Raw genomic sequence first — 115,343 nt, 5'->3', positions numbered from 1 at the left:
GCTCGGGGCCTCGCCGCTGCGGGCCTGGCGGGAGGTCGACTTCCCGCTGGTCAGGCGCGCGCTGCTGATCGCGGCGGGCTTCGCCTTCGCGGTGTCGCTCGGCGAGTTCGGCGCGACGGTGTTCATCGCCCGGCCGGACAACCCGACGCTGCCGGTCGCGGTGGCGCGGCTGCTCGGACGCGCCGGGGACCTCAACTACGGGCAGGCGATGGCCCTGTCGACGATTCTGATGCTGGTGTGCGCGGTGTCGCTGCTGCTCCTGGAGCGGTTGCGTACGGAACGTACGACGGGAGAGTTCTGATGACGGCCACGCAGGCGAAGCCCGACGCGACCGGCGCCGCCTCCGACGCGCTGCTGCGCCTTGAGGACGTGACGGTACGGTTCGGGGCCCGCGCCGCCCTGGACGGGGTCGGCCTCGACGTCGCCGAGCACGAGATCGTGTGCGTGCTCGGGCCGAGCGGCAGCGGCAAGTCGACGCTGCTGCGGGTCGTGGCCGGGCTCCAGGGCCCGGACGCCGGACGGGTCGTGCTCGGCGGGCGGGACCAGGGCGGGGTGCCCGCGCACAAGCGGGGCGTCGGCCTGATGTTCCAGGACCACCAGCTCTTCCCGCAGCGGGACGTGGCGGGGAACGTCGCCTTCGGGCTGCGCATGCACGGCGTCCCGCGCGCGGAACAGGCCCTGCGGGTCGCGGAGTTGCTCGACCTGGTGGGGCTGCCGGGCGCGCAGAAGCGGGCCGTGTCCGCGCTGTCGGGCGGCGAGCAGCAGCGCGTGGCGCTCGCCCGCGCGCTCGCGCCGCGCCCCCGCCTGCTCATGCTCGACGAACCCCTCGGTCAGCTCGACCACTCGCTGCGCGAACGCCTCGTCGTCGAACTGCGGGAACTCTTCGGCGAGTTGGGCACCACCGTGCTCGCCGTCACGCACGACCAGGGCGAGGCGTTCGCGCTCGCCGACCGGGTCGTGGTGATGCGGGACGGGCGGATCGCCCAGTCCGGCACGCCCCTGGAGGTGTGGCGGAACCCCGCCGACGAGTTCGTGGCGCGCTTCCTCGGCTTCGACAACGTGGTCGACGCGACCGTCACCGGTGAGGCCGCGGACACGGTGTGGGGGAAGGTTCCGGTGCCCGACGGGACCCGGCAGGGGGAGTGCCGACTGCTCGTACGACCCGCCGGGGTGCGGCTCGTGGGCGCGCGGGACGGGCTCGCGTGCGCGGTCGCGGCGCGTACGTTCCGGGGCACCCATGTCGCCCTCCAGTTGGAGCCCCCGGGTGGGCCGAGGCTCGAAGCGGCGTGCGCGCTGCGGGACGCGCCGGCCGTGGGGGAGACGGTGGGGGTCACGTTCGACTCGGGTGATGTCGTGGTGCTCGGCTGAGGGTCGCCGCCGGGCCGCGGTGGCGGAAACCCGGCTGCCGGGGCGCGGAAGGCCGACCTATGGTTCGGCCATGACGAGACTTGGATACGACCGGTACCGCGAAGAAGTAAGCCGACAGCTCGCGCTGTTCCGGCAGACGCTGGCCGGGGCCGATCTGACGGTCACCGTGCCGACCTGCCCCGAGTGGACCCTCGGGCAGTTGGCCCGGCACACCGGCGGTGCCGTGCGGTGGGTCGAGGCGCATGTGCGGACCCGGGCCGAGAAGCACGTCCCCGAGTCGGACGTCCCGGACTTCGAGGGCCCCGGCGACGACGACCCCGCCGCGCTCGACGCGTGGCTCGCCGAGACCGTGGAGCTGATCGACGCGGCCTTCGCGGGGGCCACGGGGGAGACCGCCGTGTGGACGTGGGCGGGGGAGCACACCGCCGAGTTCTGGGCGCGGCGGATGACGCACGAGGTGGCCGTGCACCGGGCCGACGCGGCGATCGCCGCGGGGGTCGAGTACGTCGTCGCGCCCGAGGTCGCCGCCGACGCGATCGACGAGTGGCTGGAGATCGTGCAGTACGTCCAGCGGACCCAACTGTCGGACAACGCGGTGGAGTTGCGTGGGGGTGGGCGGACCATACATCTCCACGCGGTGGACGCGGACGCCTCGCTCGACGCGGAGTGGGTGGTGGAGCTCACCGAGGAAGGGGTGGTGTGGCGGCGGGCCCACGAGAAGGCCGATGTCGCCGTTCGGGGGCCGTTGACCGAGGTCCTGCTCGCCTTCTACCGGCGGCGGGGGCTGGACTCCGGGCGGGTCGAGGTGCTGGGGGACCGGGAGCTGCTGGAGTTCTGGCTGGAACGGGCCTCGTTCGGATGAGCGTCGCCGTGACGACGCCGTCGGCCTGGGCTGTGCCCACCCGGGCCTAGCCCCCGCCGATGGACGCCAGCGTCGTCGCCGCCTCCCCCACATCCGCCACCAACGCGATCCGGGACTCCATCTCCCGGCCCGCCGCCAGGGACTGGAGGAGGGGCCAGGCCGGGAGGTGGTGGGTCCAGTGGTGGGTGTCGACCAGGACCATCGGGGTCGGGCCGCCGCGGGACTCGTAGTAGTTGGGGGCCGCGTTGTCGAAGATCTCCTGGACGGTGCCCGCGGCACCCGGCAGGAAGACGACGCCCGCGTTGGACCGGGCGAGCAGACCGTCCTCGCGGGTGGCGTTGGCGAAGTACTTGGCCAGGTGCGAGGCGAAGGCGTTCGGCGGCTCGTGGCCGTAGAACCACGTCGGGATGCCGACGGAAGGGCCGCCGGAGGGCCACAGCTCGCGCACCTGGAAAGCGGCCCGCGCCCAGTGCGTGATCGACGGCGTGAACGACGGCTCCTTGGCGAGGATGGCGAGCGCCTCGTCGAGCATCGCGTCGTCGTGCGGCGCCGCGTACGCCCCGAGGTTCGCCGCCTCCATGGCCCCGGGCCCGCCGCCGGTGGCCACCGTGAACCCGTCCCGCGCGAGTTGCCGCCCGAGCCGGGCGGCCCCCGCGTACTCCTCGGTGCCCCGGGCCATCGCGTGGCCGCCCATGACGCCCACCACCCGCTGCCCGTGCAGGAGTTCGTCGAGGGCGTCGGAGATGGAGTCGTCGTGCACGGCGCGCAGCATCGAGGCGAAGACGTTCCCGTCGGCCTTGGACCGCTGGAACCAGGCGTACGCGCGAGAGTCCGGCGTCGCCTCGTACCCCCCGTCGGCGAGCCCCGCGAACAGTTCGTCCGGTGTGTAGAGGAGCCCTCGGTACGGGTCGAACGGCAGCCCCGGGACGGGCGGGAAGACCAGAGCCCCAGAGGCCCGGACGCGCGCGGCGGCGTCCTCCTCCATGGGGCAGCCGAGGAAGACGGCACCCGTGGTGTCCGCGGTGAGCAGCGCGGCCGTACGGCCCGTCAGGTCGACGGCCTGGACGCGGTGTCCGGCGAGCGAACCGCCCGCCGCGACGATCTCGTCGAACTCGGTGAGTGTCTCGATCTCACGGTCGCCGGGGTGCGGGGCGGATGCTTCGGAGGGCGGCATCCGCCCATGCTATGCACCCCTGGGACACAGGCTCGGATCAGCCCTCGACCTGCGTCGGGTCCATCCAGATGACCTCCCAGGTGTGGCCGTCCAGGTCGTCGAACGCCCGGCCGTACATGAAGCCGTGGTCCTGGGTCTTGCCGTCCGTGGCGCCCGCCGCGACCGCCTTGTCGACGAGCGTGTCCACGGCCTCGCGGCTCTCGGCGCTCAGCCCCACCAGGACCTCGCTGGTCTTCGTGGCGTCCGCGATCTCCTTCGTCGTGAACTGCGCGTAGTGCGACTTGCTGAGCATCATCGCGACGATCGTGTCGCTGATCTGCACACAGGCGCTGTCGTCCGTCGAGAACTGGGCGTTGAGCTCGTAGCCGAGGCTGGTGAAGAACTTCTTGGAGGCCTCGACGTCGTTGACGGCCAGGTTCACGAAGATCATCTGCTGGTACATGTGCGTCTCCCGTGGGGTGCGTGCCTTGTGCAAGCGCCTGTGTGCGTCTTACGCAGGATTAGACGGCCCTCCGGCGCGGAACTCATCGCCCTTCGCGAAATTTCTTGTACGAGTTTTCGAGAGCGCCGGAACCCGGGGCACGCCGGGCGGGGGAGCGGCCCCGCTCAGCGCACGAGCGGCATCGCCGACAGCTCCGCCACCAGCCACGTCACCGGCCCGAACACCGCGAGCAGCGCCCCCGCCCGCAGTGCCGCGCACCCCCGCAGGAGCGCGGCGGGCGCCCCGAGCCGCAGCAGCGCCGCCGTGGTGTCGGCGCGGGCGTGCCGCGCCTCGACCGCGGCCGTGGCCAGCGTCAGGACGGCGCAGCCCGCGACGACCACGGCGCCGAGCGTGGTGAGCGGGCCGATGTCCGAGCCGCCGCCCGCCGTGTCGGCGTACAGGGTGCGGGCCGCGTACGCGCCCGACGCCACCGCGCACACCACGCCCAGCGGCCGCCCGATCCGCCGCGCCTCCTGCTGGAGCACGCGCCCCGCGAGCAGCCGCAGCGCCCCGGGCCGCACGGCCTGGAGGATCCGCCCGCACAGATGGGTCAGGGCGGGCCCGGCGAGGGCGAGGCCGAGGGCGGTGAGCCCCCACCCGGCGAGCGCGCCGACGGGGCTGCCGGCGAGCCCGCCGGGCAGGCGCGGGCCCGAGCCGTCGTCGGCGCTGCTCGCGTACGTCTCGGCGGCGAGCCCGGCGGCGAAAAGGGCGACGCCCCAGGGCAGCCCGCCGGGGGCGGCGGTCGGCGGCGCCAGGTCGTAGGGACCGGCGTCGGGCTCGGTGTCGGGCGCCGCGTCGGATCCGGGCCGGGCCCGGCGCGGGCGCAGCACGAGGGCGCTGGCCACGGACGCGGCGAGCGGCACGAGCGCGAGCAGGGTCAGGGCGGCAGCGAGCGGCAACGGCCGGTCGGCGGCGAGGAGTTCGGCCGCGGCGCCGTCGAACGGCAGGCCCGTCAGGTCGCCGCGCAGATGCAGGAAGAACAGCAGCGCGAGCATGGAGCCGAGCGTGCAGGCCACGGCCGTGGTCATGGCGGAGATGACCATGAGTCGGCCGGGCCCGAGCCCGATGGAGGCGAGCCCGGGGCGCGGTCTGGTGCCGGGGTCGGTACGGGCCACGGCGACGGCGAAGTAGACGGTGGCGGCGAGCGGGGCGGCGCACCAGGCGAGCCGGAGCACGGCGCCGGTCGACCCGGCGTGACCCATCGCGTATCCGAGGGCGCACAGGAGCAGGAAGCCGGTTCCGGCCGCCGCGGCGGCGACCAGGAGCCTGCGCAACTGGACCAGGGGGTGGGAGCCGCGGGCTAGGCGGAGAGCGAGCACGCGGCCCGGCCTTCCGTGTCGGAGTCGGTGGGGGTGGCCGCGGCGGCGCGAGCGGCGGCGCGGGAGCTCTTCGCGGCCCCGGCCCGCCCGCCGGGCCCGGCCTCGTCCCCCGGCAGATGCACCGTGTGCACGCGCCGCCCGTCGAGCAGCGTCACCGTGCGGTCGGCGAGGGACGCGACCTCGGCGTCGTGGGTGGCGAGGACGACGGTGATGCCGTGCGAGCGGGCCGCCGTCGTCAGGGTGCGCAGGACGTGCGCGCGGTCGGCGCGGTGCAGCGGCGCGGTGGGCTCGTCGGCGAAGAGCACGGACGGCGCGCAGGCCAGGGCGCGGGCCACACAGACGCGTTGGCGCTCGGCCTGGGTGAGGGCGTACGGGCGTTTGCGGGCGCAGTCGCCGATGTCGAGGCGCTCGAGCCACTCGTGGGCGGCGGTGCGGGCGCCGCGCCGGGCGCCGCCGCGCAGCATCAGGCCGAGGGCGGCGTTCTCCCAGGCGTTGAGTTCGGGGACGAGCCGGGGCTCGGGGTCGATCCAGCCGAACTTGTCGCGGCGCAGCCGTTCGCGGGCGAGCGGGCCCATGGTGTGCACGGGCGCGGAGTTGAACCACACCTCGCCCTGGCGGGCCAGGAGCTGGCCGGACAGACAGCGCAGGAGCGTGGTCTTGCCGCTGCCGCGCGGGCCCCCGACGGCCAGGATCTCGCCCTCGCGGACACCGAGCGAGACGCCGGTGAGCGCGGCGGATCCGTTGAGTGTGACGTGCAGGGCTCGTGCCCACAGCACGTCGTTGTCCGGCGGGGCCACCATGGCGTACACCTCGGTTCAGATCAGATTGCCTCCCCCGTACGGGGGAACGAAGGCTGGGCCGATCGGTCACTGGGCACGCTAAGGATTCGGCGCCGGGGGCCGGACAAGGACGCGGCCCGGGTGCGCCCATCTCACTCGGATGGGTGCACCCGGGCCGGTCGCGGCGCTCGGGGCGGGGCGGCCCCGGAAGGGGCCGCGGTGGCTCAGATCTTGGTCCAGGCCTCCGTCAGGACCTGCCGCACGATGCCCTCGATCTCGTCGAACGTCGACTGGTCGGAGATCAGCGGCGGCGACAGCTGGATGACCGGGTCACCGCGGTCGTCGGCGCGGCAGTACAGGCCGTACTCGAAGAGCTTCTTGGAGACGAAGCCGTAGAGCACGCGCTCCGACTCCTCGTCCGTGAAGGACTCCTTGGTGGCCTTGTCCTTGACCAGCTCGATGCCGTAGAAGAAGCCGTTGCCGCGGACGTCGCCGACGATCGGCAGGTCGTGCAGCTTCTGCAGCGTCGTCAGGAAGTTGGCCTCGTTGTCGAGCACGTGCTGGTTGAGGCCCTCGCGCTCGAACAGGTCGAGGTTGGCGAGGCCGACGGCTGCGGAGACCGGGTGGCCGCCGAAGGTGTAGCCGTGCAGGAAGGTGTTGTCGCCCTTGTAGAACGGCTCGGCGATGCGGTCCGAGACGATCGCGGCGCCGATCGGGGAGTAGCCCGAGGTCATGCCCTTGGCGCAGGTGATGATGTCGGGGACGTAGCCGAACTTGTCGCAGGCGAACATCGTGCCGAGGCGGCCGAAGGCGCAGATGACCTCATCGGAGACGAGCAGCACGTCGTACTGGTCGCAGATCTCGCGTACGCGCTGGAAGTACCCGGGCGGCGGCGGGAAGCAGCCGCCCGCGTTCTGCACCGGCTCCAGGAAGACCGCGGCGACGGTCTCGGGGCCCTCGAAGAGGATCTCCTGCTCGATCTGGTCGGCGGCCCAGCGGCCGAAGGCCTCGGGGTCGTCGCCGTGGATCGGGGCGCGGTAGATGTTGGTGTTCGGGACCTTGTGGGCGCCGGGCACGAGGGGCTCGAAGGGGGCCTTCAGAGCGGGCAGACCGGTGATGGACAGGGCGCCCTGCGGGGTGCCGTGGTAGGCGACCGCGCGCGAGATGACCTTGTACTTCGTGTGGTTGCCGGTGAGCTTGTGGTACTGCTTCGCCAGCTTCCAGGCGGTCTCGACGGCCTCGCCGCCACCGGTGGTGAAGAAGACCTTGTTCAGGTCGCCGGGGGCGTGGTGGGCGAGGCGCTCCGCCAGCTCCACGGCCTTGGGGTGGGCGTACGACCAGATGGGGAAGAAGGCGAGGTCGGCGGCCTGCTTGGCGGCGACCTCGGCCAGCTCGCGGCGGCCGTGGCCCGCCTGGACCACGAACAGGCCCGCGAGGCCGTCGAGGTACTTCTTGCCCTTGTCGTCGTAGATGTAGGTCCCTTCGCCACGCACGATGGTGGGAACGGGCGCGTTCTCGTACGACGACATGCGGGTGAAGTGCATCCACAGGTGGTCGTACGCGGTCCGGCTGAGGTCCTTGGTGCTCACGGCTATCGGGTTCCCCACATGTAGGTCTGCTTCTTGAGCTTGAGGTAGACGAAGCTCTCGGTGGAGCGCACGCCGGGGAGCGCGCGGATCCGCTTGTTGATGACTTCGAGCAGGTGGTCGTCGTCCTCGCAGACGATCTCGACCAGGAGGTCGTGCGAGCCCGCGGTCATCACCACGTACTCCGCCTCCGGCATGGCGGCCAGGGCGTCCGCGACCGGGTCCACGTCACCCTCGACGTCGATCCCGACCATCGCTTGGCGCCGGAAGCCCACGGTGAGCGGGTCCGTCACGGCCACGATCTGCATCACACCCTGGTCGAGCAACTTCTGCACCCGCTGGCGCACGGCCGCCTCGGAGAGGCCGACGGCCTTGCCGATGGCGGCGTACGGACGGCGGCCGTCCTCCTGGAGCTGTTCGATGATCGCCAGGGAGACGGCGTCGATCGACGGGCCGCTGCCACCGCGGGAGCTGCTGGGGTCTGCGCTTCGACTTGCCACGACTTCACTGTGCACGACGTCTCGTCTGTTCCGCAAGCCCGGAGCGATGAAATTCGTTGTTCGGAAACTCCATGGGCACGGATTTCGCAGATATGGGCGGCTGGGTATGTTGAAAGCGTCGGTACACCGACTAGGGTGGGTGTCTCATCCACTGGACAGGAGGGCTTGGCAGTGACCACCGAGCTGCGCCGTCTGCGCAACTACATCAACGGCGAATTCCGGGACGCGGCCGACGGGCGCACCACCGAGGTGATCAACCCGGCGACCGGCGAGGCGTACGCGGTGGCACCGCTGTCGGGTCAGGCCGACGTCGACGCCGCCATGAAGGCCGCCGCCGACGCGTTCCCGGCCTGGCGCGACCTGGTGCCCGCCGAGCGCCAGAAGGCCCTGCTGAAGATCGCCGACGCGTTCGAGGAGCGCGCCGAGGAGCTGATCGCGGCCGAGGTGGAGAACACGGGCAAGCCGATCGGACTCACGCGGTCCGAGGAGATCCCGCCCATGGTCGACCAGATCCGCTTCTTCGCGGGCGCGGCCCGGATGCTCGAAGGGCGCGCCGCCGGCGAGTACATGGAGGGTCTGACCTCCATCATCCGGCGCGAGCCGATCGGCGTCTGCGCGCAGGTCGCGCCGTGGAACTACCCCATGATGATGGGCGTGTGGAAGTTCGCCCCGGCGCTCGCCGCGGGCAACACGGTCGTCCTCAAGCCGTCCGACACGACCCCCGCGTCGACGGTCCTGATGGCCGAGATCATCGGTTCGATCGTGCCGCCCGGCGTCTTCAACGTCATCTGCGGCGACCGCGACACGGGCCGCGCGATGGTCGAGCACCGGACGCCCGCCATGGCCTCCATCACCGGCTCCGTGCGCGCCGGCATGCAGGTCGCCGAGTCCGCGTCCAAGGACCTCAAGCGGGTCCACCTGGAGCTCGGCGGCAAGGCTCCCGTCGTGGTCTTCGAGGACACCGACATCGCCAAGGCCGTCGAGGACATCTCGGTCGCGGGCTTCTTCAACGCGGGCCAGGACTGTACGGCCGCCACCCGTGTGCTCGTCCACGAGTCCATCCACGACGAGTTCGTGACCGCCCTCGCGAAGGCGGCCGCCGACACCAAGACCGGCCAGCCGGACGACGAGGACGTGCTCTACGGCCCCCTCAACAACGCCAACCAGCTGAAGCAGGTCACCGGCTTCATCGACCGGCTGCCCGCGCACGCCAAGGTCGAGGCGGGCGGCCAGCGGGTCGGCGAGAAGGGCTACTTCTTCGCGCCGACCGTCGTCTCCGGCCTCAAGCAGGACGACGAGATCATCCAGAACGAGGTCTTCGGCCCCGTCATCACCGTCCAGTCCTTCACGGACGAGGCCCAGGCCGTCGAGTACGCGAACGGCGTCGACTACGCCCTCGCCTCCTCGGTGTGGACCAAGGACCACGCCCGCGCGATGCGCCTGTCCAAGGCCCTCGACTTCGGCTGCGTGTGGATCAACACCCACATCCCGCTGGTCGCGGAGATGCCGCACGGCGGCTTCAAGAAGTCCGGCTACGGCAAGGACCTGTCGGCGTACGGCTTCGACGACTACACGCGCATCAAGCACGTGATGACGTCGATCGAAGGCTGAGTGTTCCGCGGGGCGCCTGATTCGGGCGCTCCAATTCGGGTGCTCTGATCGCCGCCCCCGCGTACCGTTGCGTACGCGGGGGCGGCTCCCGTTGTGTGCTTCCTTCTCCCTTCTTCTGCAAAAAGATCCGTAGCGCACACACTCTCCGCCCTCGCTTCTTCTTGTACGACGGGGGTGTGACCTGATGACGACGACCGACGATCTCGCCGCGCTGCTGCTGCGCCGACGGCAGAGCGTGTACGTTCCCTCCGGCGCCGGACGGTCCCCGGAGACCGACGCCGCCGTGGTCGTCCTCGAAGCCGAACTCGCCGACCGCGGGCACCTGTTGACCGTCCCGCTGCGGCGCGCGCTCGTGGCTCTGCCCGCCGCCGAACTCGCCGTGACCGGCATGCGGCTGCTCGCGGACGTCGACGCCCTGATGGGCTCCGACCGCCACCACGCCCCGCTGTTCGCGCGGTTCCCCGACGAGATCCCCTACCAGCACGCGTACGACCGCTACACCTCCCTCGTCATCACCTACCTCGCGGCCCAGCCGAACCAGCCCTGCATGAACTGCGCGGGCACGAAGGCGCGGGTCCGCGCGCTCGCGCCCTGCGCGCACCTGGTGTGCGACAACTGCCACGGCGTGGCGTGGGACACGGGCTGCTGCGACGACTGCTGCGTCTGGTACGCCTGCCCGATCTGCGAGCGGCGCTACGAGACGGACGGGCCCACCGACCCCTGGATCGACACCGGGGCCGAGCACAGCGGCGTCGGCGGCGACGTCCTGCGCGCCCTGCGCCTGGGCGCGCCCGACGACGCGGCGGCGGAACTCGCGGCGCTCCTCGCCCGCCGGACCCCGCTGAACCCGCAGGACCACGACGATCTGGTGCTGCTGCTCGCGCGGGCCCACGCCGACGACCGGGCGCATGGCGACTTCGGCTGGCTGCCGGACGAGATACCCCTGCGGGAGAGCAAGGCCCTGGCCCTCGCCCCGCTCCTGGACGACCCGGCCGCGCGGCCGCTCCTCGCCCGGTACGCGAACACGGCCACGGACGTGCTGCGGCTGCTCGTCGTGCGCTCCGGCGGCGACCCCGACCTGCTCGAACTGCCGCGCCTGCGGCGGGTGTCCCGGGCGGTGCGGCGGGAACTGCTCGGCCTGCTCGGCACGTTCGACCTGCGGCACCTCTGTGAGGACTTCGCCCGGCACCCCGGGGCCTGGAAGCGCGTCGGCGAGATCCTGCACCCCTTCGAGCGGGCCGAGCGGCATCCCCGTGCCGCGCTCGCCTTCGCCGTCCTGCGCGGTACCCGGCTCGACGACCCGGCGCTCACCGAGGTGCTGCTCGGCGAGGCCGCCCGGCACGACGACATCCGCCTTGACGGCGACCGGCTGCGCCACACCGGCTGGCAGGGCCGCGTCGAGGCGGCGCTCGCCCGGTGGGACACCACGGCCGCCGCCGCGCTGCTGCGCGCCCGGCCCGGTGAACTGCTGCGCCGTCTCGACGTGTTGCTGGCCCGCTCCGGTGAGACCACGCTGCCCGAGCCGGTGGCCGAGGCGCTGGCCCACGCTCTGCCGCGGGCGGGGGCGGGGCCGCTGCTCGGGGCGTATGGCCGGATGAAGGTGCGCGGGGCGCCCGGGGGGCGGCGCGTCTTCTTTCCGCGCGGGCGTGTGACGAAGGGCTACGCCGTCGACGATCAGCGCCCGCCGCTGCCCTCCCGGGTGGCGTCACGGGCCGCGGAGCTCATCGAGGCGGAGGCTGTGCGGCGGCTTGCGGTGGGGGTGGGCCCTCGCGGGGTGCGCCCCAGTCCCGCCCCTTCCCGCAGCATCGATCAGCGGCTCCGCCGCGGGCAGGGGCTGCCGCACCTGGCCCCCGCTGACCGCCGCTCCGCGGCTCGTCCTCGAACGCAGGACGGGCTGGAAACCGACTGCGTCGGTGCGGGCGTGCCGTACGACGTCGCCGTGCTCGACGCCGGCCTCGACGATCTGCCCGTGCCGTTCGCCGAGCGGGCCTCCGCGGTGTCGCTCGTGTCCGTGCCGCGCGGCAGCTCGCTGCCCATGCCCGCGGACAGCGAGCGGGTGCGGCTCTTCCTGCACTGGCAGCAGCCCAAAGGCGTGCGGGTCGACCTCGACCTGTCCGTCGCGATGTTCGACGACGCGTGGCGGTTCGTCGGGCTGTGCGACTACACCCAGCTGGAGTACGCGGGCGGCGCCGCGGTGCACTCGGGAGACCTGACCTCGGCGCCCGCCCCGCACGGCGCCACCGAGTATCTGGACCTGGACCTGCCGCGGCTCGTCAAGGCGGGAGTGCGGTACGTCGTGCCTGCCGTCCTGTCGTACAACAACGTGCCCTTCGACCAACTCCCGGACGCCTTCGCCGGGTTCATGGCCGTCGACACGGCGCGGCAGGAGCGCGTCCGCTACGATCCGCGCACCGTGCGGCAGCGGTTCGACCTCGCGGGTGACGCGGCGCTGCGGGTCCCGATGGTCGTGGACCTGAGTGCGCGCCGCGCCTGGTGGGCCGACCTCACGCTGGCCACGGGCGACGGCAACCACAGCGTCTGGCGCCACCGCGCCGCCATCGCCCGCGCCGGGCACGACCTGGTCGACACCTTCGCGGCCGGGGGTCGGGCCACGCTGTGGGACCTGGCCTGCTGGACGGCGGCGGCGCGCACCGACGGCGACGTCCTGGTGCGCGGACGCGGCCACGTCCTGTGGGGCTACCGCCGGGAGCCGGACGAGCCGCGCGCCTACTTCGCGGTGCGTGTCCGGGACGCGTGGGAGCCCGATGTGCTGTGCGCGGAGCCGGAGTTGGCGGACCGGCACGCGCTGGTCGCCCTCGTGCACGGTGACCTGGCCGGGGCGGAGCGCGCCGCGTCCGGCACGGCGTACCGGCTCTTCCCCGGGCCGCTCGACGAGGCGCCCCTGACCCGGGTGACGGCGTCGGACCTGGCGGGGTGGCTGGGCCCGGCCGGCTGACGGCTCGCACCGGTCCCGCGCCTCTGCCCTTGTGCCGGGGTCTGGTTCGGGGGCTGTGTCTCTGGCCTTGTGCCGGGGTCTGGTCCGGGGGCTGTGCCTCTGCCCCCGCGCCGGCGTCTGCTCCGGGTCCACGCCCCTGCCCCCGCGCCGGGGCCCCTCCGCCCCCGCCCCCGCCCCGGGGCCCCTCCGACCCCCGCCCCCGCCCCTGCGCGGCCCGACAGCCTGTCGGGCCGCGCCGCCCCCGCCCCGACGCACCGTCCATTGCCGGGCCCCCGCGCGCCCGTGCATGCTGCCGAGGTGCGAGCGATCCCGAAAGACCCCGTGTCCCGCCGGTCCCTGCTGCGTGTTCTGGGCGGCGGTGCGACCGCCGCCGGGGTGGTCGCGCTCGCCACCGGCTGCGGGGTCCCGGCCGCGTACATCGCGCCCGACGAGCGCGGCGCCGCCGACCGCTCGCGCACGGACCGTAAGGTGACCTTCGCCAACTGGCCGCTCTACATCGACACCGACGACAAGGACAAGTCGAAGCGGCCCACGCTGGAGGCCTTCGAGAAGCGCACCGGGATCGACGTGCGCTACACGGAGGAGATCAACGACAACGACGAGTTCTTCGGCAAGATCAGCCCGTCCCTGATGAACCATCAGGAGACCGGCCGCGACCTCATCGTCATCAGCGACTGGATGTGCGCCCGCTTCGTGCGCCTCGGCTGGGTGCAGGAGCTGGACCGGGCCCGGCAGCCCAATGTCACCAAGTACCTCGACCCGCTGCTGCGCTCGCCCAGCTTCGACCGGGGCCGCAAGTTCACGGTGCCGTGGCAGTCGGGGATCACCGGCATCGCGTACAACAAGAAGCGGCTCGGGCGGGAGATCCGGCACGTGTCGGACCTGTGGGCGGGTGATCTGAAGGGGCGGGTCACGCTGCTCTCCGGGCTCGACGAGGCGTTCGCGCTGCTCATGCAGGGGGACGGGGTCGACGTCACGAAGTGGACGGCGGACGACTTCCACCGGATGTGCGACCGGGTCGAGAAGCTCGTGGACAGCCACCACATCCGCCGCTTCACCGGCAACGACTACATCAAGGACCTCTCCAGCGGCGACGTCCTCGCCTGCCAGGCCTACAGCGGCGACGTCATCCAGCTCCGCGCCGACGACCCCGACATCGAGTTCGTCGTCCCCGAAGAGGGCGCGGAGCTGTGGGCCGAGTCCCTGATGGTCCCGAACCTCGCCCGGCACAAGGCCAACGCGGAGCGTCTCATCGACCACTACTACGAGCCCGAGGTCGCCGCCGAACTGGCCGCCTGGGTCAACTACGTCTGCCCCGTGCCCGCGGCCCGCGACGTCCTCGCCTCGTCCAAGGACAAGGAACTGGCGGCGCTCGCCGACGACCCGCTGATCTTCCCGGACGACGACATGCGCAAGCGGCTCGCCATCGCGCGGGACATCACCGCGGGGGAGCGGACGGAGTTCGCGAAGCGCTGGAACGCGCTGGCAGGTCTGTAGCGGGCGCGGCCACCACGTCCCAGGCCGCCATCGCCCGGTCCGCCGTCTTGGCGAGATCGGCGCCGGTGGCCCCGTCGCGGGCCTGGACCGACATGCCCTGGATGACCGTGGTGTAGAAGGCGGCCATGGCCTCGGTGTCCGTGTCGGCGGGGAGTTCGCCCTCCCGTACGCCCTGGTCAAGGCGGCGGGCCAGCATCTCCGCGCCCGCCTTCCGCCAGCTCGACAGGTGTTCCTGCACGGGGGCGTTGGCCGCCGAGCAGTTGGTCGCGGCGAGCACGATCATGCAGCCGCTGGGGCTGCTCTCGTCGGCGTACAGGCGCGCGTTCTCGCGCAGCACGGCCTCCACCGCAGCCCGCGCCGTGGGGAGTTCGGTCATCGCCCGGGCCATGGCCGAGCCCTCCGTGGCGCCGTACAGCGTGACCGCCTCCCGGAACAGCGCCTCCTTGGAGCCGAAGGCGGCGTACAGGCTGGGCGAGGCGATGCCCATCGCGGAGGTGAGGTCCGTCATCGACGTGGCCTCGTACCCCTGCCGCCAGAACACCTCCATGGCCCGGCGCAGGGCCGTCTGCCGGTCGAACGCCCGGGGTCGTCCGCGTCCCGCCACGGCTGTCGCCTCCCTCGTCCCAGTGGCCGTCGAAATTCTGTAGTGACTGACAAATATAGGCCTTGACGTGCTGGTGCGCCCGTGTGAAAGTTTTCTGTGCCGATCGACACAGAAATATGGTCCGGGGTCGGCGCACGGATATGTACAAGATCGAGACTTGGAGTCGGGATGACTGAGCTGCTGGGCAAGGCCGCACTGGTGACGGGTGGCAGCCGGGGGATCGGGGCGGCCATCGTGCGGCGTCTCGCACGGGACGGGGCCGATGTGGCGTTCACCTATGTGAGCGCGGCCGGGAAGGCGAAGGCCGAGGCCGTCGTCGCCGATGTGGAGGCGGCGGGGCGGCGGGCCGTCGCCATCCAGGCCGACGCGGCGGACGCGGACGCCGTGCGGGAGGCCGTGGAGCGGGCGGCGCGGGAGCTGGGCCGCCTTGACATCCTGGTCAACAACGCGGGCGTGTATCCGTACGGGCCGTTCGAGGACGTCAGCCTGGCCGAGCTCGACCGCACCCTCGCGATCCACGCCCGCGCCGCGTTCGTCGCCGGGCAGGCCGCCGTCGCCCATCTCCCGCGGGGCGGGCGCATCGTGAGCATCGGCAGCAACCTCGTGCACCGGGTGCCGTTTGGCGGCATCGTCCTGTACTCCATGAGCAAGTCCGCCCTCAGCGGCTTCACCAAGGCCCTCGCCCGTGAACTCGGCCCCCGCGGCATCACCGTCAACGCCGTGCACCCCGGCTCGACGGACACGGACATGAACCCGGCCGACGGCGACAGCTCCGACTTCCAGCGCGGCATGTCCGCCCTCGGCCACTACTCCGACGCCGATGACATCGCGGCGACGGTCGCCCACCTGGTGGGTCCGGGCGGGCGCACCATCACGGGCGCGGAGCTCACGGTGGACGGCGGGACGAACGCGTAGGTCCGGCCCGCGGGCGGGGGTCAGCCGCGGGCGGGCCTGAGCGCCGCCTCGATGATGCGCTGGGCGACCGGGTTCATGTCCTGGCCCTTGGCGTCGGTGGAGTTGACCGAGTAGACGAGGACGGTGTCCAGGTTCCGGGTGGCGGCGACGATCGAGTTGTAGCCGTGCCGCCCGCCGGTCTTCAGCCAGACGACCCGCCCGTCGGGCGCCTCGTACCGCATCAGGCCCGCGCTCATCGTGGCGCCCGCGATGTCCGACGGCACCGTGAACATCTCCTCCAGCTGCGGCTTCGGCACGATCCTGCCCTTGAACAGCGCGACGGTCAGCCGCTCCAGGTCGGCCGTCGTGGAGATCATGTCGCCGCCCGCCATCCGGTCCCGTTGGTTCCACTCGGTGACGTCGACGAGGCGCGTCCCGCCGTCCGGCGTCTTCACGGCCTGGTAGCCGCGGTTGTGCGGGCCGTGGATGCGCGGGTCGGTGCCGGGGAAGGAGGAGTGCCGCATGCCCGCGCGCTTGAGGACGCGCCGGGTGGCCTCGTGCTCGTACGACCGCCCCGTGACCTTCTCGATGAGAAGCCCGAGCAGCGTGTAGTTGATGCCCAGGTACTCCTGCTTGACCCCCGGGTCGTACGCGGGCCCCTTCGCGATCGACGTGACGGCGACCTCCCGCGGGGTGAGCGTCTCGAAGCGGTGCGCGTACAACTCCTCGAAGGTCTTGCCCAGTGAGCGGCCCGGCTGCAACCCGCTGCTGTGGTTGAGGAGTTGGCGTACAGAGATGGGCTTGCGGAAGGCGTCGGCGTTCGCGGCGAAGAGGTCGGGCAGATAGCGCTGCACGGGCGCGTTCAGGTCGACTCTGCCCTCGGCGGCGAGCTGAAGCACCACGGCCGCCGTCACCACCTTCGTGGTGGACCCGGCCCGGAACCGCCCCTCCGGGAGGGCCTCCCGCCCCGATTTCAGGTCCCGCACCCCCGAACTCCCGTGCCACGACGTCTTCTTCCCCCGCACCCGCACCAGCGCGGCCGTCGCGTCGGCGTCGGGAAGCCCGGCGATGGCCGCGCGCAGCGCCTCGGCGTCGGGCCCCGATCGGGTGTCCGCGGCGACGGCGGCGGGCGTCGGTGCGCTGTTCGCGAGGGCGGGCGCGGCGGCGGCCGTGAGGCCGAGAACGACGGCGGTGGCGATCGTGGCCGAGAGACCGGCACGTACACGCATGAGCTGCTCCAGGTGAGTGGCTGCGGGGTCCCTCTCATCCTGCGCGGCGGGCGGGTGGGGGCGGATCGTCTCTGGGGAGGGCTGGGGACCCTGAGGCGGGTCCGGGGCAACTGGTGGGTTGCTAGGGGGAGTTGTAAGGGAGATCCCCTCAGGGCTCCTCGGCTCTGTCCTGGGCCGCGAGGACCTCGTCGCCGTGTTCGTGGGCCCAGGCGCCGAACGCCTCGATCGGGGGGAGGAGGGTGCGGCCGAGGTCGGTGAGGGCGTACTCGACGCGGGGTGGGGACTCGGCGTAGGCGCGGCGGGTCAGCAGGCCGTTGTGCTCCAGGCGGCGGAGGGTCTCCGTGAGGATCTTGGGGCTGATGCCGCCGATGCGGTCGCGCAGTTCGCGCGGGCGCAGGGGGCCGTGCCGCAGGGCCCAGAGCGTCACCGCGTTCCAGGTGTTGGCGAGCAGGTCGAAGGCGAGGCGGGCGCGGCAGTCGGCGAGAAGGTCGGTGGGTTCGTGGGGCGGGGTGCGGGTCGGATTGTGGGGCGCGGTGCAGGGCGCGTTGGGAGGCATCACCCTTCGCATGGTGCCCGAGGGGGCGGGAGACGGTGAAGGCGGGCCGAGACTTACCGATCGGTGCCCGAGCGGCTTTCTAGTGTCGTCCTCGTGCCGGTCAGCGGGCCGGGGCACGGGATGTGCGAGGGAGAGTCACGCGTATGCGGATCGGGATTCTTGGGACCGGGAACATGGCCGACGCGCTGGGGGCGCAGTGGGCCCGGGCCGGGCACGAGGTGTTCGTGGGCGGGCGCGACGAGGGCCGGGCGGCCGCGCTCGCGGGGCGGATCGGCGCGGTGGGGCACGGCTCGCCGCGGGCCGCCGTCGAGTTCGGGGACGGCGCCGTGCTGCACGCGCTGCCGTACGCGGCCGGGGCCGACGTCGCCGCGGGGCTCGCCGACGCCCTGCGCGGCCGGGTCCTGATCGACTGCGGCAACCCCGTGGGCGAGGGCTTCGCGCTGCTCACGCGGGGCGCCGAGTCCGCCGCCGAACGGCTGGCCGCCGCCGCGCCCGGGGCCCGCGTGGTGAAGGCGTTCAACCTGTGCCACGACAGCGTGTGGCGGCTCGCGCCGCCCGTGTTCGACGGGCGGCGCCTCGCGGTGCCTGTGTGCGGTGACGACGGGGACGCGCTGCGCGTCGTACGCGCACTGGTGCGGGACATCGGCTGCGAGCCCTACGACGCGGGCGGCCTCGACCGCGCCGGGCTCGTCGAGGCGACGGCCGCGCTCCTGATCGGCCTCTGGGTCGGCGAGGGCGTGGACGCGCAGGCCATCGTGCCGCCGGTCGGTCTGGTGGCGGGGGAGCCGGGCTAGGGCCTGTCCGACGGCTCGGCGCTACGGTTTGCGGCCCACCGCGCCGAACTGCGGCACCGGCTCCGCCTCCGGGAACCGCCAGCGCGCGCACGAGTCGACGCCCGGGTCGAGCAGGTCGAGGCCCTCCATGAACGACAGGAACTCCGCGCGGGTGCGGCCCGTGATCGGCGGCGTCGCGTTGGCGTTCCAGAAGTCCATGGCCGGCTGGTTGTCCGCGCCGCCGACGTCGGCGTCCAGCGTGGGACGGGTCATGACCAGGTAACTGCCGGACGGCACCGCGTCCATGAGGGTCCGTACGATCCCGCGTGCCACGTCGGTGTCGGGGATGAAGTTGAGGATGCCGAGCAGCATCACGGCCACCGGCTGCGCGAAGTCGAGGGTGTCGGCGGCGGCCCGCAGGATGCGCTCCGTGTCCCGGGCGTCCGCGTCGATGTACGCGGTCGCGCCCTCGGGGGAACTGGTGAGCAGGGCGTTGGCGTGGGTGAGGACGATCGGGTCGTTGTCCACGTACACGATGCGGGCGTCGGGTGCGAGGCGCTGCGCGACCTCGTGCGTGTTGTCGCCCGTGGGCAGGCCCGTGCCGATGTCCAACAACTGGCGGATGCCCGCGTCGCCCACGAGATGCGCCACCGCGCGGCCGAGGAACGCCCGGTCCGCGCGGGCCACTTCGCCGATGCCGGGGAACATCTCGACGACCTGCTCGCCCACCGCGCGGTCCACCGAGTAGTTGTCCTTGCCGCCCAGCCAGTAGTTCCAGACGCGGGCGTTGTGCGCCATGTCGGTGCGGATCCGGTCGGTGGTGTCTGTGGGCTCCGGGTGCTCCGCGGGCACCGCGGGCTCAGAGTTCTGCGGGCTCTGCGGGCTCTGCGGGTTCTCCGCGTTCGCTAAGTTCGCCGCGCCGTCCGCTGCGTGCTCTGTGCTCACTCGTGAAGTTCCTTCCCCGTCTGCTGGCGATGCCGCCGGGGCCCTCGGGACAGCTCGGCGGCGAGTGCGTCCACGCGGTTGGTGGTGATCGAGTCCACCCCGTGGGAGATGAGCTTACGCATGGAGCGCCGGGTGTCGGGAGTCCACGCGGCGACCAGCAGACCGCTCGCGTGCACACGGTCGACGAGGCCCCGACTCACCAGGCCGAAGCGGTAGTTGAGCCAGCGCGGGGTGACCGCGGCGAGCACGGCGGGCCGGGGCGGGGCGAGCGACTTCCAGGTGAGGGCGATCTCCGCGGCCGGGTCCGCGGCCCGCACCGCGAGCATCGCGTCGGGGCCCGCGCAGTAGTACGCCCGCTCTGCGGCACCGCAGTCGGCGATGACGCCGACGATCGTGCGCACCGCCTCGGGGGTCGCGCCGGGCAGGTCGACGAGGACGCGGTGGCCGTCCGTCTCCTTCAGGGCCTCTTCGAGGGTGGGTACGCCGCCGTCGGTCAGCCCGCGCACCTCGTCGGCGGACAGGGTGGACAGCGGCCGGTCGTGTTCCCAGAGGCGGGCGAGGGTCGCGTCGTGCAGCAGGACGGGGACGCCGTCGCGGGTCAGGCGGACGTCGATCTCCACGGCGTCCGCGCCCCGTTCGAGCGCGGAGCGCAGCGAGGGGAGGGTGTTCTCGCGGACGCGGTAGGGGTCGCCTCGGTGGGCCACGGCAGTCACGGTGCGCATGGCACCCATTGTGACGGGGGACGGGCCCCGGGGCTCGTCGGCCCGGGGCCCGTCCGCGCCGCGCTCACGCGGGCGTCAGGAGGCCGGTCCCAGCGTGCCGTGGGGCCGGTCCCTGTGCGTCAAGCCAGTTCGCCGTGCGTCAGGAGGCCAGCCAGTTCTCCGTGTACGCGTCGATCTCGGCGGCGATCCTGTCCTTGCCCGCCCGGTCGAGGAACGACGCCTCCACGCCGTTCTTCGCGAGGTCGGCGATGCCGCGCTCGTCGAGGCCGAGGAGGCGGGCGGCGACCGCGTACTCGTTGTTGAGGTCGGTGCCGAACATCGGCGGGTCGTCGGAGTTGATGGTGACGATGACGCCCGCGTCCACGAACTGCTTGAGCGGGTGCTCGTCGAGGGTGGCGACGGCGCGCGTGGCGATGTTCGAGGTCGGGCAGACCTCCAGCGGGACGCGGTGCTCGGCGAGGTGCGCGAGGAGCTTCGGGTCCTTGGCGGAGCTGGTGCCGTGGCCGATGCGCTCGGCGCGCAGGTACGTGAGCGCGTCCCAGACGGTGTCCGGGCCCGTGGTCTCGCCCGCGTGCGGCACCGAGTGCAGGCCGGCGGCGATGGCGCGGTCGAAGTACGGCTTGAACTGCGGGCGCGGTACGCCGATCTCGGGGCCGCCGAGGCCGAAGGAGACCAGGCCCTCGGGGCGGACGCCGTCGGTGGTGGCGAGCCGCACGGTCTCCTCTGCCGACTCCAGGCCCGCCTCGCCGGGGATGTCGAAGCACCAGCGCAGGACGACGTTCAGCTCCGCCTCGGCCGTCTTGCGGGCGTCCTCGATGGCGGCCATGAAGGCGCGCTCGTCGATGCCGCGGCGGGTGGAGGAGAAGGGGGTGACGGTCAGCTCGGCGTACCGCACGTTCTGCCGGGACAGCTCGCGGGCCACCTCGAAGGTGAGGAGGTGGACGTCGTCGGGGGTGCGGATCAGGTCCACGACGGACAGGTACACCTGGACGAAGTGGGCGAAGTCCGTGAACGTGAAGTAGTCCGCGAGGGCCTCGATGTCCGTGGGCACCTTCGAGTCGGGGTGCCGGGCGGCGAGGGCGGAGACGATCCGGGGGGAGGCGGAGCCGACGTGGTGGACGTGGAGTTCGGCCTTGGGCAGTCCGGCGATGAAGGCGTGTGTCTGCGCGGTGGGCTGAGTCTGGTGGTCGGACATGGGTTCCTCCCCGGAACACGGTGTGATCGGCTGATCGGTCGACCCGTGGGTCGGGGATCATCGTAGGACGCGGGCCCTGGCCGGAACCGGGCGGCCGCCCAACCCCGCTCCCGGCCACGACGGCGGCCGCTCCCCGGCCGGACCGGGCGGCCACCGCAGGCCGCTACCCGGGCGCGACAGGGCCGCAGCCGCAGCCGCCCCCAGACTCGACAGGACCGCTACCGCAGCCGCTCCCGCGCCTCCATCAGCGCGAACCCCAGCAGATTCAGCCCCAGCCACCCGGCCGGATCCCCGATCCGCGGATCGTCGGCGGCGAGCCCGACGCCCCACACCCGGTCCACCGGGCTCGCCTCGACCAGGACCCGCTCCCCGGTGCCCACGAGATACGCCCGTAGCGCCTCGTCCGAGGAGAACTTCCGCACCGACCCCTCGACGACGATCCCGAAGCGCTCCCGCTCCCAGACCTGGTCGTCGAACCCCCGCACCAGCCGTCCGGCCCGCTTGGCCTCGGCGGGCGTGCGCGCCGTGAGCGCCGCCCGCTCGGCGTCGGCGTCGCCGAAGAGGCGGGCCTTCGCGGCCATCATCCAGTGCTCCGCCGTCGCGTACTCCACGCCGTCGGCCGTGAACGGCGAGGGCCACCACTGGCTGAAACAGCTGTGCCCCAGCGCGCCGTCACGGCGCGGTGCGTGCCCCCAGAAGTACAGGTACTCGGCCCTGTTCCTCTCCATACCTTCCCCCGTGTCCACGCCCGTGTCCTCCCCCGAGAAATGGCTCATGCACGCCACTCTGGCAGGCACCACTGACACTCCGTCCCACAATTTCCAAGCCGACTCGACACCTGGTCGACAGATTCCGTCGCGTAACCAAAAGGCAACAACGGAATCACTTGCTGGACCATCGACCCCCTGTCAGGATCGGCACTCAAATCGATCTGGAACTACGCCGACCCTCTCGGGACGGGGCGGCCGGCGGAGGAGAGCGTCATGCACACATTCCAGGCGCGGGACCGTTTCGCGGACGGCGCCCAGTACATCGCCGGACGCCTCACCCAGGGCACTTCGGGACGCACCCACGCGGTGGTCGATCCGGCCACGGGCGACGAGGTCCTCACGTACGAGCTGGCGGGCCCCAAGGACGTGGACACCGCCGTCGCCGCCGCCGCGGACGCCTACGTCGGCTGGTCGGCCGCGAGCCCCGGCGAGCGCTCCGACGCCATGCACCGCTTCGCCGCGGAGCTGTCCGCGCGCGCCGAGGAGCTGGCGCAGGCCGAGTCCCTGCAGTGCGGCAAGCCGATCAAGCTGAGCCGGGAGTTCGACGTACCGGGGACCATCGACAACACCGCCTTCTTCGCGGGCGCCGCCCGCCACCTCCAGGGCCAGTCGGCGGGGGAGTACGACGGCGGCGACCACACCTCGTACGTCCGCCGCGAACCGATCGGTGTCGTCGGCTCCATCGCGCCCTGGAACTATCCGCTCCAGATGGCCGCCTGGAAGGTCCTCCCGGCGATCGCGGCGGGCAACACCATCGTCCTGAAGCCGTCCGAGCTCACGCCGTTCACCTCGCTGATGTTCGCGCAGGCCGCCACCGCCGCCGGGATCCCCGACGGTGTCGTCAACATCGTCACCGGGGCCGGGCGGGAGGCGGGTGAGCACCTGGTCGGGCACCCCGACGTCGTCATGACGTCCTTCACCGGCTCGACCGGCGTGGGCAAGCGCGTCGCGGAGGTCGCCACCGCCACCGTCAAGCGGCTGCACCTGGAGCTCGGCGGCAAGGCGCCCTTCGTGGTGTTCGACGACGCCGACCTGGAGGCCGCCGTGCACGGGGCCGTCGCGGGCGCCCTCATCAACAGCGGCCAGGACTGCACGGCCGCCACGCGCGCGTACGTACAGCGCCCCCTCTACGACGCGTTCGTGGCGGGCGTCGCCGACCTGATGGCGACCGTGCGGCTCGGCGACCCCTTCGACCCGGCCACCGACCTCGGCCCGCTCATCTCGCACACGCACCGCGACCGCGTCGCCGCCTTCGTCGACCGGGCCCGCTCCTACGCGCGCGTGGTGACCGGGGGCGAGGCCCTCGACCACCCGGGCGCGTACTACAAGCCCACCCTCATCGCCGACGCCGCGCAGGACAGCGAGGCGGTGCAGGCGGAGATCTTCGGACCGGTGCTCGTCGTGCTGCCCTTCGACTCCGACGCCGACGGCATCCGCCTCGCCAACGACACCCCCTACGGCCTCGCCGCCTCCGCCTGGACGCGGGACGTCTTCCGCGCCAACCGCGCGACCCGCGAGATCAAGGCGGGTTGCGTGTGGGTCAACGACCACATCCCGATCCTCAGCGAGATGCCGCACGGCGGCTACAAGGCGTCCGGCTACGGCAAGGACATGTCCGCCTACTCCTTCGAGGAGTACACGCAGATCAAGCACGTCATGTTCGACAACACCGCGGTGGCGAGGAAGGACTGGCACCGCACGATCTTCGGGGACCGATAGCCGGAACGCGAAGGCGGGCGCCGCGCGACCGGCGGCGCCCGCCCGCTCACCTCCCGAAAGGGCGATCAGCACATGGAGCAGTACGAGCCCGACCCGCTCTCCCCGGCCCAGGTGGCCGCCATGCACCGCAGCCTGAGGAACGGCAGGGCCGCGCTCACCCGCCGGTCGCTGCTGCGCGCCTCCGGCGGCGGCCTGCTCGCCGCGGGCGGGCTCGGCGCCCTGAGCGCGTGCGGCATCCCCGCGGCCGGCAAGGGCGAGGGCGGCATCGCCGCGAACGACCGCTCGGACAAGGAGAAGCGCGTCAACTTCTCCAACTGGACCGAGTACATGGACGTCGACAAGGACGAGCGGCGCCCCACCCTCGACGCGTTCACGAAACGCACCGGGATCAAGGTCAAGTACACCGAGGACATCAACGACAACAACGAGTTCTTCGGGAAGATCAAGCCGCAGCTCGCCGCCGGGCAGGACACCGGGCGCGACCTGATCTGCGTCACGGACTGGCTCGCCGCCCGCCTGATCCGCTTCGGCTGGGTACAGAAGCTCGACCCGGCCCAGCTGCCGCACGCCTACGCCAACCTGTCCGCCCAGTTCCGCTCGCCCGACTGGGACCCCGGGCGCGCCTACTCGTACCCTTGGACCGGCATCTCCACGGTCATCGCGTACAACAAGAAGGCCACCGACGGGGAGAAGATCACCTCGGTGTCGCAGCTCCTCGACGAGCCGAAGCTCAAGGGGCGCGTGGGCTTCCTGTCGGAGATGCGCGACTCCATGGGCATGGTGCTGCTCGACCTCGGCAAGGACCCGGCGAAGTTCACCGACGACGACTTCGACGCGGCCGTCGCGCGCCTTCAGAAGGCCGTCGACAAGAAGCAGATCCGCCGCTTCACCGGCAACGACTACACCGCCGACCTCGACAAGGGCGACCTCGCCGCGTGCGTGGCCTGGGCCGGGGACGTCGTCCAGCTCAAACTCTCCAACCCCGACATCGAGTTCGCCATCCCGGACAGCGGCTACCTGACCTCGACGGACAACCTCCTGGTCCCCAACAAGGCGCGCCACAAGCGCAACGCCGAACGGCTCATCGACTACTACTACGAGCCCGGCCCAGCGGCCCGCCTCGCCGCCTACATCAACTACGTGTGCCCGGTCGACGGCGTCCGCGACGCGCTCGCGAAGATCGACCCCAAGGCCGCGGCGAACCCGCTGATCATCCCCGACAAGGCCATGGCCGCGAAGTCGCACGCCTTCCGTTCGCTCACCCCCAAGGAAGAGGCCGCGTACGAGGGGAAGTTCGCGAAGCTCACCGGTTCTTGACGTAATTCTCCTCGCCCTCCTCTGGAACTTCCTCTGGAACCTCCTCGACCTCCTCTGGACGCCAACATGACGAATGCCACAGAACCCAAAGAGCACAGTGGCGACGTACGCCTCAGCGGCATCAGCAAGACCTACGGCTCCTTCACGGCCGTCCACCCGCTCGATCTCACCGTGCCCCAGGGCTCCTTCTTCGCGCTGCTCGGCGCCTCCGGCTGCGGCAAGACCACCACCCTGCGCATGATCGCGGGCCTGGAGGAGCCCAGCAGCGGCACCGTCCGCCTCGGCGAGCAGGACGTCACCGCGCTGCCGCCCTACAAGCGGCCCGTGAACACGGTCTTCCAGTCGTACGCCCTCTTCCCGCACCTCGACATCTTCGAGAACGTCGCCTTCGGCCTGCGCCGACGCGGCATCAAGTCGGTGAAGAAGCAGGTCGGCGAGATGCTCGACCTGGTCCAGCTCGGCGAGCAGGCCCGCAAGAAGCCGCACCAGCTCTCCGGCGGCCAGCAGCAGCGCGTCGCCGTGGCCCGCGCGCTCATCAACCACCCCAAGGTGCTGCTCCTCGACGAGCCCCTCGGCGCCCTCGACCTGAAGCTGCGCCGCCAGATGCAGCTCGAACTCAAGCGCATCCAGACCGAGGTCGGCATCACCTTCGTGCACGTCACGCACGACCAGGAGGAGGCCATGACGATGGCCGACACCGTGGCCGTGATGAACGGCGGCCGCGTCGAGCAGCAGGGCGCCCCCGCCGACCTGTACGAGAACCCGCGCACCACGTTCGTCGCCAACTTCCTCGGCACCTCCAACTTCATCGAGGCCGAGGTGGCCGAGGTCAGCGGCGAGGACGTGTTCCTCAAGGCGGGCGGCGGGAAGCTGACGCTGCCCAAGGCGCGATGTACGGCGGCCGCCACCACCGGCGGCACGGTCCTGGTGGGCGTACGCCCGGAGAAGATCTCGATCGCGCACGCCGACGACGCGGGCGCGATCCCCGACGGCCGCAACCGCATCAGCGGCCGCATCGCCGACTCCAGCTTCATCGGCGTCTCCACGCAGTACGTCGTCGACAGCCCCGTCTGCGACGCCTTCGAGGTGTACGCGCAGAACATCGAGCGCGACACCCGGCTCGTCCCGGGCGCCGAGGTCGTCCTGCACTGGAACCCGGCGCACACCTTCGGGCTCGACGCGGACCAGGACGCCGAGGCGGGCGTGGAGAAGGTCGAGGAGGACGCGTGACGGCCCCCGTCCAGGCGCCCGTCGAGGACGCCGCGCCTCCGGCCGCCAAGCCCCGCAAACGCGGCCGCCTCGTCCCCTACTGGCTGCTGCTCCCCGGCATCCTCTGGCTGCTCGTCTTCTTCGCGCTGCCGCTCGTCTACCAGGCGTCGACGTCCGTGCAGACCGGCTCCCTCGAAGAGGGCTACAAGGTCACCTGGCACTTCGCCACCTACTGGGACGCCCTCGGCGACTACTGGCCGCAGTTCCTGCGCTCGGTGATCTACGCGGGCGCCGCGACGATCCTGTGCCTGCTGCTCGGATACCCGCTGGCGTACCTCATCGCGTTCCGCGCGGGCCGCTGGCGCAATCTGATCCTGGTCCTGGTGATTGCGCCGTTCTTCACCAGCTTCCTCATCCGCACGCTCGCGTGGAAGACGATCCTCGCCGACGGCGGGCCGGTCGTGGGCGCCCTGAACAACCTGCACCTCCTCGACGTCACCAACTGGCTCGGCGCCACCGACGGCGACCGCGTCCTCGCCACCCCGCTCGCGGTGGTCTGCGGACTCACGTACAACTTCCTGCCGTTCATGATCCTGCCGCTCTACACCTCCCTGGAGCGCATCGACGGCAGGCTGCACGAGGCCGCGGGCGACCTCTACGCCCGGCCGTCCACCACCTTCCGCAAGGTGACGTTCCCGCTGTCCATGCCGGGCGTCGTCTCCGGGACCCTGCTCACCTTCATCCCGGCGGCGGGCGACTACGTGAACGCCGACCTCCTCGGGTCCACCGACACCCGCATGGTCGGCAACGTCATCCAGACGCAGTTCCTGCGCATTCTGGATTACCCGACGGCCGCGGCGCTCTCCTTCATCCTGATGGCCGCGATCCTTTTCATGGTGACCTTCTACATCCGCAAGTCGGGGACGGAGGATCTCGTCTGATGTCTTTCTTCTCCGCGCTTTTCCGCTGGCTGCGCCGGAATCTCGTCGTCATCGCCGGACTCGTCACGCTCGGCTATCTGCTGCTGCCCAATGTCGTCGTCACGGTCTTCTCCTTCAACAAACCGAAGGGCCGCTTCAATTACTCCTGGCAGGAATTCTCGACGGACGCCTGGAAGGACCCCTGCGGCGTCGCCGACATGTGCGGCTCGCTGTCGCTGAGCCTGCAGATCGCGTTCTGGGCGACGCTCGGCGCGACGGTGCTCGGCACGATGATCGCCTTCGCGCTGGTGCGCTACCGCTTCCGGGCGCGCGGCGCCGTGAACTCGCTGATCTTCCTGCCGATGGCGATGCCCGAGGTCGTCATGGCCGCCTCGCTGCTCACGCTGTTCCTCAACATGGGCGCTCAGCTGGGCTTCTGGACCGTCCTCATCGCGCACATCATGTTCTGCCTGAGCTTCGTCGTGACGGCAGTGAAGGCGCGCGTGATGTCCATGGACCCGCGTCTGGAACAGGCCGCGCAGGACCTCTACGCCGGGCCCGTGCAGACCTTCCTGCGGGTCACCCTGCCGATCGCCGCCCCCGGCATCGCGGCGGGCGCGCTGCTCGCCTTCGCGCTCTCCTTCGACGACTTCATCATCACGAACTTCAACGCCGGATCGACTGTGACGTTCCCCATGTTCGTCTGGGGATCCGCGCAGCGGGGTACGCCCGTTCAGATCAATGTGATCGGCACGGCCATGTTCCTGATTGCCGTCCTTCTCGTGGTGGCAGGAATGCTCGTCGGAAAGCGCCGCGCCAAGAAATCCCTGTAAGAGCCCTGAAGGAGTTGGAAAACATGGCCCCAAGCGCCATGCTGCCCACTTTTGGGGGCAGCGCCCCCAAACCCCACGGCTGGACCACGTCTCTCGCCGAGGCCAAGCCGGTCTCGTTCTGGCTGGACGACCCCAACAAGCCCGACCCCGAACCGGCCCTGGTCGGCGACGAGCGCTGCGACCTGCTCGTCGTCGGCGGCGGCTACAGCGGCCTGTGGACCGCCCTGATCGCCAAGGAGCGCGACCCCGGTCGTGACGTCGTCCTCGTCGAGGGCCGCGAGATCGGCTGGGCCGCCTCCGGCCGTAACGGCGGCTTCTGCGCCGCGTCCCTCACCCACGGCCTCCCCAACGGCCTGGCCCGCTGGCCGGACGAGATCGCGAAGCTGGAGGAACTCGGCGCCCGCAACCTCGACGAGATCGAGGCCGCCGTCGCCCGCTACGGCATCGACTGCGACTTCGAGCGCACCGGCGAGATCGACGTGGCGACCCAGCCGCACCAACTCGCCGAACTGCACGAGGTGTACGAGGAGATGGCCGGGCTCGGCCTCGCCGGCGGCGCCGAGATGCTCGACGCGGACGCGCTGCGCGCGCAGGTGGACTCGCCCACGTTCCTCGGCGGCCTCTGGGACCGCGACGGTGTCGCCATGCTGCACCCGGCGAAGCTCGCCTGGGGTCTCAAACGCGCCTGCCTCGACCTCGGCGTGCGCGTCCACGAACACACCCCGGCCCTCCAACTCGCCTCGCCCGGCGCGGGCATGGCGATCCGCACGCCCTACGGCCGGGTCTACGCCCGCCAGGTCGCCCTCGGCACGAACGTCTTCCCGTCCCTGGTCAAGCGCGTCCGTTCGTACACCGTCCCGGTGTACGACTACGCCCTGATGACCGAGCCCCTGACCCCCGACCAGCTCGCCGCGATCGGCTGGCGGGGCCGCCAGGGCCTCGGTGACGCCGCCAACCAGTTCCACTACTTCCGGCTCTCCGCCGACAACCGCATCCTGTGGGGCGGGTACGACGCCATCTACCCGTACGGCGGCAAGGTCCGCGCCGAGTACGACCACCGCCCCGAGACGTACGCGAAGCTCGCCGGGCACTTCTTCACCTGCTTCCCGCAGTTGGAGGGGGTGCGCTTCACGCACGCGTGGGGCGGCGCGATCGACACGTGCTCGCGCTTCTCGGCGTTCTTCGGCACGGCGTACGGGGAGCGGGTCGCGTACGCCGCCGGATACACCGGACTCGGGGTGGGGGCCACACGGTTCGGCGCGGAGGTGATGCTCGACCTGCTCGCGGGCGAGCGCACGGAGCGCACGCGCCTGGAGATGGTCCGCTCCAAGCCGCTGCCGTTCCCGCCGGAGCCGTTCGCCTGGACCGGCGTGGCGCTGACCAAGTGGTCCCTGGCGCGGGCCGACGAGAACGCCGGGCGCCGCAATGTATGGCTCCGCGCGATGGACAAGATGGGACTCGGCTTCGACAGCTGACCCGGACCCGCACCGGCGTACGCCGCGCCGCTCCGTGACGCGCTTCACTACCACTCAGTAGCGGAAGCTGCGTAATGGCCGCCCCCAGGGCCGCTCTTCCTCGTGACACGCGTATGCGTGACCGACGAGAGGAAGGTTCGCCATGACGGTTTCCGGGAGCAAGTCGGCGGTCGAGTGGCTGGTGTCGGTGGCACCGGATCCGGACGCCTGCCGCTGGGAGTGGGAACGCAACCCCCTGGGGGTCGTCCTGCTCCCGGCCGGCCGGCTCTGGGACGTGCTCATCCTGCCCGGCGATCTGGGCTACCCCACGCTGGACGTGCTGGCACGGGTCGTGGACCAGCCGGGCCCGGTGCTCGCCGACTTCGGCGACGCCCGGATGGGCTTCTTCGTGCCCGCGGGCACGGTCGCGCGCTGGCTGGGCACGGGGGTGCGGGGCGCGGGGCGCGGCACCTGGATCGTCGTGCCCTACCCAGGCCGGTCCACCGGCGGGGTGCGCTGGCTGATCCCACCGGACGGCTCCGGCACGCTGGTCGATCCGGCGCTGCTGGAACTGGCGATGCACGAGGCGGCGGCGTCGCTGGCGCGGGCGGAGCGGGCCGGGGGCGGCGGGGCCGGGGAGGGTGCTGAGGACGGGGGTGCCTCTGAGGGCGGGGGTGCCCTGGAGGGCGGAGGCACCCCCGAGGGCGGGGAGGGCGGGGAGCGGTGAGCGGCCCGCCACTCCGCCGGTCGTAGCCCGGCCTCAGGACATCCGGACTTCCCCTCAGCACCGCTGGACACCCCCTGCGCACGGCGGGGGCGGTGCTGTACGAAGACGGGACAACAGCCCTGTCGCGCTCCTGACAGCAGTCCTGACGACACTCTTGACAACAGCATTGGTCTGGACCATCTTGAGCGCGTCCTGCTCTCCAATCCCCCCACCTCCGGAGGCAGTTGTGGACCGCTCTCGCTCACCCCTGCGCAGACCTGGACTCCTCACCGCGGCGGCGGCACTCGCGCTCGCGGCGTCCGGCCTGCTCGCCGCGCCGAGCACGGCGGACTCGGCGCCCCCGACGAATTCGGCGCGCGCCGACACCAAGGCCCCGTCCGCCGACACCAAGGCCCCGTCCGCCGACGCCAAGGCCCTCCCCGCCCACGCCCTCGTCGGCTATCTGCACACGAGCTTCGCCAACGGCTCCGGCTACACGCGCCTCGCGGACACCCCGGCGAGCTGGGACATCATCGACCTGGCCTTCGGCGAGCCCACCTCGGCCACGTCCGGCGACATCCGCTTCAGCCTCTGCCCAAAGACGGAGTGCCCGAACGTCGAGACGAAGGACGAGTTCAAGGCGGCCATCAAGGCCAAGCAGGCCCAGGGCAAGAAGGTCCAGATCTCCATCGGCGGCCAGAACGGCCAGGTGCAGCTGACCACCACCCAGGCCAGGGACAAGTTCGTCTCGTCCGTCTCCGCGATCATCGACGAGTACGGCCTCGACGGCCTGGACATCGACTTCGAGGGCCACTCGCTGTCGCTGAACGCCAACGACACGGACTTCAAGAACCCCACGACTCCGGTGATCGTGAACCTGATCTCGGCGGTGAAGACCCTCAAGGCCAAGTACGGCTCCGGCTTCACCCTCACGATGGCCCCGGAGACGTTCTTCGTACAGCTGGGCTACCAGCACTACGGCCCCGGTCAGTGGGGCGCCGACCCGCGCGCGGGCGCCTACCTCCCGGTCATCCACGCCCTGCGCGACGACCTCACCCTGCTGCACGTCCAGGACTACAACTCGGGCCCGATCATGGGCCTCGATAACCAGTACCACCAGATGGGCGGCGCGGACTTCCACATCGCCATGACCGACATGCTCCTCACCGGCTTCCCGGTCAAGGGCAACACCGCCAACGTCTTCCCGCCCCTGCCCCCGGAGAAGATAGCCATAGGCATGCCCGCCTCGGTGAACGCGGGCAACGGCCACGTCTCCACCACCGAGGTCAACAAGTCCCTGGACTGCCTGACCAAGAACACCAACTGCGGCCCCTACAAGCCCCACGGCAAGTGGCCCACCCTGCGCGGCCTGATGACGTGGTCCATCAACTGGGACCGCTTCAACAACTGGGAGTTCTCACGGAACTTCGACAGCTACTTCGGCTGAGGGACGGCCACGTCGGCTCACCGGGCTCACGCGGCACCGCTGGACGTGCGGGGTCAGGCCAGCACCTGACCCCACACCCGCGCCAACGCCCCCGTCCGCCCGGACCCGGCCAACTCCCGCAGCACCCACGGCAGATCCAGCGGCAGCGACCGCACCCGGGCCGCCGTCCCGCCGCCGTCCCCCCGGCGCACGGCGACGCTCTCGCGGGGCGCGGAAGAGCCGCCGGGGTGGACGAGGACGCAGGTCGGCATCCGGCCCTCCGGCTGCCGGGCGAGCGCGTGGGCGTACAGGAACGCCTGGTACAGATCGGCGGTGCTCAGCTTTCCGCCGCGGGCGCCGGCGTCGTACAGCTTGTACTTCACGTCCACCGGCAGGCGCAGGTCCGCGCCGGTGATCACCGCGTCCGGCCGGACCTCGCTGTACGGCCGGTCGAGGCGCTCGTCGTGCAGGACGTCCCGCTGCCGGGACTGGCCCTGGACGGTGTACTCGCCGCCCGCCGCGTCCGTGAGGAGGCGGGTCACGAAGGCCTCGAAGAGAGTGTTCATGTCGACGAGGAACGCGCGTGAGGCCAGCGGTCCGGTGGCGAACAGGTCCGCGATGCCGCCGCCTCCGAGGAGCAGCGCGGACCAGCGGTGCGGGGCGCGGTAGTGCTCGTTGTGCCGGTGGTAGTCGAGCCCGGCGAGCGCCGTCCGCAGGTCCCCGAGCGGCCCCGGCGCCAGCGCGGCGAACCGCGCCGCCGCCCGTCGGGCCCTGGCCCGCACAGCCGGGTCGCGCGTCGTGCGGGCGGCGAGGTCGGTGGCCGCCGCGCACAGGCGGTTGTCGAGGACGTCCGCGTCGTGGTCGTCGAAGCGGCAGGCGAGCCGGTCGAGGCGGCCGTGCAGGCGCAGCACCTGACGGTCCACCAGGAGCCGCCCGCGGACGGCGGGCAGGTCGTCGTCGGACGTCACGTAGTCGTGCCGCACGCCGTGGCCGAGCAGCCGTTCGGCGTGCTCGGTGACGAGCAGCGCCACCAGGTCCCGCAGGTTCGGGGCGCCGTCGGCGGCCGTGCGACGGGCGTCCAGGGGCGGGCAGGTGCCGTCCGCGGCGTACGCGAGCATCCGCAGGACGTCGAGGTCCTCGCCCAGGTACTTGGGCCGGACACGGATCTCGCAGGCGTCGAGGCGCACCACGCCGACGTGCTGGTACGCCGTCACCTCCAGCCGTCCGCGCGCGAGTTCGCGCACCGTGAGGCGGCCCGCGAGGCCCTGCCCGGCGCACAGGCGGCGGTCGGCGGCGCTCAGCGTGACGCCCTCGACGACGGCCGTCCCGTACTCCCGTACCTCCACCACCGGCGTGCGGGCCCCGCTCACGGGTGTCGGCACGCTACTCCGACCCGCCCTTGACCTGGAGCTCCGTGTACAGCGCGGTGACCAGGTCCTCGTCACTGAGGTCCCGCAGGGTGTGCGTGCCGGTGTCGACGAGGTCGTCGCCGAGGAAGGCGGCGAGGAGCGTGTAGTCGTCGTACGCGTACTCCTGAAGGAGCGGCAGGATCTCGCTGCGGACGATCGCGGCGAGTTCGGCGGCGGAGTCCACGGGGGCGCCGCCCGGCAGGAAGAAGGCGTGCCCGATCTGCTTCTCGCGGTCCAGATGGGTGCGGATCCGCTGGTTGAGGGTGTCGAGGAGGTCGGCCAGGTGCAACTGGTCGACGTGGCAGCCCTGGAGCGGCGCGGAGTCAGGGAGGAGTTCGAGGAAGGCGAAGCGGCGGCGGACGGCCGCGTCCAGGGCGCGGATGGAGCGGTCGGCGGTGTTCATGGTGCCGATGACGTACACGTTCGGCGGGATCGTGAACGGGGCCTGGCTGAGCGGCAGCGTGACCGAGCGGCCCCGCTTGTCCTTCTCCAGGAGCGTCACGGCCTCACCGAGGATCTTGGGCAGATGCCCGCGGTTCAGCTCGTCCACGACCACCAGGTAGGGGTGGCCGGGGTCGGCCGCGGCGGCCGCGCACACCCGTTTGAACACGCCGTCGCTGAGGCCGAGGGATATGCCGCCCGCCCCCGCGCCGTCGGCGCCGCCCGCCCGGACCGGCCGGTAGCCCTCGATGAAGTCCTCGTACCCGTAGCTCGGGTGGAACGTCACGGTCGTCAGGCGCCCGGCGGCCGTGAGCGCGTCGAGCGCCGCGCCGAAGGCCGACGTGCCCGGCTCGGCGTACGGATCGACGCCCGGCAGCCCGGACAGCTCGCCGAGGCGGCGCACCGCGAACCGCAGCGCGGTGTACGTCTTGCCGGTGCCGGGCGGGCCGAACAGGACGGCCTGGCCGCGCCGTTCGAGGGCGTCCGCGAGCGTGCGCAGCTCCGCGTCCAGGGGCTGCGCGACCGCCGCCGCGACCTCCGGCAGCGCGTCCGCCGACGCCTCGTCGTCGCGGCCCGTCCGCGCGCCGTCCGACTTGGCGCGGCGGATCTTCGTCCACAGGGCGGCCGGTACGTCCTTGACGGTCACCGTGGCCCAGGACCGCTCGGGCTCCTCGAGGCGCGTGGCGTATCGGTCGTCCCAGTCCACGCCGACCGTGTGCCGGTGGTCGTCACGGTCCGCGCGCCACGCGTAGCCCTCGTCCGTCACCCGGCCCGCGCTCAGGACCTGGCTCGCGCCGGTGTTGGCGACGACGATGTCACCGGGGCGCAGACTCAGGAGTTTCCACAGCTCGTTGGCCTTCGCGGAGATCTTCGGCTGGTGGCCGTGGTATTCCTCGGAGTACGCGGCCTTGAACGCCGCCGCGTACTCGTCCTTGTCCGCGTACGCCCGCAGGTCGCCGACCTCGTCCCAGCCGACGGCGATGTACCCGCCCGCGCGGCACGCCTCCCACACGCTGCCGTCCCGGCCTGCCGCGATCTTCACGATCTGCTCGGTGCGCTGCGGGTCGGCCCACCAGAACAGGAACGTCACGACCTCGTCGTACGACCAGCCGGCGAAGCGCGCGTCGGCGTCGATGACGTCCTTGAGCCGCGCCTGGAGCGCGAACCGCTCCAGCTTCGGCACGGGCTCACCGGTCAGCCGCTGGACGAAGTGCGCCACCCAGGGGTGCGCATACAGGCTGAGGGCGGAGTCCGGCGCGTACACGCGCAGCGTCTTGGCGACCAGCGCGGGGCCCGAGCGGATCGCGTCGATGGCGTCGATGTCGGCCGTGCGTCCCTCGCGGGCGGCCGTGACGGCCTCGACGAGACCGGCGCGCACCTGCTCCCAGGCCTCCTCGGCGCTCGCGTAGCGCGAGTCGTGCCACCAACTGCCGTCCTGGGCGCGGAAGTAGATCAGGTGCTTGCGCGCGGAGCCGCCCGCGATGGACCCGAGCGCGCTGCTGGCGAACTCCAGGAGATAGCAGTACGGCCTGGTCTGCGCGCTGTCGCCGAGACCGAGCGCGAATCGGTCGAGCGGCAGCGTCGGCCAGTCCTCCCACGGGAAGGCCCGCCGGATCTCCTCGGCCCGCGCGGCCATCTCGGCCAGCGGGGCCGCGCTCCGCTTCCGGTCGAACGCGGCGAGCGCCTCGGCCAGCGGCCAGGGCGGCAGCGTCTCGGCCACGGCGGCGGACACGGGCGCGAGCACACAGCCGCACACCCCCGTGATGGGCTGCCCCTTGCCGCCGGTGAGGCCGATGGACTTGGTGAACTCGGCGCGACCAGCGGTGTCCTGGGACGGCGCGGAGTCGATGAGACGGCGCCACAGCAGGCCGTCGGGGTCGGGAAAGCGGGGCAGCGTGCCGGAGTCGGTGAGGTGCGGGCAGGCCGGGTTGTGGTGGATCAACCGGCCGTGCAGCGGCAGGAGCACATGGCCGGGGGAGCGCGTGAGCGCGTAGTCCCCGCGTTCGTACGTGACGGCGACCGGCTCCGGCCGTCCTGTCCGATCCGGCTCGTCGGCCATGTGCTCCCTCTCGGCGTCCGCGGTGGGCCGCGGAGAGCGCTAGCCCGCGGTCGACCCCCGACCGTACCGTCCCGTGCTCGTCGCCATGACGAGCAGCAGGATTCCGCTCAGGCACCAGCTCGCGAGGACGTCGAGGGGCCAGTGGTAGCCCCTGTGGACCAGGCCGTAGCCGACGGCGAGGTTCAGGAGGGCGCAGGTGAGGGTCAGGGTGCGGCGGGTGGTGGGGTGGCGGAGGTGGGGGAGCAGGAGGAGGGTGGCGGCGCCGTAGGCGACGGTGGCTGTGGCGGTGTGGCCCGAGGGGTAGTAGCCGCTGCCGTCCATGCCGGGCGGGCCGGTGCGGCTGACGGCCAGTTTCAGGGGGATCACGAGGAGGGGGACCGCCATCATCGTGAGGACGGCGGTGAGGGGTGGTGGCCACCAGGGGGTGGTGGCGGTCCTGTGGGTCCGCCAGGCGGTGTACGCGGCGACCAGGGCGAGGACCGGCACGGCGACCGTCATGTTGCCCAGGTCCGCGAGGAGTTCGGCGAAGCTCTGGGGCAGCGGACCGTCAGCGAGGGCGCGGCCCGCGCGTTCGTCGAGGCGGCGCAGCGGTCCTTCGGCTGCCACCTGCCAGGTGAACAGGGCGAAGAGGAGGCCGAGGGCGAGGCCCAGGAGGAGGCAAGTGGTCGGCCGCCCCGGAACAGGGGGGGTAGTTCCGAGGCGGCCGAGCTGACCGGGCTGCCGCACGCCCCGGGGGGTTTGGGGCGGGCGGCCATCCGATCGGTGAGGAGTTCCGGAGCCGTAGGCTCCAGGTGTGCGCGCGAAGGCACGCCCAGGGCGGGGCTGGGGAGGCTCCGACCTGGTCTCGCCCGCGGTTTCCCGTGGGCGGGGTGTTTCTCTCATCTGCAGAAACCGTACGTCAGGAGGAAGGGGGCCAACAGGCGGAACGGTATCCCGACATGGGGCTCCCACACGTTCTTCACAGGCCCTGACCGTCACCCCTGGTCACAGCTTCCACACGGCGTGAGGTCGGCACATGTCAGGGGTGCTCCTGCGCCAGCCGGGGCGGCTCCCGAGACGGTCTCCGAGGCGGCTTCCGATGCCGTGTTCGGCCGGGTACGTCGGTTGCGTACCCGGCCGAAGCCGATCAGATCTCGGCGAACGCGGCCTCGATGATGTCCATGCCCTCGTTCAGGAGCTCCTCGCCGATCACCAGCGGCGGCAGGAAGCGCAGCACGTTGCCGTAGGTGCCGCAGGTCAGGACCAGCAGGCCCTGGGCGTGGCAGGCCTTGGCGAGCGCGCCGGCCGCCTCGGGGTTCGGCTCCTTGGTCGCGCGGTCCTTGACCAGCTCGATCGCGATCATGGCGCCGCGGCCGCGGATGTCGCCGACGACGTCGTACTTCTCCGCCATCGCGGTCAGGCGGGCCTTCATGGCGGACTCGATCTTCTTCGCCTTGGCGTTGAGGTCGAGCTCCTTCATCGTCTCGATGGCGCCGAGCGCGGCGGCGCAGGCCACCGGGTTGCCGCCGTAGGTGCCGCCGAGGCCGCCCGCGTGCGCGGCGTCCATGATCTCGGCGCGGCCGGTGACGGCGGCGAGCGGCAGGCCGCCCGCGATGCCCTTGGCCGTCGTGATCAGGTCCGGGACGACGCCCTCGTGCTCGCACGCGAACCACTGGCCGGTGCGGCAGAAGCCCGACTGGATCTCGTCCGCGACGAACACGATGCCGTTGTCGGTGGCGAACTTGCTGATCGCGGGCAGGAAGCCGGTCGCGGGCTCGATGAAGCCGCCCTCGCCGAGCACCGGCTCGATGATGATCGCGGCGACGTTCTCCGCGCCGACCTGCTTGGAGATCTGGTCGATGGCCTGGGCGGCGGCCTCGGGGCCCGCGTTCTCGGCGCCGGTCGGCCAGCGGTAGCCGTACGCCACCGGGACGCGGTAGACCTCGGGCGCGAACGGGCCGAAGCCGTTCTTGTACGGCATGTTCTTCGCCGTCAGCGCCATCGTGAGGTTGGTGCGGCCGTGGTAGCCGTGGTCGAAGACGACGACGGCCTGGCGCTTGGTGTACGCGCGGGCGATCTTGACGGCGTTCTCGACGGCCTCGGCGCCCGAGTTGAACAGCGCGGACTTCTTGGCGTGGTCACCCGGCGTCAGCTCGGCCAGGGCCTCGGCCACGGCCACGTAGCTCTCGTACGGCGTGACCATGAAACAGGTGTGGGTGAAGTCCTGCAGCTGGGCGGAGGCGCGGCGTACGACGGCCTCGGCGGAGGCGCCGACGCTCGTCACGGCGATGCCGGAACCGAAGTCGATCAGACGGTTGCCGTCGACGTCCTCGATGATGCCGCCGCCGGCGCGGGCGGCGAAGACGGGCAGCACGGAGCCCACGCCGCCCGCGACCGCGGCGGTACGGCGGGCCTGCAGCTCCTGGGACTTCGGCCCGGGGATGGCGGTGACGACGCGGCGCTCCTGGGGAAGGTCGGTCATGAGGGCTCCTGGGGGTGGGTCGTACGGACGCGTGCGACGCGCGCCTTCTCCGACGCTCGTCTTTCGGACGCTTCTGGCTTTTCTCCGCAGGTTAGGGGCGGGGAAGGGGGGCGGGCATGCTCCACGGGGGAGATGTTGGGCGTGGCGGTTGTCCGTAGTGGACATACCGGTGAACAGGGGCGTGTCGCAGCCGATGGCGCCGATATGTCCCGTGCCTGTCCGCCGCGGACACCCGGACCCGATGGCGTGTTCGGCGCGCACGCCGCCTAACTGCGGGGCGCGGGCACTAGATTGAGCCGCGAACCACCGTGAACCACTGGACAGGGCAGGTCAGGGGGCAAGGGCCATGACTTCCGACGGCACGCACGACGCTCGCGGTACGCACGCCACGCCGGTGCCGCGTCCGGCGCCGCGGCCCGTGTCGCCGCAAGGCGGCGGGAGCGACGTTGAGCGCGCCATGAGCGAGGCCGGGCGGCCCGTGGGTGAGGCCGGGCGCGCCAACGGCGACGCCGGGCGCGCCGGGAACGGCGTGGCACCGCGTGCGGGGAAGGGCGGTGGGCGCGCCGGTGGTGCGCACGCCGGGAGTGGTGGCGGGCACGCCGGGCACAGCGCCGCGCCCTCCGGGAGCGGCGGCGCCGCGCATGTCCTTCCGCCCCGGCCCACCCGCGCCCCGGGCGCGCCCGCGCTCACCGAGGGCGAGGAGTTCCTCGCCTGGCTGCGTACGCCCCGCCCCGCGACGGTCCCCGGAGTCTGGCGCTTCGGGCACCGGCCGCGGCCCGAGCAGGAGCCGGAGGTCGTCCCGACCCGGCAGCTCCTCAGCGGCGCGGTCATCGCCTTCCTGGTGGGCTGGCTCGTCTGGTCGCTGCTGTGGAACGGCTATCTGGGCGGCTGGTGGGTCGTACCGCTGGAGCTGTTCCTGCCCGACGCCTGGATCTACACCGGCGACAAGCTGGGCAACGCCGTCGTATGGAACACGTACTACACCGTCATCGCCCTCGGCATCATGATCGCCGTCGGCCGGGTCGGCCGCTGGGGCGAGGTGTGGCGCCGCTTCGTCGCCCCCCGCCTCAAGCGCCCCGCGCCCGCCGCCCCGCCGCCTCCGCCCGAGGAGGACCCCGCCGAGTGGCCCAAGCTCCGCGCCGGAGGCGCCGGCGCCGCCGCCGACCGGCTCGCCGCCGATGCCCGCGCGGGCCGGATGCGGGACATCGACGTCGCCCGCATCGCCCGCGCCTGGCGCTCCGTGCGCTCCGGCAACAGCCCCCTGGCCACCTTCACCGAAGCCGTCGTCCGCGACGGCGCCGCCGCCTGCCCGCACCCCTCCGGCGACCGCGACCTGCCCGCACGGGCCGCCCGGCACGACCTCGCCACCGCGCAGGTGCGCATCGGCACGACGGTGGACGACCCCCGCAACCCGTACGCCTACCGGGGCACCGGCCTCGCGCTCGGGCCCGACCTGATCGGCACCTCCCTGCTCGCGGTCGGGCCCGCCGGGTCCGGCAAGACCGGCACCGTCGTGTGGCCGCTCGCCGAGGCGCTGTGCCTGCAGGCTCTCGCCGGGCGCGCCGCGGTCGTCGTCGTGGGCGCGGCGGGCGCGGGGCTCGGACCCGGCGACGACTACGACGTGGTGGTCCGGATCGGCCACCCGGACTCCGTGTACGACCTCGACCTGTACGGCGGTACGGCCGACCCCGACGAGGCCGCCGCCGTGCTCGCCGAGGCGCTGGTCGGCGACCTCGTCGACCCGCACCCCGGGGCCGACAGCCGCCGCTCGACCACCGTCCTCGCCCAGCTCCTCGGCCCGTTCCACGCGGTCCACGGCCGGTTCCCCGCCGTACCGGAACTGCGCGCCCTGCTCGACGGCGTGCCCGGCCCCCTCGAAGCACTCCGCAAGGCCCTCCAGAACGCCGGACAGGAGGTCATGCTGCGCGAACTCGACGCCCGCGAGCGGCAGCTGGGGCACCCCGGCGACCCCGGCGCGATCCTCGCCGACCGGATCGCGCTGCTCGACCGGCCCGCGTTCGCCGCGTTCTTCGACACCTCCGGCCAGACCACGCCCTTCTCGCTGCGCGCCCTCGACCATCCGGTGCGGGTCCGCATCGACCTGCCCGAGCGCGGGCACGCGGACGCCTCCCGGATCCTGGCGCGGCTCGTGCTCGCGCAGTTCACCGCGTCCGCGGCGGTACGCGAGGACCGCTCACTGTTCGCCTGCCTGGTCCTCGACGACGCCACCGGCACGGTGACTCCGGAGGCGGTGCGCCGCGTCCAGCGGCTGCGGTCCGCGAACGCGGGGGTCGTGATGACACTGCGCACGTTGGACGACGCCCCGCGGCCGCTGCGTACGCCCCTCCTCGGCGCCGTCGGCTGCCGCATGGCCCTGTCCGGGCTCACGCCCTGGGACGGGCAGGACTTCGCGGAGGTCTGGGGCAAGGAGTGGACAGAGGCGCGGGACGTCACCGACCGCCAGATCATCGCCGAGGAGCCCCTCGGCAAGGTCGTGCACGCCCTGCGCCGGGTGATCACCGGCCGGGCACCCACCGCCCGCGCGGTCACCGTCCGCCAGGTCGAGAGGGAGCGCTGGTCTGCCTCCGAACTGGCGCACGCGGTGCCGCCGGGGCACGCGGTGCTGTCGCTGACGGATGTGCGGGGGGAGCACGCGCCGCCGTTGCTGGTGGATCTGCGGGGGTGACCCTCGTGCGTCCGCGGGGGGCCTGATTCCCGTGGGTCTGTACGGCGTATGGGTGGGCCTGGGGGGTTGAGTTCGGGGGGCGTGCGCCGCTGTTTCCGGTTGGTCGATCGAACCGCCCACCCCGGCGCGGCCCCGGCGTGAGGCGGGGGCGCGCAGAGGTGCGGGCGCGCCCCCGGCGTGCGCAGAAGGGCGCTTCCTATACCCCGCAAGCCGCCCGGGGCGACCATACGGTGAGGCAGAATCGACAGCAGCCGTCATACGCGACGGCCAAAAGATCAACTGGTGAGCCCTCGGCGGCCCGGCCCGGCGTACGGCTCACCGGCACCCGCCCGCACCACACCCGCACCACACCCGCACCCGCCCGCAGGACCCGCCTCCGCATCCGCCCGCAGCACCCGCCGCCCCCGCACCGCACCCGCCCGCGGTCCCGCCGACCGGACTCCGCCGCCGTACGACCTGAAGGTCCCATGCCGCCCACGCTCGCCTCGCTCGTCCACCACTCCGCGCTCAAGCTCACCGTGCGCGCGGGCGAGGACCGCCTGGACACCCCCGTGCGCTGGGCCCACGTCAGCGAGCTCGCCGACCCCGTGCCGTACATGGAGGGCGGCGAGCTGCTCCTGATCACCGCGCTCCAACTGGACGCGGAGGACCCGGAGACGATGCGGCGCTATGTGAAGCGGCTCGTCGGCGCGGGTGTCGTCGGGCTCGGCTTCGCGGTGGGCGTGAACTACCCCGACATCCCCGAGGCACTCGTCGAGGCCGCACGGGCGGAGGAGCTGCCGCTCATCGAGGTGCCGCGCCGCACCCCCTTCCTCGCCATCAGCAAGGCCGTCTCCGCCGCCATCGCCGCCGACCAGTACCGCGCCGTCACCGCGGGCTTCGCCGCCCAGCGCGAGCTGACCAAGATGGCCCTCGGCGACGGCGCGCAGGGGCTGCTCGGCGCGCTCGCCGGACAGGTCGACGGCTGGGCCGCGCTGTACGACGCCTCGGGCGCCGTCGTCGCCACCGCGCCCGAGTGGGCCGCCCGGCGCGCCGCCCGGCTCACCTCCGACGTCGAGCGGCTGCGGGAGCGGCCCGCGCCCGCCAGCCTCGTCGTGGCCGGGGCCGACGACCGGGTCGAGCTGCACACCCTCGGCACCGGGCGGCGGCCGCGGGCCGCGCTGGCCGTCGGCACGGCCTCCACCCTCGGGACCGCCGAACGGTACGCCGTGCACTCCGCCATCGCCCTCCTCACCCTCACCACCGAGCGGTCCCGCTCCCTCCAGGCCGCGGAGGCCAGGATCGGCTCCGCCGTGCTGCGGATGCTGCTCGCCGGGGAGCCGGATCACGCCCGCGCGGTCGCCGGTGATCTGTACGGCGGGCTGCTCGACGCGCCGTTCCGGCTGGTCGTCGCCGAGGCGGCCGGGCCCGCGGAGGCGGCGGGCGAGGGGGCCGGGGCGGCCGAGGGGGCCTGGTCGACGGAGCTGGTCGACGCCGTCGAGTCGGCTGCGGCGCGGTTCGGCGAGGCGCTGCTCGTCGTGCCCTACGGCGAGCGGCTCGTGCTCCTCGTCGCCGACGGCGGGGCGGCGCAGCTCGCCACCGTCGAGTACGCGGGGCTCGTTGACGCCGGCCGGGCCGAGGGGAGGGATCCCGCCGAGGAGCCCGGGCCGCTCATGGGGCTCTCGGCGCCCGCCGGGCCCATTGCCGCCGCGCCCGCCTACAAGCAGGCCGAGCAGGCGCTGTCCGTCGCCCGGCGGCGCGGGCGGTGTCTCGTGGAACACGAGGAGCTGGCCGCGGGGTCGGTGCTGCCGTTGCTCGCGGATGACGCGGTGCGGGCGTTCGCGGACGGGTTGCTGCGGGCGCTGCGCGAGCATGACGCCACCGGGCGGGGGGATCTGGTCGCCTCGCTGCGGGCGTGGTTGTCGCGGCACGGGCAGTGGGATGCCGCTGCCGCTGACCTCGGGGTGCATCGGCATACGCTGCGGTACCGCATGCGGCGGGTGGAGGAGATCCTCGGGCGCTCCCTGGACGACCCGGACGTCCGGATGGAGCTGTGGCTGTCCCTGAAGGCGACGTCGACGTCGGGCGAATGAGGCCCGGGCGCGGGGCGGTGCCCTCGCGGGGGCGCCCAGTCCCACCCCTTCTCCGAAACCGGGGGCTGCGCCCCCGGACCCCCGCTTGTCGCCGCGGAGCGGCGATCGGCGGGAAGGCGGGCGTGCCCGAACCTTCCGTCCGGCCCGGGCCCCGCCGAGCCGGCTCTGCCAGAACGGTGCGCCGAGGAACCCCACTACGCCGACTCGGACAACCCCCCGCAGAAACCTCCACCCCTACGGTGGACCCCGTACCCCCGAAGACGAACGAACCTCCGCGGAAGGGCCGGGATTCTCATGACTTCCATCCACGCCTTCTGGCTCGCCGGTCGCCAGACCACCGGTGAGACCACGCTCGACGTCACCTCGCCCTGGGACGGGCGCCTCGTCGGCAAGGCGGCCGTGCCCACCGACGCGCAGGTGGAGGAGGCCGTCGCGGCCGCCTACGCCGTGCGCGACGAGTTCGCCGCGACCCCGGCGCACGTCCGCGCCGCCGCCCTCGACCACGTGAGCCGCCGCCTCGTCGAGCGCACCGAGGAGATCGCGCAGCTGATCTCCGCCGAGAACGGCAAGCCGATCAAGTGGGCGCGCGGCGAGGTCGGCCGCGCCGTCTCCGTGTTCCGCTTCGCCGCCGAGGAGGCCCGCCGCTTCAACGGCGGCGAGGCCCAGCGTCTGGACACGGACGCCGGCGGCCAGGGCCGCCTCGCCTTCACCCGCCGCTTCTCCAAGGGCGTCGTCCTCGGTATCGCGCCGTTCAACTTCCCGCTGAACCTGTGCGCCCACAAGGTCGCCCCGGCCATCGCCGTCGGCACGCCGATCATCCTGAAGCCCGCCCCCGCGACCCCGCTGTCGGGCCTGCTGATCGGCGAGCTGCTCGCCGAGACCGAGCTGCCCGCGGGCTCGTGGTCGGTGCTTCCGGTCGCGAACGACAAGATGCCCGCGCTCGTGCAGGACGAGCGGCTTCCGGTCGTCTCCTTCACCGGCTCCGAGAAGGTCGGCTACGCGATCATGGACTCGGTGCCGCGCAAGCACTGCACCCTGGAGCTCGGCGGCAACGGCGCCGCGGTCGTCCTCGGCGACTTCTCCTCCGAGGCCGACCTGGACTGGGTCGCCGCGCGCGTCGCGACCTTCTCCAACTACCAGGGCGGCCAGTCCTGCATCTCCGTGCAGCGGGTGATCGCGGACGCATCGGTGTACGACCGGCTGCTCCCGAAGATCGTGAAGGCGGTCGAGGGCCAGGTCACCGGCGACCCGTCCGACCCGAAGACCGACGTCGGCCCGCTGGTCAACGAGGACGCGGCCAAGCGCGTGGAGTCCTGGGTCGACGAGGCCGTGCGGGCCGGCGCCCAGCTCCTGACCGGCGGCAAGCGCGACGGCGCCACGTACGCGCCGACCGTCCTCGTCGACGTACCGGCCGATGTCACGATCGCCTGCGAGGAGGTCTTCGGCCCCGTCATGACGGTGACGAAGGTCGACGGCGAGCAGGCCGCGTACGACGCCGTCAACGACTCCAAGTACGGCCTCCAGGCGGGCGTGTTCACCCACGACCTGCAGGCCGCCTTCCGCGCCCACCGCGCCCTGGAGGTCGGCGGCGTCGTCATCGGCGACGCGCCCTCCTACCGCGCGGACCAGATGCCCTACGGCGGTGTGAAGCAGTCCGGCGTCGGCCGCGAGGGCGTCCGCTTCGCCATGGACGACTACACGTACGAGCGCGTGATGGTCCTGACGGGCATCGAGCTGTAGGCACCCCTCCCGCCCGGAGAACGGCCGGAGCCCGCTGTGCGGGGGCTCCGGCCGTTCTGGCGCGTTCGCTGCGCGAGGGCTGGTGGGAATGCCGGGAATCGGGTACGAACGATCGAGTAGCACCGGTGAGTAACCATGATCCGGTTCTGTCCGGTCCAAGATCGGTCCCGACCCCGACTCGCGGCGAGGTGAGCCTCTTGTCCGCACCACACTCCACAGAGCCCAAGGTTTCCGAACGTGAGGCCAGGCAGGTCGCCGAGGCCGCCCGCGAGCAGGACTGGCGCAAGCCCAGCTTCGCCAAGGAACTGTTCCTGGGCCGTTTCCGGCTCGACCTGGTCCACCCGCACCCGCTGCCCACCGACGAGGCGGCCCAGCGCGGCGAGGAGTTCCTGGCCAAGCTGCGCGACTTCTGCGAGACGAAGATCGACTCGGCCCGCATCGAGCGCGAGGCGCTGATCCCGGACGAGGTGGTCAACGGCCTCAAGGAGCTCGGCGCGCTCGGCATGAAGATCGACACCAAGTACGGCGGGCTCGGCCTCACGCAGGTGTACTACAACAAGGCGCTCGCGCTCGTCGGTTCCGCCAACCCCGCGATCGGCGCGCTGCTCTCCGCCCATCAGTCGATCGGCGTACCGCAGCCCCTGAAGCTGTTCGGCACCCAGGAGCAGCGGGACGCGTTCCTGCCGCGCTGCGCCCGCACGGACATCTCCGCGTTCCTGCTCACCGAGCCGGACGTGGGCTCCGACCCGGCCCGTCTCGCCACCTCCGCCGTCCCCGACGGCGACGACTACGTCCTGGACGGCGTGAAGCTCTGGACCACCAACGGCGTGGTCGCCGACCTGCTCGTCGTGATGGCGCGGGTGCCCGAGTCCGAGGGCCACAAGGGCGGGATCACGGCCTTCGTCGTCGAGGCCGCGTCCGAAGGCGTCACCGTCGAGAACCGCAACGCGTTCATGGGCCTGCGCGGCCTGGAGAACGGCGTCACCCGCTTCCACCGGGTGCGCGTCCCCGCCGCCAACCGCATCGGCCCCGAGGGCGCGGGCCTGAAGATCGCCCTCACCACCCTCAACACCGGCCGCCTCTCGCTGCCCGCGATGTGCGTCGGCGCGGGCAAGTGGTGCCTGAAGATCGCCCGCGAGTGGTCGGCCGCGCGCGAACAGTGGGGCAAGCCCGTCGCGTACCACGAGGCCGTCGGCTCGAAGATCTCCTTCATCGCCGCGACCACCTTCGCCCTGGAGGCCGTCCTCGACCTGTCCTCGCAGATGGCCGACGAGGACCGCAACGACATCCGCATCGAGGCCGCCCTCGCCAAGCTGTACGGCTCCGAGATGGCCTGTCTGATGGCCGACGAGCTGGTGCAGATCCGCGGCGGCCGAGGCTTCGAGACCGCCGCGTCCCTCGCCGCGCGCGGCGAGCGGGCCGTGCCCGCCGAGCAGATCCTGCGCGACCTGCGCATCAACCGCATCTTCGAGGGCTCCACGGAGATCATGCACCTGCTGATCGCCCGCGAGGCCGTCGACGCCCATCTGAAGGTCGCGGGGGATCTGATCGACCCCGAGAAGACCCTCTCCGACAAGGCCCGCGCCGGGGCCGCGGCCGGCGTCTTCTACGCCCGCTGGCTGCCCAAGCTCGTCGCCGGGCCCGGTCAACTCCCGCGTACGTACGCCGACTTCCACCCGGCCGGGCACGCGGACCTCGCGGCCCATCTGCGGTACGTCGAGCGCTCGGCCCGCAAGCTGGCCCGCTCCACGTTCTACGCCATGTCCCGCTGGCAGGGCCGGATGGAGACCAAGCAGGGCTTCCTCGGCCGGATCGTCGACATCGGCGCGGAGCTGTTCGCGATGAGCGCGGCCTGCGTGCGCGCCGAACTCCTGCGCACCACCGAGGCCCACGGCCGTGAGGCCTACCAGCTCGCCGATGCCTTCTGCCGCCAGTCCCGCATCCGCGTCGACGAACTCTTCGGCCGTCTGTGGACCAACACCGACGACCTGGACCGCCGGGTGGTCAAGGGCGTCCTCTCGGGTACGTACACCTGGCTGGAGCAGGGCGTCATCGACCCCAGCGGGGACGGCCCGTGGATCGCGGACGCGACGCCGGGCGCGAGCACACGGGAGAACGTCCACCGCCCCATCCGCTGAGACGCCCCAGGCCCAAACGCCGGAGGGGCTGGAAGATGTGCCGGTGAGTTTCAGCCCGTCCGGCGTTTGAGGACGAGGCGCGGAGCGCCGATAGCTGGGGTCCAGGGGGCGGCAGCCCCCGGTTTCGGAGAAGGGGCGGGACCGGGGCGCCCCCGCGAGGGCGCGGCGCGAGCCGAGAGGCGCTGTCGGATCCCGGCCCCGCTACGGCCACAATGGGGGCATGAGCGAAAGCCCTGCCCCCCTCGCCGACCCGCACCTCGTCTTCGACCCCGTCGGGACCGAAGAACCGCGGGACATCGTCATCCTCGGCTCCACGGGTTCGATCGGCACCCAGGCCATCGACCTGGTGCTGCGCAACCCCGGCCGCTTCCGCGTCACGGCCCTGTCCGCCGCGGGCGGCCGCGTCGCGCTCCTCGCCGAGCAGGCCAGGAAGCTGCGCGTGCGGACCGTCGCGGTCGCCCGCGAGGACGTCGTACCGGCACTGCGCGAGGCACTGCGCGAGGAGTACGGCGCCGGAGAGCCGCTGCCCGAGATCGTCGCGGGCCCGGACGCGGCCACGCAGCTCGCCGCGACCGACTCGGCCCACTGCCACACGGTCCTCAACGGCATCACCGGCTCCATCGGCCTCGCCCCCACCCTCGCCGCCCTGGAGGCGGGCCACACGCTCGCGCTGGCCAACAAGGAGTCGCTGATCGTCGGCGGCCCCCTGGTCAAGGCGCTCGCCAAGCCCGGCCAGATCATCCCGGTCGACTCCGAGCACGCCGCGCTGTTCCAGGGGCTCGCCGCGGGCACCCGCGCCGACGTCCGCAAGCTCGTCGTGACCGCGTCCGGCGGGCCCTTCCGGGGCCGGAGCAAGGCCGATCTGGCGCACGTCACCCCCGAGGAGGCGCTCGCGCACCCCACGTGGGCCATGGGCCCGGTCATCACCGTGAACTCCGCGACGCTGGTCAACAAGGGCCTTGAGGTCATCGAGGCGCACCTCCTGTACGACATCCCCTTCGACCGCATCGAGGTCGTCGTGCACCCCCAGTCGTACGTGCACTCCATGGTCGAGTACGTCGACGGCTCGACGATCGTGCAGGCGACGCCGCCCGACATGGGCGGCCCCATCGCGATCGGGCTCGGCTGGCCCGAGCGGGTCCCGGACGCGGCCCCCGCCTTCGACTGGTCCAAGGCCTCGACCTGGGAGTTCTTCCCGCTCGACACCGAGGCGTTCCCGTCGGTCGGGCTCGCCCGGCACGTCGGGGAGCTCGCGGGCACGGCCCCGGCGGTGTTCAATGCCGCCAACGAGGAGTGCGTGGACGCCTTCCTGGCGGGCGCGCTGCCCTTCAACGGCATCATGGAGACCGTGACCCAGGTCGTCGCCGAACACGGCACACCGCGCGCGGGAACCTCGCTTACCGTGGCGGACGTCCTCGAAGCGGAGACCTGGGCGCGCGCCCGGGCCCGTGAACTGACGGCCACGACCACCTCGTCGACGACGGGGAACCAGACGACCGCGGAGGCTCGTGCATGACGACCTTGATGATGATCCTCGGCATAGTCGTCTTCGTGATCGGGCTGCTGTTCTCGATCGCCTGGCACGAGCTGGGCCACCTGTCGACCGCGAAGATGTTCGGCATCCGGGTGCCCCAGTACATGGTCGGCTTCGGCCCGACGCTGTTCTCGCGCAAGAAGGGCGACACCGAGTACGGCATCAAGGCCATCCCGCTCGGCGGCTACATCCGCATGATCGGCATGTTCCCGCCGGGACCGGACGGGAAGATAGAGGCACGCTCCACCTCGCCCTGGCGCGGCATGATCGAGGACGCCCGCTCCGCGGCCTTCGAGGAGCTCAAGCCGGGCGACGAGAGCCGCCTGTTCTACACGCGCAAGCCCTGGAAGCGCGTGATCGTGATGTTCGCCGGGCCTTTCATGAACCTCATCCTGGCCGTCGTGATCTTCCTCGGCGTGATGATGACCTTCGGCATCAGTACGCAGACGACGTCGGTCGGCAAGGTCTCCGACTGCGTCATCGAGGCCAGCCAGAACCGCAACACCTGCGCGAAGGGCGACAAGCCCGCCCCCGCCAAGGCCGCGGGCCTCAAGGCCGGTGACAAGATCGTCGCCTTCCAGGGCAAGGACGTGGGCGACTGGTCCGCGCTCCAGTCGAAGATCCGCGAGACCGTCGGCCCCGCGACGCTCACCGTCGAGCGCGACGGCAAGCGCCTCGACCTGCACGCCAACCTGATCAAGAACCAGGTCAGCAAGACCGACGGCGACGGCGGCTACGTCGAGGGCAAGTACGTCTACGCCGGGTTCCTCGGCTTCACGCCCGCCTCCGGCATCGTCCAGCAGTCCTTCGGCCAGTCCGTGGACCGCATGGGCAACATGATGGAGAACGGCGTCGAGTCCATCGTGGCGCTGCCCTCGAAGATCCCCGACCTGTGGGACGCGGCCTTCGGCGACGGCGACCGCAAGCAGGACTCGCCCATGGGCGTCGTCGGCGCGGCCCGCGTCGGCGGTGAGGTGTTCACCCTGGACATCCCGCCGGAGAACCAGATCGCGATGATGCTGTTCCTGCTCGCCGGGTTCAACCTGTCGCTGTTCCTGTTCAACATGCTGCCGCTGCTGCCGCTGGACGGCGGGCACATCGCGGGTGCACTGTGGGAGTCGCTGCGCCGCAACGTGGCGAAGGTGTTCCGGCGGCCGGACCCCGGCCCCTTCGACGTGGCGAAGCTGATGCCCGTCGCCTACGTCGTCGCAGGGATCTTCATCTGCTTCACCATTCTGGTGCTCATCGCGGATGTGGTTAACCCGGTGAGAATTTCCTAGACACGTGATGTTTGCGGCGGTCGGGCACCATGTGTGGCCGGCCGCCGCTGTGTGTGCGAGGCCGCCCGCCAATGGGTGGACATCGGGGCGGGATGTGCTCGAGCCCTGCGGGGTGCCGTAACCTCGAACCCGCGAATGAGCGATGTAGCAGCGAAGCCGCGATCGGGTGGCGACGCCGCGAAGACCGGTGCCCGCCGAACTCGGGACCTTGATCCACACCTTGGGGATGCACGCCAGATGACTGCCGTTTCTCTCGGAATCCCGTCCGTACCGACCAAGCTCGCCGACCGCCGGGTCAGCCGCAAGATCCAGGTCGGTTCGGTGGCTGTCGGCGGGGACGCGCCGGTGTCGGTGCAGTCGATGACGACGACGCGTACGTCGGACATCGGGGCGACGTTGCAGCAGATCGCCGAGCTGACGGCGTCCGGGTGCCAGATCGTACGGGTGGCGTGCCCCACGCAGGACGACGCCGACGCGCTCGCGACGATCGCTCGCAAGTCGCAGATCCCCGTGATCGCCGACATCCACTTCCAGCCGAAGTACGTGTTCGCGGCGATCGACGCCGGGTGTGCGGCGGTGCGCGTGAACCCCGGCAACATCAAGCAGTTCGACGACAAGGTCAAGGAGATCGCGCGGGCCGCGGGCGACGCGGGCACCCCGATCCGCATCGGCGTCAACGCGGGATCCCTGGACGCCCGCCTCCTGAAGAAGTACGGCAAGGCGACGCCCGAGGCGCTGGTCGAGTCGGCGCTGTGGGAGGCGTCCCTCTTCGAGGAGCACGGCTTCCGGGACATCAAGATCTCGGTCAAGCACAACGACCCCGTCGTCATGGTCAACGCCTACCGTCAGCTCGCCGCCGCCTGCGACTACCCCCTGCACCTCGGTGTGACCGAGGCCGGGCCCGCCTTCCAGGGCACGATCAAGTCGGCCGTCGCCTTCGGCGCGCTGCTCTCCGAGGGCATCGGCGACACGATCCGCGTCTCCCTCTCCGCGCCCCCCGCGGAGGAGGTCAAGGTCGGCATGCAGATCCTGGAGTCCCTGAACCTCAAGCAGCGCCGCCTGGAGATCGTGTCCTGCCCGTCCTGCGGGCGCGCCCAGGTCGACGTCTACAAGCTCGCCGAAGAGGTCACCGCGGGCTTGGACGGCATGGAGGTCCCGCTCCGCGTCGCCGTCATGGGCTGCGTCGTGAACGGCCCCGGCGAGGCCCGCGAGGCCGACCTCGGTGTCGCCTCCGGCAACGGCAAGGGCCAGATCTTCGTCAAGGGCGAGGTCATCAAGACCGTCCCCGAGTCCAAGATCGTCGAGACCCTCATCGAAGAGGCCCTCAAGATCGCCGAACAGATGGAGAAGGACGGCGTGATGTCGGGCGAGCCCGAGGTCTCGGTCAGCTAGTTCTGGCCCCTGGGCCTTGTGCGGGGTGCCCTGCCGGGCGGGTGGCCCGGGCACGTCGGCGGCTGACCCGCCGTGGGGGTGCCCGCCGCTGGCGCGGCGGGATTTCGCCCGCCCACCCGTGGCTGTGGGACGTGCGGCCGGGGGCGAGTGTGGTGCCCCGGGGCCGGTGGCTCGGGTGGGTTGTGTGGCCCGGGGCCTGCGGGTGATTTGGCGGCTGTCCGGCTGTGGTGGTGATGCCGATGGCACGCCGGTTTTCCCGCTCGCCCGTGACGTCTCCACCGGGTCTGACGGCTCCTGGGCGGGGCTGCATCGGCTTTTCCTGAGGTTCCCCGGACCCCACGGCCCCTGGCCGCCGGCCCCCACAGCTCCCTGGCCGGGAGCCGCCGCGGGTTTCCAGGGGTTCCCCCGGGTCCAACCTTCACGGGTGGGCGGGTGGGAGGAAGTCGCCGCGCAGCGGCGGCACAGTTGCCGCACGGTGCCCGGCCAAGCGCGCGGACGCGGGCAGGACTCCCCGGGCCGGGGGAGCGCGGGACCTGGACCCGGCCGCCGAGGTCGAGGGCGGGTCCGACGCCCTCCCTGTTGAACTGCACGTTCGCGGTTCCACCAGTGCACCGTCTTGACAGCTCCGATGTATGGCAGGACCTTGTTCGGGCACCTGGATCGAGGAAGCGCTACCTCGCGGCGGCCTCGTCCCTGCCGATGTCCGAGGGAGCCCCCGTGTTCCGTAAGACTCGCAAGGTTGGGCCACCTCAGAGCCATGGCCTGCGGCCTGCCTTCACCGTCAAGGCGTCCGGCTCCGCCGTCTTCGACTGCCGCGTCCCTGACGGTGATTCATCCGATGACCAGAGCGTCAAGGAGATCGAAGGCGCCCCCCAGCTCACGCTCCGCAAGGTCTTCGTCAACGGAACCGAGGTCCACCACCCATGACACCCGCCACGAAGCGCCGCACCCGCACCAGATCCCTGCCCCTGTGGGCCGCCGTCCTCGCCCTCCTCGGCGGACTGCTCCTCGCCGGCACCGGCACCTCCACGGCGCAGCCCCACAAGCCCGCCCCCGACCCGCCCCGCCAGTCCACGCTCAGAAACGCCACCGCCGGGCTGTTCCTGCACTGGGGCATGTTCACCAGCCCCAAGCACTACGACTGCCGGGCCTGGGAGAAGGCCGTCACCGACGGCGGCTGGACGCCCGACTACTGGGTCGACGAGGCCAAGAAGCTCGACGCGAGCTACATCGTCCTCGCCACCTTCCACTCCCGCCTCGGCTACGCCCGCCCCTGGCCCTCGGACATCCCCGGCACCTGCTCCACCGAGCGCGACTTCCTCGGCGAACTGATCGAGGCGGGCGAGGCCAAGGGCGTCAAGACGATCCTCTACATGACCGACGACCCCAAGTGGCACGACGAGCAGGGCGTCGAGACCCTCGACTCGGCCGCCTACTCCGCCCACAAGGGCCGCGACATCGACCTCACCCAGCGCCCTGGCTTCGGCGAGTTCAGCTACGACAACTTCTTCGAAGTCATGGACAACTACCCCGAGCTGTCCGGCTTCTGGATCGACAACGACAACGAGTACTGGGAGCAGCACAAGCTCTACGAGCGGATCCGCGAGCAGCGCCCCGACATGACGCTGAGCAACAACAACGAGGACACCGCGGCCATGGACATGGTGTCCCACGAGCAGAAGACCGGCATGACCCCGGCCTACGACCAGCCCTCGGCGATCTGGACGCCCATGCCGCGCCTGACCGAGTCCTGCTACAAGGTGCCGAGCACCGGCGCCTGGTGGTACGACGGCCAGGACCGCCCGGTCGACACCGGCCTCAACGTCGGCCGCTACGTGGCCAATTCGGGCACGTCCATCAAGTCCCTCATGGACCTCCAGGCCATGGTCGACGGGAGATTCCCGCCCCAGCAGCAGAAGTTCACCGACTTCATGAAGGACTACCTGCCGCCCGTCCGGGAGTCCCTGCACGGCGTCGACGGCGGCGGCTACCTGCACGGCGGCATGCAGCCGGGCACGTGGAACGACGGCGCGTACGGCTACGTCACCCTCAGCCGCGCCAGGCCCACCACGCAGTACGTCCACGTCACCACCCGCCCCACCACCGGCGACCGGATCCGCCTGCGCGACAACGGCCACCGCGTCAAACGCGTCACCGACCTGCGCACCGGCGAGACGCTGCCGTTCGCCCAGAGCGACGGCCGCCTCACCATCCGGTCGATCGAGGACTGGGACGCGTACGACACCGTCTTCAAGGTCGAGACCGAACGCGGCCGCGAGGGCTACTACCCCACCGGCTCCGTCAAGGCCGACGACCCCGCCCTGACCGACGGCGACTTCACCACGTACTCGGACAACAAGGGCACCCTCCCCGTCTCCGTCACGCTCGACCTCGGCCAGCGGAAGAAGGCCGCGTTCCTCGGCATCAACCAGCGCGAGTGGTCACCCACCCACAACCGCTCGACCTTCGGCAGGCCGGAGGACTCCGCCCGCATCAAGGACTACACCGTGTCCGTCAGCGACGACGGCAGACGGTGGAAGCAGATCAAGACGGGCGTCCTGGAGAGCGCCCGCGGCATCCGCTTCATCGACCTCGGCGACGGCGTCCGGACCCGGCTGCTCAGGCTCGACATCAGCACCACCTGGGCCGCGGCCACCGCCCCCAACTTCCACCGCCAGCTCAAGATCGACGAGATCCAGGTCGGCCACGGCCACGTGCGGCGCCGCTGACCGCGCAGGTCGCCGCCCGGCCGCCGGGCGGCGACCTGCGCGGTAACCGGGCGGCGTCGCGGAACCTCGCCAGGTACAGTGCGGAGATCAGCAGACCGTATGGTGAGGCCCCCGCACGTGTTGACCCAGACCACCACCAGGGTCCTCGATCCGAGTGACCTGGACGCCGCGCTCGCCGTGCTCGACCGCGAGCCGGTCGCGAACGCCTTCGTCACGGCCCGGGTGCGCGTCGCGGGCCTCGACCCGTGGCGCCTCGGCGGCGAGATGTGGGGCTGGTACGAGGACGGCATGCTGGAGTCCCTGTGCTACGCGGGCGCCAACCTCGTCCCGATCTGCGCCACCCCGCGCGCCGTCCGCGGCTTCGCCGACCGCGCCCGCAGGGCCGGACGCCGCTGCTCCTCCATCGTCGGCCCCGCCGAGCCCACCGCCCGCCTGTGGCGCCTGCTCGAACCGTCCTGGGGACCCGCCCGCGAGGTCCGCTCCCAGCAGCCCCTGATGGTCACCGACCGGCTGCCCGACGACATCACGCCCGATCCGTACGTCCGCCGCGTCCGCAAGGACGAGATGGAGACGATCATGCCGGCGTGCGTGGCGATGTTCACCGAGGAGGTCGGCATCTCCCCGCTCGCAGGCGACGGCGGCCTGCTCTACCAGGCCCGGGTCGCCGAACTCGTCGGCTCAGGCCGCTCCTTCGCCCGCATCGACGCCGACGGCCGCGTCGTCTTCAAGGCCGAGATCGGCGCCGCCACGGACCGCGCCTGCCAGGTGCAGGGCGTCTGGGTCGCGCCCGAGTACCGGGGGCAGGGGCTCGCCGCCCCCGGCATGGCGGCCGTCCTGAAGTACGCCCTCGCGGACGTCTCCCCGGTCGTCAGCCTCTACGTCAACGACTTCAACACGGCCGCACGGGCGACCTACCGGCGGGTGGGGTTCAAGGAAGTCGGGGCGTTCATGAGCGTGCTTTTCTGAGCTGTTCCGAGCTGTTCCGAGCTGTTCCGAGCTGTTCCGAGCTGTTCCGAGCTGTTCTGAGCTGTTCTGGGCCCGCGACGCCGCCGATCGCACGGCGGCTCCCGGGAGCCCGACCGCCCTCTCGGCCACCCCCGCGCACGTCTTGATCCAGTCGCTCGCGCCCGGCCGCCGCGCCCGCTCCGTACTGCCACGACGTGCCGCGAAGTAGGGTTCGCGCATGACTGACGACGTCGTGATCGGGCCGGTCGACCTGGCCGCGCGGGTGGACGACGCACTGCGCGTGCAGGCCGTCGCCTTCGGGCTCAGCGACGACGAGATCGCGGTGCGCCGCCAGATCGTCCTGCGGCACCTCACCCACCCCGGCGCCCGGGCGCTCGGCGCGACCACCCGCGACGGACGGCTCGTCGGCTTCGTCTACGGCATGCCCAACGACCGCGCGCACTGGTGGTCCACCGTCGTCGAGCCCTATCTGCGCGGCTGGGGCCTCGAGGGCTGGCTCGACGACTCCTTCGTGATCACCGAGCTGCACGTGCGCCCCGGCTACCAGAACCGCGGCCTCGGCCGCGCCCTCATCACCACCATCACCGACGCCGCCGCCGAACCCCGCTCCATCCTCTCCGCCATCGACACCGAGAGCCCCGCCCGCGCCCTGTACCGCTCCCTCGGCTACACCGACCTGGCCCGCAACGTGCTCTTCCCGAGCGCCCCCAAGCCGTACGCCGTGATGGGCGCGCCACTGCCGCTCCGGCGCCCCGGCGGCTGAATCGATTTCCGCGTGCGCGCGTGCCCCGGCTAACCTGCGGCCATCACCCGCCCCCAAGCTCTCGGCTTCGCTCGAGCAGGGGGACCCCTTTGCAGCAGGAGATCACCATGGCCCAGGTCCAGCGCATGTCCCGTTTGATGGTCAAGACACTGCGCGACGACCCGGCGGACGCGGAGACGCTCAACCACAAGCTGCTCGTGCGCGCCGGATACGTTCGCAGGACCGCCGCGGGCATCTGGACCTGGCTGCCGCTCGGCAAGAAGGTCTACGAGAATGTAGCCCGCGTCGTCCGCGAGGAGATGGACGCCATCGGTGGCCAGGAGGTCCTGCTCCCCGCCCTGCTGCCCAAGGAGCCCTACGAGGCCAGCGGGCGCTACGAGGAGTACGGCGACCTGCTGTTCCGCCTCAAGGACCGCAAGGGCTCCGAGTACCTCCTCGGCCCCACCCACGAGGAGATCTTCACCCAGGTCGTCAAGGACCAGTGCTCGTCCTACAAGGACCTGCCGGTGATCCTCTACCAGATCCAGACCAAGTACCGCGACGAGGCCCGTCCGCGCGCGGGCGTCCTGCGCGGCCGCGAGTTCCAGATGAAGGACTCGTACTCCTTCGACACCTCCGACGAGGGCCTCGCCGAGGCGTACGCGCTGCACCGCGCCGCCTACCAGCGCATCTTCGAGCGCCTCGGCCTGGACTACCGCATCGTGTCCGCTGTGTCCGGCGCCATGGGCGGCTCCGCCTCCGAGGAGTTCCTGGCCCCGGCCCCCGCAGGTGAGGACACCTTCGTCGACTGCCCCGAGTGCGACTACGCGGCCAACACCGAGGCCGTCACCTTCGCCCTCAAGCCGGTGTCCACCGACGGCCACCCCGCCGTCGAGGAACTCGACACCCCCGACACCCCCACCATCGAGACCCTCGCCGAGCACCTGGGCGTCCCGGCCTCCGCCACCCTCAAGAACCTCCTCGTCAAGGTCGACGGCGAGATCGTCGCCGTCGGCGTGCCCGGCGACCGCGAGGTCGACCTCGGCAAGCTCGGCGAGCACCTCGCGCCCGCCGAGGTCGAGCTCGTCACCGCCGAGGACTTCGAGGGCCGCGACGACCTCGTCCGCGGCTACGTCGGCCCCCAGGGCCTGGAGAAGGTCCGCTACATCGCCGACCCCCGCGTCGCGCCCGGCACCTCCTGGATCACCGGCGCCAACAAGGCCGACACGCACGCCCGCAACGTCGTCTGCGGCCGTGACTTCGAGGTCGACGACTACCTGGACGTCGTCGTGGTCGAGGCCGGCGACCCCTGCCCCGCCTGCGGCGCCGGTCTGAAGCTCGACCGCGCGATCGAGATCGGTCACATCTTCCAGCTCGGCCGCAAGTACGCCGACACCTTCCAGCTCGACGTCCTCGGCCAGAACGGCAAGCCCGTCCGCGTCACCATGGGCTCCTACGGCATCGGCGTCTCCCGCGCCGTCGCCGCGCTCGTCGAGCAGACCGCCGACGAGCAGGGCCTGTGCTGGTCCAAGGAGATCGCCCCGGCCGACGTCCACATCGTCGCCGCCGGCAAGGCCGTCCAGACCGAGCTGGCCCTCGACGTCGCCGAGCAGCTGAACGCCGCGGGCGTACGCGTCCTCGTCGACGACCGCGCCGGCGTCTCGCCCGGCGTCAAGTTCACCGACGCCGAGCTCATCGGCGTCCCCACGATCCTGGTCGCCGGCCGCAGGTCCGCCGACGGCGTGGTCGAGCTGAAGGACCGCCGGACGGGGGAGCGGGAGGAACTGTCGGTCGCCGACGCGATCGCTCGCCTCACGGCGTAAGGGGACGGGGGCTCCCGGCACCGGGGCTCGCCACACCCGCCTCTTCCGGTGGGCCGGGCCCCCAGATCTCGGGTGGTCCGGACACCCACGTCCTGGGGTGGCGCGGACACCCAGGCCCTGGGGTAGGGCCGGGCACCTACTTCCTGGGGTGGGCCGGGCATCTATGCCCTCGGGTGGACCGGGCCCGCGCCCTCGGGTGGGCTGGCCCCGCGCCCTCGGGTGGGCTGGCCCCACGTCCGCAGGTGGCCTGGGCCCATGTCCTCGGGCGGGCCGGTGCACCGCCGATCGCGCTCCGCGCTCGTCCTCAAACGCCGGACGGGCTGGTTCTCCCCGCCCACCCGCCCCATCCCGCCCGGAGGGCGCCGGAGCGACGGCTGGGACGGGCCTGCGCCGATCGCGCTCCGCGCTCGTCCTCAAGCGCCGGACGGGCTGGTTCTCCCCGCCCACCCACCCCATCCCGCCCGGAGGGCGCCGGAGCGACGGCTGGGACGGGCCTGCGCCGATCGCGCTCCGCGCTCGTCCTCAAGCGCCGGACGGGCTGGATTGCCAGTCCGCCCGGTCGATCCGATGAGCTGGGATTCCCCGCCCGCCCCACTCCACCGGGGTGGGCTGAGGGGGGGCGGGTTGAAGCTTTGGCGCGCCGGTGAGCACTCAGCCCGTCCGGCGATTGAGGACGAGGCCGGAGGCCGATCGGCGGGAGCGTGGCCGACCTGCCGGTGACGTCTGCCGGTCCTTTGGAGCCCGTCCGGCGTTTGAGGACGAGGCGCGAAGCGTCGATACGGCGGAGGCCTGTCCCGCCCACCCGGGACTCCCCACTCCTCCAGCCCGTCCGGCGCTTGAGGGCGAGGCCGAAGGGTGATTCGGCGAGGTTTGTCCCACGCGCCCGGGACTCCCACTCCTCCACCCCGTCCGGCGTTTGAGGACGAGGCGCGGAGCGCCGATCAGCGGGGGGGCCGGGGGCGCGGCCCCCGGTTTCGGGAAGGGGCGGGGTTGGGGAGAGCCCCCGGCAGGGCTACACCCACCCCGCGAACTCCAGCAGCAACTCCGCGTCCTGCTCCCGCCCCACGCGAAGTGCCCGCACACCGGACTCGACAGCCCGGAACAACGTCCACCCCCGCAACCGCTCGGCATCGACGTCCAACGACTCGGCGAGCCGCTTCACACGCCGCCGCGTAACCGCCGCCCCCGACGGCGAAGCGATCAGATCCTCCACCCGGTCCCGCACAAGCCGAGCCAGGTCGAACGCGGCCTCCCCGACGACCGGATCGGGCCCCACGGCCAGCCACGGCACCCGCTCGGCAGCGAGCACCTTGCTCTGCCGGAAGGTCCCGTGCAGCAGCAGCCCGCCCCCCTCCGAGGGCACGGAGCCGAGCAGTTCGTCGCGCGCGGCGAGAGCGGCGGCGACGAGCGGCCGGGCGTCCGGATCGGGGCAGGCGGCCATCGCCTCGGCCTGCCGTCCCGTCCGCTCGGCGACGGTCTCGAACCGGTGCCCGGCGGGCGGCGCCACCCACAGCCGCCGCAAGGTCCCGGCCGCCTCCAGCATGGACTTGGCCTCGGGCAGGGACCGTACGGACACGTCCCGCTGCAGCCGTTCGACGAGCAGCGCCCCGTCGGCGGCGTCGAGCAGCCGCGCGGCCCCCATCCCGCCCCAGTGGGCGAGCGCAGCCCGCTCGCTGTCGGGCCGCGATCGGGGCGGCACCAGCTTGAGCACGGCGGGCGTACCCTCGCGAGTCTGGACGAGTACGACGAGGCTGCTGCGGCCACCGGGCACCTGCACCCGCTCCACGGTCAGCCCGTGCCGTGCGACGGCCTCCTCGGCGAGTTCGGGCAGGCGGTGCAGCCAGTTGTCGGTGGCGGCGTCGCGCGTCGCCTCACCGAGCGCACGGACGAGGCGCGGCGGCGGTTCGAAAGCCATGCGCGAGGTGTTCCCTTCCCGGTCGCCCGAAGGCGTTCGTGTTCCGACTGCCCGAGGGCGGACGTACGTGGTGGCGCGCTCACGCCGAACGCGAGCTCACACCGACGGCGCACTCACGCCGCCAGCGTGCTCACGCCCGAGACCCGCTCACCCCGACAGCGCCCTCACGCCCCCGGTGACGCGCCCCCAGCGCCGTCCCCCGACGCCCCGGACCGTTCCGCGAGCCCAGGGAAGGCTACGCTCCCGCCGCGCCAGCGTGCCGCCCGCACCGCCGCCTCCCGGAGGGACTCGGCCGCGGTGCCGCGCCGGGCGCTCTCGGCCGCCCGGACCAGGTCGGAGTAGACCGCGGCGACCCGCTCCTCCAACTCGGCCGCGAGGCGTACGGCGGCTGCCGAGTCGGGGACCGGGAACGGCAGGGCGTACGCGGCGGCGGAGGGCTCGGGGTCGGCGCCGAGGCCGCGTACCGTCCGCCGGAGTTCGTCACGGCGTGCGCGATGCGCGTCGTACGCCGTGCGCGCCTCCGCCCGCCGCTCGTCGCCGATGCGACCGCCCACGACGCCGTAGCCGTACACGGCCGCGTGCTCGGCCCGCAGGGCCGCCTGCAGGGCCTTCAGCTCGGGCTCTCTGCCCGCTTTTCTGTCCGCGTCCGCGCGGCTCTCTCGGCTCACTTGTCGTCCTCCGTCAGCAGGTACGCGTGCGCGGCGCCCGCCGCCGCGACCGACGCGAGCAGCCGGGCCAGTTCGGCGGGCGCGTCCAGGAGTTGCTTGCCGCGCCGCCGGGACAGTTCCCGCTCCGCGGAGGCCAGGAACCGCAGGGCGTCCCGCTCGCCGTCGGGGACGGACACCGGGGCGGGGGCGGAAGCCTTGGGGGCCTTGGGGGACTTGGCGGGCGCGGGCTCGGGGTCCGCGTCGAACGCCTTCTCGTGCCGCGCCACCTCCGCCCGCAGCGGCCGCAGCCGCCCCGCCAGGGGAGCGTGCGCCGCGAGCACGGCGTCGTACTGCCGCAGCAGCCCGGCGCTGTCCCGCGCCGCACGCGCGCGCAGCCGGTCGTCGGCGGACGGGCGTCCGTCGCCGGGGGAGTCGCCGGAGCCGGAGCACCCGGCGAGCAGCGTGGTGCCGGCCGCGGCGGCGGCCCCGGTCAGCAGGCTCCTTCGGCGCGGGCCCGGGCGGGTCCACGAAGGGGTGAGATACGACGGCACGGCAGACGTCCTCGGAAAGGTTGGCCGCTAGGGCAGGGAGGGCGGGGGTGAGGGTGGGGCGGGCAGGAGCGCGGGGTGTGTGCGGGGGAGGGCGGTGCCCTCGGGTGACGGCAGGGGCGGGCGCGGGCCCGGTGATCACCGTACCTGCGCCCTGTCCTCGTACGCGCGATCGGCTCGTACCGGGGTGTGCGGAGCCCCGGCGGTGGACGGCAACACCCTCCGCGACCGGATACCCTTTGACCTGACACGCGACGATCCCACAACAGCACACGCGGCCGAGGAGTCACCCGGATGAGCACCACCCAGAGCGAGAGGCTGCGAGAACTGCTGGAACCGCTCGTCAGCTCGAAGGACCTGGATCTCGAAGAGATCGAAGTGGCCTCGGTCGGACGCAAGCGGGTGCTGCGAGTCGTCGTCGACTCCGACGACGGCGTGGATCTGGACCGCATCGCCGAGCTGAGCCGCGAGTTCTCCGCGAAGCTCGACGAGTCGGACGCGATGGGCGACGGCGAGTACACGCTCGAGGTCGGCTCCCCGGGCGCCGAGCGCCCCCTGAAGGAACAGCGCCACTACGTACGCGCCATCGGACGCCTCGCGAAGTTCCAGCTCACCGAGGGTGGCGAGCTGACCGCGCGGATCCTGAAGGTCGACGACGAGGGCGTGGACCTCGAAGTGCCCGGAGTCAAGGGCCGCAAGCCCACCGCCCGCAGGCTCGCCTTCGCGGAGATCGCCAAGGCGCGCGTCGAGGTGGAGTTCAACCGCAAGTCCGCAGACGGCGCAGACGGCGCTGTCGGCGGCAGCGACAACGACGACGAGAAGAACGTGAAGGAAGAGGAGGAGGCGTAGCCGTGGACATCGACATGAGTGCCCTGCGAGGTCTGGTGCGGGAGAAGGAGATCTCCTTCGACCTGCTGGTCGAGGCGATCGAGTCGGCCCTCCTCATCGCCTACCACCGCACCGAGGGAAGCCGCCGCCACGCGCGCGTGAAGCTCGACCGTGACAGCGGTCACGTGACGGTCTGGGCGAAGGAGGACCCCGAAGACCTCGAGGAGGGTCAGGAGCCCCGCGAGTTCGACGACACCCCGTCCGATTTCGGCCGCATCGCCGCCACCACCGCCAAGCAGGTCATCCTGCAGCGGCTGCGCGACGCGGAGGACGACGCGACCCTCGGCGAGTACGCGGGCCGCGAGGGCGACATCGTCACCGGTGTCGTCCAGCAGGGCCGCGACCCGAAGAACGTCCTTGTCGACATCGGCAAGCTGGAGGCCATCCTGCCGGTGCAGGAGCAGGTGCCGGGCGAGGAGTACCGGCACGGCATGCGCCTGCGCAGCTACGTGGTGCGGGTCGCCAAGGGCGTGCGCGGCCCGTCCGTGACGCTGTCGCGCACCCACCCGAACCTGGTCAAGAAGCTGTTCGCGCTCGAGGTCCCGGAGATCGCCGACGGGTCCGTGGAGATCGCCGCCATCGCGCGCGAGGCCGGGCACCGCACCAAGATCGCGGTCCGCTCGACCCGCTCGGGCCTGAACGCCAAGGGCGCCTGCATCGGCCCCATGGGCAGCCGGGTGCGCAATGTCATGGCCGAGCTCAACGGCGAGAAGATCGACATCGTGGACTGGTCGGACGACCCGGGCGACATGGTGGCGCACGCGCTGTCCCCGGCCCGCGTCAGCAAGGTCGAGATCGTCGATCTGGCCGGCCGCTCCGCCCGCGTGACGGTGCCGGACTACCAGCTCTCGCTGGCGATCGGCAAGGAGGGCCAGAACGCCCGCCTCGCCGCCCGCCTCACCGGCTGGCGCATCGACATCCGGCCGGACACCGAGCTGCCCGAGCACGCGGCGCGGGACTCCGAGGGCTGATCACCCCGGGTTCCCGGGTTTGCCGAACTGATCAAGACAACATCCGTTCGATTCTTGCCCCAAAGGGGTGAGGTCGGTGCGGGGAGGTAGACTTAAGCGTGTCTGGCCGGACGCATGCCCGAGCATGCCCTGAGCGCACCTGTGTGGGGTGCCGGGAGCGAGCGGCCAAGAGTGAGCTGCTGCGCATCGTGGCGATCGAGGGCGTTTGCGTCCCCGATCCAAGCGGTACGCTGCCCGGCCGGGGTGCGTATGTACACCCCGCCCTGGTCTGTTTCGAGCTGGCGCTCCGCCGCCGGGCGTTCCCGCGGGCCTTCCGGGCCCAGGGACCGCTCGACACCGCGGAACTGCGCCGGAATGTCGAGACAGCCGAGACCGTTGCCCAGCAGGCAACACCGTAAGAAGCGCCGCGCGGATCCCCGTGCGGCCCTGGTACCTCGCGAGTTGGAAGTAGGTCGAGATTGCGATGAGCACTCGATGAGTACGCGATGAGTACGCCCATGAAGTAGCGACGGTCCGGCGTAACCCGGACCTAAAAGGAGCGAAGTGGCTAAGGTCCGGGTATACGAACTCGCCAAGGAGTTCGGCGTGGAGAGCAAGGTCGTCATGGCCAAGCTCCAAGAACTCGGTGAATTCGTACGTTCGGCGTCCTCGACGATCGAGGCGCCCGTAGTACGCAAACTGACTGACGCATTGCAGCAGGGTGGCGGCAACGGCAAGTCCGCCGCCAAGCCCGGCGCGCCCCGCAAGGCGGCCGCCCCCAAGCCGGCGACCCCGTCGGCACCCTCTCCCGCGCAGGCCGCCAAGCCGGCCGCGCCCAAGCCGCCGGCGCCCAAGCCGGCCGCTGCCGACAAGCCCGCCGCGGCGCCCGCTCCGGGCCCCCGCCCGGGTCCGGTCGCGCCCAAGCCCGTGACGCCGAAGCCCGCTCCGGCGGCTCCGGCTCCGGCCGCGCCCGAGTTCACCGCGCCGCCGGCCGCTCCGGCGGCCCCGGCTCCGGCTGCCTCCTCGGGGTCCTCGGCCCCGGCGGGCCCGCGTCCCGGCGCCCGTCCCGGCGCCCCGAAGCCCGGTGGCCGTCCGGCCCCCGGCCAGGGCCAGGGCCAGGGTCAGGGCCAGCGCGGCGGCGACCGCGGCGACCGTCAGGGTGCCCCGCGCCCCGGCGGCCAGGGTGGCGCCCCGCGTCCGGGCGGCCGTCCGGCCGGTCCGCGCCCGGGCAACAACCCCTTCACCTCTGGCGGCTCCACCGGCATGGCGCGCCCGCAGGCGCCCCGTCCGGGCGGCGCCCCGCGCCCCGGCGGCCAGGGTGCCCCCGGCGGCCCGCGCCCGCAGGGCCAGGGCCAGGGCGGCGGCCAGGGTGGTCCCCGTCCGCAGGGTCAGGGCGGCGCTCGTCCGTCCCCGGCCGGAATGCCGCGCCCGCAGGCGCCGCGTCCGGGCGGAGCCCCCGGCGGAAACCGTCCGAACCCGGGCATGATGCCGCAGCGTCCCGCCGCGGGCCCGCGTCCCGGTGGTGGCCCCGGCGGTGGCCGTGGTCCCGGTGGCGGCGGTCGTCCCGGTGGCGGCGGCGGTGGCCGTCCCGGCTTCGCCGGTCGTCCCGGTGGTCCGGGCGGTGGCGGCGGTGGCTTCGCCGGTCGTCCGGGTGGTCCCGGTGGCGGCGGCGGTGCCGGTCGTCCCGGTGGTGGCGGCGGCTTCGGCGGTCGTCCCGGCTTCGGTGGCCGTCCCGGTGGTCCGGGTGGCCGTGGTGGCACGCAGGGCGCCTTCGGCCGTCCCGGCGGTCCCGCGCGTCGCGGTCGCAAGTCGAAGCGGCAGAGGCGCCAGGAGTACGAGGCCATGCAGGCCCCGTCGGTCGGCGGCGTGATGCTGCCGCGCGGCAACGGCGAGACCGTTCGCCTGTCGCGTGGTGCCTCCCTCACCGACTTCGCCGAGAAGATCAACGCCAACCCGGCGTCGCTCGTCGCGGTGATGATGAACCTCGGCGAGATGGTCACGGCCACGCAGTCCGTCTCCGACGAGACGCTGCAGCTCCTCGGCGACGAGATGAACTACACCGTTCAGATCGTCAGCCCCGAGGAGGAGGACCGCGAGCTGCTCGAGTCGTTCTCCATCGAGTTCGGCGAGGACGAGGGCGGCGAAGAGGCGCTCATGTCCCGCCCGCCGGTCGTGACCGTCATGGGTCACGTCGACCACGGTAAGACCCGACTGCTCGACGCCATCCGCAAGACGAACGTCATCGCGGGCGAGGCCGGCGGCATCACGCAGCACATCGGTGCGTACCAGGTCGCCACCGAGGTCAACGGCGAGGACCGCGCGATCACCTTCATCGACACCCCGGGTCACGAGGCGTTCACCGCCATGCGTGCCCGTGGTGCCAAGTCGACCGACATCGCGATCCTCGTGGTGGCGGCCAACGACGGTGTGATGCCCCAGACGATCGAGGCGCTGAACCACGCCAAGGCGGCCGACGTGCCGATCGTGGTCGCGGTCAACAAGATCGACGTCGAGGGCGCGGACCCGACCAAGGTGCGCGGTCAGCTCACCGAGTTCGGTCTGGTGGCCGAGGAGTACGGCGGCGACACCATGTTCGTCGACATCTCCGCCAAGCAGGGCCTCAACATCGACTCCCTGCTCGAGGCCGTCGTCCTCACCGCCGACGCCTCGCTCGACCTGCGGGCCAACCCGGAGCAGGACGCGCAGGGCATCGCGATCGAGGCGCACCTGGACAAGGGCCGCGGCGCCGTCGCGACCGTCCTGGTCCAGCGCGGCACGCTGCGCGTCGGTGACACGATGGTCGCCGGCGACGCGTACGGCCGAGTCCGCGCGATGCTCGACGACAAGGGCGAGACCGTGGAAGAGGCGGGTCCCTCGACCCCGGTCCTCGTCCTGGGCCTCACCAACGTCCCGGGCGCGGGCGACAACTTCCTGGTCGTCGACGAGGACCGTACGGCCCGTCAGATCGCCGAGAAGCGCGCCGCCCGCGAGCGCAACGCCGCGTTCGCCAAGCGCGTCCGCCGTGTCTCGCTCGAGGACCTGGACAAGGTGCTCAAGGCCGGCGAGATCCAGCAGCTCAACCTCATCATCAAGGGTGACGCTTCTGGTTCCGTCGAGGCCCTGGAGTCCTCCCTGCTCCAGCTGGACGTCGGCGAGGAGGTCGACATCCGCGTGCTGCACCGCGGCGTGGGTGCGGTCACCGAGTCGGACATCGACCTGGCCATGGGCTCCGACGCCATCGTCATCGGCTTCAACGTCCGCGCGGCAGGCCGTGCCGCGCAGATGGCGGAGCGCGAGGGCGTCGACGTCCGCTACTACTCGGTGATCTACCAGGCCATCGAGGAGATCGAGGCGGCCCTCAAGGGCATGCTCAAGCCGGAGTACGAAGAGGTCGAGCTCGGCACGGCGGAGATCCGCGAGGTCTTCCGCTCGTCCAAGCTGGGCAACATCGCGGGTGTTCTCATCCGCTCCGGCGAGGTCAAGCGCAACACCAAGGCCCGACTGCTTCGCGACGGCAAGGTCATCGCGGAGAGCCTCAACATCGAGGGCCTGCGTCGCTTCAAGGACGACGTCACCGAGATCCGCGAAGGGTTCGAGGGCGGTATCAACCTCGGCAACTTCAACGACATCAAGGTCGATGACGTCATCGCGACGTACGAGATGCGCGAGAAGCCGCGGGCTTAGCGGTTGTGGACGGGGGTTGCCCGGGGAGTTTTCCCCGGGCAACCCCCGCCCCTTTTATGGGGGCTGCGCCCCCGTTCCCCCCGCTTTTCGGCGCTTCGCGCCTCGTCCTCAAACGCCGGACGGGCTATGGACAGCCCCTCCGGCGTTTCAGGAGCGGGGTCTGGGGCGAAACTCCGTCGAGCCGGACCCGCCCCGCGTTGTACGGTTCTGGTGACCCTGCCAACCGTGCGCGGGGCGCGATCCCGCACCGGCGGGTTATCCGGGACACATATGTATGTGGGGACTCTGTCCTTCGACCTGCTCCTCGGCGACGTACATTCGTTGAAGGAGAAGCGCTCCCTCGTTCGCCCGATCGTGGCGGAACTCCAGCGGAAGTACGCGGTGAGCGCGGCGGAGGTCGGCCACCAGGACCTGCACCGCAGGAGCGAGATCGGCCTGGCGCTGGTCTCGGGGGACGCGGGGCACATCACGGACGTACTGGACCGGTGCGAACGGCTCGTCGCCGCCCGGCCCGAAGTGGAGCTGTTGTCCGTACGGCGGCGCTTCCACGGTGACGACGACGCTTGAACGATCTGAACGACCAGCGACGAGCACAGCACAGAAGGAGACGGAGCAGTGGCCGACAACGCGCGGGCGAAGAGGCTGGCGGACCTCATCCGAGAGGTGGTGGCCCAGAAGCTGCAGCGCGGGATCAAGGACCCGCGGCTCGGCACGCATGTCACCATCACGGACACCCGGGTCACCGGTGACCTGCGGGAGGCGACCGTCTTCTACACGGTCTACGGGGACGACGAGGAGCGCGCGGCCGCGGCCGCGGGCCTGGAGAGCGCCAAGGGCGTGCTCCGCTCCGAGGTCGGCCGGGCGGCGGGCGTGAAGTTCACGCCGACGCTGACCTTCGTGGCGGACGCCCTCCCGGACAACGCCCGGGCCATCGAGGACCTCCTCGACCGGGCGCGCGCCTCGGACGCGAAGGTCCGTGAGGCCTCCGCGGGAGCCGAGTTCGCGGGCGGCGCCGACCCGTACCGCAAGCCCGAGGACGAAGACGACGTCGACGCCGACGCCGCGGGCGGCACCGCCGACAAGGACGGCGACGCCTCGTAATGACCAAGCGCAGCACCACGCCGGACGGCCTTGTCATCGTCGACAAGCCGTCCGGCTTCACTTCGCACGACGTGGTCGCCAAGATGCGGGGCATCGCGAAGACCCGCCGCGTCGGGCACGCCGGCACCCTCGACCCGATGGCGACGGGTGTCCTGGTGCTCGGCGTCGAGCGGGCCACGAAGCTCCTCGGCCACCTGGCGCTCACCGAGAAGGAGTATCTCGGCACGATCCGCCTCGGCCAGGCCACCGTCACGGACGACGCGGAGGGCGAGATCACCTCGTCCGCGGACGCCTCCGGCGTCAAGCGCGACGCCGTCGACGCGGGCATCGCCAAGCTGTCCGGCGCCATCATGCAGGTCCCGTCGAAGGTCAGCGCCATCAAGATCGACGGCAAGCGGTCGTACGCGCGCGCCCGCCAGGGCGAGGACTTCGAGATCCCGGCCCGGCCGGTCACGGTCTCCTCCTTCCAGGTGTACGACATCCGGGACGCGGTCGCCGAAGACGGCACCCCCGTCCTGGACCTGGTCGTGTCCGTCGTCTGCTCCTCCGGTACGTACATCCGCGCCCTCGCCCGTGACCTCGGCGCCGACCTGGGCGTCGGCGGCCACCTCACGGCGCTGCGCCGCACCCGTGTCGGGCCGTACAAGCTGGACTCGGCCAAGACCCTCGACCAGCTCCAGGAGGAGCTGACGGTGATGCCGGTCGCCGACGCGGCCACCGCGGCGTTCCCCCGCTGGGACGTCGACGAGAAGCGGGCGCGGCTGCTCGCCAACGGCGTGCGGATCGACATGCCGGACGAGTACGCGGGCGCCGGGCCCGTCGCCGTCTTCGGGCCCGAGGGCCGGTTCCTGGTGCTCGCGGAGGAGTCCAAGGGCAAGGCGAAGAGTCTCGCCGTCTTCTCCTGACCCGCACTCAGTTCGCCTGTGCGGTGCGGGAGTTGGCGCTCCCGTGGCGGCCTCTTCGGCGGCCCGCGCGGCGTGGGACTTGTTGTGGAGCGGCGGACGGTGGTCCGCCGCTCCACAGGTCCCCCCTTCAGAAGGTGTATCCACCTCCACCCGCCGATTCACCCCTACGGGCAGGCGCTCGGAGTGAACCGAGGGAGCGGAAGGGGGCGCGTTCGGCTCGCGTTCTGTCCGGCTGATCATCGCCGACCTACGGTCGAAGGTACGGGGTGCGGCTGGGAGGTTCGAGCATGGCGGGACGGGGCCCGCGCGCCCGGGGCGGCGCGGAGCGGGACCGGGGCCGGAGCGCGTGGACGGCGGGCCGCGACGCGTGGCGCGAACCCGAGCGGTCCCTGGTGCGGATCTGCGACCTGGCCGGGCGGCCGCGCGGCCACGGCTTCGCCGCCGACGACCACGGCACCGTCATCACCAGCCACGAGGCGGTCGACGGCCTCGCCCGGATAGTCCTGCACGCGCCCGGCGAGCGCACCTGCGTCGTGACCGCCGACGCCGTCACCGCGCTCCCGGAGGCCGACCTCGCCCTCGTCCGCACCGACGGCCTCGCCCTGCGCCCGCTGCCCGTCGCCGCGCGCGACGGCGTGGACGTCGGCTCGTACGTCCGCATCGCCACGGGTGGCTGGCGCCAGGCCCGGGTTCTCGACTCGGCCGCCGTCACGTACACCGCCACGGACCGCTTCCACCTCCTCGACGCCGCCATGGAGCTGGCCATCGGCACCGACGGGGCGGACGCGCTGCGGCTCGGCGGCGGCGCCGCGGGCGGGCCCGTCGTCGACGCCGCGTCCGGCGCCGTCCTCGCCGTCCTCGCCACCGCGCTGCAGGCACCGCACCGCGCCGCCGGGTTCGCCGTGCCGCTGCGGGCCGCGGCCGCCGCGGACCCCGGCGGGCCGCTCGCCGCCCTGCTCGCGCGCAACGCGGCGACCGTGCCCGGCTTCGGCCGCGACCTGAACCTCGCGGGCGCGCTGCACCTCACGGCCACGTCACTCGGCTCCGACGGGCCGCGCGCGCTCGACCCCGCACCGGTCGAACGCCCCTCCACCTGCCGGGAGTTCACCCACTTCACCGCCGGACCCGCGCGGGTGCTCGGCCTCGTCGGCGACCCCGGCACCGGCCGCACCACGGAACTCGCCGCCCTCGCCCGCCGCCGCGCCCGGGGCGCCGAACCCGCCCCCACCCTGTGGCTGCGCGGCGCCGACCTGAGGGACGCGGACACCTCCGTGGCCGACGCGGTGGGCCGCGCCCTGGAGCGGGCCGGGCGCATCCTCGCCGCGTCCGACGCGGCGGTCGGCGGGGACGAGGGGCTCGGCGACATCTCGGCGGGGCGGGTCGCCCGGCTCGTGCGGGACGCCGGACGGCCGCTGCTGCTCCTGCTCGACGGGCCCGAGGAGATGCCGCCCGTGCTCGCCCACCGTCTCGCCGGGTGGAGCGCGGGGACGGCCGGATGGCTGCGGGACACCGGGGCGCGGCTCGTCGTGGCCTGCCGCGCGGAGTACTGGGAGCAGGCCGGGGCCCACTTCCCGCCGGAGCTGCTGCACGTCCCGGACGGCGACGCGGTGGCGTACCGCTCCCGGGCCGCCCTGCCCGGCTGCGTACGCCTCGGCGAGTTGCCGCAGGTGCAGGCGCGCCGGGCCCGCGAGCGGTACGGCATCGCGGACGGCGCGCTCGCCGAGGCCGACGCCGGACACCCCCTGACGCTGCGGCTCCTGTCCGAGGTCACGGCGGCGCTGCCGGACGCCGCCCCCGCCGGGCGGCCCTGCCGCGAGGAGGTGTTCGCCGCCCACCTCGACCTCCTCTGCCTGCGCGTCGCCGTGCGGCTCGCCGCCGACAGCGGGCTGCGCGGGACGGCCGTACGACGCCTCGCGGCGAAGGTGTCCGGGCAGGTCCACGAGGCCGCCCGGCGCTGCCTCGGCCCCGGCCAGGGACAGCTCGACCGCCCCGCCTTCGAGACGGTCTTTCCCTGGGGAGCCTTGCCTGGCAAGGGCGCCGACAGTTGTACGGGCTGGGCCTCGGCCGTCCTCACCGAAGGCCTCCTCGTCCCCGCAGGAACCGGCTACCGCTTCGCCCACGAGGAGCTGGGCGACTGGCTCCAGGGCCTCCACCTCGACATCGACGCGGCCCTGACCTCCCTGACCCTGCGCTACGCCCGCCCCCACACCCCGCCCTCACCCCGCTCCCTACCGGTGCCACGCCACCGGGCCGGCCCGGTCCTCCAAGCCCTGCTGGGACTCGAGCGCCAGCGGGGCGCCGAGGAACTCGCTGTGAGGTTGGGGGAGTTGGTGGGGGCGCTTGAGGTGTTCGGGGGCACGGAGGACGCGGCGGTCGTGGGGGAGGTGGCGGTCGCGGGGGAGGCGAGCGCCTTGGGGGAGGCTGTGGCTGGCGGGGATGTGACGGTGTGGGGTGAGGGTGTCTGCCTGGGGCGCACTGATGTCCCACAGCCACGGGTGGGCGGGTGGGACGGCCGCCGCGGAGCGGCGGTGGGGGGCGGTGGCCCCGGTGCCGGGGCGGTGGGGGGCGCGCCAGGCACGGTGACGGCACCCGGGGCGGCATCCGGCGGGCCCGGGGCTTCCGGCGTACCGGAGGCTTCCGGCGTGCCGGAGGGGCCTGGCGGGCCCGGGGCTTCCGGCGTGCCGGAGGGGCCCGGCGCCCCCGAGAGCCCCGGTGCCGGGCGTGGGGCGGGGGACGGTCTGGGGGCTCGGGTCGGCGCCGGGGCGGGGGGCGACGTGGAGAGCGCGCGGTGGTGGGCGCGGCATCTCGTGCGGGAGACGCTGCTCCGCGTCGCCGACGCCACCCCGTACACCCCCGTGCTCCAACGCCTCGCCGCCCAGCGCCAGTTCGGCCCTGACTTCTGGCTGGCCCTGCCCCTCTCGGAGGCGGCCAGGTTCGAGCTGCTGCGGGCCGTCGTGGTGCACGACGGCCCGCCGGGCACCGGGCGCCGCTGCCTGGACGCCGTCGCGGAGCGCCTCGCCGCCGACCCCGCCGCCGTACAGCATCATCTGACCCGGTGGTTCGCCGACGAGAGGCCGCTGCGCGCCGCCCCCGAGGCGACCGTCGCCTCCGCCGCCCAGGCCCTCCTCCACACGCACCGCCACCGCGCCGTCGACGACCTCACCGAGGCCCTCGTCGACTGCGCCCACCCGCGCGCCGACGAACTCCTCGGCGCCCTCGCCGAGGACGAGCCGTCCGCGCTCTGCCGCGCCGTCGACCGCTGGGCCCACGACGCCCGCCCCGCCCGCCGCGTCGCCGCCGCCACCCACGCCCCGCGTGCCGCCCGGCACACCACCGGCGAGGCCGACCGCCGCCTGCTGCGGTACGCGGCCCAGACGCTCCTCGACCACCCCGGCGACGAGTCCCTGCACGGCGCGGCCCTCGGCCTCCTCGTCCGCGACCCGCACACCCGCGCCCGCCACCTCCCGTACGCCCTGCGCCGCTTCGCCACCGGCGACCCGGGCCTGCCCGCGAGCGCCCTGGCCACCGCCCTCGGCACCCACCCGGAGCCGGTGCTCGCCGCCTTCCGGGACCGCCTGCGCGCCCGTGACACGGGCACCGCCGAGGTCCTGCGCGGCCTCCCCGACGTGCCCTCACCCGCCCTCGCCCGGCGCGTGGCGGACCTCGTACGCGAGCGGGTGGAGCAGTGCCCGCGCGCCGCGGCCGACGCGGCGGCGTATGTGGACCTGCGCCTCGAGCGGGGACCGGAGGCGCGAGCCGAGCTGTTCCCGCTGGTCGTCGCCCTGCTGAAGGGCCGCGGCGTGGACGTGCGCGTCGCCCTCGCCCCCGTGCTGGCCGCCCCCGGCACCCCCGTCTCGCGGCCCCTGCGCGCCGAACTGCTCGACCTGCTGCTCGCCGCCGAGCGGGAGCACGTCGTCTTCGAGGCCGTGCTGCGCGCCGTCGGCGGCCGGGGCGGCGGCGCCGAGCGCGACCGCGATCTCGTCCGCCGCACCGCCCTCCTCGCCGGCCGCACCCCGGAAGGCGCAACGGCCTTCGACCGCGCCCTGGTCGACGTGGCCCGGCGCGTCCCCGGCTTCGCCACCCGGCTCATGGGCTGGCTCACCGACGCCCCGCAGGACTGGGCCGCGCTGGTCGGGCCGAGCGCCCGGCGCACCATCGAGCACCTGACCGGCGAGGTGCCCGTGTCGGCGTGAGCTCCGCCACCCCGGCCGATGCGGGCGACAAACTGTCGGCATGGCAGTCTTAGACCTGCGCAATCGGCAAGGGAACGTACAGACGTACGGGCGTACGGATACACACACGGGTTCGGCGAGGAGCGAAGACAGTGCAGCGCTGGCGTGGCTTGGAGGACATTCCCCAGGACTGGGGGCGCAGCGTCGTCACCATTGGTTCCTACGACGGCGTGCACCGCGGTCACCAGCTGATCATCGGCCGCGCGGTGGCCCGCGCCCGTGAACTGGGCGTGCCCGCCGTGGTCGTCACCTTCGACCCGCACCCGAGCGAGGTCGTGCGCCCCGGCAGCCACCCGCCGCTGCTCGCCCCGCACCACCGGCGCGCCGAGCTGATGGCCGACCTCGGCGTGGACGCCGTCCTCATCCTCCCCTTCACCACCGAGTTCTCGAAGCTGTCGCCCGCCGAGTTCGTGGCGAAGGTCCTCGTCGACAAGCTGCACGCCAAGGCCGTCGTCGAGGGCCCCAACTTCCGCTTCGGCCACCGTGCCGCGGGCAACGTCGAGGTCCTCGCCGACCTCGGCCGGACCTACGACTACGAGGTCGAGGTCATCGACCTGTACGTGAGCGGCACGGCGGGCGGCGGCCAGCCCTTCTCGTCCACGCTCACCCGCCGCCTCATCGCCGAGGGCGACGTCGCGGGCGCCCATGAGATCCTGGGCCGCCCGCACCGCGTGGAGGGCGTCGTCGTCCGCGGCGCCCAGCGCGGCCGCGAGCTGGGCTTCCCCACGGCCAACGTTGAGACCCTGCCGCACACCGCGATCCCCGCCGACGGCGTCTACGCCGGGTGGCTGCACGCCGACGGCGAGGCGATGCCCGCGGCCATCTCGGTGGGCACCAACCCCACGTTCGACGGCACCGAGCGCACCGTCGAGGCCTACGCCATCGACCGCGTCGGCCTGGACCTGTACGGCCTGCACGTCGCCGTCGACTTCCTCGCCTTCGTGCGCGGCATGGCGAAGTTCGACTCGATCGACGACCTCCTGGTCGCGATGGCGGACGACGTGAAGAAGTCCCGGGACTTGGTCGCGGCAGCCGACCAGTAGGGGGACGGCGCCGGACGAGCAGGTCTCAGCCCGCCCGGCGAGTGAGGGCGAGCCCGAAGGGCGATCGGCGGCAACTCGACCGGACGGTCACCTTCGGGCGTGCGCCCAGTGACAGGCAACCTGCGTCCCCCCGGCACCCGACAACACGGGCAAGTCCTTCGTACGGCAGTCCTGTGCCACCCCGGCCCGCTCCGCCTCACCGCCCGCGAGGATCTGGCACCGCGCGTGGAACCGGCACCCGCCCGGCACCCGGGACGGGTCCGGCGGCTCACCCGTGAGCACCACCGGCTCCCCCTCCGCTTCCGGCAGGACGGACAGCAGGGCCTGGGTGTACGGGTGCTGAGGTGCCGTCAGGACCTGCTCGACCTCGCCGGTCTCCACGATCCGGCCCAGGTACATGACGGCCACCCGGTCGGCGATGTTCCAGGCGAGCCCCAGGTCGTGGGTCACCACGAGCGCGGACAGGCCGAGTTCCTCGCGCAGCCGGAGCAGCAGCGCCAGGATCTCGCCGCGCACGGACGCGTCCAGGGAGGCCACCGGCTCGTCCGCGACGATCAGCTCCGGCTCCAGGACCAGCGCGCCCGCGATGACCACGCGCTGGCGCTGCCCACCGGACAGCTCGTGCGGGTACCGCAGGAAGAACCGCTCCGGCGGCCGCAGCCCCGCCCGGGACAGGGCCGCACCGACGGCGGCCCGCTCGTCGCCCCCGTACCCGTGGATGCGCAGCCCCTCCGCCACGGCCTCGTACACCGTGTGCCGGGGGTTGAGGGAGCCGCTGGGGTCCTGCAGGACGAGCTGGACGCGCTTGCGGTACGCCTTCAGGGCACGGCCGCGGTAGTCCAGCGGCTTCCCGTCGAAGGTGACGCGGCCGGACGTGGGCGGGACGAGCCCCAGCAGGGAGCGGGCGAGCGTCGTCTTGCCGCAGCCCGACTCGCCCACGAGCGCGACGATCTCGCCACGCCGGATGTCGAGGTCCACGCCGTCCACCGCGCGCGCCGGGTCGGCGCCCCGGCGCCCGGGAAAGGAAATGCGCAGGTCGGAGGCGGTGAGAAGCGGTGCGGAACCGGTCGGGGGCTCGGTCGGACCGAGGGTGGCTTCGGTGGTCATGCGCTTCTCCTCGCGGCCGGGCGCCCGGGTGGGCGGTTCATGGCGTACGCCGGGTGGTGCGCGGCGTGGGGCGGTGGCGGGGCGGCGTACGCGGGGCGCGCTTCCCGGCGCCCCCTCCGGCCCGCCCCGGGGGGCGGCGCCGCCCGAGGCCCCGTCACGGCGCCCCCTCCGCCACCGGAGCCGACGGCCGAGCGGCATCCCCGGCCTCCGGGGCGCCCACGTGCACGCACGCCGCCCGCCGCGCCGGTCCCGCCGCGCGCAGCGCCTGGTCGTCCGTCGAGCAGGACTCGATCGCCTCCGGGCAGCGCGGGTGGAACGTGCAGCCGGACGGCAGCGCCGAGGGGTCCGGCGGGTCGCCGGGCAGGCCCCGGGGCGCGAACCGCGACGACAGGTCCCCGATGCGCGGGAACGCCGCCGACAGGGCCTTGCCGTACGGGTGCCGCGCCTGCTCGTACACCTCCCGCGCCGGACCCTCCTCCACCACCCGCCCCGCGTACATCACCGCGAGCCGGTCGCAGGTGTCGGACAGGACCGCCAGGTCATGGCTGATCATGATCAGGCCCAGGTCCTCCTCGGCCACGAGCTGCTCGATGAGGCGCAGGATCTGCGCCTGGATCATCACGTCGAGCGCGGTCGTCGGCTCGTCGGCGATGATCAGGCGCGGGTCGCAGGCGAGGGCCATCGCGATCATCACGCGCTGGCGCTGGCCGCCGGACAGCTCGTGCGGGTAGGCGTCCGCGCGTGCGCCCGGGAGCCCCACGTGTTCCAGGAGCTCGCGGGCCTTCTTCTTCGCGCCGGCCGGGGTCGCCTTCTTGTGCAGCAGGACGGGCTCGGCGATCTGGTCGCCGATGCGGTGCACCGCGTTCAGGGAGTGCATCGCGCCCTGGAAGACGATGGACGCGCCCGCCCAGCGGACCGCGCGCACCCGGCCCCACTTCATGGTGAGCACGTCCTCGCCGTCGAGCAGGATCTCGCCGGTCACCCTCGTGCCCGCGGGCAGCAGCCGCAGCAGCGCCAGCGCCAGCGTGGACTTGCCGCAGCCCGACTCCCCGGCCACGCCCAGCTTCTGCCCGGCGGCCACGGAGAGGTCGACGCCGCGGACGGCGGCGGCCCCGGACGCGTACGTCACCGTGAGGTCCCGTACGTCGAGCAGGGTCCGCCCGGCGCCCGCGTCGCCCGTCGTGGTCTCGGTCGTCTCGGTGGTCAACGGGACACTCCCAGCCTGGGGTTGAGCACGGACTCCACGGCCCGCCCGCACAGCGTGAACGCGAGCGCGACGACGGCGATCGCGATGCCGGGCGGCGCCAGGTACCACCAGTCGCCCGCGCTGACCGCGCCCGCCTCGCGCGCGTCCTGGAGCAGACCGCCCCAGGAGACGACCGTCGGGTCGCCGAGGCCGAGGAACGCGAGCGTCGCCTCGGTGAGGATCGCGCTGGAGATGACGAGGGTGGTCTGCGCGAGGACCAGCGGCATGACGTTGGGCAGCACGTGCCTGGCCATGATGTGGCCGTGGCCGCCGCCGAGCGCCTGGGCCCGCTCGATGTAGGGCCGGGACTCCACGGCGAGGGTCTGGGCGCGCACCAGACGGGCCGTGGTCGGCCACGTCGTCACGCCGATCGCGAGGATGACGGTCCACACGGAGCGGTCCATCACGGACGCGAGCGCGATGGCGAGGACGAGCGTCGGCATCACCAGGAACCAGTCCGTGACCCGCATGATGACGGTCGCGTACCAGCCCCGGAAGTGGCCCGCGGTGATCCCCACGACCGTCCCGATGGCCACCGACAGGAACGCCGCGAGCAGCCCGACCGTCAGCGAGATGCGCGCGCCCCACACGAGCAGCGCGAGCAGATCGCGGCCGAACTGGTCGGTGCCGAGCGGGAACTCACCGCTCGGCGACTGCATGGCCTCGCCCGGCGCCTCCGTCACGCTCTGCGCGTCCGAGCCGACGAGCAGCGGCGCGAACACCGCGGCGAGGGCGATGAGGACCAGCGCGACCAGGCCGAAGACCCCGGCCCGGTGGGTGCGGTACTCCCGCCAGAAGCGGGCCGCGGAGTGCCGCCTGCGCGTCCAGGCGAGGGCGCGCGGGCTCTTCGCCTCCCGCGGGGCGCCCGTCTTCTCGGGCTCCTGCGGCGCGGGGACGGAGGAGGCTGTCTCGGTCGTCATCGGCCCACCCTGGGATCGAGCAGCGGATAGATCACGTCGGCCACCGTGTTCATCAGGATCACCGCCGTCGCGAAGACGAAGAAGAGCCCCTGCACCAGCGGCAGGTCCGGCACGCTGAGCGCCTGGTAGAACAGGCCGCCGAGGCCGGGCCAGGAGAACACCGTCTCGACCAGGATCGCCCCCGCGACCACCGTGCCCAGGTTCACGAACATCAGGGTGACGGTGGGCAGCAGCGCGTTCGGCACGGCGTGCCGCCGCCGCACCAGGTCGTCCCGCAGCCCCTTGGCCCGCGCCGTCGTCAGATAGTCGCTGCCCATCTCGTCGAGCAGCGACGAGCGCATGACGAGCAGCGTCTGCGCGTACCCGACGGCGACCAGTGTGACCACCGGCAGGACCATGTGGTGCGCGACGTCCAGGACGTACCCGAACCCGCTCTCGTCACCGCTCTCCATGCCGCCCGTCGGGAACATCCCGGGCAGCGGCCCGACCCCCACGGAGAACGTGATGATGAGCAGGAGCCCGAGCCAGAACGACGGCACCGAGTACAGCGTCAGCGCGAGCCCGGTGTGGAAGCGGTCGCCGAAGCGGCCGTTGCGCCAGGCCGTGCGCGTCCCCAGCCAGATGCCGATGAGCGTGTAGAGGACGTACGCCGTGCCGGTGAGCCACAGCGTCGGGCCGAGCGCCTCCGTGATCTTGTCCATGACGGGCGTGTGGAACTGGTACGACGTGCCGAAGTCCCCGGTGAGGACATTGCCGCAGTAGTCCGTGAACTGCTTCCACACCGGCTGGTCGAGCCCGAACTCCGTGCGCATGGCGGCCAGTTGCTCACTGGAGACCCGCCGTCCGCCCGTCATCTGCTTCACCGGGTCGCCCGGGATGAGCCGGAACAGGAAGAAGCTGGTGACGAGGACGGCGAACATCGAGACGAGGGCGCCGCCGAGCTTGCCCGCGACGTACTGGAGATAGGCGGCTGTGCTGCCCGCCCGGGGGCCGCGGCCCCGGGGACCGGCCTGCTCGGCCGGTCCGCCGGAAGCCGCGTCCTTGGCTTCGGCCTCGGCGGCGAGGATCGCCGCCGGATTCCGTTCGCTTGCGGTCATACGTCACTCGCGGTGTGGGGGGACGTCCGCTTGGCTGTCATCCGCTGGCGTCTCATGCGTTACTCGCGGTCCTCTGCGGTCGAGCGGCGGCGCAGGGCGATCAGGACTCCGCCGCCCGCGAGCACCACCGCGGCGACGGCGATACCGATGATGACACCGGTCGAGCCGCCACCATCGGAAGAACTCTTCCCACTCGCCGGGACCGCCGACCACCAACTCCAATAGCCGTCCTGGCCGTAGATGTTCCCCGCCGCCGACGGCATGGTGGTGATGGACTTGATCTGGTCCGTGCGGTAGGCCTCCACGGCGTTCGGGTACGCCATGACGTTCATGTAGCCCGAGTCGTACAGCCGCGACTGCATCTGCTTGACGAGATCGACCCGCTTGGCCGGGTCGTACTCGGCGAGCTGCTTGTCGTACAGTTCGTCGAACTTCTTGTCGCAGATGAAGTTGTCCGTCGCCGCGCTCTCCTTGGCCTTCTCCGGCAGCGCGGCGCAGGTGTGGATGCCGAGGACGAAGTCGGGGTCGGGGTTCACCGACCAGCCGTCGAAGGCGAGGTCGTACTCGCCCGCGTACCAGGGCACGGACACGTCGTCGAGGCAGTTCACCTTCAGGCCGATGCCGAGGTCGCCCCACCACTCCTTGAGGTACTTGCCGACCGCCTTGTCGTTCGGGTCGGTGGCGTGGCACAGGATCCGGAAGTCGAGCGGCTTGCCGTCCTTGCCGACGCGCTTGCCGCCCTTCTTCTTGTACCCGGCCTCGTCGAGGAGCGCCGCCGCCCGCTTCGGGTCGTAGCGCAGTTCCTGGTCGGGGGAGGGCTTCCAGGCGTAGTCGGAGAAGCGCGGCGGGATGTACCCGGCGCCCTCGACGGCGTTGCCCTGGAACACCTTGTCGACGATCGTCTTGCGGTCCACGGAGAGGAAGAGCGCCTGCCGGACCCGCTTGTCGAGCAGTGCGGGGTGGCCGTCGCCGAACTTCTTGCCGTCGAGCGTGCGCGCGCCGGGGTTCGTGGCCAGGGCGAAGAAGCGGCGGCCCGGGCCGTTGTTCACCTTGATGTCCGACTCGCCCTTGAGGCCGTTCGCCTGAGCGGGCGTCAGCGCGGGCTGGCCCGCGACGAACGACACCTCGCCCTTCTTCAGCGCCGCCACGGCGGCGTCCTGGTCCTTGTACGTCTTGAAGACCAGCTCGTCGAACTTCGGCGCGCCGCGCCAGAAGTTCTTGTTGGCCTTCAGCTTCACGTACTGGTCGACCTTGAAGTCCGTGAGGATGAAAGGACCGTTCCCGACGACCGGGAAGTCCTTGTCGTTGTTGAACTTGGAGATGTCGTCGACCTTCTCCCAGACGTGCTTGGGAACGATCGGGACGTCGAGCGCCGCCATGGTCGACTGCGGCTTCTTGAGTTCGACGACCAGTTTCGTCGGACTCGGCGCCGTCACCTTCTTGAAATTGGTGACGAAGTTGGAGTTCGCGGTGGCTGTGCCTTCCTTGGACATGATTTTGTTGAACGTCCAGGCGGCGTCCTCCGCCGTCGCCTTCTTCCCGTCCGACCACTTGGAATTCGACCGGATGGTGTACGTCCAGGTGAGCTTGTCCGCCGACGGCTCCCACTTCTCGGCGAAGGCCGGGATCGCGTGGTTGTCCTTGACGTCGTAGTTCGTGAGGTACTCGTACGTCAGCCGGTGGATGCTGGTGCTGAGCAGGCGCTGCGCGAGGAACGGGCTGAGCGAGTCGACGCTCTGCGCCACCGCGATGGTGAGGGTTTTCTTGCCGTCGTCCTTGGCCTCTGCCTGCTGGGGCGCCGGGTTGAGGGGGGTCGCCAGGCCCGCGGTGAGTGTGAAGGCCGCGGCCGCGCCGGCGGCGAGGAGCAGGCGGGGGCGGCGGCGCTTTCGTGCGGTGGCCGCCGTGGGCGTGGTGACCGCTCGGGCCGCTGATGATGACCGTGTTCTGCCGTGCTGATCTTTAGTGTCCATGGATCGGTGACCTCGCGTCATCGCTTGCGCAGAGATGGCTGGTTACGGCTACGTGATCAAGGAACGTCAGGTGGTTGATGTGTGTGTATCAGCGCCGGTCATCGCGCGTCAACGGCCGGTGAACCCCATGTGGCCTGCGGAAATAACGAGTTGACCGGGAATTCATCCGCATTGGTCAAGACCACTGACGCCGTGCTGGCCAGAGGGTGGCACGCAAAAGCGCCCCGCCTTTTCGCTGGCGGGGCGCTTGCGCGGTTCCGGTGTGTTTCCTGGGGTTTCCGGGAGGGGGTGGTTATTGCTGCTGGGGCGGCAGCGGCTGCTGGTGGGGCTGGCCCGGAGCGGACGGCTGCCAGCCCTGCGGGGTGGCCGGGGGCTGCGGCTGCTGCGCGCCCTCCTGCGGGGCGGTCCCGTACGGCTGCTGCGTGCCTTGCTGCGGGGCGGTCCCGTACGGCTGCTGTGCGCCTTGCTGCGGGGCGGTCCCGTACGGCTGCTGTGCGCCTTGCTGCGGGGCGGTCTCGTACGGCTGCTGCCCGCCCCCGGGATACCCCTGCCCCGGCAGCGGCGGGGCGACCCGCGGCGGCGGGTTGCCGTCCGACGTCCAGAGCCCCTGCGCCTGCTGCGCCCGGACGAAGTCCTCGGCCACCATCGCCGAGAGGTTGAAGTACGCCTCCCGCACCTTCGGCCGCATCATGTCCAGATTGACCTCGGCCCCGGCGGCCAGGTGCTCGTCGAAGGGCACGACGACGACGCCCCGGCAGCGCGTCTCGAAGTGGGACACGATGTCCTCCACCTTGATCATCTTCCCGGTCTCGCGGACCCCGGAGATGACGGTGATGGACCGCGAGACGAGGTCGGCGTACCCGTGCGCGGACAGCCAGTCCAGCGTCGTGGACGCGCTGCTCGCCCCGTCCACGGACGGCGTGGAGATGATGATCAGCTGGTCGGCGAGGTCGAGCACCCCGCGCATCGCGCTGTAGAGCAGCCCGGTGCCGGAGTCCGTCAGGATGATCGGGTACTGCTTGCCGAGTACGTCGATCGCCCGCCGGTAGTCCTCGTCGTTGAACGTCGTGGACACGGCCGGGTCGACGTCGTTGGCGATGATCTCCAGGCCGGACGGCGCCTGCGAGGTGAAGCGCCGGATGTCCATGTACGAGTTGAGGTACGGGATCGCCTGGACCAGGTCGCGGATGGTCGCCCCGGTCTCGCGCCGCACGCGCCGCCCGAGCGTACCGGCGTCCGGGTTGGCGTCGATGGCGAGGATCTTGTCCTGCCGCTCACTGGCGAGCGTCGAGCCGAGCGCGGTCGTCGTGGTCGTCTTGCCGACGCCGCCCTTGAGGGAGATGACCGCGATGCGGTAGCACGAGAGGACGGGGGTGCGGATCAGCTCCAGCTTGCGCTGGCGCTCGGCCTCCTCCTTCTTCCCGCCGAACTTGAACCGCGACCCGCCGCCCGCGGGACGGCTGCTCTTGGCCTTCTGCTTCTTGTTGTTGAGCAGCCGGTCGGAGGACAGCTCGACGGCGGCCGTGTACCCGAGGGGCGCGCCGGGGTTGGTCCGCTCCCGCTGATCGTGCTGCACGGGCTGCGGCCAGGCGGCACCGGCGCGGGGGTCGGCGGGGGCCTGGGGCACCTGAGGCGCTTGGGATGCTTGGGGCATCTGGGGTGCTTGGGGCTGCGCCTGCGGTTGTGCCTGTGGTTGGGGCTGGGCCTGCGGCTGCGGCTGGGGTGCTTGGGGTTGCGGGGCCTGGGGCTGCGCGGGCTGCGGCTGCTCCGGTGCGGGAGGAGTGGGCTGCTGGCCGAGCGGGCTCGGGAACTGGCCCTGCTGGAAGGGGGGTTGGGCCTGGGTCTGGGGCTGCGCGGGCTGCTGGTAGGGGCCGCCACCCGGCAGCTGCCCCGGGAAGTGCGGCTGCTGCCCCTGGGCGGCCTGCGTGTCCTGAGGGGGCTGGGCCTGCGGCTGGGCGGCTTGGAACGGTGCCGTCTGCTGCGGGGGTACGGGAGCCGGGGGCGCGGCTTGCGGCTGCGGCTGGGGCGGGGTGGCCGAGGGCAGGGGCTGGGCCGCCTGCGGTGCTTGGGGCTCGGGTGCGTGGGGAGCCTGAGGTGCGGCCGTCTGGGGCGGCTGGGGGAAGCCGTAACTGCCCTGAGGTGCGGGGGAGTTGACTCCGGGCGCGGGGGTCGGGGCCGGCGTCGGGAAGCCGTAGCCGCTCTGTGGGGGCGCGGAGGTCTCGGCGTGCTGCGTGGGGGCCGGGAACCCGTACCCGCTCGGCGGGGGAGTGGGCGTCTCGGGGGCCGGGGCGGGCGCCTGCGCGGTGGGGACGGCCGGGGCCGTGGGCGCGGGCCAGGCCTGCGGGGCCGGCGGCTGGGGCTGCGGCTGGTCGGGCTGCTGGTCCTGGGCGACGGGGGCCGGGGCTTGGGCCGGGGCGGGCGTCGGGGCCTGGGTCGGCGCGGGCCACTGCGGGGCGGAGGTGGGCGCCGCGGGCTGGAACGCGGGCGGCAGCGGCGGAAGTCCGGCCTCGGGGGCGGGCGGCGGGGTCCAGGCGGGCGGAGCGGAGTCCTGTACGCCGTGGAGGTCGGCGGGGGACTTGGGGGCGGGCTCGGTCGTGGGTTGGGGGTGGGGCTCGGCCGTGGGTTCGGCCGCAGGGTCGGGCTTGGGCTCGGCCGTGGGTTCGGCCGCAGGGTCGGGCTTGGGCTCGGCCTCGGGGGTCGGCGTCACGTCGGCCTCGGGGGCGGTGTCGGCGTCGGCTTCGGGGGCGGTGTCGGCGTCGGCTTCGGCCGGGGTGCCGGACTTGGGCTCGGCGCCCTGGTCGTCGCCGCTGCTGGATCGCGGGTCGGCGCCGAAGGAACCGGCGACGAGTGCTGCGGCGAGAGAGTCGAAGTCGGAACCCGGGTCGGCGCTGGCGCCTGTGCCGGAGCTGGTGCTGGAGTCGACGTCGGAGCCAGAGTCGGAGACAGGGCCGGAGCCGATGCCGGAGACAGAGCTGGCGTCGGCGTCGGATTCCGCGTCGGAGACGGCCTCGGCGGACTGCCTCGCGGCCTCACGCCCGTCCTCGTCCCCGGCACTCTCGACCACGGCACCGGAAGCCGACCCACCGACAAGGTCCTCAGCGGAGCCGGCAACCGCAGCGTCGACAACCGCGCCGTCGGCACCCGCACCCGCAGCACCGGAACTCTCGCTGACCGCACCGGAGTCGACCGCACCGGAGTCGACCGCACCGGAGTCGACCGCCCCCGAGTCAGTCAGCCCCGAGTCAGCCGATCCATCCCCCACCTCGACCTTCTCCTCATCACCCGGTGATGAGGAGTGAGCATCGCCCGACGCGCGGGCAGCGTCCCGCTCGGCCATCTCACGCCGCAGGGCGGCAGGGGAGAACCGCATGGTGGCACCGCTCTCCAGGTCGCCACCGCCCAGGTCATCACCCCCGAGGCTCTCGGCGACGGGAGCGGCGGCCTGGTCCTTGTCGGAGGCCCCGGCGCCCGAAGCGTCCCCGCTCCCGGCGCCCACACCACGTACCGGAACGGAGGAGGAGACGCCTGCCACGGCGCCGCCCCAGTCCGCCACGCCCCCGGAGGCCGGAGGCGTCACGGGCGGGGCGGGCGGAACGGCAGGAGCCGTGGGCGGCGCGGGCGGAGCGGGCGGGGTGATCGGCTGTCCCGTGGGCGGCGCGAGCTGGAACCCGCTGCCGACCGGGAGCTTCGGTACGGCGCCGGCGGGAACACTGGAAGGAGTCCCGGGCCCACCGGAACCCGTACCCCAGGATCCAGCCGGGACCTCGGAGGAGCCCCCGGTGGCACCGGACTCGGCAGGAGCGGCCGCATCCGGAACGGAGCCGGCCGAAGGCGAAGAGGAGGCGGACGCGGCGGACGCCTCGCCGGAGCCAGTGGTGGCGGCGGGCGACACGGACGGCGTCTCCCCCGCGCTGCCGGACGCGTTCTGCGTGTACCAGGCGGGCGGCGCATAGTCGATGGTGAACTCGCCCGTTGTCTCGGCAGCGGACTCCGCGTCGGACTGATCGTCGACGGGTGTGTCCCAGCCGCCGCGGATCTTGTCCCGATCGCTGTTCACAATGCCTCCTGGTGTGGTCGAGCACGTTCGTGCCGTGGTGGGAGGCGACCGTTCCTGTCGTCCGATCCGCCTGGCTCTCCCCGTGTGAGGGACGCGCGCACCCCGCGTACGGGTTCTGGCGTCGCCCTTGTCCCAGCCTAATCACCAAAAGCACCAGCACGGCAGGCCAGTCCGCCCCCCCCAGTCGGCGACCGTTACGTCACGCCTCACTCAAGTCCGGTCAACTCCCGCCAAACCACACGGACAAACCACCCAACCACCCCCGAACCCCGCAAACCTCACGACCATCGCCGGACCGCCCGTCACCCTGAAACCCCTCTGCCTCCTCCACGCTCCCCGATCCCTCAATCCATCCGCCGAGCCGCCCCCAGCAGTCCGATCTCCGCGTCGGTGCCCTGAGTCATCACGTACTGCCGGTCCCGCTCGGCGCACCACAGCGTCACGCCGTCGGCGAGCGTCGGCAGCGAGTCCACGTCCCCGCGCGGCAGCCCGAGCGAGCGCCCGATCTGCGTGGCCTCGTCGGGCGAGACCCGCTGCACCCCCACGAGCCGCGCCTGCCGGATCAACCGGGGTGCCACGGGGCTGAGGTAGGGCAGCAGCGTCAGCACGGACTGCCAGGGCCCGGACACCACCCGTCCCCGAGGCGGCCGCATCCCGCAGTCCCGCACCACGAGCACCGGACTCCCGGCCGTCGCCCCCTGCGGCGGCACCCGCCCCACGTCGTGCACGGACATCCCGGCCTGCCCGACCCCCAGGGCCTGCACCAACTGCGCCCAGGCCTGCGCACGCCCGGTCTCGACCGCCACCCGCGCCCCCGTGGCGGCGGCCCGCAGGGCGATCACCTGGGCGGTCCAGAGGCCGCCGATGAGCAGGACGTCGTACGGAGTGGGGCGGTTCACGCCGAGCACGGCCGGCTGCCCGGCGGCGTCCGCGCCTATCACCACGCCGTCGTCCCCGATGGGCAGTGCGAGCAGGTCCACTTCCTCGGCGGAGAGCGCGTGCCGCCGGTGCCGGGGGCCGAGCAGCCCGAACCCTGTCCGCAGGGCCGCGCGGAGACCGTCCGGAGAGGGAGGGGGAGGCGGGGCTGGAGACGGGCCCGGTGCGGGAGTCGGGGTCGGCATCGGTCCCGGCGTCGGACCTAGGGCTGGCGCGGCGGGGCCGTGGGGCGCCGGGGGAGACGACGGAACGCTCATCAGCGCGTACCTCCGAGCGGCAACGTGGCGAGCATGGCGGGCAGTTGCTCCCGGTCGAGACGCAGCAGGCCCGTCCCGGTGTGGCGCGCCGCGTGCTCCAACGCGCGCCGCGCCGCGACCAGTTCGGCGTCACTCCGGCCCGTCACCCGCATGTGGGCGCGCAGCGACACCGCCTGCCGCTCGTCGCGCGCCAGAGTGAGGCTGAACGTCGTGGCCAGCGTGGGTACCGCCGTGAGCAGGGACACCAGCTGCGGCAGCGAGGGACCGCCGCCCGGGCCGCTCAGCCGCGGCCAGCGTCGCACCCAGTACGTCGTGTGCCGCCGGTTGTCGCAGCGCCAGGCGCGTTGGGACTCCTCGGTCCTGCGCGCGGGCGGCGCGTCCCCACCGGCCTGCGCCATCGCCAGCGGGTTGGCGCAGGCGGACGTGGCGACGGCGGCCGTCAGCTCGTCCTCGGTCAGCAGCGTCGCCCGGAATCCCGCCCCCGTCAGACGGCTCGCCAAGTGGTCCGCCGCCCGCACCGCGCACTTCTGCGCCCCGACGAGCCCGCCGTCCCGGGCGGCCACGGCCTCCAAACATCGCTCCGGGTCGAGCTTCAGGGCTATCCAGGTGATGCGCACCGCGGGGGCGCCGGTCTGCGCCTGCAGGGGCGCGTAGTTGCTGACGGCCACCGACTGCTGCGGCAGATGCAGCGCGGGCGCGGGCTGCGTGTGCAGTACGACCTGAGCCGACTCCAGGTGGATCCCGTCGACTTCCAGGGTGTCGCGCACCAGGCCGATGGGCAGCGGCTGCCGCGTCCGCTCCGCCCGCAGGGCCGTCGCGTCCGACTCCACCTGCAGGACGACGGTCAGGAAGCTGCCGTCGCCGATCATGCCGATGGGCCGCCGGTCCTGGTCCTTGCCGCGGCTGTACGCGTACGTCCGCAGCGAGGGGTCGCACTCCACGGCCGGCGCGAGCCCCGGCTCCGTGCCGGGCGGCACCGGGGTGGCGGCCGCGCGGCGTCTGCGGGCACGCAAGGCCCAGGCGGCCGCGAGCAGTTCGGGCAACGAGCGGCCCCGTCGCCGTACCACCGCGAGCAGGAGGAGCAACGCCGCGACCGCTCCCGCCGGAACGAGTGCCATGGGCGACACCACCCAGGCGGCGAGCAGCAGCGCCGCCGATAACTCCACCAGTGCCAGTTGTCGCAGCCGCAATGAACCGGCGTGCCCGGAACGGAACTTCAGGTGGTGCACCACCGTTCCGCCGTCCGGCGCCTGGCCGGAGGTCGTCGGCGGCCTCGCCCGCGTAGCGGAAGCCGTCATTCCAAACCCCCCGAATCTCCCGAAATGCGGTGCACGGCAAGCCTCTTGAGGCTCCAGAACCTTACCCGCCCCACACGTGTGATTACTGCAACAGGCATAGTAGGAGCTCGGTCTGACAACGAGCGAGGGGGAACGCCGACCCCCCGGCGCTGCACAGGGGGGACGCGGACAGCCATGGCATCACGGCGCGACGAACTCAACGCCTACACGTTTGCGAAGCGTCGTACGCTCGCTGCCTTCATCCAGCCGACACCCTCCGGCTCGGAGGAAAGCGCCCCGCGACCGCTGCGCGGCGTGCTTCCCGGGATCGTCGTCGGGGTGATCGTTCTGGCCGTTTTCGGCGCGTGGGGGATGCTCAAGCCCGCGGCCAAGCCCGGCTGGGACACGCCGAAGGAACACGTGATCATCGCGAGCAAGTCCACGACCCGGTACGTGATCCTCAAGACCGACGGCAAGCGGCAATTGCACCCCGTCCTCAACATGGCGTCGGCGAAGCTCCTCCTTGACGCCGACAAGGGCGAGGTCATCAAGGTCTCCGAGTCCGTCCTCGACAAGGGCAGGATCCCGCGGGGCGCGACCATCGGCATCCCGTACGCCCCGGACCGGCTGCCCGACCCCTCCGAGGCCGGATCCGCCAAGCGCTGGGCCGTGTGCGAGCGTCCGGCGGACGGCGAGCGCGCCATCCAGAAGGCCGCGTTCGTCCTGGCGGCGCGCGACCAGGACAGGACCGAGGGCGGCGAACGGCTGCGCGGCGGCGAGCTGTTGTACGTCGTCGGCCCCGACAAGGTGCGCTACGTCGTCGACGCGCGGGGCACCGCGTACCGCGTCCCCTCCAAGAACGAGAAGCTGCTGCGCGCCCTCGTACGCTTCGCCCGGGAACCGCAGCGGGTGTCCCGGCAGTGGCTGGCGACCCTGCACCGCGGCCACCTGATCTACTTCCCGAAGGTGGAGGGCACCCCCGGAGCCGACGCCGGGGTGGCCGACCTCCAGGAGCCGGGGGTCAACAAGGTCGGCATGGTCCTCAGGGCCCCCAACGGGGACAAGAAGCAGTACTACGTGGTGCTGCCCGGACGCGTCGCCCCGGTCTCCGACTTCACGGCGCACCTCCTGCTCGCGAGCCCCGACCTGGTCCGCCTCGGACAGGAGGCCAAGGCCCGGGACGTCAGCCCCGGAGCGATCAGCCCCGTCAAGGAGGAGTTCGGCGCCCACCGCGAATGGCCCCGCTACGCGCCGTCCCCCGCCAACGAGGCCTCCACCGCGCGCGGCAGCCGCAACACCGTCTGCAACGTCCTGCGCCACGTCGACGGCGACAGCGGCAGGACCACGCTGAGCACCTGGGCGGGCACGGACTTCCCGGCCACCCTCCCCGCCGGTTCGTCGAGCGCGTACGTCACGCCCGGCTCGGGCCAGCTCTACCGGCAGTTCCTCGGCCGGGGCACGAAGACGGGCGGCGACTTCCTGGTCACCGACACGGGTCTGCGGTACGCGATGCAGTCCAACAGCGACAGCGCGACCGACGACGCGGGCATCGGCACCAGCGCCAAGGAACGCGAGGAGCGCAAGGAGCGCGAGGAGCAGCAACAGGAGGCGGAACAGGCCCGCACCCGCCTCGGCTACGCCGACGTGGACGTGGCCCCGGTGCCCGTGGCCTGGTCCAGGTTCCTGCCGACGGGTCCGCGCCTGTCCACGGCCGCGGCGCGGCAGCCACAGGGTTCGTAGGGGGAGTCCCGTGATGCCCACAGCGCCCTCGGCACGCCTGTCCTCGCTCTCGTTGCCGCCGCGTGTGCGCAGGGCTGGGGCCGCCGTGGCCGCGGCCCTGGCCGTCGCGGCGACGACGGCCGCCCCCGTGGCGGCGGCACCGCCGACCAAGTCCCCGTCCTCGGACCGGTGCGAGTTCCCCAACAAGCCGTACGCGGGCCGCCCATGGGCGCTCCAGCGGGTCCTCCTCGACGAACTGTGGCGCCAGTCCACGGGCAAGGGGGTGAAGGTCGCGGTGATCGACACCGGCGTCGACGTCAAGAACCGCCAGCTCAAGCCCGCCGTCGACGTGTCCAAGGGCCGCAACTACCTCCCCAGGAATCTCAAGGACGAAGACGGCAACAAGATCAAACGGGGCAAGGAGAACGGCACGTCGGACCTGGTCGGCCACGGCACCCGCGTGGCCGGCATCATCGCGGCCCGCCCGGCGAAGGACACCGGCTTCGTGGGCCTCGCGCCCGACGCGACGATCATCCCGATCCAGCAGAACGACGCGGAGGGCCACGGCGACACCGCATCCCTCGCCCGCGCCATCGACTACGCGGTGGACGCAGGAGCGGAGATCATCAACATCTCCCAGGACACGGCGAACGCGGTGCGCCCCGCGCAGCACCTTGAGGACGCGGTGAAGCGAGCCGTCGCGAAGGGCCACCTGATCGTCGCCTCAGCGGGCAACGACGGCTTGGGCGGCAACGTCAAGAGGACGTACCCGGCGTGGTACGAGGGCGTGCTCGCGGTGGCGTCATCGGACCGCAACAACGAACGCGCCCCCTTCTCCCAGTCGGGCGACTTCGTGGACGTCGCGGCGCCGGGCGTCGACATGATCTCCACGGTCCCGCTGGGCGGCCACTGCTCCGACAACGGCACGAGCTTCTCCGCCCCGTACGTCACCGGCGTGGCAGCCCTCATCAAGTCCAAGCACATGGACTGGACCCCCCGCCAGATCACCGCCCAGATCCAACAAACAGCCGAACGCTCGACGTCCGGCCACGACCGCCTGGTCGGCTGGGGCGTCGTCGACCCGGTCCGCGCCCTCACCGAGGACGACCACCCGATCGAACGCCCGGTCGCCCACGAGGGCGTGAAGCGGGGCAAGGCCCCGAGCGCCGCGAAACTCCACCTCGGCGAAACGGAGGAGGAACGCACGGCCCGCATCGCCACGTACGTGGCCGTGGGGGCGGTCGTGGTGGTGGCGGGGCTTGGTGGGGCGGGGGTGGCTTTGCGGGATGGGAGGCGGAGGCGGAGGAGGGGAACGTGAGGCTGAGGGAGGGGAACCCGGGTGCCCCTTACGGCTTGGAGGACCTGGATGGCCTGGGGTGGCAGGCCTTCGATTTTTCAACCATCTTTGTGTAGGTCTTGATGAGTTTCCCCATGGAGCGGGAGTCTTCGCGGTCGCGAGTAAACGACTGAATTGTGGTGAACAAGCGCTGCTCGGGATGCGCTGGATCAGCACAGTTCTTGGTTTTACCGGTTGCCCCTGCGCCTGCGTACAGGTATTTGTCGTTCTCTGTCACCTGGTCGGGACTCCTCCGGACAGACGATGGGGCTGCGAAACGCAGATTCTCTCTTTCTGGCAGCCACTCCTGGTCGGCGAATAGCGCTACTTTGCTCTTATCTACGATTACGGTGCATCGCTCGGTCCCTCCGTCGGGAAATGTTCGCTGCATGGATACCCGGTCTCCCGGCGGCAAGAACGGTGACAGTAGGTCGGAGTTGACGGCCACGCCGCACAAGGAGTTCGGTGCCGCGTAGTTCCTTTCCTGACGGTCGCCTTCTTTTGAACATCCTGCAAGCGCAGCTCCCAGCAGCATCACGACTCCTCCAATGGTGACTCGCTGGAGTTGGCGTGAAAATGCAACCCGATTGCGATGGAGATCCAAGAGAAGGTTCCTCCTTTTATGTGAATGCCCTAAATGTCCGTCTTGAGGTCTGATGCCATTGCGTTCACGCTCGACTCTGAAAATGTGAATCCACGTCTCGCCGCACCTCGGGCCCATTCCCCTACATCGGGGAGATCGGTCCTCCGATGTTCTTTTGCTGCCCTTTCTGCAGCAGTCTCGGTGTACTGGGTGTTCTCCTGCATACCGGCATCCCAGGTCTCGCCCATGATGAGCCCGGCTTCCCCCTTAGCTTTTCCTTCCGCGTTCTTGAACAGATCCTGTAGAACTGCGCTGGTCACCGTCTCGGCCACTCCTCCGACTACTGCCCCGCCCACCGGGCTGGCGATGTAGGAGGTTCCCACGCCGATGCCAGTCCCGATGCCTCCAGAGATTCCGTCCTTCCATCGGGCAACGGATTCCTCGTAGGCTTGGTCCTTTTCTGCGGCTTCTCCTGCGACCGCCTCCGCCCGCCCTTGGGCCAGGGTTCCCGCCACTTCGCCAGATCCATTGGCCACGTTCTCGACAACAAACTGCGGATCCTTGGCGTAGCGCTGATCCGCAGGAAGGGATGGGTCCAGGTGGTGGGCCATCAGTTGTCCCATGTACGACTTCTGCCCGACTTCCACCGCCGCGTAGCCCTCGGGGTGCTGACCCACGGTGAAGAGGAAGCGAGTCACATCGCGGTGCTGGAACTCCGCCGGCTCGCCGACGATCGGGAAGAGGCGGTTCGTATCCCCGTCCGAATCGTTGGTCATCGCTCGGTTCATGTCGTGCAGGTACTCGGAAGCCATCTGCCCGAAGCTGTCTGCCATGTATGGATGCTCAGTGAGTAGCGTGTTCTCCTTGGAGACCGCGGAGACGACGCTTTCCATGAGCTTGGCTTGTTCCGCAGTGTGGGGTGGAATGTCGGTCGTGGGAAGCTCGCCCGCTGGATGTCCAGTTGTCGCCGCCTCGAGTGCCAGCGCCAGATTGTTCCGCCCGGTGCTGCTGGTCTGCCCGTCGGAGCCTTCCTCAACAGGCCAGTCCCGCTTCTCGAAGAGGTACTGAAAGTTCGAGACCTCTGCGTCCTGCCCGCCTCCCTTCGACATGAAAGTGTCGTTGAGGAATGGGGTTGCCGCACCAGGGCTGTTCGACAAGCCCTTCAGGAACCCCGTCATGGGATCCCAGCCCGTGTCACTTCCGGTGCGGTTGAGGTACGGAGAATTGGGGGTGCGCTGCCACGCGTCTCTCTTGCCGTTGTCGGTCAGCCGCTTCTCGGTCTCCATGAGCGCGGTGCCGTAGCTGTGTAGAAAGCTGTCGTCGTAGTTGCCCCAGCGCATGAGATTGCTCATGACCTGGAAGCCAAGGGGACCACTGTTTGTACGCACGGGCTGGCTGCCCTGGTCCACCACCTGGCGCGTCCAGTCCACCATCCCCGCGGAGTCACTTTGCGTGGCTGACGCGAGGGTGAGGCTCAGATACTTCTGGAATTCTCCGAACTTGCCCTGACGGCTGTCGTTCAGGTCGGGATTGACCCCGGGTTCATTGATCCCGGCCCAGAACTCCAGCGTTCCCTTCGCACCGAGCTTCGTGGCGAAGCGTTCCGAGAAGAGCGGATCGTGTGCGTACTTCTTCAGCCCTGAGTGGAGCGTGTCGAACTCCCTGACCGTGAGGTCCTGAGGATCCTTCTTGGCGAGTTTCGACAGTTCGTCAGCCTTCTCGACCGCGGCGACCGCGCTGTCCCGGTCCTTGTACCTCGCGTCGGTGAAGCCGTGCGTGCTCTGGTCGGCGAGCGCCTTGAGGACCTTGCTCGCCGAGCTGTCGCTCTCGGTGGCGTCATCGAGGATCCGCTGGATCTCGTCGCGCAGCGCGGTGACGTCACCCTCGCTGTGGTCAGGGAGGTCGGTTCCCTTCCCGGCCCGGTCGGGATGGATGTTCATCCGTACGGTGAAACCGCCGTCGCCGGTCGGGGCGACCGTCAGGTTCTTCTTTCCCCCGCGCTCGATGGCGTCGTTGAGCCGACCGTGATGGCGCTTCAGCTCGTCCCGGGTGTCCAGCAGAATCCGGTGGATGGACTTGGCCTGCGTGTGGGCGTCCTGAAACTCCTCGGCGGTCTTGCCGATGAACTCTTTCGAGACGGTGGCGTTGACGCCCGCCCACTGAGCCCTGTTCGCGGCGGATCGAAGGCCTTTGTCTGCGTCACTCTTCAGTCTCTCCAGGGTGCCCACCAGGGTCGACCAGTCGTCGACAGCGTCGTTCAGGGCCGCGAAGTTGGCGAAGCGGAGTGCGTCGAGGTCCATCGGTTGTCCTTCAGTCGTCCTTCTGCTTCTTCGGCGGCAGGTACACCGGGTTCTTGTCGCCGGGCTTGCCGACCCGTTCGTCGAAGCCCGCGTCGAGTACGTCGATGCGGCTCAACTGTCGTCCGATGTGCTGCTCGTCGCCCTGGTGCAACTTCTTCGTCACTCGCATGTGGTTCGAGATGTGGGCGCAGGCGTCACGGAGCGAGTTGAGCTGCTCCTCCCAGCGCTTGGCGACGTGCTGGAGCCCACCTCCGAGTGCGAAGCCCTGCCGCGTCAGGTCTCCCGCGGCCTGCTGACTGCTGGGCACCGCCACCCGCCCCTTGCTGCTGAGCCGATCGAAGAGGTCGAAGGCGTGCTCACCGATCTTCGCCAGATCGGCCTGGTGGACCCTCAAATCTCCGTACGAGCCCGGCGCCACCCCCGGGGAGCCACCCATGCCGGGCTCAACTTGGTTGAGTTGCATCTGCGTTGACTGGCGCTCCGCAGCCTGCGCCTTGAGTTGCTCCCACTCTTCCCACGCCATGGGCGGGTTCCTTCCCCCGGTGCGAACGGTGAGGACTGTACGGACAGTGGCTCACTGTGGACGGCAGCCTTCCGCGTCAACGTACCAACTCGCCGGATCAACCCATGAGTTGTCCGGATTTCGATGCCCGCAAGAGTGAATTTGACCGGTGCGGAGACCGCTTGCAGCGTGCCTTCGGGTGCGGAGCGCATACGGGGATCTTCTGCTGGCTGATTTGCAACTGCTCTGACGCAAAGCCCAGTTGGATGTCACTCACCGTGTGGCTAAAGTGACGATGGTGGGGTGTGCAATCACCGGCCGTCGGCAATCTCATGACCGTCAAGGCCTGCTGCAACCGCACGCTGAGGCCAACGGGGATTCGGGGATGGGGGCATCGTGCTCGAGGACGGGTACAGGGGGGCACCGCCGCCGGGTGGCGCTGACATCAAGCGCGGCCTGGAGGCGTTGAAGAAGTTCCGGCGGCGCATCGACACACTGCTCATGGAGTTCGAGGGGTCGGACGGAGGTTCGTCCAAAGTCGGCCACCAGAAGGTCGCCCGCGCCTCCTTCAGCGGCCAGGCGGCCCCCTTCCCCGAGGCGGACGGCCTCTACGCACAGTACGACCGGGTGCACGAGCGGCTCACCTCGCTCTCGAAGATGCTCGGCCACCAGATCGAGGCCATGGGGATCGCCGTGCACGGCGCGGACGTCGGCTTCGACAACCTTGAGGACGACCTGCGCCAGCGCTTCTGGTCGATCCAGACGTCGGTCCAGCGCGAGCAGGAACCGACCGGGCGCGAGCGAGTCGGCAAGCCCGACGAGCAAGGCGGCTACGGCAGCGACAAGTCCGACTCGGGGTGGAAGCTGTGAGCTTCGAAAGCCACAAACTCAACGACATGATCGACCTCGTCGAGCACGCGAATCCGGCCGACCTGGAGAGCGCGGGCGAAGCCCTCAAGAAGGCACGCGACGCGATCGCCGTGGCTGCCCGGGAACTCGGCGACCACATCGACCGGGTCGACTGGGAGGGCGAGGCGGGCCAGGCCTTCCGCAAGTGGGGCAAGAAGCTCGTCAAGGAGACGCACCAGCTCTCCGACTTCGCCGACACCGCGAGCGTCCAGATCGCCTCGGCGGGGGCGGGGCTGGCATCCGTACGCAGCTCCATGCCGCCGCGGGACACGCGCGCCGACCCGAAGGCCGTGGAGGACATCCCCTCTCCGAAGAGGGTGGACGGCAACGCGGCCTACGAGGCCGCGGTCACGTCGGAGAAGCATCGGCAAGAGGCGATCAACCAGATGAATCGGTTGGCGTCGTTCTATCGGGTGTCCCAGCACGAGATGGCGGGGCAGGAGGCGCCTACGTTTTCGGTTATGCCGGATGTGGGGGTGCCGCGGCCTGGGCCGGATGACAGGGATCCTCGCGAGGCGCCGAGGCCGGTGGTGCCCTCTGGAGTTGCTCCTGGTGATGGAGCCCCGTCGACGCCTCAGCCTGTAGCCGATCCCGTGTCACCGGAGGCTTCGGGTTCGGGTAACACCTTGCCGTCAGGCAACGACGTACGCGGCCCCCTCGTCCTCCCGGACCGGCCTGGTGGTCCGGGGCTCGCGGGCACGGAGACCAACAGCGTCGACACGCTGCCTCCTCAGAAGACCATCAGCCCTCCGCCCGCTTCGCCGCCCCCTGCACCTGGCCCAACCCCAACAGGTATCGACGGCGGACCTCCTCCGCTGCCTGGTGGTGGCCCTGTGAGGCGACCGCAAGACGGCCCCGACACTCGGGCGTCCCGTCGCGGGGGGAGTGGGAAGTCATTGTTGCCTGAGCAGGGGCGAACAGGCGTTGGACGCCCGAAAGAGCCGCTGGGACTTCCTGGGCGCGGCCCTACCGGCCCAGGCCCGACAGGGCGTACCGGGCCGGTGCCTCCGGCCAGGGGTCCCAATGGTCCGACGACGTCTGTGCCTTCGCCAATGGGGCGAGGCATCTCAGGGGGTACACCGCAGCCTCGTGGCATGCCGGGTCCGCGTCCCGCAATTCCGGGCATCACCGGCACACCACGGTCCGACGGCGTCGTGGGCGGTCGGCCTGCTGCACCTGTGGCAGGAGGCCCTACTGGATCGAGGACGCCTCCAGGGGCTGGCAATGCCGGGCAGCGTGGCGTTGTGGGAGCTTCGCCCCAAGTCCCAGGAGGTCGGGGCCAGATGCCGCGCCGTGCCGTCGGCAACCCTGACGGCGTGGTCGGCACCCCCAAGGGGCGTGCGCCTGCTGGCGGAGGCCGCGGAAAGGGATTCACCGCCGGTGGCACGGGCCTGGTGCGTGGCCCTGCGGGCAGGGGCCGAGGCTCTGCACCTGGAGCGAACGAGGTCGCGCAGCGGCCCGACTACGTGGTCGAGGAAGAAGAGACACATCTGCCCGGTGAACGGCGGCACGTGCCGCCAGTCATCGGTTAGTGATGAGTGAGGGCGTGCAGGGCGTGGAGTCAGGAATGGGCCGACACGGTGGCGGGGCTGAGCTGTTCGCGGGGTGCGCGAGGCGCTGGATCGTCTCGACGGGCTCGGCGGCCGGCGTGCTCGCCCTGCTGTCTGTGGGGCTGGCGCCGAGTGCGGTCGCCGATGACGTTCAGTCGAAGCAGTGGTACTTGGACGCGATGGGTGCCGAGGAGCTATGGGATGTCAGCACCGGCGAGGGCATCAAAGTCGCAGTTGTCGACAGCGGCGTTTCAGAAACGCCTTCTCTCAAGGGCCATGTGCTTGACGGCAAGGATGCGACTGGCCTGAAGGGCGGATCGCTGGACGACTATCTCAGCCACGGAACCACAATGGCAGAGCTGATTGTCGGGTCCGGGCGAGGAGGAGGTCTGAAGGGGCTGGCGCCTGGTGCCAAGGTCATCTCCTTTCGCGTCAGTCTGAAAGGCGCCACGGGGAAGCGCGAGAAGGCCGAGAGTGACACCGCTGAAGCCATTCGGGCTGCTGCGGACAGCGACGCGAAGATCATCAGCATGTCCTTCGGCGGTGACCTCCTGTACTCGGCTGAGGCAGAGGCGGTGAAGTACGCCGCTTCAAAGGGAAAGCTGATGTTCGCCAGTGTGGGAAACGATGCGAGGCGGAAGAACCTCATCGACTATCCGGCGGCATACCCCAATGTCACCGGTGTCTCCGCCGCTGACAAATCCGGCAAGGTCGCCAAGTTCTCGGAGTTCGGCGAGCACGTGGATCTGGCGGCGCCCGGCCTGAACCTTCCCCATTGGTGTGACGCGACATTCCGTTCGTACTGTGACGGCGGAGGCGGCACCAGCGCCGGCACCGCCATCGCCTCCGCCTCAGCCGCCCTCATCTGGTCCAAGCACCCCACCTGGACCGCGAACCAGGTCCTCCGCGTCCTCATCGACACCGCGGGCCGCAGCTGGCCGAAGGACAAGCCCAGTGACTACCTCGGCTACGGCCTGGTGCGCCCCGCGCCGAACCTCCTGAAGAACAGGGGAAATCCCGGCCCGCCGGACATCGACCCCCTCACCAACAAGAAGACCCCAGGCGTGCAGGCATCACCCTCCGCACCTCAGGAGGAGTCCTCGAAGTCCGCGTCGCGGCCCACGAAGGACGCTGTCGCCGACAAGCCCGCAGAGCAAGCAGCGAACTCGAAGTCCGACGACAACGACCAGCTGTGGATGGTCGGCGGTGGGGTCGCCGCCGCAGCGGTCATCGGTGGTGGGGCCCTTGCCGCGGCGCGAAAGCGGCGCAATACCTGAGTGCTTCAGGCGCCAGCAACTCAGTCTCAATGATTGCCCGACAGCTCACGTAAGGAGATCCCGTTCATGGCCGATGGCCGGAAGCTAAATGACCAGGAAGTCGTGCTCCTCGAGAAGGAGATCGTCGACAAGTACGACTCGGTGCAGAGGCAGCTCAGGCGCCTGCAGGGGACGCTCGACACGATGGAGGGCAACTGGCGCGGTATCGGCGCGCACGCCTTCGACGCGAAGCAGACCGAGATCAACCAGCACATGCAGGCGATCGGCCGCATCCTGGTCGACTTCCTGGAAGGCATCAACGCCAACCGCAAGGACAAGGACAGGCTCGAGGACGAGGTCCGCTCGACCATGAACAGCATTGATGTGCAGTACGGCGGACAGCAGTCGGCGATCAGCAGCTACTGAGCTGAGCCGTTTCCCGGGCCGGCGTCGCCGCCCGAACCGGACCATCAGGAGATGAGGCACACATGGCCAGCGTCAACAGGGATGAACTCGCAGTCAAGTATGGCGGCCTTGACGCCATCACGACCGAACTCGGCATTCAGGCCAAGCAGTTGGAGTCCGACCTCGGCGACATCAAGCGGGCCGTGGCCAGGGTCGCCGAAGGGTGGGAGGGCGAGGCCCACACCGCGTACACCCTGAAGCAGAAGGAGTGGGACAAGCACGCCTCGGCCATCCATCAGGCCCTCATGCAGATCGGCCAGAAGGTCAGCCAGGCCGGCGGTGACTATCGGGGTGGCGACCTGAAGGGCGCCAGCTACTTCCAGTGAGTCGCCGCCGCTGAGCAGCGCGGAACGCGGGGTGGGCATGCGCGGGAGATGCCCACCCCGTTCTGCTGGGCGACGAGGCTTCCGCGCGTGGCTGTTCATCACGCAGCAGTCGGGGTCGCAGTACGCGGACTGCCGTCCTCAGCCGCCTGACTGAAAGGGGACGTTGAGCCACGAGCGGAGGTGACATACCGGTTCTCGTCGAGGATGCCGTCGGCGGGCATGCGGGCCTTGTAGAGGGTGATCCGTCCGATGAGGCGCTGTACGCCATCGACGTGTGCGTCGCTCAGCTGTCCAGGAGATCTGAGATGTACTCCTGAAGTGTGCTCGGGAGTTCGCCGCGGTCATTCTCACGCGTCAGGGTGATCCCCTGAGCGATCAGGTCCAGGCCGCCCGCCCGGAGGTCCTTGGCGTCGCCGCTCATCCCCGTGTCTCCCCGTTCGTGTCGGTGTCCACGGCCGCGGCGTCGGGGACGATCCCCGTGACGGGCGGGAACAGTGCCTCGTGTCGTTCGCTGCCTACGTCCAGCGCCACTCCGCACGGCACTCCGAGCGCCGGGACGACTCCGTCCAGGAGGCGGGCGCCCAGCAGGTGTGGGCAGTCCCAGGGGCGGTCCGACTCGCCGCGCAGGACCGCGAACCGGGCCAGGGCCGCCTCGTCGGCGAAGGCGTAGATCCAGCGGACGCCGTTGAAGCCCGCGGTGAGCGGATACGCGTCGTGCTCCCCGAGGGGCAACAGGACGGGCGTGCGCCGGAACTCACCGAGGAGGGCGGCGAACTCGCGGCGTCCGCGGCGTATTCAGGCGGTGGCGGTGGCGGTGGCGGTGGCGGTTGTGGTGGCGGGGCCGGAGTCCGAGTCGGGGCCGGTGCGCGAGTCGGTGGCGTCGGCCTGGGCCTCCGCCGCGGCGTCGACGGCGGGAGGTCCCGGCGTCGCCGGAATCGTCGCGTCCGCCAGCTCGGCCGGCCGCGACCGTCGCACGGGCTTTCGCGGCGGGCGGGGTATGCCGCCCGCGTCCCCGCCCCCACCCGCGTCCGTCCTCATGACCGGAACCTCACCTGCCCCTCCACCACCCGCGAACCCCGCCCGAGCCGCGCACTACTCCGCCACCACCCCACCGTTGTGCGGCGCGGGCTCCAGGTCGAACTCCCCGTCCCGCGCCCCCAGGACGAACGCCTGCCACTCCGCCTCGGTGTAGCGGAGGACGGTCTCGGGGTCGAGGGAGGAGCGCATGGCCACGGCGCCCTCGGGAAGGTAGGCGATCTCGACGCGCTCCTCGTGGGTCTCGGTGCCCGGCGCGCTGTGCCATTCGACGTCGGAGATGTCGAGGCCGTAGAGCTCGTTCTTCTCCCGCTCCTTGCGCGCCTTGATCTCTTCCTCGGACTCCTGGCCCCGTGCCCGGCCCGCTGCCTGCTCCTGTGCCTCGGCCATGTGAAGCGACCCCTTCCCGACTTCCGGACTTCCCGACGTACGGACGTACGCATGAACTGTGCGCTCAGACTACTTGTCACCGCGTGTGTGCCGGGGGCACACAGCAAGCGACAACCCGGCAGGTCCCGCCCGTTCGGCCCGGCCGACCCGGCATCTCACTGGTTCCCCTCCACCAACCCCGTCTGTACCAACGGCTTCCCCCGCTTCCGCGAGACGAAGATCCCCCGCCCGGCGGGCATCGGCCGCGGCCGCACCCCGCCCAGCAGGTCGCCCTCGGACGGGTCGCCGGCGAGCAGGACGCCCTGGGCGCCGAGTTCCTTCATGCGCTGGAGGAACGGCTCGTACGAGGCGCGCCCGGCGCCCGCCGTGGAGCGGGCGAGGATGAAGCGGACGCCCACGTCGCGGGCGAAGGGGAGGAGGTCGGTGAGGGGCGCGAGGGGGTTGCCGCTGGACGTGGACACCAGGTCGTAGTCGTCGACGACGACGTACACCGTCGGGCCCTGCCACCAACTGCGTTCGCGGAGTTGCTGGGCGGTGACGTCGTCCGCGGGGGCGCGCCGCCGCATGAGGTCGACCAGGGCGTTGATGTGGTGGTCCATGGCGTTGGACATGGGGATGTACTCGGCCAGGTGGGAGGCCGGGGTGACGTCGAGGAGGGAGCGGCGGTTGTCGACGACGAAGAGCTTGCAGGCGTCGCCGCTGTAGCGCTCGGTGAGGCGTCGGATGAGCAGGCGCAGCAGGTTGGACTTGCCGGACTCGCTCTCGCCGAGGACGAGGAAGAAGGGGTCCTGCTCGAAGTCCACGAAGACGGGTTCGAGGTTGTCCTCGTCGAGGGCGAAGGACACTCCGCGGTCCGGGAAGAGGTGGCCGGGCGGAAGCTGCGCGACGGGCAGCTCGCGCGGCAGCAGCCGTACGGCGGGCGCGGCCGGATCCGTCCAGTGCCGGGAGACCTCGGTGGCGAGCGCGGCCGTCGCCTCGGCGAGATCGGTGTCGGACGAGAGGCCGTCGACGCGCGGCACGGCCGCCATGAAGTGCTGCTTCTGCGGGGTCTGGCCGCGGCCGGGCACACCGGCCGGGACGTTGGCGGCGACCTTGCGGTCGAGCTCGGAGTCCATGGTGTCGCCGAGGCGCAGTTCGAGGCGGTTCATCAGGTGGTCCTTGAGGTTCGCCCGGACCTCCATCGACCGTGACGCGGTGAGGATCAGGTGGATGCCGTAGCCGAGGCCGCGCGCGGCGATGTCGAGGACGGCGGGCTCCAGGTTCTCGTAGTCCGTGCGGAAGTTGCCCCAGCCGTCGATGACGAGGAAGACGTCACCCCACGGCTGGTCCGTGACGGAGATGTCGCCGCGCGCCCGGCGTGCCCGGAAGTCGGCGATCGAGGCGATGCCGGCCGACCTGAAGTACTCCTCGCGGCGCGTCATGACGGAGAAGGCCTCGGCGAGCGTGCGCCGCACCCGCTCCGGGTCGAGGCGCGACGCGACCCCGCCCACGTGCGGAAGCCCGGCGATCGCCGACAGGCCGCCACCGCCGAAGTCGAGGCAGTAGAACTGCACTTCCCGCGGGGTGTGGGTGAGCGCGAACGACGCGATCAGCGAGCGCAGGAGCGTCGACTTGCCCGACTGCGGACCACCCAGGACCTGCATATGGCCGGCCGCGCCCGAGAAGTCGCACCAGAGCGGGTCGCGGCGCTGCTCGTACGGCTTGTCGACCAGGCCGAGCGGCACGACGAGGCGGCCCGCCCCCTCGTACCCGGGCTGCGTGAGCCCCCGTCCGGGCACGGCGGTGAGCCCCGGAAGCAGCGAGTCCAGCGACGGCGGGCTGTCCAGCGGCGGCAGCCACACCTGGTGCGCGGCCGGGCCCTGCGCCTCCAGGCGGCGCACGATGACGTCGAGGACGGTGTCGGCGAGCGCGTCGTCCGTTTCGGGGGTCGGCCGCGGTCCTGGCCGGGGAGTGGCCGCGTACCGCACCGGCACCTCGGCGGCCGTGAACAGCACGGGCCGCCGGTCCACCGGCAGGGGCCCGCCGAGGGCCGCGGCCTGCGCCGATCCCGTGCGGTACACCCCGGAGACGTACGCGGCCTTGAAGCGCACCATCTCGTCCGTGCCGAACTTCAGATAGCCCGAACCGGGCACGTTCGGCAGTTGGTAGGCGTCCGGCACGCCGAGGGCCGCCCGGGACTCGGCGGCGGAGAACGTGCGCAGACCCACGCGGTACGAGAGGTAGGTCTCCAGGCCGCGCAGGCGGCCCTCCTCCAGGCGCTGCGAGGCGAGCAGCAGATGCACGCCGAGGGACCGGCCGATGCGGCCGATCTGCACGAACATGTCGATGAAGTCGGGCTTCGCGGTGAGCAGTTCGCTGAACTCGTCGATGACGAGGACCAGGGACGGGACGGGCTGGAGCGCGGCTCCGGCGGCGCGTGCCTTCTCGTAGTCGTGGATGTTCGCGTAGTTGCCGGCGTCGCGCAGGAGTTCCTGGCGGCGGTTGAGCTCGCCGCGGATGGAGTCGCCCATGCGGTCGACCAGCGTCAGATCGTCCGCGAGGTTGGTGATCACGGCGGCGACGTGCGGCAGTTGCGCCATGCCCGCGAAGGTCGCGCCGCCCTTGAAGTCGGCGAGCACGAAGTTCAGGCTCTCGGAGGAGTGGGTGACGGCGAGGCCGAGGACCAGGGTGCGCAGCAGCTCCGACTTGCCGGAACCGGTGGCTCCCACGCACAGGCCGTGCGGCCCCATGCCCTCCTGCGCCGCCTCCTTGAGGTCCAGCATCACGGGCCTGCCGTCCTCGCCGACGCCGATCGGGACGCGCAGTCGCTCGGCCTGCGCGCGCGGGCGCCAGGTCCGGTTCGTGTCCACCGAGTCGGCGTCGCCGAGCCCGAGCAGTTCCGTGAACTCCAGGTTGGCGAGCAGCGGCTGGCCGTCGTCGCCGCGCGACGCCATCCGCAGCGGCGCCAGCTGCCGGGCGAGCGCCTCGGCGGCCTCGTACGACAGGAGGTCGGGCGTGCCGTCGTAGACCAGGCCGTGCCCCGACTCCAGGCGCAGCGACTTCGGCTGTACGACGACGGAGAGCCCGCCGCGCCCGCCGCCGAGCTCGCCCGGCACGACCTCCACGATGGTGACGCCCTGCAGTCCCTCGACGGACGCGAGGACGGACGTCGGGTCCAGGGACAGGCCGTCGAGTACGACGACGATGTGCGGCTCCTCCGGCAGCGGGGTCCCGCCGGGGTGGAAGCGGGGGCGGCCCTGGAGCCGGGCGGACAGCATCGCCTCCAGCTCCACCGGGTCGCCGGTGATCAGGCGGCGGCTGCCCGCCCCGTCCGCGGCGCCCGGCGCCTGGCAGTGCGGGAGCCACTTGGTCCACTCCCAGTGCGGCGCCTCCTCCCGGCCCGCCGCGACGGCGACGAGCACGTCGTCGGGGGAGTGCAGGGAGGCCAGCGAGGCGGTCAGCGCGCGGGCTGTGCCGCGTACCGCGTCCGGTTCGCCGCTCACCGTCACGTGGTAGAAGGCGCGCAGGGACACCGCCATCGGCAGCGACTCCACGGTGCCGTGCGTGGCGAGGAAGCGCTGCATCGCACCCGCGGTCAGCGGCTCCAACTCGTCCACCGGCGCGGTCTCGGGGGCGACGAGCGGAGCGGCCAGGGCCTGCGAGCCGAGGCCGACGCGCACCTGCCCGAAGTCCGCGTCGCCCGTGCGCCGCTCCCAGACCCGGCTGCCCTCGGCGACCAGGGCCCACAGCTGCTCGGGGGAGGGGTGGAGGTAGTACTGGGCGTCGCGCTGCGCCTTCGCGGTGGTCAGGGCGGAGCGGCGGGTCTGCTTCAGGTACCGGAGGTAGTCGCGCCGCATGTCCGCGAGCTGGCCCTGGGTGCCGCGGCGGTGCCGGATCACCATCGCGATGGTCATCGCCAGCGTCGCGGTGACCATCACCATGCCCATGATCTTCATAAACGGATGCGAATTCGGCATGAAGAAGAACACCACCGAGCCACCCATGCCCAGCATCGGCAGGAGCTGCATCATCGCGCCCTCCTGCTGGCCGCGCGGCAGCTCCGGCGGGGGTTGCAGGACGATCTCCGCGGTGGGCACCTCGGACGGAAGAACCCGAGGCGGGCGCCTCACGATGATGTGGCTCACTACGCACCAATCCCCTTGCCAGGCCTGGGTGTTCCGCCCGCCGTCCCCGTTTCGGGCGGACGAGGAACAGCGGCCGATCCTACTGACATCGGCCATCGCGAGCGGCGGTAAGGTGCCGATCGTGTGTGTGAACACACGCGAATCAAGCCGAAGCGAGGTCCGGGCAACAGCCCGAAGAATCAGGGCATTTCGTGCCACAGGGAGTTACGGGGGAGGCGTGCGGGCTCAAGATCCAGCCATGCGTGCCGATTTGCGCCGTGCTGGCGCGCGGGATGCGGCACAGTCGGCGAGGGCGGCGCGGTGCGCGCGGTTCCGGGAGGGCTCTCCCGGCTGAGGTGGTACCGGTGTTGACGCGGCGTCAGCGCGAGTGCCGGACCAGCAGCGCGAGTGCGGGACCATCAGCACGAGTACGGGACCAGCAGCACCAGTAGGGGACCAGCAACACCAGCACCGAGCAGGCACACGCAGCACCAGCGCAACCGAGCAGTCACCAGAACGGAACCGAGCAGTCACCAGCACAGAGGGGGAAACAGCAGGTGAGCACCACGGCCTCCGCGACGGCCACCACCACCGGTCGGCCCGGCCACGTGGCCACGACCGGGACCGGCGCCGGGCTCGGCTTCTGCCGCGTCACCATCGTCGCGCCCGACAGCCGGATCGACGTGGCGCTGCCCGACGACATCCCGGTCGCCGACATCTACCCGGAGATCCTGCGACTGTCCCGGCAGAGCCCGGCCGAAGGCGCCCCCGTGGGCTATCACCTCGTCCGCAGGGACGGCGCCGTCCTCGACAGCGCCCGCTCCTTCGCCGCCCAGCGCATCCTCGACGGCGAGCTGCTGACCCTGCGCCCCTTCTCGGCGTCGCTGCCGCCCGCCGTCTACGACGACGTGTCCGACGCCGTGGCCTCCGCCGTGACGAGCGACCGCACCCTGTGGAACGGCGACCTCACCCGCGCCGCGGGCCTGATCGGCGGCGCCGTCCTGCCGCTCCTGCTTGCCTTCGTGACCTGGACCGCCGAGCCCCGCCACGACATGCACAGCTTCCCCGGCGTCCTCGCCGCCGTCGCGGGCCTGCTGCTGCTCACCTTCGCCTGCGTACGGGCCCGGGTGTACGACGACCGGGCCGCCGGCGTCGCACTCGGCCTCGGCGCGCTGCCGAACCTGGCGGTGGCGGGCTCCGGGCTGCTGCCCCTCACCGACGGTGACGGCATCGGCAGGCTCCAGTTCCTGCTGGCCTGCGCGGCCGTGCTCGTCGCCTCCGTGGTCCTGACGCTGGTGTCGCCGCGCGGGGACGGCCCGTTCGTGGCGTTCGTCTGCGCGTCCGCGATCGGCCTGTTCACGGTGTTCGCTGCGACCATCTGGCGCATGGAGGCGGTCGAGACCGCCGCGCTGTGCGCCCCGCTGGCCGTGGGGGCCCTCGCCTTCCTGCCGGGCCTCGCCATGCGGTTCGCCCGCCTCCCCATCGGCTTCGCGTCGCCGCACGCCGCACGCCCCACCTACGGCGCCGACCTCGACCCCGACTCCGACCGCGCCCCCCAGGACCCCGTCGACGCCGACCGCATCGCCGCCCAGGCCCGCCGCGGCCACGAACTGCTCATCGGCCTCGTCGGCGGCTGCGCCCTGGTCTCCGTGGGCGCGGCGGCCGTCCTCGGGTTCGCCGACGACGGCTGGGGGCAGCTCCTGGCCCTCGCCACCGGCGTCGCGATGCTGATGCGCGCCCAGCTCTTCCGCTACACGGCCCAGGTCGCCGCCACCCTGGCCGCGGGCCTGGCGTGCCTGCTCCTGCTCGGCGTCGGCCTGTGCCTCAACCCCTCCGACAGCCTGATGCGCGACGCCCTGAGCGGCGACACCGCGGCGCTCGACCTGCGTACGATCTGGCTGGTCGCCGCCATCGCGGCCGCCGCCGTGCTCTGCACCGCCGTCGGCCTGATCACCTCCCGCAGCGGCGTGACCCCCTTCTGGGGCCGCTTCGTGGAGATCGCCGAGGTCTTCGTCCTCCTGACCCTCGTACCACTGGCGCTCGCCGTCTTCGACGTGTACGCCTCCGCACGCGCGATGACCAGCTGACACCGACGCCGATACCGGATGACCGGCTGAAACCGGCACCGGCACCGACACTGGCGACCGGCTGAAGACGATCACCCGCCGACGGCGCCCGCTAGGCGTCGCCGCGGCCCCCGGCGAACCGGCCACCCCCACCCTGGTACTCTGTGTAACGCCCGCATGTCTGCGCACGCCCCAGGCCCCCGGCCAGAGGCCCGCGCCCAGCGGACCCGCCTTCCAAGGCGACCCACCCTCCAGGGTGGACCCCCCGCCTCCCGAGGCGGACCCAGCCTTCAGAGTTCCGAAAGCTCCCCTGAGACGAAGACCAGGGGCACTCGAAGGCGAAACGAAGACATCACAAGGAGTACGCGTGTCGCTCGACGCCGCTACGAAGAAGCAGATCATGACCGAGTTCGGCCAGAAGGAGGGCGACACCGGCTCCCCCGAGGTCCAGGTCGCACTGCTCTCGCGTCGCATCTCGGACCTGACCGAGCACCTCAAGACGCACAAGCACGACCACCACTCCCGTCGTGGTCTGCTGATCCTCGTCGGCCAGCGCCGCCGTCTGCTGCAGTACCTGGCCAAGAAGGACATCCAGCGCTTCCGTGCCCTGGTTGACCGGCTCGGCATCCGCCGCGGTGCGGCGGGCGCCAAGTAAGACGCCGTGAAGGGAGCGGTTCCCACTCGAAGCACTCGAAGGGGGCCGCTCCCTTTGCTGTACGTGCGCGATGTCACCGCCCGTTTGTAGTCTGGTGACGTCCGGCACAGTACGGACACCGGGCACGAGCCCGGACAGGACGCGACCGCCAGGAGCGTCCGGCAGGACAAATCCATAGGAGAGCGCACCCAGCCGCCGCCGGTCCTCGGTAGTGGCCCCCGGGATACGAAGAGAACGAACCCCGGGTGCTTCGATCGAAGACCGGCCCGCACCCACGGCGCGCTCCTCCGCCCCACCGCACGGCCACACGGGCCCGCGGTGGACCCTCCCCGGCCATACGGGCGGGGGAAACTCCCCGGCCACACGGGCCCGGGAGCGAAGACGAAAAGTAGGAGAACCGCTAGTGGAGAACGAGACCCACTACGCCGAGGCCGTCATCGACAACGGCTCCTTCGGCACCCGCACCATCCGCTTCGAGACGGGCCGCCTGGCCCGTCAGGCCGCCGGCTCCGCCGTGGCCTACCTGGACGACGACACGATGGTCCTCTCGGCCACCACCGCGTCCAAGAAGCCCAAGGACCAGCTCGACTTCTTCCCCCTGACGGTGGACGTCGAGGAGCGGATGTACGCCGCCGGCAAGATCCCCGGCAGCTTCTTCCGCCGTGAGGGCCGGCCCTCCGAGGACGCGATCCTCACCTGCCGCCTCATCGACCGCCCGCTGCGCCCGTCCTTCAAGAAGGGCCTGCGCAACGAGATCCAGGTCGTCGAGACGATCATGGCGCTCAACCCCGACCACCTGTACGACGTGGTCGCCATCAACGCCGCCTCCTGCTCCACGCAGCTGGCCGGCCTGCCCTTCTCGGGCCCGATCGGCGGCACGCGCGTGGCGCTCATCAACGGCCAGTGGGTCGCCTTCCCGACGCACACCGAGCTCGAGGACGCCGTCTTCGACATGGTCGTCGCCGGTCGCGTCCTCGAGGACGGCGACGTCGCGATCATGATGGTCGAGGCCGAGGCCACCGAGAAGACCATCCAGCTGGTCAAGGGCGGCGCCGACGCCCCGACCGAGGAGGTCGTCGCCGCCGGTCTCGAGGCCGCGAAGCCCTTCATCAAGGTCCTCTGCAAGGCCCAGTCGGACCTCGCCGCCAAGGCCGCCAAGCCGGTCGGCGAGTTCCCGATCTTCCTCGACTACGAGGACGACGTGCTCGAGGCCCTCACGGCCGCCGTCAAGCCCGAGCTGGCCCAGGCGCTCACCATCGCCGGCAAGCAGGAGCGCGAGACGGAGCTCGACCGCGTCAAGGCGCTGGCCGGCGAGAAGCTGCTCCCGGAGTTCGAGGGCCGCGAGAAGGAGATCTCCGCCGCGTACCGCTCGCTGACCAAGGCCCTGGTCCGTGAGCGCGTCATCAAGGAGAAGAAGCGGATCGACGGTCGCGGTGTCACCGACATCCGCACCCTCGCCGCCGAGGTCGAGGCCATCCCGCGCGTGCACGGCTCCGCCCTGTTCGAGCGCGGCGAGACCCAGATCCTGGGTGTCACCACGCTGAACATGCTCCGCATGGAGCAGCAGCTCGACACGCTGTCCCCGGTGACGCGCAAGCGCTACATGCACAACTACAACTTCCCGCCGTACTCCACCGGCGAGACCGGCCGCGTCGGCTCCCCCAAGCGCCGCGAGATCGGCCACGGCGCCCTGGCCGAGCGCGCCCTCGTGCCCGTGCTGCCGACCCGCGAGGAGTTCCCCTACGCGATCCGTCAGGTGTCCGAGGCCCTCGGCTCCAACGGCTCGACGTCCATGGGCTCCGTCTGCGCCTCCACCATGTCGCTGCTGAACGCCGGTGTGCCCCTCAAGGCCGCCGTCGCCGGTATCGCCATGGGCCTGATCTCCCAGGAGATCGACGGCGAGACGCACTACGTCACCCTCACCGACATCCTCGGTGCGGAGGACGCCTTCGGCGACATGGACTTCAAGGTCGCCGGCACCAAGGAGTTCGTGACCGCCCTCCAGCTCGACACCAAGCTGGACGGCATCCCGGCCTCCGTCCTGGCCGCCGCCCTGAAGCAGGCTCGCGACGCCCGCCTGCACATCCTCGACGTGATGATGGAAGCGATCGACGTTCCGGACGAGATGTCCCCGAACGCCCCGCGGATCATCACCGTCAAGATCCCGGTGGACAAGATCGGTGAGGTCATCGGCCCGAAGGGCAAGATGATCAACCAGATCCAGGAGGACACCGGCGCCGACATCACGATCGAGGACGACGGCACCATCTACATCGGTGCCGCCGACGGCCCGGCCGCCGAGGCCGCCCGCGCCACGATCAACGGCATCGCCAACCCGACCATGCCGGAGGTCGGCGAGCGCTACCTGGGCACGGTCGTCAAGACGACCACCTTCGGCGCGTTCGTCTCGCTGCTCCCGGGCAAGGACGGTCTGCTGCACATCTCGCAGATCCGCAAGCTCGCCGGCGGCAAGCGCGTGGAGAACGTCGAGGACGTCCTCGGTGTGGGCCAGAAGGTCCAGGTCGAGATCGCCGAGATCGACTCCCGCGGCAAGCTCTCCCTCATCCCCGTCATCGAGGGCGAAGAGGGCGACGAGGCCAGCGCCGACAGCGGCTCCGCCGCGGGCTCCGACAAGTAAGGACGACACCCACAAGTGACGTCGCGTAGCACCACGACGACGGCCCGCACCTCCTCGGAGGCGCGGGCCGTCGCCCGTACCCAAACCTTGATCAAGGGCGAGAACGGCATCGGCACGGTCCGCAAGACCACCCTCCCCGGCGGCCTGCGCATCGTCACCGAGACCCTGCCGTCCGTCCGCTCGGCCACCTTCGGCATCTGGGCCCACGTGGGGTCACGGGACGAGACCCCGTCCCTGAACGGCGCCACGCACTACCTGGAGCACCTGCTCTTCAAGGGCACCAGGAAGCGCAGCGCCCTGGACATCTCCTCGGCGATCGACGCGGTCGGCGGCGAGATGAACGCGTTCACGGCCAAGGAGTACACGTGCTACTACGCACGCGTGCTCGACACGGACCTGCCGCTGGCCATCGACGTCGTCTGCGACATGCTGACCGGCTCGCTCATCGAGCAGGAGGACGTCGACGCCGAGCGCGGCGTCATCCTCGAAGAGATCGCCATGACCGAGGACGACCCGGGCGACTGCGTGCACGACCTGTTCGCGCACACGATGCTCGGCGACACCCCCCTCGGCCGCCCGGTCCTCGGCACCGTCGACACCATCAACGCGCTGACGGCCGACCGCATCCGCCGCTTCTACAAGAAGCACTACGACCCGACGCACCTGGTCGTCGCAGCCGCGGGCAACGTCGACCACCAGAAGGTCGTCCGCCAGGTCCGCGCCGCCTTCGAGAAGGCCGACGCGCTGCACCGCACGGACGCCACGCCCCTCGCCCCGCGGTCGGGCGCCCGCCGCCTGACCACCGCGGGCCGCGTCGAGCTGGTCGACCGCAAGACGGAGCAGGCCCACGTCATCCTCGGCATGCCGGGCCTGGCCCGCACCGACGAGCGCCGCTGGGCCCTCGGCGTCCTGAACACGGCGCTCGGCGGCGGCATGTCCTCACGCCTCTTCCAGGAGGTCCGCGAGAAGCGCGGCCTGGCCTACAGCGTGTACTCGTACACCTCGGGCTTCGCCGACACCGGCCTCTTCGGTGTGTACGCGGGCTGCCGTCCGAACCAGGTGCACGACGTCCTGAAGATCTGCCGCGACGAGCTGGACCAGGTCGCGCAGCACGGCCTCACGGACGACGAGATCGCCCGTGCCATCGGCCAGCTCGCGGGCTCCACCGTCCTCGGCCTCGAGGACACCGGCGCGCTGATGAACCGTATCGGCAAGAGCGAGCTGTGCTGGGGCGAACAGATGTCGGTCGACGACATGCTCGCGAGGATCACCGCGGTCACGCCCGACGAGGTGCGCGAGGTGGCCCGGGACGTCCTGGGCCGGCGCCCCTCGCTGTCGGCGATAGGCCCGCTCCGTGGCAAGCAGGCGGAGCGCCTGCACGAAGCGGTCGCGTAGGTTCGTGCGTGCGGGGCCGCGCGGCGCGCGGCCCCGGTACGTACGTCCCGTACGTCTCGTCACTCCCGTAAGGAATGAAGGACATGAGCAAGCTGCGCGTGGCGGTCGTCGGCGCCAAGGGCCGGATCGGCTCCGAGGCCGTGCGGGCCGTCGAGGCCGCCGAGGACATGGATCTTGTCGCCGCCCTCGGGCGCGGCGACCGCCTGGACACGCTGGTCGAGACCGGCGCCCAGGTCGCGGTGGAACTGACCACCCCGGCCTCGGTGATGGGCAACCTCGACTTCTGCGTACGGCACGGCATCCACGCCGTCGTCGGTACGACGGGCTGGACCGACGAGCGCCTCGCGCAACTGCGGACGTCCCTGGCCGCGTCCCCGGAGACGGGCGTCCTCATCGCCCCGAACTTCTCCATCGGCGCGGTCCTGACCATGAAGTTCGCGCAGATCGCCGCGCCCTACTTCGAGTCGGTCGAGGTCGTCGAGCTGCACCACCCGAACAAGGTCGACGCCCCCAGCGGCACCGCGACCCGCACCGCCCAGCTCATCGCCGCCGCCCGCGAGCAGGCGGGCAGCGCCCCGCAGCCGGACGCGACGGCGACGGCGCTCGACGGGGCCCGGGGTGCGAACGTCGACGGTGTGCCCGTGCACGCCGTGCGCCTGCGCGGCCTCCTCGCCCACCAGGAGGTGCTGCTCGGCGCCGAGGGCGAGACCCTGACGGTCCGCCACGACTCGCTGCACCACAGCAGCTTCATGCCGGGCATCCTGCTCGGCGCCCGCCGGGTCGTGGCCACACCGGGCCTGACCTTCGGCCTGGAACACTTCCTGGACCTGAACTGACGTCATGCGCGCAAAGATCACCTACGCCGTCACGGCCGCCGTCCTGGTCGTCTACTTCGTCCTGGTCGGCAGCCGCGGCGTGCTCCTGATAAAGCACGGCACCGTCCTCACCGTCACCTTCGGTGTCGCGGTGCTGATCCTGCCGGTCATCGGCGTCTGGTTCCTGTGGCAGAACACGCGGTTCGTGCAGCGCGCGAACCGGCTCGCCGCCGAACTGGAGGCCGAGGGCGGGCTGCCCGTGGACGAGTTGAAGCGCACTCCCGGCGGCCGCATCGACCGGGACTCCGCCGACGAGGTCTTCGCCAAGCGCAAGGCCGAGACGGAGGACACCCCCGACGACTGGCGCTGCTGGTTCCGCCTCGCCGTGGCCTACCACGACGCCCGCGACACGCCTCGCGCGCGCAAGGCCATGCAGCGGGCTATCGCCCTGCGCGAGGGCAGGCCGGTCGGCGCCTAGCGGGTGGCCGACGGGGCCGGGCCGGTGGTGAGGTCCCTCGATACGCCGCCAGTGGTGGCGGTCCCGCGCGGACGCCTAGGCCGTGCGCCGGTACTCGTCGGCCCAGACCTCGACCGTGTCGGCGGCCCGGTCGAAGGCCGCGCGCCGCGCCAGGAAGTCCGCGTTCCGGTCGGTCAGGAGCAGCCGCCGCTCACCGGCCGTCCGGTCACGTCGTACGAGCACGAGGGCCTGCCCCTGCACCGTGCGCGGCAGCCCCAGCCAGCGCACCGGCTGCTGCGCCGTGCGCACCGACGCCACCTGGGCCCAGGGCACCGTCTGGGTGCTGAGGAAGCCCACGCGGCGCAGCCCCTGCGCGCTCACCCAGGTGCCCATGCGCAGGAGCCGCAGGGCGGCGGCGATGATGAGGACGGACAGGCCCACGCAGATCGCGGCACCCGAAAGGGCCCCGGCGGCGGCGATGATCACGGCGGCCACGAGGACGAACGAGGCGAGCAGGAGCAGCACGGCGGCGGCGCCCACGCGCCAGGGGCCCGGGCGGTACGGCCGGCGCCAGCGGTCGCGGTCGTCGAAGGGGAGCGCGGCGTCGTGCGCGGCCTCGTCGAAAGCGCGGTCCGCGGTCAGGAAAGGCAGGGGCACGGCTGATCCTCACTCAATCCACGCATGGGCTGTGCCCGGTGAGGTTATCGAGCCGTGCTCCCTGCTACCACCCTTGGGGGGCCAAGGGGGTACCTCCCGCGCCACTCGGACGGCGGGGTGCGGGGTTTCTCCCGCTGCCGCTGGTCAGCGCTGGTCAGCGGCGGGCGGTGCGGTCAGCGCCCGTCCGAGGCCTCGGACTGCTGGGTCTTGGCGGGCGACTGGTCGGCCGACATCGCGGGCATGCCGAAGAGCACGGAACCCACCAGACCGGCGACCACGGTGAGACCGATGAGCGTGCGGCCCACGATCTGACCGGCCGTGGCGCGCTCACGGGGTGGGGGAGTGACGTTGCTGCGGAACTTGTCGGCTTCGGCGATGAAGGCGAAGGGTACGGGCTCTCGCCGACGGAACATGGGGCGCGCCTCTCCTCACGGGACTCGAACTGAACTCTGTCAACAAGACAGACGCTCGAAACGCCCAAAAGGTGCCCTGTATCGGCAAATTCGCCGAAGATTGTCGGGACGGGGCAGCTGACGGCTGTTTGCCAGTGCCGGGCCCTACAGTGGGCGCCGCCCGAAGACGCACCCGGGCGGCACCACGACGCGCCTGGAAGGACCCTGCCGGTGAGCGAGGCCCCGGCCGAAGACCCCAAGCCCACGTTCCGCAGCGATGTCACGGTCGAGTTGGTCAGGCACGCCGCGACCGACCAGGACGTGTTGTGGGCCGCGCGAGTCTCGACCGCGGGCGAGCAGCCCCTGGACGAGCTCGGCAAGGACCCGGAGCGCTCCAGGGGACTGATCAACTACCTGATGCGGGACGTCCACGGCAGCCCCTTCGAGCACAACTCGATGACGTTCTTCATCAGCGCCCCGATCTTCGTGTTCCGCGAGTTCGTGCGCCACCGCGTCGGCTGGTCGTACAACGAGGAGTCGGGCAGGTACCGCGAGCTCCAGCCCGTCTTCTACGTCCCCGTACGCGACCTGCAACGCGCGCTCCCTGATGCACCTCCTCGGCCTGCGCACGCAGCACGAGCCGGCCAAGGTCCCGTCCTTCCCGCAGCGGGTGATCGAGATGGTCGGCGAGAGGATGGAGCGGGAGTGGGCCGCGCTCATGCCGCTCACGCACGCGGCGTTCAACACCAACGGCCGAGTCGCTCCCTGAGCGGGGGCGCGCGACCGCGCGCGGCGCCGGTGACCGGCGCCGCGAGGCGCGGACATATGGCGTCTTGAGGCACGTATGTGCGGATGGGCCGAGCGAAGTGTCCGTATTGCGGCATTTCTAGAAGTTCATCTAGCCTGATCAAACGGACCCGGCACTGCTTGAACCCCCGAGCAGGCAGTGCCGGGCTCCTCACGTGTCAGGCCCTGTGCGTCACCCGAGGGGCGACCCCGTGCTGAGCAGCGAGTAGCGTGTTACCCATGGCTCCGACCTCCACTCCGCAGACCCCCTTCGGGAGGGTCCTCACCGCCATGGTCACGCCCTTCACGGCGGACGGCGCACTCGACCTCGACGGCGCGCGCCAGCTCGCCGCCCACCTGGTGGACGCAGGCAACGACGGCCTGATCGTCAACGGCACCACGGGCGAGTCCCCGACCACCACCGACGCGGAGAAAGCAGAGCTGGTACGAGCGGTGGTGGACGCCGTCGGGGGCCGCGCCCACATCGTCGCCGGAGTCGGCACGAACGACACTCGGCACAGCATCGACCTGGCCCGCGCGGCCGAGAGCGCCGGCGCACACGGCCTGCTCACCGTCACGCCGTACTACAACAAGCCCCCGCAGGAGGGCCTCTTCCGACACTTCACGGCGATCGCCGACGCCACCGAGCTGCCGGTGATGCTGTACGACATCCCGGGCCGCAGCGGCGTACCGATCAACACCGAAACGATCGTGCGCCTCGCCGAGCACCCGCGTATCGTCGCCAACAAGGACGCCAAGGGCGACCTCGGCCGTGCCAGCTGGGCCATCGCCCGCTCCGGCCTCGCCTGGTACTCCGGCGACGACATGCTCAACCTGCCGCTGCTCTCGGTCGGCGCCTGCGGCTTCGTCTCCGTGGTCAGCCATGTCGTCACCCCCGAACTGCGCGCGATGATCGACGCGTACACCAACGGCGACGTCCAGAAGGCCACCGAGATCCACCAGAAGCTGCTCCCGGTCTTCACGGGCATGTTCCGTACGCAGGGTGTGATCACCACCAAGGCGGCGCTCGCCCTGCAGGGCCGCCCCGGCGGACCGCTGCGCCTGCCGCTGGTCGAGCTCTCACCCGAGGAGACGGCCCAGCTCAAGATCGATCTTGCCGCCGGTGGGGTACAGCTTTAACCACAGACTTCACAACTGAATAGGCAACACCGCAGGCCACATGCCTGCACCCACACAACTGCTACTGCACGAACGTCATGCGCGCCACGTGCCCCGGAGGTACGTGGCGTGTGTGGTGAGGAGAGTCTTTTGAGTCATCCGCATCCTGAACTCGGCGCCCCGCCGAAGCTCCCGAAGGGCGGCCTGCGGGTCACCCCGCTGGGCGGCCTCGGCGAGATCGGCCGCAACATGACCGTCTTCGAGTACGACGGGCGTCTCCTGATCGTCGACTGCGGAGTGCTCTTCCCCGAGGAGGAGCAGCCCGGAATCGACCTGATCCTGCCGGACTTCACGTCCATCCGGGATCGCCTCGACGACATCGAGGGCATCGTCCTCACGCACGGCCACGAGGACCACATCGGCGGTGTCCCCTATCTCCTGCGCGAGAAGCCGGACATCCCGCTGATCGGCTCCAAGCTGACCCTCGCCCTGATCGAGGCCAAGCTCCAGGAGCACCGCATCCGGCCCTACACGCTCGAGGTCGCCGAGGGGCACCGCGAGCGCGTCGGTCCCTTCGACTGCGAGTTCGTCGCGGTCAACCACTCCATCCCGGACGCGCTCGCGGTCGCCATCCGCACGCCCGCGGGCATGGTGGTGCACACCGGCGACTTCAAGATGGACCAGCTCCCGCTGGACCGTCGCCTCACCGACCTGCACGCTTTCGCGCGTCTGAGCGAGGAGGGCATCGACCTTCTTCTCTCCGACTCGACGAACGCCGAGGTCCCGGGCTTCGTCCCGCCGGAGCGCGACATCTCCAACGTGCTCCGTCAGGTCTTCGCGGGCGCCCGCAAGCGGATCATCGTGGCCAGCTTCGCCAGCCATGTGCACCGCATCCAGCAGATCCTCGACGCGGCCCACGAGTACGGCCGCCGGGTCGCCTTCGTCGGCCGCTCCATGGTCCGCAACATGGGCATCGCCCGCGACCTCGGCTATCTGAAGGTCCCGCCGGGCCTGGTCGTCGACGTCAAGACCCTCGACGACCTGCCGGACCACGAGGTCGTCCTGGTCTGCACGGGTTCCCAGGGCGAGCCGATGGCCGCGCTGTCCCGCATGGCCAACCGGGACCACCAGATCCGCCAGATCCGCATCGTCTCGGGCGACACGGTGATCCTGGCGTCGTCGCTCATCCCGGGCAACGAGAACGCGGTCTACCGCGTCATCAACGGCCTGACCCGCTGGGGCGCCAACGTCGTCCACAAGGGCAACGCCAAGGTGCACGTCTCGGGCCACGCCTCGGCCGGCGAGCTGCTGTACTTCTACAACATCTGCAAGCCGAAGAACCTGATGCCGGTCCACGGCGAATGGCGCCACCTGCGCGCCAACGCCGAGCTGGGCGCCCTCACCGGCGTCCCGCACGACCGCATCGTCATCGCCGAGGACGGCGTCGTGGTCGACCTCGTCGCGGGCAAGGCCAAGATCGTCGGCAAGGTCCAGGCGGGGTACGTGTACGTCGACGGGCTCTCCGTCGGCGATGTGGGCGAGCCCGCCCTCAAGGACCGCAAGATCCTCGGGGACGAGGGCATCATCTCGGTCTTCGTGGTGGTGGACTCCTCGACCGGGAAGATCACCGGCGGCCCGCACGTCCAGGCCCGGGGTTCCGGCATCGAGGACTCGGCGTTCAACGCCGTCATCCCGAAGGTCCAGGAAGTCCTGGAGAAGTCGGCCCAGGACGGCGTCGTCGAACCCCACCAACTGCAGCAGCTCATCCGCCGCACGCTGGGCAAGTGGGTGTCGGACAACTACCGCCGCCGCCCGATGATCCTGCCGGTCGTCGTCGAGGTCTGACGGTCACTCGACCGGTCCGACCAGCGGCCTCCCGGAGCGGGGCGCCTCGATTTGCATCGGGGCGCCCCGCTCCAGTACGTTTACGGCTCCGCCAGAGGGGGAAGCGCCGCGCACGGTTGTGCCGGAGGCCGACTCGGACGGGGCGGAAATTCCGACTCAGAATCTCTGATAAAGTCGGAGCCGCCGGAAAGGGAAACGCGAAAGCGAATACCTGGAAAGCACCGAGGAAATCGGGTCGGAACGGGAAGCCGGAAAGATCTGATAGAGTCGGAAACGCAAGAACAAAAGAAATACCGAAGGGAAGCGCCCGGAGGAAAGCCCCAGAGAATGTTCTGCGGGTGAGTACAAAGGAAGCGTCCGTTCCTTGAGAACTCAACAGCGTGCCAA

89 protein-coding genes and 2 pseudogenes (1 of these 91 running past the window's edge) are annotated in these 115,343 nt (G+C 71.7%); 52 read left to right on the top strand and 39 right to left on the bottom strand.

Annotated elements, in window-relative coordinates; translation table 11 throughout:
* From ACZ6BG_RS07485 to ACZ6BG_RS07475, 3 genes are all read left to right on the top strand, one after another.
* A protein-coding gene (locus ACZ6BG_RS07485) for an ABC transporter permease (protein ID WP_468998232.1) crosses the window boundary here: on the top strand, window positions 1–301 show its final stretch. The gene continues 1,445 nt to the left of window position 1, outside the view; 301 of the gene's 1,746 nt are visible here — the last part of the coding sequence; the start codon falls outside the window, past its left edge; it ends in the stop codon at window positions 299–301.
* On the top strand, window positions 301–1,368 hold the full coding sequence (locus ACZ6BG_RS07480; RefSeq protein WP_468998229.1) for an ABC transporter ATP-binding protein: 1,068 nt from the start codon (window positions 301–303) through the stop codon (window positions 1,366–1,368). The genes ACZ6BG_RS07485 and ACZ6BG_RS07480 overlap by 1 nt, the downstream gene beginning before the upstream one ends.
* A 70-nt stretch (window positions 1,369–1,438) precedes the next feature.
* On the top strand, window positions 1,439–2,230 hold the full coding sequence (locus ACZ6BG_RS07475; RefSeq protein WP_468998225.1) for a maleylpyruvate isomerase family mycothiol-dependent enzyme: 792 nt from the start codon (window positions 1,439–1,441) through the stop codon (window positions 2,228–2,230).
* Between the two features lie 46 nt (window positions 2,231–2,276).
* Here ACZ6BG_RS07475 and ACZ6BG_RS07470 read toward each other — a convergent pair whose 3' ends face one another.
* The 6 genes from ACZ6BG_RS07470 to ACZ6BG_RS07445 form a co-directional block, all read right to left on the bottom strand.
* On the bottom strand, window positions 2,277–3,404 hold the full coding sequence (locus tag ACZ6BG_RS07470) for an LOG family protein (RefSeq protein ID WP_468998222.1): 1,128 nt from the start codon (window positions 3,402–3,404) through the stop codon (window positions 2,277–2,279).
* Window positions 3,405–3,441: 37 nt separating this feature from the next.
* The gene (locus ACZ6BG_RS07465) at window positions 3,442–3,846 is read right to left on the bottom strand and encodes a VOC family protein (protein WP_468998219.1); all 405 of its coding nucleotides are present in this window, start codon (window positions 3,844–3,846) and stop codon (window positions 3,442–3,444) included.
* 164 nt (window positions 3,847–4,010) lie between these two features.
* On the bottom strand, window positions 4,011–5,204 hold the full coding sequence (locus ACZ6BG_RS07460; RefSeq protein ID WP_468998217.1) for a hypothetical protein: 1,194 nt from the start codon (window positions 5,202–5,204) through the stop codon (window positions 4,011–4,013).
* On the bottom strand, window positions 5,186–6,004 hold the full coding sequence (locus ACZ6BG_RS07455) for an ABC transporter ATP-binding protein (RefSeq protein ID WP_468998214.1): 819 nt from the start codon (window positions 6,002–6,004) through the stop codon (window positions 5,186–5,188). Before ACZ6BG_RS07455 ends, ACZ6BG_RS07460 begins: the two co-directional genes overlap by 19 nt.
* A gap of 203 nt (window positions 6,005–6,207) precedes the next feature.
* Window positions 6,208–7,590 (bottom strand): aspartate aminotransferase family protein, encoded by a 1,383-nt coding sequence (locus ACZ6BG_RS07450; protein WP_468998210.1) that lies wholly within the window; start codon window positions 7,588–7,590, stop codon window positions 6,208–6,210.
* Window positions 7,575–8,084, bottom strand: coding sequence for an Lrp/AsnC family transcriptional regulator (locus ACZ6BG_RS07445; protein ID WP_468451888.1), 510 nt, complete (start codon window positions 8,082–8,084; stop codon window positions 7,575–7,577). The genes ACZ6BG_RS07450 and ACZ6BG_RS07445 overlap by 16 nt, the downstream gene beginning before the upstream one ends.
* Window positions 8,085–8,240: 156 nt before the next feature.
* Here ACZ6BG_RS07445 and ACZ6BG_RS07440 point away from each other — a divergent pair, with 156 nt between their 5' ends.
* From ACZ6BG_RS07440 to ACZ6BG_RS07430, 3 genes are all read left to right on the top strand, one after another.
* Window positions 8,241–9,680, top strand: coding sequence for a gamma-aminobutyraldehyde dehydrogenase (locus ACZ6BG_RS07440; protein WP_380848181.1), 1,440 nt, complete (start codon window positions 8,241–8,243; stop codon window positions 9,678–9,680).
* A 184-nt stretch (window positions 9,681–9,864) separates the two neighbouring features.
* Window positions 9,865–12,636, top strand: a complete 2,772-nt coding sequence (locus ACZ6BG_RS07435) for a hypothetical protein (RefSeq protein ID WP_468998205.1) — start codon at window positions 9,865–9,867, stop codon at window positions 12,634–12,636.
* A gap of 297 nt (window positions 12,637–12,933) precedes the next feature.
* Window positions 12,934–14,133, top strand: a complete 1,200-nt coding sequence (locus tag ACZ6BG_RS07430) for a polyamine ABC transporter substrate-binding protein (RefSeq protein ID WP_468998201.1) — start codon at window positions 12,934–12,936, stop codon at window positions 14,131–14,133.
* Here the strand turns inward: ACZ6BG_RS07430 and ACZ6BG_RS07425 are convergent.
* Window positions 14,075–14,737, bottom strand: coding sequence for a TetR/AcrR family transcriptional regulator (locus ACZ6BG_RS07425; protein WP_468998198.1), 663 nt, complete (start codon window positions 14,735–14,737; stop codon window positions 14,075–14,077). The two genes, ACZ6BG_RS07430 and ACZ6BG_RS07425, sit on opposite strands and share 59 nt — an antisense overlap.
* Window positions 14,738–14,905: 168 nt before the next feature.
* Between ACZ6BG_RS07425 and ACZ6BG_RS07420 the strand changes: the two genes are divergently transcribed.
* The gene (locus ACZ6BG_RS07420) at window positions 14,906–15,652 is read left to right on the top strand and encodes an SDR family NAD(P)-dependent oxidoreductase (protein ID WP_468998193.1); all 747 of its coding nucleotides are present in this window, start codon (window positions 14,906–14,908) and stop codon (window positions 15,650–15,652) included.
* A 20-nt stretch (window positions 15,653–15,672) separates the two neighbouring features.
* On the opposite strand, the gene ACZ6BG_RS07415 is transcribed toward ACZ6BG_RS07420, so the two are convergent.
* Both ACZ6BG_RS07415 and ACZ6BG_RS07410 read right to left on the bottom strand, forming a co-directional pair.
* Entirely contained in the window at window positions 15,673–16,860 is a 1,188-nt protein-coding gene (locus ACZ6BG_RS07415) for a serine hydrolase domain-containing protein (protein ID WP_468998191.1), read from the bottom strand.
* Between the two features lie 148 nt (window positions 16,861–17,008).
* Complete coding sequence (locus ACZ6BG_RS07410) at window positions 17,009–17,416, bottom strand: winged helix-turn-helix transcriptional regulator (protein WP_469000115.1); 408 nt, start codon at window positions 17,414–17,416, stop codon at window positions 17,009–17,011.
* A gap of 143 nt (window positions 17,417–17,559) precedes the next feature.
* Here ACZ6BG_RS07410 and ACZ6BG_RS07405 point away from each other — a divergent pair, with 143 nt between their 5' ends.
* The gene (locus ACZ6BG_RS07405; RefSeq protein ID WP_468998189.1) at window positions 17,560–18,210 is read left to right on the top strand and encodes an NADPH-dependent F420 reductase; all 651 of its coding nucleotides are present in this window, start codon (window positions 17,560–17,562) and stop codon (window positions 18,208–18,210) included.
* Between the two features lie 21 nt (window positions 18,211–18,231).
* Here the strand turns inward: ACZ6BG_RS07405 and ACZ6BG_RS07400 are convergent, their stop codons facing one another.
* The 4 genes from ACZ6BG_RS07400 to ACZ6BG_RS07385 form a co-directional block, all read right to left on the bottom strand.
* On the bottom strand, window positions 18,232–19,041 hold the full coding sequence (locus tag ACZ6BG_RS07400) for an SAM-dependent methyltransferase (protein WP_469000112.1): 810 nt from the start codon (window positions 19,039–19,041) through the stop codon (window positions 18,232–18,234).
* 89 nt (window positions 19,042–19,130) lie between these two features.
* Complete coding sequence (locus tag ACZ6BG_RS07395; protein WP_468998187.1) at window positions 19,131–19,856, bottom strand: glycerophosphodiester phosphodiesterase; 726 nt, start codon at window positions 19,854–19,856, stop codon at window positions 19,131–19,133.
* Window positions 19,857–19,995: 139 nt separating this feature from the next.
* Window positions 19,996–21,051, bottom strand: a complete 1,056-nt coding sequence (locus tag ACZ6BG_RS07390) for an adenosine deaminase (RefSeq protein ID WP_468998185.1) — start codon at window positions 21,049–21,051, stop codon at window positions 19,996–19,998.
* Window positions 21,052–21,269: 218 nt separating this feature from the next.
* On the bottom strand, window positions 21,270–21,827 hold the full coding sequence (locus ACZ6BG_RS07385) for an NADAR family protein (protein WP_468998182.1): 558 nt from the start codon (window positions 21,825–21,827) through the stop codon (window positions 21,270–21,272).
* Between the two features lie 207 nt (window positions 21,828–22,034).
* Between ACZ6BG_RS07385 and ACZ6BG_RS07380 the strand changes: the two genes are divergently transcribed.
* From ACZ6BG_RS07380 to ACZ6BG_RS07345, 8 genes and pseudogenes are all read left to right on the top strand, one after another.
* The gene (locus ACZ6BG_RS07380) at window positions 22,035–23,540 is read left to right on the top strand and encodes a gamma-aminobutyraldehyde dehydrogenase (RefSeq protein WP_468998180.1); all 1,506 of its coding nucleotides are present in this window, start codon (window positions 22,035–22,037) and stop codon (window positions 23,538–23,540) included.
* Window positions 23,541–23,612: 72 nt separating this feature from the next.
* Window positions 23,613–24,857 (top strand): polyamine ABC transporter substrate-binding protein, encoded by a 1,245-nt coding sequence (locus ACZ6BG_RS07375; RefSeq protein ID WP_468998178.1) that lies wholly within the window; start codon window positions 23,613–23,615, stop codon window positions 24,855–24,857.
* Between the two features lie 66 nt (window positions 24,858–24,923).
* A complete protein-coding gene (locus ACZ6BG_RS07370; RefSeq protein ID WP_468998176.1) occupies window positions 24,924–26,087 on the top strand; it encodes an ABC transporter ATP-binding protein in 1,164 nt (387 codons plus the stop codon).
* Window positions 26,084–27,007, top strand: a complete 924-nt coding sequence (locus ACZ6BG_RS07365) for an ABC transporter permease (RefSeq protein WP_468998174.1) — start codon at window positions 26,084–26,086, stop codon at window positions 27,005–27,007. The genes ACZ6BG_RS07370 and ACZ6BG_RS07365 overlap by 4 nt, the downstream gene beginning before the upstream one ends.
* Window positions 27,007–27,819, top strand: a complete 813-nt coding sequence (locus ACZ6BG_RS07360; protein ID WP_468998172.1) for an ABC transporter permease — start codon at window positions 27,007–27,009, stop codon at window positions 27,817–27,819. Before ACZ6BG_RS07365 ends, ACZ6BG_RS07360 begins: the two co-directional genes overlap by 1 nt.
* Window positions 27,820–27,842: 23 nt before the next feature.
* Entirely contained in the window at window positions 27,843–29,294 is a 1,452-nt protein-coding gene (locus ACZ6BG_RS07355) for an NAD(P)/FAD-dependent oxidoreductase (RefSeq protein WP_468998170.1), read from the top strand.
* A gap of 142 nt (window positions 29,295–29,436) precedes the next feature.
* Entirely contained in the window at window positions 29,437–30,000 is a 564-nt protein-coding gene (locus ACZ6BG_RS07350; protein ID WP_468998168.1) for a hypothetical protein, read from the top strand.
* A 412-nt stretch (window positions 30,001–30,412) separates the two neighbouring features.
* Window positions 30,413–31,426, top strand: a pseudogene (locus ACZ6BG_RS07345) (chitinase); the annotation flags it as partial.
* A gap of 53 nt (window positions 31,427–31,479) precedes the next feature.
* Here the strand turns inward: ACZ6BG_RS07345 and ACZ6BG_RS07340 are convergent.
* The 4 genes from ACZ6BG_RS07340 to gabT form a co-directional block, all read right to left on the bottom strand.
* Window positions 31,480–32,775 (bottom strand): McrC family protein, encoded by a 1,296-nt coding sequence (locus tag ACZ6BG_RS07340; protein WP_468998166.1) that lies wholly within the window; start codon window positions 32,773–32,775, stop codon window positions 31,480–31,482.
* Window positions 32,776–32,788: 13 nt separating this feature from the next.
* Complete coding sequence (locus ACZ6BG_RS07335; protein ID WP_468998164.1) at window positions 32,789–35,314, bottom strand: McrB family protein; 2,526 nt, start codon at window positions 35,312–35,314, stop codon at window positions 32,789–32,791.
* A gap of 39 nt (window positions 35,315–35,353) precedes the next feature.
* Window positions 35,354–35,920 carry a phosphatase PAP2 family protein gene (locus tag ACZ6BG_RS07330; RefSeq protein ID WP_468998161.1) on the bottom strand — a complete coding sequence of 189 codons (567 nt, stop codon included), beginning with the start codon at window positions 35,918–35,920 and terminating at the stop codon, window positions 35,354–35,356.
* A 520-nt stretch (window positions 35,921–36,440) separates the two neighbouring features.
* Window positions 36,441–37,775, bottom strand: a complete 1,335-nt coding sequence (gene gabT / locus ACZ6BG_RS07325; protein ID WP_468998159.1) for a 4-aminobutyrate--2-oxoglutarate transaminase — start codon at window positions 37,773–37,775, stop codon at window positions 36,441–36,443.
* A gap of 457 nt (window positions 37,776–38,232) precedes the next feature.
* Between gabT and ACZ6BG_RS07320 the strand changes: the two genes are divergently transcribed.
* The 12 genes from ACZ6BG_RS07320 (at window position 38,233) to ACZ6BG_RS07265 (ending at window position 56,877) form a co-directional block, all read left to right on the top strand.
* Window positions 38,233–40,461, top strand: a complete 2,229-nt coding sequence (locus ACZ6BG_RS07320) for an ATP-binding protein (protein ID WP_468998157.1) — start codon at window positions 38,233–38,235, stop codon at window positions 40,459–40,461.
* A 467-nt stretch (window positions 40,462–40,928) separates the two neighbouring features.
* Window positions 40,929–42,533, top strand: coding sequence for a PucR family transcriptional regulator (locus tag ACZ6BG_RS07315; protein ID WP_468998153.1), 1,605 nt, complete (start codon window positions 40,929–40,931; stop codon window positions 42,531–42,533).
* Window positions 42,534–42,827: 294 nt separating this feature from the next.
* Window positions 42,828–44,273, top strand: coding sequence for an aldehyde dehydrogenase family protein (locus ACZ6BG_RS07310; protein WP_468998151.1), 1,446 nt, complete (start codon window positions 42,828–42,830; stop codon window positions 44,271–44,273).
* 188 nt (window positions 44,274–44,461) lie between these two features.
* On the top strand, window positions 44,462–46,411 hold the full coding sequence (locus ACZ6BG_RS07305; protein ID WP_468998149.1) for an acyl-CoA dehydrogenase family protein: 1,950 nt from the start codon (window positions 44,462–44,464) through the stop codon (window positions 46,409–46,411).
* 220 nt (window positions 46,412–46,631) lie between these two features.
* Window positions 46,632–47,927: a 1-deoxy-D-xylulose-5-phosphate reductoisomerase gene (gene dxr, locus ACZ6BG_RS07300; protein WP_468998146.1), complete on the top strand. Its 1,296-nt coding sequence runs from the start codon at window positions 46,632–46,634 to the stop codon at window positions 47,925–47,927.
* A complete protein-coding gene (locus tag ACZ6BG_RS07295) occupies window positions 47,924–49,225 on the top strand; it encodes a M50 family metallopeptidase (RefSeq protein WP_385710579.1) in 1,302 nt (433 codons plus the stop codon). The genes dxr and ACZ6BG_RS07295 overlap by 4 nt, the downstream gene beginning before the upstream one ends.
* Window positions 49,226–49,462: 237 nt before the next feature.
* Window positions 49,463–50,617 (top strand): flavodoxin-dependent (E)-4-hydroxy-3-methylbut-2-enyl-diphosphate synthase, encoded by a 1,155-nt coding sequence (ispG, locus tag ACZ6BG_RS07290; RefSeq protein ID WP_468998143.1) that lies wholly within the window; start codon window positions 49,463–49,465, stop codon window positions 50,615–50,617.
* 717 nt (window positions 50,618–51,334) lie between these two features.
* On the top strand, window positions 51,335–51,544 hold the full coding sequence (locus tag ACZ6BG_RS07285) for a hypothetical protein (protein WP_468998139.1): 210 nt from the start codon (window positions 51,335–51,337) through the stop codon (window positions 51,542–51,544).
* Complete coding sequence (locus ACZ6BG_RS07280; RefSeq protein WP_468998136.1) at window positions 51,541–53,346, top strand: alpha-L-fucosidase; 1,806 nt, start codon at window positions 51,541–51,543, stop codon at window positions 53,344–53,346. Before ACZ6BG_RS07285 ends, ACZ6BG_RS07280 begins: the two co-directional genes overlap by 4 nt.
* Before the next feature lie 117 nt (window positions 53,347–53,463).
* A complete protein-coding gene (locus ACZ6BG_RS07275) occupies window positions 53,464–54,312 on the top strand; it encodes a GNAT family N-acetyltransferase (RefSeq protein ID WP_468451832.1) in 849 nt (282 codons plus the stop codon).
* 217 nt (window positions 54,313–54,529) lie between these two features.
* The gene (locus ACZ6BG_RS07270) at window positions 54,530–55,075 is read left to right on the top strand and encodes a GNAT family N-acetyltransferase (RefSeq protein WP_468998133.1); all 546 of its coding nucleotides are present in this window, start codon (window positions 54,530–54,532) and stop codon (window positions 55,073–55,075) included.
* A 107-nt stretch (window positions 55,076–55,182) separates the two neighbouring features.
* Window positions 55,183–56,877 (top strand): proline--tRNA ligase, encoded by a 1,695-nt coding sequence (locus ACZ6BG_RS07265; RefSeq protein WP_468998132.1) that lies wholly within the window; start codon window positions 55,183–55,185, stop codon window positions 56,875–56,877.
* Window positions 56,878–57,889: 1,012 nt separating this feature from the next.
* Here ACZ6BG_RS07265 and ACZ6BG_RS07260 read toward each other — a convergent pair.
* The 3 genes from ACZ6BG_RS07260 to ACZ6BG_RS07250 all read right to left on the bottom strand — a co-directional run bounded on the left by ACZ6BG_RS07260 (window position 57,890) and on the right by ACZ6BG_RS07250 (window position 59,990).
* Window positions 57,890–58,792, bottom strand: a complete 903-nt coding sequence (locus tag ACZ6BG_RS07260; protein ID WP_468998130.1) for an aminoglycoside phosphotransferase family protein — start codon at window positions 58,790–58,792, stop codon at window positions 57,890–57,892.
* A 164-nt stretch (window positions 58,793–58,956) separates the two neighbouring features.
* Window positions 58,957–59,460, bottom strand: a complete 504-nt coding sequence (locus ACZ6BG_RS07255) for a ferritin-like domain-containing protein (RefSeq protein ID WP_468998128.1) — start codon at window positions 59,458–59,460, stop codon at window positions 58,957–58,959.
* Window positions 59,457–59,990, bottom strand: a complete 534-nt coding sequence (locus ACZ6BG_RS07250; RefSeq protein ID WP_468998125.1) for a hypothetical protein — start codon at window positions 59,988–59,990, stop codon at window positions 59,457–59,459. Before ACZ6BG_RS07250 ends, ACZ6BG_RS07255 begins: the two co-directional genes overlap by 4 nt.
* A gap of 291 nt (window positions 59,991–60,281) precedes the next feature.
* Here ACZ6BG_RS07250 and rimP point away from each other — a divergent pair, with 291 nt between their 5' ends.
* The 9 genes from rimP (at window position 60,282) to ACZ6BG_RS07205 (ending at window position 72,790) form a co-directional block, all read left to right on the top strand.
* Window positions 60,282–60,836, top strand: coding sequence for a ribosome maturation factor RimP (gene rimP, locus ACZ6BG_RS07245; protein WP_468998122.1), 555 nt, complete (start codon window positions 60,282–60,284; stop codon window positions 60,834–60,836).
* Between the two features lie 2 nt (window positions 60,837–60,838).
* Window positions 60,839–61,846 (top strand): transcription termination factor NusA, encoded by a 1,008-nt coding sequence (gene nusA / locus ACZ6BG_RS07240; protein ID WP_468451824.1) that lies wholly within the window; start codon window positions 60,839–60,841, stop codon window positions 61,844–61,846.
* Window positions 61,847–61,944: 98 nt separating this feature from the next.
* The gene (locus ACZ6BG_RS07235; protein WP_468998116.1) at window positions 61,945–62,244 is read left to right on the top strand and encodes a YlxR family protein; all 300 of its coding nucleotides are present in this window, start codon (window positions 61,945–61,947) and stop codon (window positions 62,242–62,244) included.
* 145 nt (window positions 62,245–62,389) lie between these two features.
* Window positions 62,390–65,509, top strand: coding sequence for a translation initiation factor IF-2 (gene infB / locus ACZ6BG_RS07230; protein ID WP_468998112.1), 3,120 nt, complete (start codon window positions 62,390–62,392; stop codon window positions 65,507–65,509).
* 270 nt (window positions 65,510–65,779) lie between these two features.
* Window positions 65,780–66,076: a DUF503 domain-containing protein gene (locus ACZ6BG_RS07225; protein WP_385710607.1), complete on the top strand. Its 297-nt coding sequence runs from the start codon at window positions 65,780–65,782 to the stop codon at window positions 66,074–66,076.
* A gap of 48 nt (window positions 66,077–66,124) precedes the next feature.
* On the top strand, window positions 66,125–66,610 hold the full coding sequence (gene rbfA, locus ACZ6BG_RS07220; protein WP_468998110.1) for a 30S ribosome-binding factor RbfA: 486 nt from the start codon (window positions 66,125–66,127) through the stop codon (window positions 66,608–66,610).
* Window positions 66,610–67,515 (top strand): tRNA pseudouridine(55) synthase TruB, encoded by a 906-nt coding sequence (gene truB, locus ACZ6BG_RS07215; protein WP_468451814.1) that lies wholly within the window; start codon window positions 66,610–66,612, stop codon window positions 67,513–67,515. The genes rbfA and truB overlap by 1 nt, the downstream gene beginning before the upstream one ends.
* A 287-nt stretch (window positions 67,516–67,802) precedes the next feature.
* Window positions 67,803–71,708, top strand: a complete 3,906-nt coding sequence (locus tag ACZ6BG_RS07210) for a serine protease (RefSeq protein ID WP_468998108.1) — start codon at window positions 67,803–67,805, stop codon at window positions 71,706–71,708.
* A 131-nt stretch (window positions 71,709–71,839) separates the two neighbouring features.
* Window positions 71,840–72,790, top strand: coding sequence for a bifunctional riboflavin kinase/FAD synthetase (locus ACZ6BG_RS07205; protein WP_468998106.1), 951 nt, complete (start codon window positions 71,840–71,842; stop codon window positions 72,788–72,790).
* A gap of 87 nt (window positions 72,791–72,877) precedes the next feature.
* Here the strand turns inward: ACZ6BG_RS07205 and ACZ6BG_RS07200 are convergent, their stop codons facing one another.
* The 8 genes from ACZ6BG_RS07200 to eccE all read right to left on the bottom strand — a co-directional run bounded on the left by ACZ6BG_RS07200 (window position 72,878) and on the right by eccE (window position 85,678).
* Window positions 72,878–73,897, bottom strand: coding sequence for an oligopeptide/dipeptide ABC transporter ATP-binding protein (locus ACZ6BG_RS07200; protein WP_468998103.1), 1,020 nt, complete (start codon window positions 73,895–73,897; stop codon window positions 72,878–72,880).
* A gap of 154 nt (window positions 73,898–74,051) precedes the next feature.
* Entirely contained in the window at window positions 74,052–75,104 is a 1,053-nt protein-coding gene (locus ACZ6BG_RS07195; RefSeq protein ID WP_468998101.1) for an ABC transporter ATP-binding protein, read from the bottom strand.
* A complete protein-coding gene (locus tag ACZ6BG_RS07190; RefSeq protein ID WP_468998098.1) occupies window positions 75,101–76,063 on the bottom strand; it encodes an ABC transporter permease in 963 nt (320 codons plus the stop codon). The genes ACZ6BG_RS07195 and ACZ6BG_RS07190 overlap by 4 nt, the downstream gene beginning before the upstream one ends.
* Entirely contained in the window at window positions 76,060–77,160 is a 1,101-nt protein-coding gene (locus ACZ6BG_RS07185) for an ABC transporter permease (RefSeq protein WP_468998096.1), read from the bottom strand. The genes ACZ6BG_RS07190 and ACZ6BG_RS07185 overlap by 4 nt, the downstream gene beginning before the upstream one ends.
* A gap of 59 nt (window positions 77,161–77,219) precedes the next feature.
* Window positions 77,220–79,130, bottom strand: coding sequence for an ABC transporter substrate-binding protein (locus ACZ6BG_RS07180; protein WP_468998093.1), 1,911 nt, complete (start codon window positions 79,128–79,130; stop codon window positions 77,220–77,222).
* 292 nt (window positions 79,131–79,422) lie between these two features.
* A complete protein-coding gene (locus tag ACZ6BG_RS07175; protein WP_468998091.1) occupies window positions 79,423–83,187 on the bottom strand; it encodes an SCO5717 family growth-regulating ATPase in 3,765 nt (1,254 codons plus the stop codon).
* Between the two features lie 344 nt (window positions 83,188–83,531).
* Window positions 83,532–84,308 carry a hypothetical protein gene (locus tag ACZ6BG_RS07170; RefSeq protein WP_468998088.1) on the bottom strand — a complete coding sequence of 259 codons (777 nt, stop codon included), beginning with the start codon at window positions 84,306–84,308 and terminating at the stop codon, window positions 83,532–83,534.
* A 71-nt stretch (window positions 84,309–84,379) separates the two neighbouring features.
* On the bottom strand, window positions 84,380–85,678 hold the full coding sequence (gene eccE / locus ACZ6BG_RS07165) for a type VII secretion protein EccE (RefSeq protein ID WP_468998086.1): 1,299 nt from the start codon (window positions 85,676–85,678) through the stop codon (window positions 84,380–84,382).
* A 174-nt stretch (window positions 85,679–85,852) separates the two neighbouring features.
* On the opposite strand from eccE, the gene eccB reads away from it, so the two are divergent.
* Both eccB and mycP read left to right on the top strand, forming a co-directional pair.
* On the top strand, window positions 85,853–87,397 hold the full coding sequence (gene eccB / locus ACZ6BG_RS07160; RefSeq protein ID WP_468998084.1) for a type VII secretion protein EccB: 1,545 nt from the start codon (window positions 85,853–85,855) through the stop codon (window positions 87,395–87,397).
* A gap of 13 nt (window positions 87,398–87,410) precedes the next feature.
* Window positions 87,411–88,694, top strand: a complete 1,284-nt coding sequence (mycP, locus tag ACZ6BG_RS07155; RefSeq protein ID WP_468998081.1) for a type VII secretion-associated serine protease mycosin — start codon at window positions 87,411–87,413, stop codon at window positions 88,692–88,694.
* A gap of 28 nt (window positions 88,695–88,722) precedes the next feature.
* Here the strand turns inward: mycP and ACZ6BG_RS07150 are convergent, their stop codons facing one another.
* The 3 genes from ACZ6BG_RS07150 to ACZ6BG_RS07140 form a co-directional block, all read right to left on the bottom strand.
* Window positions 88,723–88,950, bottom strand: a complete 228-nt coding sequence (locus ACZ6BG_RS07150; protein WP_468998078.1) for a hypothetical protein — start codon at window positions 88,948–88,950, stop codon at window positions 88,723–88,725.
* A 395-nt stretch (window positions 88,951–89,345) separates the two neighbouring features.
* A complete protein-coding gene (locus tag ACZ6BG_RS07145) occupies window positions 89,346–91,595 on the bottom strand; it encodes a hypothetical protein (protein ID WP_468998075.1) in 2,250 nt (749 codons plus the stop codon).
* A gap of 10 nt (window positions 91,596–91,605) precedes the next feature.
* Window positions 91,606–92,118, bottom strand: a complete 513-nt coding sequence (locus ACZ6BG_RS07140; protein WP_468998074.1) for a hypothetical protein — start codon at window positions 92,116–92,118, stop codon at window positions 91,606–91,608.
* Between the two features lie 375 nt (window positions 92,119–92,493).
* Here ACZ6BG_RS07140 and ACZ6BG_RS07135 point away from each other — a divergent pair, with 375 nt between their 5' ends.
* Complete coding sequence (locus ACZ6BG_RS07135; protein ID WP_468998071.1) at window positions 92,494–92,967, top strand: hypothetical protein; 474 nt, start codon at window positions 92,494–92,496, stop codon at window positions 92,965–92,967.
* On the opposite strand, the gene ACZ6BG_RS07130 is transcribed toward ACZ6BG_RS07135, so the two are convergent.
* Window positions 92,928–93,182, bottom strand: coding sequence for a hypothetical protein (locus tag ACZ6BG_RS07130; RefSeq protein WP_468998069.1), 255 nt, complete (start codon window positions 93,180–93,182; stop codon window positions 92,928–92,930). The genes ACZ6BG_RS07135 and ACZ6BG_RS07130 overlap by 40 nt on opposite strands.
* A gap of 1,358 nt (window positions 93,183–94,540) precedes the next feature.
* Here ACZ6BG_RS07130 and ACZ6BG_RS07125 point away from each other — a divergent pair.
* From ACZ6BG_RS07125 to ACZ6BG_RS07115, 3 genes are all read left to right on the top strand, one after another.
* Window positions 94,541–95,833 (top strand): S8 family serine peptidase, encoded by a 1,293-nt coding sequence (locus ACZ6BG_RS07125; RefSeq protein WP_468998067.1) that lies wholly within the window; start codon window positions 94,541–94,543, stop codon window positions 95,831–95,833.
* Between the two features lie 102 nt (window positions 95,834–95,935).
* The gene (locus tag ACZ6BG_RS07120) at window positions 95,936–96,238 is read left to right on the top strand and encodes a WXG100 family type VII secretion target (protein ID WP_468482014.1); all 303 of its coding nucleotides are present in this window, start codon (window positions 95,936–95,938) and stop codon (window positions 96,236–96,238) included.
* Between the two features lie 62 nt (window positions 96,239–96,300).
* Complete coding sequence (locus ACZ6BG_RS07115; protein ID WP_380846863.1) at window positions 96,301–96,603, top strand: WXG100 family type VII secretion target; 303 nt, start codon at window positions 96,301–96,303, stop codon at window positions 96,601–96,603.
* Window positions 96,604–96,886: 283 nt separating this feature from the next.
* Here ACZ6BG_RS07115 and ACZ6BG_RS07110 read toward each other — a convergent pair whose 3' ends face one another.
* The 5 genes from ACZ6BG_RS07110 to eccCa all read right to left on the bottom strand — a co-directional run bounded on the left by ACZ6BG_RS07110 (window position 96,887) and on the right by eccCa (window position 102,152).
* Window positions 96,887–97,024, bottom strand: a complete 138-nt coding sequence (locus ACZ6BG_RS07110; RefSeq protein WP_468998063.1) for a hypothetical protein — start codon at window positions 97,022–97,024, stop codon at window positions 96,887–96,889.
* Window positions 97,021–97,335 carry an SseB family protein gene (locus ACZ6BG_RS07105; RefSeq protein WP_468998060.1) on the bottom strand — a complete coding sequence of 105 codons (315 nt, stop codon included), beginning with the start codon at window positions 97,333–97,335 and terminating at the stop codon, window positions 97,021–97,023. The genes ACZ6BG_RS07110 and ACZ6BG_RS07105 overlap by 4 nt, the downstream gene beginning before the upstream one ends.
* Window positions 97,336–97,398: 63 nt before the next feature.
* Window positions 97,399–97,641 carry a hypothetical protein gene (locus ACZ6BG_RS07100; RefSeq protein ID WP_468998058.1) on the bottom strand — a complete coding sequence of 81 codons (243 nt, stop codon included), beginning with the start codon at window positions 97,639–97,641 and terminating at the stop codon, window positions 97,399–97,401.
* Window positions 97,642–97,695: 54 nt separating this feature from the next.
* Window positions 97,696–98,028: a DUF397 domain-containing protein gene (locus tag ACZ6BG_RS07095; RefSeq protein ID WP_468998056.1), complete on the bottom strand. Its 333-nt coding sequence runs from the start codon at window positions 98,026–98,028 to the stop codon at window positions 97,696–97,698.
* Between the two features lie 155 nt (window positions 98,029–98,183).
* Window positions 98,184–102,152, bottom strand: coding sequence for a type VII secretion protein EccCa (gene eccCa / locus ACZ6BG_RS07090; RefSeq protein WP_468998054.1), 3,969 nt, complete (start codon window positions 102,150–102,152; stop codon window positions 98,184–98,186).
* A 536-nt stretch (window positions 102,153–102,688) separates the two neighbouring features.
* Here eccCa and eccD point away from each other — a divergent pair.
* The 6 genes from eccD (at window position 102,689) to ACZ6BG_RS07060 (ending at window position 110,178) form a co-directional block, all read left to right on the top strand.
* On the top strand, window positions 102,689–104,218 hold the full coding sequence (gene eccD, locus ACZ6BG_RS07085) for a type VII secretion integral membrane protein EccD (RefSeq protein WP_468998052.1): 1,530 nt from the start codon (window positions 102,689–102,691) through the stop codon (window positions 104,216–104,218).
* Between the two features lie 346 nt (window positions 104,219–104,564).
* A complete protein-coding gene (rpsO, locus tag ACZ6BG_RS07080) occupies window positions 104,565–104,852 on the top strand; it encodes a 30S ribosomal protein S15 (RefSeq protein ID WP_030363216.1) in 288 nt (95 codons plus the stop codon).
* Between the two features lie 403 nt (window positions 104,853–105,255).
* The gene (locus tag ACZ6BG_RS07075; protein WP_468998050.1) at window positions 105,256–107,490 is read left to right on the top strand and encodes a polyribonucleotide nucleotidyltransferase; all 2,235 of its coding nucleotides are present in this window, start codon (window positions 105,256–105,258) and stop codon (window positions 107,488–107,490) included.
* A gap of 15 nt (window positions 107,491–107,505) precedes the next feature.
* Entirely contained in the window at window positions 107,506–108,885 is a 1,380-nt protein-coding gene (locus ACZ6BG_RS07070) for a M16 family metallopeptidase (protein WP_468998048.1), read from the top strand.
* Between the two features lie 83 nt (window positions 108,886–108,968).
* Window positions 108,969–109,721: a 4-hydroxy-tetrahydrodipicolinate reductase gene (gene dapB, locus ACZ6BG_RS07065; protein ID WP_468998046.1), complete on the top strand. Its 753-nt coding sequence runs from the start codon at window positions 108,969–108,971 to the stop codon at window positions 109,719–109,721.
* Window positions 109,722–109,725: 4 nt separating this feature from the next.
* The gene (locus ACZ6BG_RS07060) at window positions 109,726–110,178 is read left to right on the top strand and encodes a hypothetical protein (protein WP_468482017.1); all 453 of its coding nucleotides are present in this window, start codon (window positions 109,726–109,728) and stop codon (window positions 110,176–110,178) included.
* A 75-nt stretch (window positions 110,179–110,253) separates the two neighbouring features.
* Here ACZ6BG_RS07060 and ACZ6BG_RS07055 read toward each other — a convergent pair whose 3' ends face one another.
* Entirely contained in the window at window positions 110,254–110,814 is a 561-nt protein-coding gene (locus tag ACZ6BG_RS07055; RefSeq protein ID WP_468998043.1) for a PH domain-containing protein, read from the bottom strand.
* Window positions 110,815–110,987: 173 nt separating this feature from the next.
* The gene (locus tag ACZ6BG_RS07050; RefSeq protein WP_385724696.1) at window positions 110,988–111,227 is read right to left on the bottom strand and encodes a hypothetical protein; all 240 of its coding nucleotides are present in this window, start codon (window positions 111,225–111,227) and stop codon (window positions 110,988–110,990) included.
* Between the two features lie 210 nt (window positions 111,228–111,437).
* On the opposite strand from ACZ6BG_RS07050, the pseudogene ACZ6BG_RS07045 reads away from it, so the two are divergent.
* The 3 genes and pseudogenes from ACZ6BG_RS07045 to ACZ6BG_RS07035 all read left to right on the top strand — a co-directional run bounded on the left by ACZ6BG_RS07045 (window position 111,438) and on the right by ACZ6BG_RS07035 (window position 114,956).
* Window positions 111,438–111,975, top strand: a pseudogene (locus ACZ6BG_RS07045) (FAD-dependent thymidylate synthase).
* 257 nt (window positions 111,976–112,232) lie between these two features.
* Window positions 112,233–113,132 carry a 4-hydroxy-tetrahydrodipicolinate synthase gene (gene dapA, locus ACZ6BG_RS07040; protein WP_468998041.1) on the top strand — a complete coding sequence of 300 codons (900 nt, stop codon included), beginning with the start codon at window positions 112,233–112,235 and terminating at the stop codon, window positions 113,130–113,132.
* A gap of 129 nt (window positions 113,133–113,261) precedes the next feature.
* Complete coding sequence (locus ACZ6BG_RS07035) at window positions 113,262–114,956, top strand: ribonuclease J (protein WP_468998039.1); 1,695 nt, start codon at window positions 113,262–113,264, stop codon at window positions 114,954–114,956.
* Window positions 114,957–115,343 lie beyond the last annotated feature (387 nt).

It is taken from the genome of Streptomyces sp. NPDC041205, assembly GCF_055591765.1.
This window is presented reverse-complemented; position numbering and strand designations above follow the sequence as displayed.

Excerpts from the sequence above, each read along its gene's own strand:
- ACZ6BG_RS07480 (WP_468998229.1), top strand. The coding sequence starts at position 301 with ATGACGGCCACGCAGGCGAAGCCCGACGCGACCGGCGCCGCCTCCGAC.
- ACZ6BG_RS07475 (WP_468998225.1), top strand. The coding sequence starts at position 1,439 with ATGACGAGACTTGGATACGACCGGTACCGCGAAGAAGTAAGCCGACAG.
- ACZ6BG_RS07470 (WP_468998222.1), bottom strand. The coding sequence starts at position 3,404 with ATGCCGCCCTCCGAAGCATCCGCCCCGCACCCCGGCGACCGTGAGATC.
- ACZ6BG_RS07465 (WP_468998219.1), bottom strand. The coding sequence starts at position 3,846 with ATGTACCAGCAGATGATCTTCGTGAACCTGGCCGTCAACGACGTCGAG.
- ACZ6BG_RS07455 (WP_468998214.1), bottom strand. The coding sequence starts at position 6,004 with ATGGTGGCCCCGCCGGACAACGACGTGCTGTGGGCACGAGCCCTGCAC.
- ACZ6BG_RS07435 (WP_468998205.1), top strand. The coding sequence starts at position 9,865 with ATGACGACGACCGACGATCTCGCCGCGCTGCTGCTGCGCCGACGGCAG.
- ACZ6BG_RS07420 (WP_468998193.1), top strand. The coding sequence starts at position 14,906 with ATGACTGAGCTGCTGGGCAAGGCCGCACTGGTGACGGGTGGCAGCCGG.
- ACZ6BG_RS07415 (WP_468998191.1), bottom strand. The coding sequence starts at position 16,860 with ATGCGTGTACGTGCCGGTCTCTCGGCCACGATCGCCACCGCCGTCGTT.
- ACZ6BG_RS07410 (WP_469000115.1), bottom strand. The coding sequence starts at position 17,416 with ATGCCTCCCAACGCGCCCTGCACCGCGCCCCACAATCCGACCCGCACC.
- ACZ6BG_RS07405 (WP_468998189.1), top strand. The coding sequence starts at position 17,560 with ATGCGGATCGGGATTCTTGGGACCGGGAACATGGCCGACGCGCTGGGG.
- ACZ6BG_RS07395 (WP_468998187.1), bottom strand. The coding sequence starts at position 19,856 with ATGCGCACCGTGACTGCCGTGGCCCACCGAGGCGACCCCTACCGCGTC.
- ACZ6BG_RS07390 (WP_468998185.1), bottom strand. The coding sequence starts at position 21,051 with ATGTCCGACCACCAGACTCAGCCCACCGCGCAGACACACGCCTTCATC.
- ACZ6BG_RS07385 (WP_468998182.1), bottom strand. The coding sequence starts at position 21,827 with ATGAGCCATTTCTCGGGGGAGGACACGGGCGTGGACACGGGGGAAGGT.
- ACZ6BG_RS07380 (WP_468998180.1), top strand. The coding sequence starts at position 22,035 with ATGCACACATTCCAGGCGCGGGACCGTTTCGCGGACGGCGCCCAGTAC.
- ACZ6BG_RS07375 (WP_468998178.1), top strand. The coding sequence starts at position 23,613 with ATGGAGCAGTACGAGCCCGACCCGCTCTCCCCGGCCCAGGTGGCCGCC.
- ACZ6BG_RS07370 (WP_468998176.1), top strand. The coding sequence starts at position 24,924 with ATGACGAATGCCACAGAACCCAAAGAGCACAGTGGCGACGTACGCCTC.
- ACZ6BG_RS07360 (WP_468998172.1), top strand. The coding sequence starts at position 27,007 with ATGTCTTTCTTCTCCGCGCTTTTCCGCTGGCTGCGCCGGAATCTCGTC.
- ACZ6BG_RS07355 (WP_468998170.1), top strand. The coding sequence starts at position 27,843 with ATGGCCCCAAGCGCCATGCTGCCCACTTTTGGGGGCAGCGCCCCCAAA.
- ACZ6BG_RS07350 (WP_468998168.1), top strand. The coding sequence starts at position 29,437 with ATGACGGTTTCCGGGAGCAAGTCGGCGGTCGAGTGGCTGGTGTCGGTG.
- ACZ6BG_RS07335 (WP_468998164.1), bottom strand. The coding sequence starts at position 35,314 with ATGGCCGACGAGCCGGATCGGACAGGACGGCCGGAGCCGGTCGCCGTC.
- gabT (WP_468998159.1), bottom strand. The coding sequence starts at position 37,775 with ATGACCGACCTTCCCCAGGAGCGCCGCGTCGTCACCGCCATCCCCGGG.
- ACZ6BG_RS07320 (WP_468998157.1), top strand. The coding sequence starts at position 38,233 with ATGAGCGAGGCCGGGCGGCCCGTGGGTGAGGCCGGGCGCGCCAACGGC.
- ACZ6BG_RS07315 (WP_468998153.1), top strand. The coding sequence starts at position 40,929 with ATGCCGCCCACGCTCGCCTCGCTCGTCCACCACTCCGCGCTCAAGCTC.
- ACZ6BG_RS07310 (WP_468998151.1), top strand. The coding sequence starts at position 42,828 with ATGACTTCCATCCACGCCTTCTGGCTCGCCGGTCGCCAGACCACCGGT.
- dxr (WP_468998146.1), top strand. The coding sequence starts at position 46,632 with ATGAGCGAAAGCCCTGCCCCCCTCGCCGACCCGCACCTCGTCTTCGAC.
- ACZ6BG_RS07295 (WP_385710579.1), top strand. The coding sequence starts at position 47,924 with ATGACGACCTTGATGATGATCCTCGGCATAGTCGTCTTCGTGATCGGG.
- ispG (WP_468998143.1), top strand. The coding sequence starts at position 49,463 with ATGACTGCCGTTTCTCTCGGAATCCCGTCCGTACCGACCAAGCTCGCC.
- ACZ6BG_RS07280 (WP_468998136.1), top strand. The coding sequence starts at position 51,541 with ATGACACCCGCCACGAAGCGCCGCACCCGCACCAGATCCCTGCCCCTG.
- ACZ6BG_RS07270 (WP_468998133.1), top strand. The coding sequence starts at position 54,530 with ATGACTGACGACGTCGTGATCGGGCCGGTCGACCTGGCCGCGCGGGTG.
- ACZ6BG_RS07265 (WP_468998132.1), top strand. The coding sequence starts at position 55,183 with ATGGCCCAGGTCCAGCGCATGTCCCGTTTGATGGTCAAGACACTGCGC.
- ACZ6BG_RS07260 (WP_468998130.1), bottom strand. The coding sequence starts at position 58,792 with ATGGCTTTCGAACCGCCGCCGCGCCTCGTCCGTGCGCTCGGTGAGGCG.
- rimP (WP_468998122.1), top strand. The coding sequence starts at position 60,282 with ATGAGCACCACCCAGAGCGAGAGGCTGCGAGAACTGCTGGAACCGCTC.
- ACZ6BG_RS07225 (WP_385710607.1), top strand. The coding sequence starts at position 65,780 with ATGTATGTGGGGACTCTGTCCTTCGACCTGCTCCTCGGCGACGTACAT.
- truB (WP_468451814.1), top strand. The coding sequence starts at position 66,610 with ATGACCAAGCGCAGCACCACGCCGGACGGCCTTGTCATCGTCGACAAG.
- ACZ6BG_RS07210 (WP_468998108.1), top strand. The coding sequence starts at position 67,803 with ATGGCGGGACGGGGCCCGCGCGCCCGGGGCGGCGCGGAGCGGGACCGG.
- ACZ6BG_RS07200 (WP_468998103.1), bottom strand. The coding sequence starts at position 73,897 with ATGACCACCGAAGCCACCCTCGGTCCGACCGAGCCCCCGACCGGTTCC.
- ACZ6BG_RS07190 (WP_468998098.1), bottom strand. The coding sequence starts at position 76,063 with ATGACGACCGAGACAGCCTCCTCCGTCCCCGCGCCGCAGGAGCCCGAG.
- ACZ6BG_RS07185 (WP_468998096.1), bottom strand. The coding sequence starts at position 77,160 with ATGACCGCAAGCGAACGGAATCCGGCGGCGATCCTCGCCGCCGAGGCC.
- ACZ6BG_RS07180 (WP_468998093.1), bottom strand. The coding sequence starts at position 79,130 with ATGGACACTAAAGATCAGCACGGCAGAACACGGTCATCATCAGCGGCC.
- ACZ6BG_RS07170 (WP_468998088.1), bottom strand. The coding sequence starts at position 84,308 with ATGCCGACCCCGACTCCCGCACCGGGCCCGTCTCCAGCCCCGCCTCCC.
- eccE (WP_468998086.1), bottom strand. The coding sequence starts at position 85,678 with ATGACGGCTTCCGCTACGCGGGCGAGGCCGCCGACGACCTCCGGCCAG.
- eccB (WP_468998084.1), top strand. The coding sequence starts at position 85,853 with ATGGCATCACGGCGCGACGAACTCAACGCCTACACGTTTGCGAAGCGT.
- mycP (WP_468998081.1), top strand. The coding sequence starts at position 87,411 with ATGCCCACAGCGCCCTCGGCACGCCTGTCCTCGCTCTCGTTGCCGCCG.
- ACZ6BG_RS07145 (WP_468998075.1), bottom strand. The coding sequence starts at position 91,595 with ATGGACCTCGACGCACTCCGCTTCGCCAACTTCGCGGCCCTGAACGAC.
- ACZ6BG_RS07140 (WP_468998074.1), bottom strand. The coding sequence starts at position 92,118 with ATGGCGTGGGAAGAGTGGGAGCAACTCAAGGCGCAGGCTGCGGAGCGC.
- ACZ6BG_RS07125 (WP_468998067.1), top strand. The coding sequence starts at position 94,541 with ATGAGTGAGGGCGTGCAGGGCGTGGAGTCAGGAATGGGCCGACACGGT.
- ACZ6BG_RS07115 (WP_380846863.1), top strand. The coding sequence starts at position 96,301 with ATGGCCAGCGTCAACAGGGATGAACTCGCAGTCAAGTATGGCGGCCTT.
- ACZ6BG_RS07110 (WP_468998063.1), bottom strand. The coding sequence starts at position 97,024 with ATGAGCGGCGACGCCAAGGACCTCCGGGCGGGCGGCCTGGACCTGATC.
- ACZ6BG_RS07100 (WP_468998058.1), bottom strand. The coding sequence starts at position 97,641 with ATGAGGACGGACGCGGGTGGGGGCGGGGACGCGGGCGGCATACCCCGC.
- ACZ6BG_RS07095 (WP_468998056.1), bottom strand. The coding sequence starts at position 98,028 with ATGGCCGAGGCACAGGAGCAGGCAGCGGGCCGGGCACGGGGCCAGGAG.
- dapB (WP_468998046.1), top strand. The coding sequence starts at position 108,969 with ATGAGCAAGCTGCGCGTGGCGGTCGTCGGCGCCAAGGGCCGGATCGGC.
- ACZ6BG_RS07060 (WP_468482017.1), top strand. The coding sequence starts at position 109,726 with ATGCGCGCAAAGATCACCTACGCCGTCACGGCCGCCGTCCTGGTCGTC.
- ACZ6BG_RS07050 (WP_385724696.1), bottom strand. The coding sequence starts at position 111,227 with ATGTTCCGTCGGCGAGAGCCCGTACCCTTCGCCTTCATCGCCGAAGCC.
- dapA (WP_468998041.1), top strand. The coding sequence starts at position 112,233 with ATGGCTCCGACCTCCACTCCGCAGACCCCCTTCGGGAGGGTCCTCACC.